Source organism: Bacillus sp. ok061 (assembly GCF_900108285.1).
In the GTDB taxonomy this organism is placed as follows: Bacteria; Bacillota; Bacilli; order Bacillales; family Bacillaceae_G; genus Bacillus_A; species Bacillus_A thuringiensis_S.
Genome location: NZ_FNUW01000015.1, coordinates 1 through 115,343, shown reverse-complemented (window position 1 = coordinate 115,343; position 115,343 = coordinate 1). Strand labels below are relative to the sequence as shown.

Sequence of the window (115,343 nt, the reverse complement as noted above, 5' to 3'; positions counted from 1 at the left end):
AAATTTCAGATGCATTCTTACCTTCTTCATAAATTAACGGACGTACACCAGCCCAGCTTGATTCAATGTCTTTCTCTGTAATTTTCACACTTGGGAACATGTAGTTAATCGCATTAATGATATATGTGCGATCTTCTGTTGTCATTTGTGGTACAGCTGCATCTTTATCATAGAACGTATCCGTTGTACCTACGTATGTTTTTCCGCCGCGAGGAATCGCGAACACCATACGTTTATCTGGTGTATCGAAGTAAATCGCTTGCCCTAGTGGGAAACGTTTTTGATCAATTACTAAGTGAACACCTTTTGATAACTGAAGTACTTTTCCTTTTTTCGAGTTATCTTTTTCACGAAGTGTATCTACCCAAGGACCAGCTGCGTTTACAATTTTCTTACCGTAAACTTCATATACTTCACCGTCTAGTAAATCGATTACACGTACACCGCATACTTTTCCATCTTTATATAAGAAACTGTCTACTTTTGCGTAGTTAACAGCTTTCGCACCATGCTCAATTGCTTCTTTCATTACTTCAATTGTAAGACGCGCATCATCTGTACGATATTCTACGTAGTAACCGCCGCCTTTTAATCCTTCTTTTTTTACAAGAGGCTCTTTATTTAATGTTTCTTCACGGTTAAACATCTTTCTGCGCTCGCTTCGTTTTACACCTGCTAAGAAGTCGTATACACGAAGACCAATTGATGTACTAAATGATCCGAACGTACCGCCTGTATGGAACGGAAGTAACATCCACTCTGGTGTTGTTACATGGGGACCGTTCTCATATACGATCGCACGCTCTTTACCCACCTCTGCTACCATTTTCACTTCAAGTTGTTTTAAATAACGTAGACCACCGTGTACAAGCTTCGTTGAACGACTTGATGTACCTGCTGCAAAGTCCTGCATTTCAAACACAATTGTTGATAACCCGCGTGTTGCTCCATCTAATGCAATACCAGAACCAGTAATACCTCCACCAATTACGATCACATCTAACTCTTGTTTATTTACTCCGTTTAATACGTCTTTACGTTGTTTACTTGAAAATTTCATGGTAATTCCTCCCTTTGATAACGAAAAAAGAGACCACAAACTCCGCTATAGATTTCGCCTCTATAGCGCGTTGTGGTCTCTCCAAATCTCCTACCGAATTATTAACTTGTCACCATTATAACACTATTTATGATTATTTGAAAGCTTTTGTTGCTTCAATTGCTTTTTTCCATCCAGCATATAGCTCTTCGCTTGTTTTCGCTTCCATCGTTGGTTCAAAGCGTTTGTCCATATGCCACTGTGATTTAATTTCATCTTGGTTTTTCCAATATCCAACCGCAAGACCAGCTAAGTATGCTGCACCTAAAGCTGTCGTTTCGTTGATCACCGGACGCTCTACAGGAACATCTAAAATATCACTTTGGAACTTCATTAAGAAGTTATTTTTAACTGCTCCGCCATCAACGCGTAATGTTTTCAGTTCAATACCTGAATCTGCTTCCATTGCGCATAATACATCTTTCGTTTGGTAAGCTAAAGATTCTAGCGTTGCACGAATGAAATGCTCTTTCGTCGTACCGCGTGTTACACCAAACATAGCGCCGCGTACTTCACTATCCCAGTAAGGTGTTCCTAGTCCAACGAATGCTGGTACAACGTATACACCGTCAGTTGATTCAACGCGAGAAGCATACACTTCACTCTCACTTGCATCTTTAAACATGCGCATTCCGTCGCGTAACCATTGAATTGCAGAACCTGCTACGAAAATACTTCCTTCTAATGCGTAGTTTACTTTACCATCTATTCCCCATGCAATTGTTGTTAATAGACCGTGCTCAGAAGCTACTGCTTTTTCACCTGTGTTCATTAGCATGAAGCAACCAGTTCCGTAAGTATTTTTCGCCATACCTTCACCGAAACAAGCTTGTCCAAATAATGCTGCTTGTTGGTCACCAGCTACACCTGCAATCGGTACATTTTGACCGAAGAAGTGGTAATCAATTGTTTCTCCATATATTTCAGATGATGGACGTACTTCTGGAAGCATACTCTTTGGTACTGTTAACATTTCTAGAAGCTCATCATCCCACTGTAAGTCGTGAATGTTAAACATTAACGTACGTGATGCGTTTGAGTAATCTGTTACGTGTGCTTTACCACCAGATAGTTTCCATACAAGCCATGAATCAATTGTTCCGAATAATAGATCGCCGTTTTCTGCTTTCTCTCTTGCACCTTCAACGTTATCTAGAATCCACTTTACTTTCGTACCAGAGAAGTATGCATCAATTAAAAGACCTGTTTTTTCGCGAACCATTTCGCTATAACCTTTTTCTTTTAACTCATCACAAATTTCAGCTGTTTGGCGAGATTGCCATACGATTGCGTTGTAAATTGGTTTACTAGTTGTTTTATCCCATACAACCGTTGTTTCACGTTGGTTCGTAATACCGATACCAGCGATTTGTTCTGGTTTTACATCTGCTTCGCTTAAGCAAGTTGCGATAACTGCTAAAATAGATCCCCAAATTTCTTGTGCATTATGCTCTACCCAGCCCGGCTTTGGAAAATGTTGTGTAAACTCTTTTTGAGCTGAATGAACAATTTCACCTTTTTTATTGAATAAAATTGCACGTGAGCTTGTTGTTCCTTGGTCTAATGAAAGAATATATTTTTTCATATCGGTTTCCCCCTTATGCTACTTTTCTACTATTTGTATTGCTTCCGCTTTTTTTACTTGTCATATAAGAGATTGCTAGTACAATCACAGTTGCGATAATCACATAAATAAGTGCTGAATTTTGTTTTCCTTCAAATACAACTTGATGGAATAAACCTGCAAGTGATCCACCTAAAATTGGACCTACTACTGGAATCCATGCATACTTCCAGTTTGAACCGCCTTTTCCTGCAATCGGAAGGAAGAAGTGTGCGATACGCGGACCTAAATCACGTGCTGGGTTAATTGCGTATCCTGTTGTCCCACCTAATGATAAACCAATACTTACAATTAAGAAACCTACGATAAATGGATTTAATCCATCTGCAAATTTATTTGCACCAATTGCTAATATACCAAATACTAAAACGAATGTTCCAATCATTTCACTTAAAAGGTTTGCAAATGTGTTCGGAATTGCTGGACCTGTTGCAAATACACCTAACTTTGTTCCTGGATCTTCTGTTTCTTTCCAGTGTGGTAAGTAATGTAAATATACGATAACTGCCCCGATAATTGCCCCAATCATTTGTGCTACGATATAACCTGGTACGTCACTCCATGGGAACGCTCCCTTAAATGCCAGTCCTATCGTTAAAGCTGGATTCAAATGTGCCCCACTAATTGATCCAACCGCATACGCTGCAACCGCTACTGCTAAGCCCCAGCCCATTGTAATAACAATCCAACCTGAATCTTTCGCAAACGATTTCTTTAAACTTACACCAGCACAAACGCCGCCACCAAGTACGATTAACAACGCAGTCCCTATTAACTCTCCTAAAAATGCTGACATAGTATCCCTCCACAATCAATTTAAACGCTTCCAAATGTGATAGAGGTAAAATGAATGGCCATTCGTTTTTGTCAAAAGAAAAAGACCCACAGCTTTGCACGCTTCTATATAAATTTATATAGAAACAATGAAATGTGGATCTCTTCTTTTCTCCGTCACGTTTATTAACTTGTCTATAATGTTAACCTCTTATGAAAGCGGTGTCAACAGAATTTTTTTCACATTTTCGTCACTTTTTTTGGTAATGTTTCCATAGTTCGCGTTTTGACGTCGTAATTGCTGTCGCACCAGCGTTTAAAGCTCTTTCCACATCTTCTACAGTACGAATAAAACCACCCGCTAAAATCGGTACACCAGTACGCTCTTTCACTTCAGCGATAATATCCGTCATTGCTCCAGGAAGTACCTCAATATAATCCGGTTTCGTCTTATCTAAAAGATTGCAGCTCTTCTCCATCGCACTCGAATCGATTAAAAAGATGCGTTGTATTGCCACAACACCTTTTTGCTTCGCCTTCATAATAACGCTCGCCTTTGTTGAAAGTAACCCGTACGGTCTAAACTCCTGACATAAATATTCCGTCGCATGCCCATCACTCTGCAAACCATGAATTAAATCCACATGTAAAAACACCTTTTTACAATATTGCTTCGCAAGTGATATAACACTCTTCAATTGACCGACATGAATATCTAAAATAACGATATATTCATACGAACTATGTAATAGCTTTTCCAAATCTTTAATTTGCCTCACTGCCGGCAAAATCTTCTGTTCATGAAATTCCATTCTATATGTCCCCTTCTTTATGTCATCCTATCCTTTATAGTACACAATTTAAGTGAAAAGAACAGCTAGTGTTGGGGGATTTCTTTCAAATCTTTCTCTTATCTGTATATTTTCTTCAACTTATCGGAACCTATACCACCTATAATCATGAATACAAGGGGCAAAAGATTCATTACATATGGCGCATCTGCTACAATTGCAATACTTGCTCCAGCAAATTTATTTAGCATCCATACAACGATTTTTGCAATAAGTAAAAATACCCCTATCATAAATAAACTATCAAAAAACACCTTCCATTTTGGATATGCCAATTTCTTACTATCTTCAATTACTTTCTGCGTCAATTCTTCATCACTCCTTAGCAGTTCATCAATCGTAATATCGAACAAATCACTTAAATGAATAATAATTTCAATGCTCGGATAGTTCTTTCCCGTCTCCCATTTCGAAACAGATTGCCTACTTACATGAATTTTTTCAGCCAAATCATTTTGCGACCAATTTCTTTTTTCCCTTTCTTCTTTTAAACGCTCACTAAAAATCATACTGTGTTTATCACCTCTCTATGCCCATTATGCTCAAATAAATGATGAAGAGTAAAGCTAGTTATCGTTGCATCGCCTGTGCAACTTATGCGTTACAGCTTATAATAGTGCTATTTTATATGTATCTTCCCTATACTATGCTCCGATAATAATTTCCCGAACAATAATACAAAGAGCGGATACTAATAAAGTGAAACTTTAATCAGCCCTCACCAATCGTGCTTTTACGGACAGCCCGCCCCCCACCTAACTTCTTTGCTTCCGCTGAATTTTGAGGTGGGGTCTTACTGCCCAGCAAATAGCGGGATAAAGACTAGATTAGGCATAAAAAATACGCCATCCCTTCTTATCAGTCTCCAGAAAGAATAACGCAAATTTTCATTTTTACTCATCTTTTTTCGGACTATATGAAAACCCCGGATATTTCACAACAGGCCACTTCTCCTTACGCAGAGAATCCATTACTTGCGGGCCAACATGTATATTACTCTCCACTATTTCTTTAGGAGTCAGTGCCATCCATTGATTTAACGATACATCTTCAAAACGATTGCTTCTGAACATCTCTAAAAACCATAATGTTTCGGTACCTGTATTTTGAATATAATGCCCCGTCGCAAACGGTACATATCCGACATCGCCAGCTCTATAATCAAATGTACGAGCGGTACCATTTCCAAGAAACACAGTCATTCTCGCTTCCCCTGTCAAATAATATTGCCATTCATCATTATTCGGGTGCCAATGAAGTTCTCTCATTCCACCAGGCTCAACCTCAACGAGCGCTGCTGCGATCGTTTTTGAAATAGAGAAATTTGTAGAATCTACAATTCGAACGCTACCACCAGGAGTCTTAATTGGCTTTTGTTTTAACAGTTCATGTTTAAATGTTAAAGGAACTTCCCCTTTCGGTGATTGAACTTCCTGACTTTCAAGCGAACCTGGCACCTCTCCTTGATAAATATAAACTTGACCTGAAGGGATAGAATGAAAAGCACTCTCAGGTACTCCAAAATTAGCCGACAACACTTCTTTTGGCGTATGCGCAAACCAATCAGAAATAGCTAAAGTAGATAAATCAGAAAAATGTCCATCATCGAAAACAAGTAGAAATTCACAATGTTCCAATCCTTGAATGGAATGCGGAATACCAGGCGGAAAATACCAAAGATCACCTGGTCCAACATCAGCAATAAAATTCCGTCCATTTTGATCAACAGCCGTTATGCGTGCCCGTCCTAAAAGCATATACGCCCATTCCGCTTCTTTATGCCAATGAAGTTCTCGTATTCCACCGGCCGTTAAGCTCATATTTACCCCCGCAATCGTCGTCGAAACTGGTAGTTCCCGAGCAGTAATCTCCCGAGACCACCCGCCGTGTTTCAAAATCATAGAAGTGTCCGAGAATGAAAACTTCAAGTTAGGAACTAATCCTGCATCCGTTATAGGTGGAACAAGCATATTCGGATTTTGAATATCTCGCATAACATTACGAGGTCCAGAATCAATTGCACCTGCTCCGTCGCTGCGGATTGGTTGTGGCACATTCCCTCCCGCTTCATTAACAGTACGTTTCTTCATGATTACACTCCTTTTTCATCCAATTAGTAAGTAAAAAGCCTCCATCATAGTGTATGAATTGGGCTTTGGATGGTTACAGTTACTATGGTTTAAACCGTGAAAAAAACGCGTCTACTATTGTTATTTTTTATCGGAAATTCAATATTCCCCATCAAATCTTCTTGTTCATTTCTCAACTTATACTAGTATGCCTAGCGCTTAGGAAGACAAAAAAAATAAACTAGAACTAACAAAAAAACCCTGTAAAATTTATTACAGAGTTTTTCACCAATTATTTATTGTTTTACATATCGAATACGAACATTATCGTCCATTTGATAAATTTGTAATGTGTTTCCATAACTAATTCCTAACTCTTCACTTGCACCAACTGCACCCACAAGTACCCCTTAAAATAATTTATTCTTAGTTGGTTTTACTACCGATACTCTTCGCTGCCTCTTCAAACAGTTTCGAACCTTCTTGTGCTTTACTTAATGATTGATGCATTTTACTTTCGTCTTCTTGGTCCAATGCATCAAATAGAAGTTGAAAACAATCCGCATATAGTTCCATCGACTGCTTTATCTTCGCCTGTTCTCCCTGTAACTCAGGAGGCGCTTGTAGATTCTTCAGTTTCGTTGCAGTTGCCTTTGCTCCACCTAAACTCAGTTGCACTTCACTTTTCTTTTGTTTGTATGATTTTACGTCTGAATCTGCTATTCCTTCAATTAATTTCATTGTATCTTCAATTTGAGTAGCATTGTTTATAATATCTGCCTTGTACCTTTCAACATCTGAACCCGTTACCTTACCAGTTGAAGAAGTTGAATTATTTGAAGAAGAACTTGGTTGACTACTTGATGAGCTACTATTTGTACCTTCACCTTTCGCTACTGATAAGCTATCCTCTTTCTTGCTATCAGTTGACTTACTCTCTTTTTCAGAAGTCTTATTCTCTTTCTCTACCTTTTGCGTTTCTTCTTTCTTTGGTTCAGCTTTCTTACCATCAGTTTCAATTGTAATACAACCACTCAATAACATAACTGGTAACGCTAAACTTACTAATTTCTTTGCTTTCATGATTACTAATACCCCTTTATATGTAAAATTCAGTGCAAACAAGTTAATATACTTAACTAATAAATCCCCCGAATAATTTATTAGAATCTACTATCCATAGATTTCCTGTATATTCATAATCTTTCCATATATATTATTTTACAGATAATTACATATTTGGTCAAAGGGATTTATGTAGTCTTCACAGGGAAATTTACTAAACGAAAAGAAATTTTAATCACAAAGAAAAGAAGCTAACAATAAATTGTTAACTTCTCAGCTTAAAGCAAAATAGTATCTTTCCTTATCTTCTAATATCTAGGTTGTGATTGAATATTTGTAAGATGAACATCAAACATATCAATGATTTCAAGAAATCTATCAGCTTCACGGAAAACATGGTCTGCTAATAATGGATGAATGATACTCTTTATTTTACATTGCTCAATTAAATCACGTGCTGTTTTCTTAAAATCCCGAAGAGATGCAACCGACACACGATTTTGATCTAAAAATTGATCTAAAAGAGGGGCTGTTTGGGATTGTGGTTTCATAGATTCTAAGTCAATTGCTTGATACATCAATTCATCAAAATCATTGCTAAAATTCCGTGCTGTATCTACAAGCTTTCTTTCCGATGGATCAAGAAGATGGCCAATAAATTTAGCATGGTCTGCCATAATCCTTAAAAAGAAAACATTTTCTTTAATAATAGCATCAGGAAGAGCATCTAATTTACCTTCATTTAATGGTATTAAACGTTTTCTAAAATAATCAGCTTCCCTACTTGTATGGTCAACTAAAAGTGGAAAGTTATTTTATCCTGGCAATTTACATGTGAGAATTAATCCTAAAATTTTTCGTTTAAATCCCCAAATATTAGTTGCGGCTTGTTGTACTTCTGCATTAAATCTTTTTATTTGCTCAGGATCTGTTTCATTTGTATAGGAATGCGCTATTTGTTCAAACAATCGATAAAATTGATTCGCCTCTTCGATTAGTTGAGTATCCTCGCATCTAAATCCTAAACGAAGAAAAAAAGAATGCTCCTTCATGATTCTAGACCAAAAACGAATTTCATTTAATGAACGCTCAACAAACATTACAGATGTAACACCTGTATCCGGATGTAATGAAGTTTCATCCCTATGCATTGTTAATCCCCCCCAGTAAAATCCCCACTAGTTCCATTCTTATGAGTAAAAAAATATATAAATACCATCAATAAAAGTTTATGATGACTCTCTTATACATGTAAAATTAAACTAATATAACCTTAGCTTGATGAACATATACTGCTCCCGCAGAAGAAAAAAAGCTACCACCTAGATGTAAAATCCTACTAGGTGGTAACCTTTCAAAAGTTCTATTAAAGCAATACCGAATCTTTATCACTATCCTGATTACGTTTCTCACGCTCTTCTTCTAAACGCTTCATATATACTTCGCCTTCTTTTTCGATAAACTCATTATCCATATCTTGCTCTTTTTTCGAAGTATATAAAACCATGTAGCCACTTAGTACAATCCCGACAATTACAAGATACACCCACCATGGTAAAGTTTCCAAATCACTTCATTCCTTTCCTTAGACAAGCCTTATTAGTTTCACTTTATGAGGAAAGAAGTGGATTTATGCTTAAAATTTTTATTGTGGATGCTTCGCGAAAAATGCTTGTACATATTCCATAAACTCAATTGGTTCCTGACGAAACGGTGCGTGGTATCCTTTTTCAATAATATGAAACGTACTATTTGCAAATAGCCCATGATACAGTTCACCATTTTTCCACGAAACACTCTTATCATGTCGTCCCCATATAATTAAAGTCGGTACCTTAATTTTATCAGCTTCCATCGCAATGCGGCGCTCTCGCATTTTCGTAAGCTGATCATAATGCTCTTTATCATCACGACTATTTTTTACTTCATTTTTATTATACTTCGTAATCTCAGTTACAGTTTGTAAGTCCGTCGATAGCGGTGGTACTTCATAACTTTCTTTTTGCTGGAAAGACTCTATCCCTGTAGAATCCGCCAAGATGAGATGCGTCACTGCATCCGGATATAAATACGCTAAATTGAGAGACATCTCTCCGCCCATCGAATGACCAAGTACTGCGAATTGATCATACCCGAGCTTCTTCATTAACTTATAATATAAATTCACTTGCGCAGGAAACGAATACTGAAAATCAACCGGCTTAGAAGAACGCCCAAATCCTAAAATATCAACTGCAATAATCGTATGATCTCGCGCTAGTTCCGGATAAATATCACTAAATCCATCAGAAGAACCACCAAACCCATGCAACATAAGTAAAGGAGGTTTCCCCTCACCAATTTGCTTAAAATAAATCGTCTGCCCATCAATTTGCGCCATACTCTCTTTCGTATTCAGCTTCATCACAACAGTATCTTTCACTTCTTCAACCTTCGCAATCGGCTTATCAACGAAGTTACATACGATAAGCAAAACAAGCACAATACCGCTAATCAAATAAAACTTAAACCGTTTCAAAGTTCCCGTCTCCTTTCTTGAGTTGCTATTTAAAGTTTTTACATTTTTTGGTTGTTTTATGTTCTCTTTTTAATTGTAACTAAAACAGTTACAATTATACTAAAAAAATATAACTCATTTCTATTACTAATGGTTATTCTGTAACTATTATAGTTACATATTTAAAGTAAGTCAATTCTTTTCTCTACATGACCTGAAAATAGAAAAAGGGACTTCATGTTGAAGTCCCTTTCTTTGTTATTATAGTTGGCTTACTCCGCCATCTCCTCTATTATCTGCTGGTGCTCCACCCGTATCTCCTCTATTGAAACCAGCATAATCTGGTTTTTCTGGCGCTCCGCCTGTATCTCCCTTATTAAAACTAACATAGTCTGGTCTTGCTGGCGCTCCACCTGTGTCTCCTCTATTTGAATATTGATTTTGGGATCCAGCAAAGAAATTCAATCCAATTGACAATGTCAATACTAAACCCGTAATGAACAAACTAGTCTTTTTCATTTATTTTAACGCTCCCCTTTTTAAAATTCTCTTTTGAGCTTGACTACTAATAAAAAAGTACTTACTAGCTTTTTCATGATTTTCTTCCTGATAAAACTTATTAGCTAATATTTCCATATATTCTTTAACACATTCTAAAAGAGAATGTTCTTCAAAATACAAAATCCCTTCTAAAGTTACTTTCTCTAATTGACTTGCACTGGATTTAATATTCAACTCTTTTAAAATTATAAATCGATATTGGAATTCTTTATTTTGTAATTCGTTGCAAATTCTTAAGCCTAATTCTATTAATTCATTAGCAGTTTCTACCCTACCTAATTTATAATTTTCTTCCGCTTCAGTAAAAATTGCTTTAAAATTTTTAGGCATTTTTTGAGTAACTTCACTTAAATGTCTAATCGCTAAATCAGATAAATCTTGACTGCCATATAGCCATCCTAAATTATTTCTAACCATTAAAATATACTTCTCATGCTTAGCTTGTTGGAAAACATTTAATGCATCATTAAAATTTTCCTCCGCTAATTCAAATTGTCTTAAGTCTATACAACATAAACCCAATATATTCTCACATAAAGCCAAATTAATCTCATATCCTGGTTGCTTCGTAAAATCTTCTTTTGCCTTTTTCAAATAATCAATCGCATTGATTTGTTGATAAGAATGATAATAGAAATTCCCCATCCGATAATTAAACTCCGCATGTTCTATCGGATCTGCAATATATTTCAATAACTTCTCAGCTTCCTCATACTGTTCTTTCGCTTCGTTATAATTTGAAATTAATGTGCAATGAAACCCTTTAAAAAAGTGATAATAATAAGCTAAAAAGCCCTCTGTTGGAATTTCGAAAGATTCCACTTTATCAAAACTATCTTCTCTAACTGAAATCCAATCAACTAATGCATCATATCTAAAATTCAACAACGCATGATAAAGTAATACATCCTGATCCACGTCCAACCCACTAATCTTACTTTCAATCTCCTCTTTCATTTCCGTAGCCTTCTCTATATTTTGCTGTAACATTACACGATACCAATCATCTAAAGAATGTTTCATTTGCTCCCGCGTTACTACATCTGCTCCCATACACTCGCATCCCCTTTTCTCCAAAATCACAAAATTAGGATTTTTATACAATTATCAAAATTGTATATTACCACTCCTTTTCTATGTATTGAAAAATAATTATTAGAAAATTCTATATTTTAATTAATTATACCAAAGTTTTCCTTTTTAATAACTTGAGAAACAATTGTCAGAAAACTTACTAGAATAAATAAAAAAGCAAGCAGTTCCAGCACTCCGCTAAAACTACTTGCTCTATTTTTACTCTTTAATAAATTCCTTCGTACTTCTCACTGTATCAATTGGACGAACTAATTTTTCAATTTCTTCACGTTTTGGCTCTAGGAATGGAGGTAAAGATAATTTTTCGCCAAGCGTTTCGTATGGCTCATCTCCCATAAATCCTGGTCCATCTGTTGCGAATTCAAATAAAATTTGTGGTGCAACTCTTGCATATAATGATTCGAAGAAGTGACGGTTTACATATCCAGATGAAGGAAGTCCTACGCTACTGATTCTCTCAATCCATTCTTCTAATACAGCGCGATCTTCTACGCGGAATGCCGCATGGTGCACTGTACCAAAACCTTGTTGTGCTTCAGGAAGAACTGTATTATGTTCTACAATAACAGATGCACCGTTTCCGCCTTTGTTCACTTCAAATAAATAGAATTCCCCTTCTTGCGCAACCTCTTTAAATAATAGAACTTTTTCTAACACTTCTTTGAAGAAGCTAAAGTTTGCAATACGGATAAATACAGGTCCTAAACCAGTGATTGCATATTCTAATGGTACTGGCCCGTTTTGCCACGGTGTACCTGATTCGATTCCTTTATCAAGTTCATCTGAGATTAATTGATATTGTTGGTCATCAAAGTCAACGAAAGAAAGAGTTTTCTTACCAAATTGCTCTTTAATTCCTGTATGTTCTACTTCAAGACGGTCAAAGCGTTTCACCCAATACTCTAATGCTGCATCAGTCGGAACACGGAATGAAGTTTTTGAAATTTCATTTGTACCGTGTACGCCTTTCGGAACACCTGGGAAATCAAAGAATGTCATATCTGTTCCTGCACTCCCTCTATCATCTGCAAAGAATAAATGATACGTTTGAATATCATCTTGGTTTACTGTTTTCTTAACTAAACGCATTCCTAAAACGTGAGTGAAAAACTCATAGTTCTTTTCTGCACTACTTGTAATCGCTGTAACGTGGTGAATTCCTTTTAATTGGTTCATTTTATATTCCTCCAATGTTTTTTAATTTATATTTTCTCTCCTATTACTTCTCTTCAATAGGTGCTAAATTCGCTTCAATCTCTGCACGCTGATCTTCTAAGAACGGTGGTAAATCAAGTTTTTCTCCTAAATGTTCCACATCTCCATCAACTGTAAATCCTGGTCCATCTGTCGCAATTTCAAAAAGGATTCCGTTTGATTCACGGAAATATAAGCTTTTAAAGTAGAAACGGTCGATGATTCCTGAAGACTGGAAGCCTCTTTGTTTCACCTGTTCTTCCCAATAGGCAAGCTCTGCATCGTTTTTCACGCGAATTGCTAAATGGTGAATGCTCCCTCGGCCCGGCTTTTCAGTAGGTCCATCTAAATATTTCACAACGATTTCTCCAAAAGCCTCTCCTTTAATGGATTGAAAAATTGCTTCCTCTTCGCTACGGCTAACCGCTGTATAACCGAACATCTCTGTAAGTGTACTCGACATTTTATCAAGTCTACGAACTGTCATTTCCACAGAAGCCATTCCTTGAATTTGATGCTTTGCAGGAACTTCTGATTTCTCCCAAGTTTCCCAGTGCTCTACTTTTTCTCCGTTTGAAACGAGTAGTACTAAGCGAAGACCTTCAGCATCCTCAAATTGTAAAGCAGGACGATTTGCATATGTTGTCATTTCACTATGTTTCACATCAAAATTCTCAAATCGTTCTTTCCAGTAATGTAAGCTTTCCTCTGAAGGAACGAGTAATCCAATTCGAGTAATCGCATTCGTACCGCGATATGTTCTTCCTACTAATGGAATTTCAAAAAATGATAATTCCGTACCTGGACTTCCTGTTTTATCTCCATAAAATAAGTGGTACATTGACGGATCATCTTGATTTACTGTCATTTTCACACGACGTAAGCCAAGCACGTTTTTATAAAAGTGATTATTTTCATTTGCATTTTTCGTAACCATTGAAATGTGATGATGCCCTTTAATTTTATACATTGGTTATTCCTCCGTTTCGTTTTACTAGTCAAGTGATAACTAAAAAAATAATATTTCCCACAACTAATATGGTTTTTAGCTTTTCAATTTATTCTTAATTATGTTTTTGTAAATTCATCTTAGTTTTTACTGTATAAGTTACTTTGTTTTTTAATCGAAAACAACTGAGTGTATGTTTTTCATATGACTCAATCGCTTTCGCTACTATCACTTTACACCTCAAGTGATAGAAAAGCAAGTGAAAAATCTCGAATTCAAGATTTTTTCGTTAAATAACATTTAGGGTGTAAAATCTGATTATTTATGTAATTGACATTCTATTAAAACGCTCATTTACAGAAGAACATTATTCAAGTGAAGCCCTCTATAATTCAATTACAACTCCTTGAAAGTTTATGATACTATCCTGATCACACTTTTTATATTTAATGTTTTAAGGAAAAAAGCTATACTATAAGCGAAACTAAAAATCAGAAAGGAAATACCAGAACATGGAAAATTATATGCTATTTATCCTTACAGCACTCCTTATTATAATGATGCCTGGTCCCGGTTTTGCTTTAGTTACAAAAAACACTATCTCTCATGGTAGAAATGGTGGGATAAAGACCGTCTTAGGAACGGTATCTGGAATGATGATTCATACAATAATGGCTACACTAGGACTCTCTGCTATCTTAATGAAATTTGCTATGCTATTTACATTAATAAAATATGCTGGGGCATTTTATTTAATTTATTTAGCTGTAAAGTCAATTAAAAGTGCCTTTTCTAAAAAAGAAGATATGTCAGGTTCAGTGGAAATAAACTCTAAGGATATTGGAACGGTTAAAAGTTTTAGACAAGGATTTACCACGGCAATCTTAAACCCAAAAACGGCTGTATTTTTCCTTAGTTTTCTACCCCAATTTATTGTGAGTAATCAAAGTCATTTCTTCCAATTTCTTTTGTTGGGATTCACATTTACGACTTTGACAGCAATATGGTATTTACTTTATATCTCTCTAATACGTCAATTAAGAACTTTTTTAAGAAAAGAAAAGGTGAACCGTACAATAGAGGGTATTACTGGCACAGTATTATTAGTATTTGGAGTTAGGCTATTTTTCCAAAAATAAATATGTAATAGAGAGAGTTTAAAACTTTCGGTTTTTCCAATAAATGAATCAATATAAAAAGTATGGCTTTCAAACAGTAAAAAAGTGAACAAACGGGTGTGTTTGTGGAATAAGCTTCAATAAAATAACCAAACTTTTTATAAAGAAGTGAATCGATTATATTAAAATTGATATAAAGGCGTTATCCTTTCCTATGATTTCTCAGAAAGAATAACGCCTTTTTCTTTTTAGAGGGTATTTTGTCTAGTTAGCTTGATAGCGATGTGGTTCTATCCCTTATAAAGTGAAACTTTAATCAGTGGGGGTTTTGTTCATCCCCCACTGATTATTAGTTGAACCAATCGGGCTTTTACGGACAGTTGATCCCCCACCTAACTTCTTTGCTTCCGCTGAATTTTGAGGTGGGGGTCTTACTGCCCGTTAATGCGGGATAAATGTTACAAAAACATTTATAATAGCTCTAACTTGCACAATGCTTCCCGTTAATATAATACGCTGATCCTGTGAAAACCGTAAATACAACCTCTACTTCTGGAAGTCCAAAATCCATTACATATGTAGTAATGGCCTTGGCAAATCGATCACGAATTTCCTGTCCACGCTCGAACCATTTCACTTCAATAAGAGGAAACGCTTCTATTTCTTCTCCATTGAATACAAACGTAGAACTTGGTAGTTCCAACGTAAAATTATCCGTACCACACTCACAAATCTCTGCGAGCTCTTCTACTAATGGCTTGCTTATGTGTTTTAATTGTTCAGTAGTAATTCCACGAAACACAACATGCGGCATGTGAATCCCTCCTTTAGATAGTTTTATATTTGCCCACATCATAGCACAATTCTCCCACCTTTTAACAAAAATAGATGCTAAACAAGTTTCAACTCTTATTTTTAGGCCTGTTATACAGGCTGAAGCGATTCTAAGTATCTGCCATATTAAAGTTGATATGCTCCCATTCTAGTGGTGAGATATGTTTTAATCGTTCTTCGTTAACCCCATGCGTACTTCTTAACTATTTCATTTAATTTTTAATAAAGAAAACAGCCTCACTAAGCTTTTAAAACTTAATGAGGCCACTTTATTCACACTTTTAATTATGGAACGTCGGTTTATAGAACGAACGATTATCAAGAGCAAAGACACGCTCAGTGTATTCACCTGGTTTTGTGCGTCCTAATGCACGGTCCATCATGTTCATTTTTGCATCTAAGTTATCGATGTAGTGCAGAATTTCTGCTTCTTTTACTAACGGTGGTTTTGGGCTACCCCATTCTGCTTTTCCGTGGTGAGAAAGGACGATGTGTTGAAGAATTAATACTTCTTCTGCATCGATGTTCAGCTCATCTGCTGCTTTACCAATTTCGTTCACCATGATAGAAATGTGGCCTAGTAAATTTCCTTCTAACGTATACGTTGTAGAAATTGGACCAGATAGTTCAATTACTTTACCAAGGTCATGTAAAATAACGCCTGCATATAGTAAGTCTTTATCTAATGATGGGTATAGATTTGAAATAGCTTTAGCTAAATCTAGCATCGATACGACGTGATAAGCTAGTCCAGATACGAACTCATGATGATTCTTTGTCGCTGCTGGATATTCTAAAAATTCGTTTTGATGCTTATTTAACAAATGTCTTGTTAGACGCTGAATGTTCGGATTTCTCATTTCAAATATGTATTGTGTAATTTTCTCAACCATATCTTCTTTTTTCACTGGTGCTTTTTCTACGAAATCCGAGATGTCTGTTACTTCATTTTCATTCGCAACACGGATTTGTTTCACACGTAATTGAATACGTCCTTTGTAGTTTAAAATATCACCAGCTACTTTAACGATTGTTTCTGCTACATATTGTTTCTCAACTTCTGGTGATACGTCCCATAGCTTCGCTTCAATATCTCCACTTGGATCTTGTAAGATTACTGTTAAAAATGGCTTTCCATTACTTGCTAGACCTTTTGTCGCTGTTTTAATTAACAAGAAAACATCGACTTGTTCACCAACTTCATATTCTGCAATTTTCTTTTTCATTCGAATTCCTCCACCAAATCAGTTACTTTTAGTATAGCATATTACAACTCATTTTCTTTACGCTTATGTGTTAATTTTATAATCTGTTTTTCTGTAAAATACGCGAGTAAATGCGCATGACATGTAAAGAAGATTACTTGTCTATCTTTCGCGACTTCCTTTATTAGTTCAATCGTTCGATCCGTCCTTACCGCATCAAAGTGCACGAAACTATCATCAATAATAAATGGATAATCGTGTTCAAATGTTTTCGCAAGTGCAAATCTCAGCGATAAATATAACTGCTCCGCTGTCGCTTGGCTTAGTTCATGACTGTAAAAACGCATACCGTCGTTACGCTCAACAATGAACGGTTCCGCCTCTGACGGTGAAAAGATTTTACTATATCGTCCGCCTGTTAAATAGACGAAATACTCTTCTGATTTTTGTAAAATACGAGGAAGATGTACTTCATGATAATATTGCTTCGTTTTCGTTAATACTGTCTTTGCGGCCGCATAAGCAGCCCACTTCTTCACTTGTTCACGCACTTGCGCTTTTTTCATTTCCCATTCATGCATTAAATCACCGTACGTACTACCTTCTTCTAAATTCGCAATTTCCATACGATGTTTCGCAATACGCTCTGTCAGTTCTTTCTCTTTCGTAAGACAATTTTGCGCAGCTGTCATTTCTTGCTTTAATTTTTCCTCATAACCGTCAGCCTCATAATGTTCAGCTAATGATAAGCTCGTTAAACGCTGTTCCAACAAATCAATTTGCGGTAATAAACGCCCTACTTGTTTCTCAGCATCTTCACGTTTTTCCGCCAGTTTACCTTCTTCTAAAAACATCTCTTCATCTGTAGCCTCTGCAATACTCCATAATGCATTTCGTTCTACTAACAGTTGTTTCAATTGCTCTTGCATGAACTCATATTCTTCTTGCCATTCCGCCAGTTTCTCTTTCAGCTGCTTACAAGTTTGTCTCTTCTCTTTCTCATTTTGCATAAGCCTTTGCGCCTCATACAACTTACTATACTCCGCACTACCGATAACAGTTTCTAGTTTCTGTTCAAAATGCGAAATTATTTCATATAATGAAGATTTTCGCGTGCCTTGCTTATCTAATTCACGATATAATTGCTGCATTTTTTCAATACGCTCAAACGCTGGCAATATGTGTGCATACGTATAAAATTCTGGGAACATATAGCGCGTTTTATATGCATCTACTTGTTCTCCCGCTTGGAACGTTTCTCTCTCCCATTCCTCATACGATGAAACGACTTTATCATAAGCTCGCTCCATTTGCTGTAATTTATAAGACTCACGCTCAAATAGCTTCCGAATCTCTTCATCTTTTTCTAACTGATAGCGCACAGACAGCGCTTCTTCACTTTGTCTCCCGCCAGCACTTTGCTGAAGAGTAAGAAGCTCTTCTTGTAATCCACTTGACGGATCTTTATATAAAACAAGGGCAAGAACAATCCCTACAAAAACAATAACACTAATAAATAAGAGCGGGCGGTTATCTATAAATAAGCTTGTGAATAAAACAAGCGTGTTAATAAGAAGTAACAGAAGACAAACTCTTTGCCACTTCTTTTTCTTTTGCATAGCCGCTCCTGCTTTTTCCTCATACTTACGCTTCATTCTCTCTGCACCCATACCGATAAACGCCGCGTCTTGGAACGATTTCTCTTTCTCAACTAACGTATCTCGCTCTTCAGCAACTAACATTTGTTTCTGAATCTGTCTTATATTTTCTTCTTGTTCTTCTAATTGCTCTTGCGCTACTTTAAAACGATCATCAAGCTGTGCTTTTTGCGTTTCTAATTCACGCGCTTTTTGTACGGTTTGCGTAATTAATTCCTTCGTCGCCAAACTCATGTCAAACGCAAGAACCGCTTCCTTTTCAAAAGTAGCACCAATTTGCTGTTCTAGTTCTGCAATTTCTTCTTTTATATTCGTAATACTCCCTGTCATATCACGCATTTCTTGGCACGCATTTTCATAAGACAAATGCTGCATACGAAGTTCTTCTACATAACTTTCTTTTTGTAAAAACTCTTCATCTATTTGAATCGAGGCAATTTCCGATTGCACCGTCTCTATTTTTTTGTGAAGCGAGTCAACTTGTAATTGGAGCGGCTCCATCTTCGCCTTAATTGCTTCATAGCGCGCCGTTCCGTTTACAGGAAACTGTCCGCTCTCATTTTCTAACACTTTCTCATGCGCACGCTTTTCAATAACGAGTGGCTCTAGCGCTGCTAATATTTCATAATCTTGCTTTCGTTTTTCTGCACTCTCTTTTTCCGCACGAACAGAAGCAAGTTTCTCTTCACTTTCTTTTAATTGCTCGACTTGTTTTTCATACGTGCCAATTTTCCCTTGCCACTCTTTCATCTTCTCTTCAAGTTTCTTCATCTCTTGCAGTGACACATTAATTTCCGGTTTACGCCCGCTCGGCTTAAAACGCTGATCCATTTCTTTTTCTAGCTTTTTATCTAGCTGCAATAACGCATCACTTCCGACTGCGCTTGCCGAAAACAAATAATTGCCAATATCCGCTTCGCCGAGCTGATGAATATTTTGAAGGCCATGCATATCAAATGAAAAGATGGATTCAAATAAACTTTCATTCATCCCGCTTAATATATCGTTTAAAATTTCTTCTCCGCCCATTTTCCCGTCTTCAAAATAAACGGTCACCTCGCCAGCTGCCGTCTTTGGCAATCGCTCAATTTTCAAACGACCGTACTGCTCTGTTTGCACAGTCATCGCACCGCCATACTTCCCGCCTTCTTTCGGCTCATAACGGCGCTGTCCTCTCGTCGGAAAACCGAATAAAATACTTTTCATAAACGAGCGAATTGTCGATTTTCCCGCTTCATTTTCACCGTATAACACCGTCAGCAAGGAAAGATCCATTTCCACATTTTCTAATTTTCCGTACCCATAAATATGGAGTTTTTCAATTCTCATTTTTTATCCCTCTCTTGCTGGAATAATTGTTCTAAAATAATATTTTCTGCTTCCTTCTGAATCTCTTTCTTCTCTTCTTCTGTAAAAAATTCAATACTATTACGCGCTACAGGAGATGTCCAAATAGTTCGCAATACTCCGTCCATATTGCTGAAAGCTTCTAACTCCTTTAGCACACTACCGACGAAATGATTTTCCGCTTTCAAACGTTCGATTTCCGCAAAAGAAACCGTCTCATTTTTCCACTTCATCGCATATACGAAATCTTTTCGCTCTTCTCCAGATGCTAAAATGTGAAAAATCTCTTCCACACGCTTTTCGTCACGTAAATAAGGAGAAAGTGAGCCCTGCCCTGTGAATACGACAGTTAAAAGCGTCCCTTCCTCTTCTTTTCGGCAATCATTCATCGTAGTTGACATGCTCGTCATAAGTTCATCAACAGTTTCAAGTCCATCAATACAAACTTCTATCTCATCCCATACAACATCTGCCGTATGGAAAAATGAACACTGCGTTCCTTGTTTCGTAAGTTCAATAAGGTACGCACCCTTCTCGCCTGTTTCCTTACGATGACGACCTTGTATATTACCTGGATAAATAATATACGGCTCTTCTAATAAAATTTCACGTTTATGTATATGACCAAGAGCCCAATAATCAAATTGCTTTTCTTTCAGCTCACGAATTTGAAACGGTGCATAGCGATTATGCTCTGCATCTCCTTCCACACTTCCGTGAAGCATGCCAATATGAAAAGGCGCATCACTCATTTTCGTATACTGCGCTGTCATATTATCCGTTACCGCTTGCTGCAAATAACTAAACCCGTAAATAGAAGCTAATAGCTCACCATTTTTATAAAATGATTTCTCTTCTACATAAGGCTCAGTAAATACATGAACATTTTCCGGAAACTCAATTGCTGCCCAGCTTCCCCCTAAATGATCATGGTTACCGTGAATAATAAAAACAGGGATATCGTACTGCGAAAGTCTCTTCATTTGCTCACGCACAAACACTTGCGCCCTCAAACTTCTCGTCTCCGCATCATACAAATCCCCAGCTAGTAATACGAAATCAACGCGCTCTTGAATCGCTTTATCAACAATACGCTCAAATGATTCAAACGTACTTTGCTTCATTCTCTCCCAAACAGACTGCGCAACATTCATCTCCATCCCTTTAAACGGACTATCCAAATGCAAATCAGCCGCATGTATAAACTTTACTTGTTTCACAAATAACGATCCTTTCTATCTTTCAAAAGTTTCATTTTATTAAAATTAACATCGCTGAAAACTAATAATCATCGAGAATAAAAATATTCTCGATGATTAAAGTTTCATTCTATTTTACCACGCAATGTCATATATTTCTTTGCATATTGTAGCATTTTATGTCAAAATAATTATAAGATTCTGATTTTAATTATTGGAGGGAATTTTCATGGGAGTATACGTTCTAACAGTCTTTGAAAAAGATGGTTCAAAAGCATTAGACGAATCATTCGAGGCGGCAACTGAAAAAGAAGCAAAAGCAAAAGGTGAATCTATCTTACAAGAAAAAGGATTGTATGAAAAAACACATCGCTGTACATCTACTGCAGGTAAGCTCGTTTTATTCCAGCGCTAAAAAAAAGAAGCGTCATCCGCTTCTTTTTCACTCTACTATATCTTCGTCACACCATGTAAACACCACATCTAGAATGCGATTACCGATACGTACGCGTTTATTCCATTTACCTGTTTGGATCTGATGTTGCAATTCAGCTTTCATCTTTTCCGTCCAGTCGTGAATCGTTTCACTACCGTCGTACGGATATACGCCTGGAAACTCTTCCTGCAGTAGATGCAAGCTCTCTGCATCAAAATGAAAATGGAAGAAGTAGTTTGCTGTAAGCGATGGTTCTTGCAATCGTAAAAAATGATCATCAATTTGCTTTCTATTTCTATAGAAAGTAAAGATATTCACTTTACCGCTCGTAATTTGGTCAATTTGAATTTCGTGCTTCTCTATAATCACGTCTTGCCCACCTCGTTGTATACTATCTTTAGTATATATGTCTTTTGCAACAAAGTTAACCATTTTCGCGCGAAATTCATTTCCTTCATTATAATTCCTGTGCCTCCAAGTATAATCAGGACAAATAAAAACAAAGTTGAAGGGGAGCGATCACATGTATTTCGGAAGCAAAGGTTGGTATGTAAAAGAACTTAAAAAATTAGGTATTCGTACTTACGAAGGTAAAAAACTAGAATCATATCGTACGCATGTGTTATCTAGTTTACTTGAGAGAATGAAGAAAGCTTCTGCTTAATAGAAAAACACCTCCCGAATTCGCATACTAAGTATGCAAATTCAATGGAGGTGTTTTTATCAGTTTTCATAAAAGATTTTTTGCTTCCGCTGGAACGGATACGTTTTAATCTCAGCTGTATCTAAATTTTCATGGAATAAATGAATGGCTATAATTTGTCTACAATCGTAAGTATGGTAATAATATGTTCCAGACTCCATACACATTGCACTTGTATAGATAGTATTATCTAATATACCGTCTTCTGTTATTACTGCCCCCTTAGGAACCTCACAATTTGATAAGATATGAAAAATAGCCGATATCCCCTCTTCTTCGTTCTCTATACCTTTAATGTTTTGTTTGCCATATGCTGCCCGCACGAATCTTGATGGCGGGGTGAAATCTCCAGGAAGTCCCATCGATCCGGAACCTTGGCCAAAAGCACTTAATGGTACGTCTCCCCACTCGGTTGGTGCAAATGGCTGCGATTTAAGTCCAATATATTGTCTTAAATTTTGTAAATGCCAATTAAACTCCGGGCTATTAGTCATCACTCCTAGTGGATTGTCATACATTTTTATTCCATCAGTTGTCGGCTCAAGTACAATACACTCTCCCCATTTATCTGCTAAAATCCAATGTAGTGGCGGAGTAATCCCTAAAACTGGTAATGGTACATCTATAAGGGAAATGTTATCAACAGATTTTTTTAACTCTTCAACAGAATTAAACTGCGTCAAGCTCCAAGCCACAAAATCAAATGGTGCTAAATTCGTTTTATGGTCATCTATGCTGTTACTATAAGTAGCGAATCCCGGGAAATAGAGAGTGGCACATGTCATACCAGCTTCATTTACTCCGTCCGCCATAATGACCCTTCCTTCATGATTAATTCCCATTCCGACAACAGCCTTTTTCGCTCGGATCGTTTCACCAGTTATATTGTTCCACTGATAACGCCGAGGAATGATTATTACTTCCTGATTCATATCTAATGTGAAATCCATTGTTCTCGCAAAAAGATGCTGGAAATTTTTTGTTTGTAACGTCAAACTAGTACACATGAAGAAATCCCCCCATTTTATAGTCATATACACATTTTATAAAATTCTGATAAATACGTAAATTAAAAACCCTATTTATCACGAACAAAATAACCACCCAAACCAAAAATGCTATAATAAACCCAATCAAACTAAGGGGGCAATTTACTTTGCTTGGAACATGCATTCAATTTCATAAGTTTGGCAATCCAAAAGACGTATTACAAGTTGAATATAAAAATATAGAACCATTAAAAGATAATGAAGTTTTGGTCCGTATGTTAGTTAGACCGATTAATCCATCTGACTTAATTCCCATAACAGGAGCGTACGCTCATAGAATTCCTTTACCTAACATACCTGGCTATGAAGGTGTTGGTATTGTAGAAGATGTTGGCGCAGGCGTTACTCGAGACCTTATCGGTAAACGTGTTTTACCGTTACGCGGAGAAGGTACTTGGCAAGAGTATGTGAAGACGTCAGCTGATTTTGTAGTCCCTATCCCTGATTCCATCGATGATTTTACAGCGGCGCAAATGTATATTAACCCTCTTACGGCGTGGGTTACTTGTACAGAAACGTTAAACTTACAACGTAATGACGTTTTATTAGTGAATGCTTGTGGATCTGCTATTGGACATCTATTTGCGCAGTTATCACAAATTTTAAACTTCCGATTAATTGCCGTTACAAGAAATAACAAACATACAGAGGAATTACTGCGCCTTGGTGCTGCATATGTAATTGATACTTCCACTGCCCCGCTTTATGAAACTGTTACGGAATTAACAAACGGGCTCGGTGCGGATGCTGCAATTGATTCTATCGGGGGACCGGCTGGAAATGAATTAGCTTTCTCCTTACGTCCAAACGGGCACTTTTTAACGATCGGTCTTCTATCAGGAATACAAGTAAACTGGGCAGAAATTGTCACGAAAGCCAAAGTACACGCGAACATATTTCATTTACGACATTGGAATAAAGAAGTGTCACCATATAAATGGCAAGAAACGTTTCGTCAATTAATTCGCTTAGTAGAAAATAAGCAATTGTGTTTTATGACGGTACATTCCACGTATGACTTAGCAGATGTGAAAGCGGCAGTTGATGTTGTGCAGTCTGCTGAGAAAACGAAAGGGTAACTAACTGTTACGATTTATTTAACCAATTATAACGAAAGTTAATTAAATATATCAGTAAGCCCTGCTAGTCAAGTGATTGGCTAGTAGTGAGGGTTAACTGCGGGCAATCCCTAAAGCTGATTGAACTACAACGTGGCTAGAAATAGTGAGCGTGAATGTCGCGAAAGCAGAAAAAATCAATCAGATGGTGCAAGGTTAAATCCTAAACACTAGAACAATGGGTCTTCCGCCTCGAATCATCTAAGTCAAAAGTGATAAGATGAACGTTCAACGACTATCTCGTATAACTGACGAGAGTACACCACAAGCCTATGGTGGTGGAAAAATCCTCTATCTCTAAGTAGATAAACATATAGTCTGCGCTCATGTGAAAACATGAGAAGTTCATAAGAGAACTGGCTAAGGAATTGCGCCCTTAGTTGAACGAGATACATTTAATTAAATCTATCAAACCTCATTGAATATATCGAACGTATGTGCTATGGCGGATTCAATGAGGTAAGAATAATAATGAAATTTTTACGAGTTAGTCAAGTATCAGAATTAACAGGTTTGCATCCGAGTAGTCTCAGGAGAATGCTGGTGGAACACGCTACTATTCAGAAGAACAAATCTTTCAGTATCTGAAAGGTGAGTGCCGAATAATCGCACAGTAAAGGAGTAGGCTTCTGATGATATTGGCGAAGAAAGTCAGACTGATTCCAACGCCTGAACAAGAACAAGTGCTAAAAAAACATGCCGGTGCTGCAAGATTCGCTTATAACTATTGTAAAAGAATGAGTGATAGATACTATAAGCTATTTGGAAAATCTGTTTCACAGTTAGCTTTACAGAAACGATTTACAAAGATCAAGAAGCGAAAGAGATATGAGTGGTTAAATGCCATTAATGCACAAGTTCCTAAACAGGCTTCAAAAGATTTTGATACGGCGAGAAAAAATTCGTTCAAAAAGTACAAAAATGGTTCTCACACTTCTTATAAATCCAAAAAAGATTTGATCCAAGGATTTTATGCCAATTATGAAAGACTGATTATAGGAAAGAAAGTCGTTCATATTCAGTCTATTGGAGAAGTGAAAACAAGCCAACAACTACCAAGAAATAAAAAACCATCCAATCCAAGAGTTACCTTTGATGGTCGTCACTGGTGGATTAGTGTGGGGTTCCAAGAAGACTTTGAATCACAAGAACTAACCAATGAGTCGATTGGTGTGGATGTTGGTTTAAAAGAGCTGTTTGTAGCTTCTAATGGTACGAAAGAACGAAATATAAACAAAGATGCTAAGGTTAAAAATCTTTTGAAAAGGAAAAAGTCAGCGCAAAGAGATATGTCTAGGAGATTTAAAAAAGGTGTGAAAATTCAGTCTGCTGGATATGAAAAAGCGAAAGCTGAGCACCTGCGGTTATCTAGGAAAATTATGAATATCCGAAATAACCATATCCGTCAAGCAACAGCTCAATTGGTGAAAACCAAACCAATGAGGATTGTTGTGGAAGACTTATCTATCTCAAACCTGTTAAAAAACAAAAAACTATCGAAAGCATTTTCATTTCAAAAATTAAACTTCTTCTTTCAATGTTTGTCATACAAGTGCGAGAAGTATGGCATTGAGTATGTAAAAGCTGATAAATGGTTCGCTTCAAGCAAGATTTGTTCATGTTGCGGCGTTAAATACGACCATTCAGTTCAACCAGAAGGACAGTGGAGTTTAAAGATTCGTGAGTGGCGTTGTGTTTCGTGCAATAGCTATCACGATAGGGATGTAAATGCTGCGATAAATTTATCAAGATGGGTAAAATAAATGCTTGATAATAGGAGGTAACGATACTGCCTCGTGTGGAGTGTTATACCCCTCGTCCCTTCGGGGTTGCGAGAACACGATGAAGCACTAACTTGTGTAAATTTGATTGAATTGTATAGATTTAGTTAAGTTTATCGTATCGGAAAGTGTTTTTGACGAGTTATTAAATGCAAAAGAAGAAGTCTTTTGCATTTACCTTTTAAATAGACTAGATAGTACGTTTAGCAGTCTATAATTGTAATTTTTTGGTACAATTATATTGAAAGGTGAAAGGAGCTTCTAACATGTGGTTAATTTCGGAAATTTGGCCTGTTATACTAGTCGGGGGGATTGTAGTATTTGTAATAAAAAGATTGGAACATAAATATAAGCATGGCAAATTGGGTAAGAAAAAATCAAAAGAGGCTCAACTGTTATTAGATAGTTTAATACCTATAGGAATGCTTTTGGGCTGTATAATCGGTTTGATTTTCGGCATATTTTCCCCAGATTTCTCACTGCTTTCAATTAGTTTAGGATCCGGAATAGGCTATTTATTTGGTTTTTTTGCCTATGAATTTTATAGCAAGACAGGAAACAATTTTTGTTAATCCAAAAGGAATAAGCGGGACAGTACATAGTAATCATATAAAATATGTAACTGTCCTTTATTTTTGCATCAATGTTATCAATTTTTCTTCCACATCCTATACACCTTTTTTATTGATGTTTCTCTCCTCTTTCTTTCGCATATCCGCTTTTTTGTTCTTTTCGGCTCTATACCCAAAGTAAAGTATCGCACATGTAGTAATAGAACCTACAATGTATCCTAAAAAACCTCCTAACCAAAACATAAAAATTGCCCCCAATCCATTATAAATTTTATGTAGTAGACATCTGTAAAACGTTCTCGGTACCTCCGTTTTTTTATTACAGATTGGAAAATTCTCTTAACCATTCCATCTATGAACACTCTGTCTTCTCTATTTTGATTATTATCTATAAAGTTATTTATACCACTAATTCTTCCATTATCTCAAATAACAATTTTATTATAAAATTCGCACTTACGTTACATATATGTAGCATTACTGTTTCTTTTTCATTTAGCCCTTGAAACTGTTCTATAATTTGAACGAGTCCGCTCTTTTGTACGAAATACCATTTATGCTACTGGCACTTCTATTTTTCTAAGAAATACAATCCCATTCTTTTTACTTTTACAACTTAAAAACAAAAACCCCCCTCAAAGCATGAACTTCAAGGGGTGAGCCTGTTTTTTATTTACTTATATACGTACAGCTGTACCACTTACAGCAACCATTAACATTCCATCACGAACAACTTCGTAATCTACGTCAATACCAACGATAGCATTCGCACCTTTTTGTTTTGCAAGTTCTTTCATTTCATCCATTGCGATATCACGAGCTTCTTTAAGCTTACTTTCATAAGAACCAGCACGACCACCGACAACATCACGAACAGAAGCGAATAAATCGCGGACAATGTTTGCACCCATAATAGCTTCACCATTTACAATATCAATATACTCAATAATTTCTTTACCTTGAATTCCAGAAGTTGTTGTTACAATCATGACTGACACTCTCCTAATAAGTTGTAGTTTTGATAAGCTTTCTTATGACTTTATTATGACATGGAAAAAGTATCTAATCTATTGAATTACCTTACAGGAATGTGACAGTTTTGTAATAATAAAACGCGTATTTTGTTCCATTTTAATAAAGCGCTTTAATATTGGGATACATAAACGATTCTCTATTTTCTTTCCAATCCTTTTCTACTTCTTTAAAAGTTGGTCGCCCTAATTCTTCCTTGTTTCCCTGTTTATGAAACCATTTCTTTACATACTTCTCTCCATTTTTACTTTGAACTGTACAAAGGAAACTATTACTACTATCCTTTAATATTTTTACAATCACGAAAAGGCACCTCTTCCCTTTTAAATAACAGAATAGAACTTGATCTTTTACTATAAGCCCTTCCTCTCTTATAGTCATACGACTCCTCGGCCGCGCCAAAGTTGTAAGATCAAAAAAACGATATTCACTATGTTTAATATGTGACGTACATATTATTTAAAGAAATCAGAGTTATACGCATTGTGCTTATCAAATATTTTATAAATTTCTAACTTATCATCTAATGTTGCATCTACTAAAATTAATATATTTCCATCGTAAATATATTCTTCATACTTTTTAGCATGTTCTTCTGGAATTCCTAATCCTATAAATGCTCCTATTAAACTTCCAGCTCCTCCGCCAATACCAGCTCCACCAATAGCTGCTGCGATCGGTCCTGCTGCTACAATTGGACCCATTCCAGAAACGGCAAGTACACCAAGACCTGTTAATAAACCACCGAGCCCGCCTGCTACCCCTCCAGCTACAAGCCCTGTCGCTGAAAAGATATCTGCTTTATGTGCAGTTTCGCTATTCACTTTTTCACCCGATTTTTCTTCTAGATGTTCAATTTCCTTTTGATCTTTCGCAATAGCTGAAATGTTATCTGCTGAATATCCTTTATCATTTAATTCATTAATAACGAGTGCCGCATCATCAATTGTTCTAAAAACACCTACTATTTTTCTATCTACATTCATAACTATTAACCTCCTAAAGTTTTATATAATGTATTTTTATTTTTCTTCATTTCTGTATACACTAATTTTCTTATTAACATAACCATTTACGAAAAAAGCGAATAGTAAAAGCACTACAAGTGAACTACTTAACAAGTAAATTAAATCAAATGTAATATTAATCATCATTTCATTCATGTATACCAGGCTCCTTTTTATTTAAAGTAAAAGTATATTTTGATAGACTAATCTACTAAACATAGACATCTTACAATTCATCTTCAGTCAATCTCTTTGTAGTATATGTATACCCTTCCTAACCTTTTCTAAACGTAAAAAACTATAATTATATTTTTTCTTATTTATATGTTTAACATTTTTTAAAACGGGTATGTTTATATTGTTATGCTTACTATATGGAAAGGAATATTACGATGAACGCCATTCACTCTACTACTATTTCTTATAATGAAATACCTACAATAACGCAGATTCATCATTTTTATGCTTTAATGACAACATTTCAAACGAATGTATTTATAGGTAAACACGGAGCACTTACTTCTATTAAAAACTTAAGCACTCTAGTATCCTTTTTCCTTACTGTAAAAAAGAAAGATCTTATATTATTTATTTTTGAAGGAATAGATGCAAAAAGAGCTTTAAGAACACTCTTCCCTTCTTAGAATGTTTGTTACCCTCTATTCCCTCGTTTACTACCTTTCATATATGTTTTTATATTTCAAAATGATTTCCTCTATTAAAAAAGACCCCCCTAATACAATAGGGGGATTTCTAGTTTAGCCTTATGAAAACTGATATAATATATATTACGTTTTTCATTCTTTAAAATAGAAAAGTTTTAATAACCTTGAAGGTAGGAATTTTTAATGAACTCGAAAGCAAAATTTAGTATTCGCTACAAAATTATGGCTGGTTATTTAGTTATCATTTTGTTCTTACTTGTTTCTTTCATTATGTTGAACAATGAGATTTCTAATTTACAAAAATCTCGTAATTTTATTATTGATCACGATTTTAAAGTTCTCAATTTAACAAATCAAGTGGAGAAAGATTTACTAATAATTGAAAATAAAGCGACAGGGTTTATCATTTCTAATAATCCAAATTACGTACAATCTCTTAATTCTGCGGAAAAGGATTACGAAAAGCATTATCAAGATCTTTTCTCATTATTAGAGGATAACCCATCTCAGCAAGAAAAATTAAAACAGATTAACGAAAATATTATTAGTTGGATAAATAAAGAGATTCACCCGTTAATTGCAAATCATAATAGTAATAATGTACAAACAATCGACACGACTCAAATTCAGTCCTTACAGTCACAGGTAACTAACTTCCGTAGCACTGAGGAGCAATTAACGAAAAAAAGAGCAGCACAATTAGATACTGAAAATAATAAATTAGAGATTTGGTTATACAGTTTATTGTTCTTACTTTCTTGTATTTCTATTATCATTTCACTCTATATTTCGAATTCCATTACAAAAACGATTAAAAATGTAATTCAAGCTATTAAATCCATTTCTTCTAAAGAAAAAATCACGGAAAGAATTCATGTAAACACACGTGATGAAATAAAAGATCTTGCTCATACAACGAATCACCTACTAGACGAAATATCGAAAAGAGAGTGGTTACAAACGGAGCTTGCAGAATTAATTTTAATGTATCAAGGTGTATCTTCTATTGAGATGTTAGGTAAAAAAATTCTTAGTGGAATTATACAAAAAACGCAAACTTCTTGCGGTGCATTTTATGTACGTGAAGAATATGAAGAAACTGTCTACTATGTGAAAAAAGCTTCTTTCGCCGATCAAGGTGCTGATATTGGGAAACAATCCATTCAAATGGGTGAAGGTTTCATTGGACAGTCTGCCTTAGAAAAGAAAAGTTTTATTCTCAGGGATATACCCGAAGAGTTTCGTTATGTCACTAGCGGAGTATTAGAAATACGTCCTAAAAATCTATTAATCATCCCTATCTTATTTGAGGATGAAGTAATCGCAGTAATGGAGTTAGTAAGTGTAACTGAGATTTCAGATTTACATCAAGATTTAATTCAACAAACCGTTGATAATCTAGGTTTAACAATCCATAGTATTATGGGACGTATGCGAATTCAAACTCTTTTACATGAATCACAAGCAATGACAGAAGAGTTACAAGTTCAATCAGAAGAATTGCAAACGCAAGCGGAAGAACTACAAATGCAAGCAGAAGAATTACGAACAACGAATGAACAATTAGAGTCTAGAACTGAAGAGGCTGAGCAGAAGACAGCTGACTTACAAATTACTAAATCAGAATTAGAAGAAAAAGCAAGCGAGTTGTTACGCAGCTCAAAATACAAATCTGAGTTCCTAGCAAATATGTCACATGAATTACGCACACCGTTAAATAGTATTTTACTATTATCTGAAATGTTAAGAGAAAATCATGATAACAATTTATCCGACGATGAGATTGAATTAGCAACTGTCATTCATTCATCAGGGAAAGACTTACTTACTTTAATTAATGACATACTAGATTTATCTAAAGTAGAAGCAGGCAAACTAGACATCATTTTTGAAGCAACGAACATAAGTGACATGGCAGCCAATATGCATCAAAACTTTTTACATATAGCCGCACAAAAAAATGTCGAATTTACTATTGAAGACAGTGATACGATTCCTGATCTGTTTTATACAGATGCAAAACGGATTGAGCAAATTATTAAAAACTTATTATCCAATGCATTTAAATTCACGGAAAAAGGATCCGTTTCTTTACATTTCGATTCAATAGAAACAACCAATTTAAGTCATGATATGCAGTCTATAAGTAAAGATTGGATTACAATTTCAGTAAAAGATACTGGTATTGGTATCGCTAAAGAACAGCATCAACTTATTTTCGAAGCCTTTCAACAGGCAGATGGAGCAACGATTCGAAAGTATGGTGGTACAGGACTAGGTTTATCTATTTGTAAAGAGTTTGCTAGATTGTTAGGTGGTTGGATTACGTTAGAGAGTAATGTAGGAGAAGGTAGTACTTTCACGGTATATATTCCTAACCTTCCAAATGGATTACATGATATACAGTTATCCAATTTAGAAGTCGCAGCAACGATAGAAGATGTTATTCCTGCTGAAGTTGTGGAAGAAGCTATCGTTACTACCGAAACAAATAACGTCTTCCAAGAGAAAACCATTTTAATTGTCGATGATGATCATCGAAATATATTTGCGTTACAAAATGCATTAAAAAAACAAAATGCCAACATTATTACTGCCCAAAACGGCATAGAGTGTTTAGAAATACTAAAAAGCAATACAAATATTGACCTTATTTTAATGGATATTATGATGCCTAATATGGACGGTTATGAAACGATGGAAAATATCCGAATGAACTTAGGGTTAAATGAAATACCTATTATCGCATTAACTGCTAAAGCAATGCCAAATGATAAGGAAAAATGTTTATCTGCTGGCGCTTCAGATTATATAAGTAAACCATTAAATCTACATCAACTCTATTCGGTAATGAGTGTATGGTTAATAAAATAAGTGAGGTTTAGTTGGAGTGGAAAATAAGTATTATAATTTTGATCCATCAGTAGATACGGATGAGCGCACGAACTTAGAAATTGAATTACTATTGGAAGCGGTATTTAAACTATCAGGATTTGATTTTCGCCAATATGCTCGCACATCTATTTATAGAAGGATTTGTAATCGAATGCAGCTCTCTAATATCCCAACCATTTCAAAATTAATTGAAAAAGTAATTCACGAGGAAGGGATTTTAGAACAGTTATTAAATGATTTCTCGATTAATGTAACTGAGATGTTTCGTAACCCTGCCTTTTTTAAAGCGCTAAGAGAGCATGTTATTCCTGAATTGAAAAAGCAACCTGAAATTAGAATTTGGCATGCTGGATGCGCAACTGGTGAAGAAGTATTATCAATGTCCATCTTACTTCACGAAGAAGGATTAAGTGAAAAGTCGGTTATTTACGCAACAGATATGAATACAAATGTGTTAGAAAAAGCAAAACAAGGCATACTTCCATTAAATAAAATGCAAACTTATACGAAAAACTATTTACAAGCTGGCGGTACACAAGCATTTTCTAACTATTATTCAACAGATAATCGTTTCGCTTATTTTAATCCTTCACTGTTACAAAACATTATTTTTGCACAGCATAATTTAGTAACCGATCAATCTTTTAACGAGTTTCATATTATACTTTGTCGTAACGTTTTAATTTACTTTACAAGTAAACTTCAAAATCAAGTGCAGCAACTATTTTATGAAAGCTTAGGTCACAATGGTTTTCTATGTTTAGGAAATAAAGAAACTCTTCGTTTTTCAAATATAATGCCGCATTATACCCAATTTAATCCTAGCGAACAAATTTATCAAAAAATACAATAAAAAGCGTATGAAATCCTCTGTTTGGATTTCATACGCTTTTTATTTCGCATTCGTTTGTATCATAATTAGACACATATCATCTGATTGCGCTTTCTTTTGTTCTTCCTTGTAAAACCCTTCTATCTCGCCTTCTAAATCTCCCCATTTTCTTTCTGTAAAAGTACGTAATTTCTCTTCAGCCTCAAATTCATCATTTGCAATTGCTTCAAGAACACCATCTGTAAACAATACGATTTGAGCGTTCTTCTCAAAAGGTATAACTGTCTTTTCAACTTTTATTTCATCAAAAAATCCTACCGCACAACTCCCGCGATTTAGTTCAACCATATTTGTTTCATCAACTAAAACGTATCCAGAAGGATGCCCTGCATTTACATATTCAATCGTTCTCTTTTCTGTATCTACTACTAAATATATCGCTGTAAAATAATATGGAATATCGTCATTCTCATTATGTAAAAGAGTCATATATTTATTTAAGTCTTTAATGACAAGTTCTGGATCGATTAAAGATTTAATCGTTTCACGTAATACAGACGAAATAAACATACAAACTAATGAAGCAGATATACCATGTCCCATCACGTCTAATAATATAATACCGTAGCGGTTTTCATCGATTTTATACCAATAATACATATCTCCAGCTAATTTAAATGAAGGTAAGTAACTTGCTTCAATTTTTATATAATCTTCTCTTAATGGGCTACTTAATAAGTTTCTTTGTACTTGCGTAGCTAAATCTAGTTCATTCCGAAGATTTTCTTCTTGTTCTTTATGCCAATTTAATTCCGATTTCAAGCGTAACGCTACACGCATACGTGCTAATAGTTCAACTTTATTTATAGGTTTCGTAATATAATCCATTGCCCCCATATCAAGAGCTTCGGCCAACTTATTTGCATCCTCTAAAGCTGTAACAAAAATAATAGGAATATCTTTAAACTTCTCCTCTTTTTGTAATCGCCTACAAACTTCAAGTCCATCAATTTCAGGCATCATAATATCTAACAGTATTAAATCAATTTCATTATACCTGGAAGAATCTTCTCCAAATTGAATGTATTCGAAAAGCTCTTGTGCAGAATTCAGCGATACAAGATCCTGATATCCGGCTTGTTTTAAAATTTTTTCAATTACAAAGATGTTAACCGGATTATCATCGACAATTAAAATGGACACAAGTTATTTCCCCTTTTCTTATTTAAAATGTAAATCTATTATCATTTTCTATTTTTCTAGTATTGCATACTCAGTTACAAAATGAAAATTTCCTACTCTAACATAATTTTTATACAGCAAAAGAACAAACCCCCAGAAATGAGAGTTTGTTCTTTCACTCTATAAATTTCCACTATTAATTTAATACCATTGCTTTGTCATTTAAAAGACGATCTAATTCTTCCATATGATTTGTTTCATCTGCAATCATATCTTCTAACTTTACAACTAACTCTGTCATATTTAATTTCGCTGCCTGTTCTTTTCTCGTTTCATAACGCTTAATTGTTTCATATTCTGATTGTCTAGCGGATTCTAACATTTCTCTAACATCTTCTACTTGTTTCACTGGTAAAGGGATCGTAGTAGGTGTACCACCTAGTGTCTTAATTTTCTCCGCTAAATATAGAGCATGTCCTTGTTCATCACTAATTTCAGATTCAAAGAAAGGTTTTAACACTTGTCTATATATACCAGAAACTGTAGCTGCATTATGGTTATACATAATAATTGCTGAGTATTCTCCTGCTAAATCTTCATTCAATCCTTCGATTAGTTCTTTCACATCGTGTGACATTTTTATATCTCCTCCTATACTTAATAACTACCCCTTTTCTCATGTTTTAAACATAATTCTTTTAAATTTTTATGTATCTAAAAATGCGGCTTGCTTCAATTTACTTATCGCTTGTCTTTTAATACGAGAAACGTGCATTTGCGAAATACCTAACCGTTCCCCTGTATCTTTTTGATTTAAATTTTCTCCAAATATATAATGGATAACACTCTTTTCCGTATCATTTAATACGTTAAAAATATCCTCTAAAACGAGACGCCTTTCTGTCTCTTCATATCCTTGCTCTACTTCACCTACAGATTCAATCCTCGCTACCGAACTGCCATCAGATGAATTTTCAACTACATCATCTAAGGAAGATACGCGATAATTATTTTTCGCAGCCATAATTTCTAGCACTTCCTCTTCGGATAGTCCTAAATGATCTGCAATCTCTATAATCTTCGGTGAACGCTGCAAACGATCTGTTAGCTCCTCTATCGCAAGTTTAATCTTCCCGCCTAAATCTTTAATTCGCCTTGGAACGTGAATACCCCAAGTTTTATCACGTAAATATTTCTTTATTTCGCCTACTATCGTAGGTATTGCAAACGGCTCAAAAGCATTCCCTATCGAATAATCATACCTTCTTATTGCACCTAAGAGCCCTAACATTCCTACTTGTATAATATCTTCATGCATCGGCCCACCTTTTGAATAGCGATATGCAATGGAGTATACAAGATTTTTATAGTGATTAACCAATCTTTCCTGTGCTTCATCACATTGGTTTTGTTGGAAGTCTACAATTAGTTTAATAACGTCTTCTTTAGTAAGATTTGTAGGTTGAGATTGGATTTCCATCATTCTCCACCTGCTCTCTTTGTATATATTTTGTCATTAAAACTGTCATGCCCTCATCATGCATAATTTGTATATCATCCATTAACGTATTGATTAAATATAAACCTAAACCATTTTCTGGCAAATGCTCTACTGGTTTATTAATATCATACGGACCAACTTTACTTTTTAAGCTATTAAAATCAAAGCTAACTCCATTATCCGCAGCCATAATTTCTAATCGATCTTCATATAAGCCAAAGACAATTGTAATTTCTCCAACGTCTTCTTTATATGCATGTTGTACAATGTTTGTACATGCTTCACTAATAGCAATTTTCATATCTTCTATATCGTCATAAGCAAAGCCCATTCGATTCGCAACACCAGCCATTGTTAAACGAATAATAGCCACATATTCTGCTTTTGCAGGAATTTTCATTTCTATCTTTTCAAATCTCTCCATCATCCCTAGTCACCTTCTTTCTACTTTTTCAAAATCGGAATTCAAATTTAATATTTCTGTTAGCCCTGTAATATCAAATAATCTTTTTAGCCTTTTAGACACACCAGTAAACTCTAGCTTCCCATCATTTTTCTTAACTGCTTTTAATAAAGCTATAAAAACTCCTAAGCCTGTACTATCCATATAATCTACGTTATGAAAATCTACTACAATATGAACCTCTTTTTCACTTGCAATAGGCATAATCTTATTTTTCAAATCTGATGCCGTATAGGCATCAATTTCACCATTAAGTTGTACCGTATAACCTAAATCATTTTGCAAAATATTTATTGCCAAATTCATCATTTCCGCCCCCTTATCTCAAACTACTACTATTTAATTACCCTTAAAAATTAGTTTTAAACATATTTTTTCATTTTAATTATAAAGTGAAACTTTAATCAGTGGGGGTTTTCTTCATCCCCCACTGATTATTAGTTGAACCAATCGGACTTTTATGGGCAGTTGATTCCCCACCTAAATTCTTTGCTTTCGCTGAATTTTGAGGTGGGGGTCTTACTGCCCATTAAAGCGGGATAAATAAATTTTCTACACCTTTCTCAGCTTAATACTAAAAAAATACTACCAAATGTTTAAACTTTATAAATTTGTGTATGTATAATGTATAAACATTATTTTTAGGGGGATCTATCTATGGAAGAGCACAACTTTAAAAAGGGAGATTTTGTTCAATTTTCTTATCGACACGATCATGCTACAAAATTAGTTGGTTCCATTATTAACATACTAACGAATACAATTGTAGTTGATATAGGTAATAACGAGAACTTATCTCATATAGAACCAAGGCAAGTCGTAAGGATAAATAATTGTGAAAAAGTAACGACGGTTTAATACATAATAGAAAGTGTAATTTCAATGAGTGGGGGTTCTTCATCCCCACTCTTTCCTATGCAGATTACATTAAAAAAGCATCCAAATTATTTTAATTGGATGCTTTTTTATGTATATTTATCACTCTTTTAACTTTATAGCTATATATAATAAACTTAAGATTACTATTCATTATCATACTTACGCTTTCCGTAGCATTCTAGAGAAGAATGTAACGATTAAAATAAAGACGATTGCACCTAATAACGCTGGAAGAACAAAAATGCCTCCCCATTCAGGACCCCAGTGACCAAATAACGCACTACCTACCCAAGATCCGATTAATCCAGCAATTACATTACCAACTATACCTAAAGGAAAGTCTTTTCCTGTAATCATTCCAGCTAACGCACCAATAAGTCCACCTACAATACACGTAATAATAAGTCCCACAATTAAACCTCCTATATTCGTTTTATATTGGATTCATCAAGCTTTGGTATGTAACCAAAGCTTGATGAAAATGTATTATTCTTTATTATCCAACTCATCGCTTATCTTTTGTTTCACTTTTCCGACTTTTTCTTTTATAGTTCCCTTCGTCTTCTCCCACTTCCCTTCATTTTTCAACTCTCTATCTTCTGTAACTTCACCAATTCCTTCTTTTATTTGTCCTTTTTTCTTTTCAACTTTACCCGTAATTTGTTCTTTTAGCCCGCTCTCACTCATATTTCCCATCTCCTTTTCGGAATAGATTTATAGATTTAAAGGATACAAATTTAAATAGAATACATGCATCTTCTTTCTTGTAACCATTCACCGACTCTTTCTAAATCCTTAACGAATAACAAGATTTTCCCTTCATCCAGCTTTTCTTCATAAAAGTTCGCTTCTTCCTCATTAAGCCCTAACTCCTGCATCTTATTTCTTAACTGATCTCCTGTTTTTTGAAAGACGTTAATAATGCTTGTCCCAAGTCCCTCCTCTTTTATCCCAATTGTATTCACGTCTGCATTGTCTGCAATTCTATCTGTCCTATCTTTCTCGTGTGTTAATACGTAAATATCTTTTTGTTCTATTCCTTTCTTCACGAGATCATTCGCTGCATTCATGACCTCTTTCTCCGTAATAAATTCATATACAAAAGGTTTACTATACTTCGTTTCCATCTTTAACTTCCTCCTTTAAAATGAATTATTTGTTATATTATATGTAGTACACCTATTTTCGAAATGTTAAACATAAAATTCAAAAAAAGTTATGTGAATTTTGATTTTAATAGAAAATAAACAACATCATTTACCACTTTAAAACATCTTCTACTTACAATAACCTCCTAAATTAACGGAAAATTGTTATAATTGAACGTAAGGAGGGATAATATGAAAAAAATCATATCTATATGCGCTCTAACCGCTCTATCTTTCACTTTAATAGGTTGTACAAGTACCTCGGTTACAGATAAATCTTCACAAGTTAAGCAAGAACATACACAAAATACCTTTCAATTAAACTCCGCAAATATTACAGACATTGAAATACTGAAAACAACAAATCATACTACTTCCAAATCTCAAACAGATAATGAAGAAATGATAAAATCTATCGTTTCAGCAGTTCAAAATGGAACACCTAAAACTATCACTTTAGATCAAAAAAAGAAACAATCTGTGCATTCTACTATAACCGTTACATATAAAGATGACGAAAAAGAAGAGTTTCTTGTTTGGGTTGATAATAAGGAACAAATTACAATTGCCAAAGATGAGAAGAAAGATAAAGTTGAAGGCGTGATCGTGAACATCAAAGACGCTAAAATGATGAAGGATTTCTTTTAAAATTCTAGTTAACGTAAAAAAAGAGTAGGATTACATCCTACTCTTTTTTTAATCATGCCCAATAAATAGACTTTTATAAGATCTACTTAAGGTCTAATTTTGCTAAATCATGTTGTAAAACATTATTTCCTTCTTGTGGGTTAAATACGATTGCACTAAGACCAAAAACATTCGTAACAACATCTCTATCTTTCGGACGAATGATTCTTACTTCATAAGCAAACAGTGCTGGAGGAAGAGCTGCTGAACGAAAAGTAACATATCGATTAGGTGGCAATGTTTGTGTTGAAGGGTCTATTAATGGTAACAATACCGGAGAACCAGATGACCAATCAAACATTTCAACAGTTACTCTACGAGTATCATCTGGATCAACATTCATAGCCTCAACAGTAAGAAACAACGTAGCGGAATGTCTACGTAATACACCCGTTGATAAAGTCTCATTGTGATGTTCACAACATTTTTTCGGAGGGTGACCATAGCCATAACTCATACCAATGCCCCCCTTTCATTTACAATTAAGGACAAGTATTCCTTATAATATATAATGTTAGTATTCTTTTAGTGAAAGGTATAAAAGCGAATTTCCATCTATATTTTTGGATATTTTATTTTTCATTTATTCGCTTTTAAAGAATAAAGTGAAACTTTAATCAGCCCTCACCAATCGGGGTCTGATTACCCAGCAAATGGCGGGATAAATCTATTTTGAAAAGGACCTGCTCCATTTATTCGTAAAAGCATAAAGTAAATGGAATCCGTTAAAAAACATGAGTGACCCCTTGGTTTTCCCTTCCTATTAAAAGGAGGAACTGTTATGGGCTTTGGTGGTAGTTGTGGCGGCTGTGGCTTCGCTGGAGGATTTGCTTTATTAGTTGTATTGTTTATTTTATTAATCATCGTTGGAGCTGCTTGCTTCTGCTAAAAAACTATCGGAAAAGACACTCATGTGAGTGTCTTTTCTTTATATGTAAAAAAAGCCCGCCTATTTCCGTAGGCGGGCTTTATCTTTATTACACAATACGAAAGTATACTCTCTTTTTCACTAAAATTTTATGTAATTATACATATTCATGAAAATAGAAGACTTAAAATATGCCAAAATAAAGTGAAACTTTAATCAGTGGGGGTGTGTTCATCCCCCACTGATTATTAGCCCCCACCAATCGGGCTTTTACGGGCAGCCCGCCACCTAACTTCTTTGCTTACGCTGAATTTTGAGGTGGGGGTCTTACTGCCCGTTAATGCGGGATAAAAAATATAAAAAAATATCCAGAAAAACTGTCACAAAATCCGTTTTTCTGGTTTCTCTATAATACAGGTATCAAATTGAAAGTGAGGTTTAAACGAACATGTTAACCATAGAAAATGAAGAAAGTCATGCTTCTGATATGACCTTCGAAGATTTATTTAATCAGTACTATGCTTACGCTGTGAAACAAATCATCTGGATTGTTAAAAATCAATCTATCGCTGAAGAGTTAGCACAAGAAGTATTTTTACAATTATATCGTAGCGATTGGAAAGGAATTGAAAACATACCTGGATGGTTGATTAAATCTTCTACTTATGTAGCTTATAACCATTTTCGATCTGAAAAACGACAGCAAGCGAAGATTGATAAAGAAATACAATACCATGAAGTACAAAATGTTTCATCATTAGACGATGATTGGATAAGAAAAGAAGAAATTACAAAGGTCCAAACGATACTAAATAAAATGAATGATCGAGAACGAAGCCTTTTACTAATGAAATTCTCTGGTTTTCAATATAAAGAAATTGCAGAAATACTTCAAATTGAAATATCTTCTATTGGAACATTATTGGTCCGAGCCAAAATGAAATTTCGCAAGGTTTATAAACAAATGGAGGAGGCATAACAAATGAAATGTTATGATATCGGATTTATTCAAACATATATTGATGGAGAACTTTCTCATGATATAAGAAAGGAATTCACAAAGCACCTAGATACATGTGAAGCATGCCAAGATTTATTAGTAGAAATCAATAGATTAAATCAATGGGAAAACGTAATGCTAGATGAAGAATCTGCAAATTCACCACAAGAAATCAAAATTGATATAGAACAAGCATGGAAAACATTTGAAAATCGTTCCAAGTTAGACAATGTTTCTAATATAAATCACAAAAAACAACAAAAGAAGGGACTCTTTACAAACATGAGTAAAAAATCAAAACGTTTCATTTATACAGCAGTAGCTGCTACAGCACTTTTCACAACAGCAATGATTCCACAAGTACAAGTGGCGGCTACAAATGTTGCTTCATATTTTTCTGATGCAATTACAAATGATAAAGTTGTAAATGAAGGAATAGGAGATGAAAATGGTGTCATACAAGATATGATGAAGAATGGTAAATATATTCCTATTGATGAAAAAATTACAGATCAAGGTATTACTGTACATCTCAAAGAAGTATTTATCGCAGATGCACGTATATCAGTTCATTATAGAATGGAAAAAGCTGCTGGTAATTTGGTACCATTTGAATTTGATACATCAGGATTAGATCTTGAAAGTGATGGTAAAATTAATGGGCAACAAGAGGAAAACCCTGAGATTAAAAATGACGGGAGACTATCATTTATCCATGATTCAGATGATCGTCTTCCTTTTGAACTTATGGCCGCAGGTAAAAAGTTAGATAAAATAGGCATTCGTGATAATGATAGACCTGAAGGTGTTTCTACATTTGTTATAACTACTGAAGAAAAAGACGTTTTTAAACAGCCTCTTACTTTAGACGTAAATATAACTAGAATTGGAAAAGTAATTGGTTCTTGGAAAGCTCAAATTCCAATTGATACTTCACATTTGAAAAATAATACGAATTAACATGAAAAGAAGAATAGAACAATATGTATCTAATTCTCAGTTTATATGTTTTCTTGTTTTCGTTACATTTATTTCTTATATAGTTTTTACTCTATCTTTTATTTATGATTTAAGTGTATAACCTTAAATCAATCATTTAAAACCATTACAAGAAAAAGTCCTCTAAAAAAGTAGGCAAATAAATAACCGGTTTCTTAACATATAAGGAATCGGTTATTTTGTGTTTAAAATGCGTCTAGACGTACAATTTGCTTTTTTTATAAAAAAGAAAAGATACCCTAAGGTGCCTTCCTCCGACTTGAGCTATGTTTAGTTGTTTTGTTTATTGAGAAATACAATGTTTTATTTATGCTGGTCTTCTATATTAGGTCCTTTTGCAATCCATGCAGCAATTAACAAAAGAACAATAGCGGTGAAAAAGTTGATGAGCATTTTTACTAAACTACGCATAGGTAGAAAAGCATATATACTTCTCTACCTATCTTAATGTTACTTGATAAGTACTTGTTTTAATTATATATACAAGGAAATTAAACCAGATATAACAATCAATGGAAGGATCACTGCAAGTTTATTTTGTAGAGGAACACGTTTGTCTGGGACTCCTGGATGGATAACAAAAGCAAGTAAAACAATCGCTCCAATAATACCTAAAAGTATATTAATGGTAATCATCCTCCTAAGAAATATTATCAAAATTATATCACATTTAAACACAAACAAAAGGAATTAATGTTAATAATTACTAAATTACCTATTTATACATTTTAAAAAAAACCCTCAAAGCGTTAGCTTTAAGGGGATCCATCCTATCATCTTCTCTCTTCATACAACCGATTTGCTTTATACGAGCAAACGAAAAACATACATGTCGAAACGGGGATAAATGTCAAAAAAAGTCCTCTCATTAATGCAAATGGCGTTTCAAATAAGAATGACCATAGAAATGATACACCTTGCTTATCCCATAACCCTGGCGTCAAGTATAGTTCTTTCGGATTTACAAATGCTCCTAAATTCATTGTATTACTATACATAAATAAAAATAATATCGGCAAATAACAGATTGCTAATTCTAAAAATGTTTTAGATAGACGTTTATACTTCCCTGCTCGTGACATTGGATCTGAAAAAATGTCATCTTCACTTTCTTCATCTACCTTTTTAAAATATTGCGTACCTGACCACCTATTACCGGCTATATGCTCCCACCCACTATCTTCAAATAGTGTGCAGTAATTAATAAAATCACTTTTTCTGCTAAATACTCTATGGTCTATTTTAATCGTCGCATCTTCGGGTTCTGTATATCTAAATGTATAACCAAATGTATTGCTTTCTAGTTGATAACCTTTCCAAGCCATCTCTTCTAACCATTTTTGCTCTTTCTCAAAGTCTAAAAAGAATTTCAATCTCCACATCATCGTTTCCCCCTAACTATACATGTAATAGGCTTTTTGTAACCTCAATAATGTGCTGCATTCTCATAAAATCTAAGTGCAATACTTCTTTCCCTCGTTCCGTAATGACATACACTTTTCTGCGTTTATCTTCACTTTTTACCGATTCTATTAATCCTTGTTTTAATAAATTTTCAATCGCACCATACAGTGTACCCGCTGCAATTTTCACTTGATGATTACTAAGTTCCTCTACCTTTTGCATAATTAAATAACCATGGGCTGGTTCTAATAAAGCTAAAAGTACGTAATACGTTGTTTCCGTTAATGGTAAATTTTTATCTCTATTCATAAAGACCTCCAATGTAACGATAAATATATAGCCAAACTATATAGTTCGACTGTATAGTTTCATTTTATACAGTCAGACTGTATATGTCAAATGTAGGAATAACTTTATAATCCATAAAAAAAACGCTACCTTTTTAAAAGATAGCGTTTTTGTATTACCCTTGCTTATTCTTCGCCTTCATTTGCTCTTCATAAACAAACTTCGTGGTCATAAAGTCGTTAGAAAAATCTTTCAATGCATTCTTCATTACATTTAATTCTTCTTGTGATTTAATTTCAATACTGTTTAAGAAATCAAATGCTTTTGATTGTTCCTCCGCAACAAAGTTTTGTGTCATATAGTCATCTTGGAAGTCTTGCTTCGCCTTTTCCTTTACTTTATTCATTGCCTCTGTTTTGTTTATGCTTTTCATAGGGTTTTCGAATGATCCAGTAGGTTGTTCCGGTTTTGGCTCTTCTTTCTTTTCCGGCTGTTGCGCTGGTGCTGGTTGTTGTGGCTCTTGCTTTGGTTGTTCTTGTTGAACCGGCTACTGCGCTACTTGTTGCTCTTTTTTCGCTAACTCATCTTTTAACTTCTTCACTTGCGCATCAAGAGATTTTTTTTCAGTTTCTAATACACTCATATCAATTTTCAACTTTTGTGTTTCTTCAAAATGTTCATCCACTAATTTATTATATTCTTTCTCAGAGTACATTTTTTCACTGGTTGATGTCTTTTTCTCTTTCGTAACAACTACATTAATAATTACAAATAAGGCTACAATTCCTATTAACGCAGCAATAATCTTCTTTTTATTCATGATTAATCCTCCAAAATGTAAAATTTCAAAAAATTATCATAACAGACCAATTCGCTTTCATTTGTCATATTTTGTCGAATTAATATAATAAAAAAAAGCATCTGAAACAGATGCTTTTTCTTCATTCTTAATACGTAAACGTAATTGTCACTAAAGAATACCCTTCTTTCGCATTATAAGGCTCCGCTTTATAAGAAACACGATTTGCCCCTTGCGGATAATCAATTTCGCCAATTACCTTTTTCACATCTTGCAGTGCACCATTCATTGATTGCTTGTACAGCACTTCAATTTTCTCTGGTTTTGCACTATAACGCTGCTGCATTTTATTTTTTAATTCGGTATAGTTATTTGCAATATATTCATTTCCTAAATAGTTTAGCTTTGTATCTTTTAATATTTGCTGATATGCAGGCGTTTTCTTACTACCTGCCGCAATTTTGTTTGTCAGTGTACTATAATAATTTGTTGTAGCTTGCGGATAGTCTCCGCGGTTCCACTCATGATTTCTTGAGATTTGTTCATCTGATAAATTGAAATACGAATACGTTACGCGGCCCTGCTCATCTGGAACCGGATCATCGAATGTTGTATCAAGGTGATACCATTTGTTTTCGATTTTCACTAAATTCCAAGCATGAGGTTGTCCGTCCCCAGTTCCTGTCACGAAATGATTTTCAATTCCTGCTTCTTTTAATAATTGATAGGTTAATAGTGCGTAACCTTGGCAAACCGCAGAACGATTTACAAGTGCTTCATATGCTGTGTAAGCTTTATAAGACGTATCATAAGAAACATGCTTTACTACGTAATCATGAATCGCCTTCACTTTTTCGTGATCATCCATTCCAACTTGAGTGATAGAAGAAACGATTGCTTTCGCTTGTTTCATGACATATTCCGTCTGTTCTTTCGTTTCACGATATGTAATCTTAAGCGTAAATGTATAATTTCCAGGTGATCCAGAAAGTCCATATGAAACATTCGATCTATTATAATTTGTATACTCATTTTTACTTGCAACTTCTTTATATGCGTTAAAAAGTGTATTCATCACTTCGTCTGTATTATTATTTTTCGTTTTATATGGAAGTGTAATAGTCGTTTCATACGTATTAATACGCTTTTGTACTTCCTCTTTAAACGCTGTTAATAATGCCGCATCTCCTGTATCTTTCACATCAACATTTTTATATTTCAAAGTTTTATATAAAAACTGCGCATACTGTTCACGTGTTACTGTGCCATACGGTTCAAAATTCCCGTTCCCTGTGCCATCTGCGATTCCATTTGACTGCACCGCACTAATTGCATTTTCTGCCCAAAATGGATTTGGAACATCCTTAAATGTATGTTTTTGTTTAGCCGCAAGATGGAAAGCATTCGTAAGAATTTGTGCCATTTCCGCACGACTCACAGAAGCTTTCGGTCTAAACTGGCCGTTTTCATCACCTTTAAAAACTCCTAAATTCGTTAAAGTTAATACCTCTTCTGGGAACATTGTAGAACTTTGATTAATATCACCGTAAGGATTTTTAAACGTAGATCCATCCTTTAATACGTAACGAGTTCCATCATTACTAAACGAACCACCTTGTTTATTCGGTACTAACACTCGATAAATTAAAGCCGCAACTTGCTCCCTTGTCGCAACATCTCCAAAACCAAATATCCCATTTCCATAACCTGAAATAATATTTTTACTCGCTAAATCTTTAATCGCAGGATATGACCAATGTGATGTCGGCACATCAGAAAAAACACCCACTTCAGCAGCTTTTACATCGCTGCCATTTGTATATAACAACGCACCACCAATAAGTGATAGTGATGTAATTGATTTTAATAGTTTTGTGTACATAATTTCTTCTCCCAATATGTTCTCTATTTTTGTTGGTTTATGTCGAAAAATCTAAAAATATGACAAAATATATTATACAATTAAAAGTTTATGAGGGATATATCGAATTTTAAAATATGCAAAAATTCATATTGTTATAAGGATTCATAGTGATATTATGTTGTTTTACTTGCGAATATACAAATAAAAAAACGCTCATCTGAGCGTTTCATCTATATACCTAATAATTACTTTTTCTACACTTCGAACTCTTCTTCGGTAATAATCCTTTAATCTAACAACTCTTTATACTCCAATATTTCTTCAGCCCGATGGCCCTCCATGCGTATATTGTATAACACTTGTTGTATTAACCTTTGATTGGTCTGTTGAAACATTTCATCCATTTAGAAATAGTTCTATTGAATTTTTCACCACTAGCCATAAAAATATCTTATAATCTTTATATAATAAATTATTGTATTAGGAGTAGATAAAATGCCAGTTACACTCGAACTTATTCTTTTCATTCTTATAGCAATTAGTGCTGTTGGCTATTTAATAAAAGAATTTCAAAAAACTAGGAAACGAACACTGGGAATTTCACTAGAATTTTTAGTTCTTTTCTGGTCAATATGGAGAATATCAACTATCATAATCTAATTTATAAAACATGAATTCCTTCGAATGAAGTGAAACTTTAATCAGTGGGGTTTTATTCATCCTCTACTGATTATTAGTTAAACCAATCGGGCTTTTACGGGATAAATTTACCAGTATTTTTACCACAACATCCATGTTAAAATCCCTTGTGAGTACGACATAACTCGACCTTATGAAGCTCCGCAGCTCTTATCGCGGAGCTTTTTTTATTTAAATTAACGCTTTTGTTCACTTTTTTGATACATTTACGAAACATTCATATGTTACGTTATATAAGTCCTTTTTTAAATCATATTCATTCTAGAAAAAAGTCCTAGTCCCCCTAGGGCTTTTTTCATTCAAATAAAGAGTTTTATTGTTTCTCAATAACCGCAACTACTTAACGTGGTAAAATAATAATTGGATTGGCATCCAATACCATATTACGATGGATCAAATCGCAAGAAGGCACCTTAGGGTGCCTTTTTTATAGAGAATCAGTTTAAAAACTAAAAATAAAAGAACCTCAATAAATGAGGTTCAAAAAATCTACTATTTTAAATTACCTTCGTAAAAAGCAACTCCATTTTGAACATGTTTTAAATACCACGTAATCGTCCCGCCACAAACATTTTCATTAAAACTATTAGCATATACTCCATTTGAGTAATAAAGAGTTCTTTTGAACTTACCGTTAGAATACTCATAAGGAATTGAGCATGTTGCTTGTTTCGGAGAGCTCACAGCTTTTTGCGTATCAGCTGAAGCTGCCCCAATTCCTCCTGTTAATGCAATACCTGTTGCTAACGCTCCTACTACTAATTTCTTGAACATAATAAATCCCCCTTTAATAGTTTTTATAACTTACAACTTAAATGTATCACTTTTGTAATTTATGTAAATATCTTGAATATGTAGAAATATTTATTTAATTATTGGTAATATTAGGATTTCATTTTATCAAATGGAAAATAGAGGAATTGGAAAAGCATGTGAAAATACAGATAGGTTTATATTAAATGAACGTGGTTCAAGTCGACGAAAGGCACCTTAGGGTGTCTTTTTTGTACATAAAAAAATCTCACCATCTTATAGAAACGATAAGCCCTTTAAAACAATAATTGCAACTATATTAATTTTACATTACATTAAGGTTAGAGAATGTTCTTATATTAATAAAGTGCTAAATAGTAGGTGGAAAAATGGAATTTAACGATTTGGGTATTACCATTAAAGAACTTAGAATTAAAAAAAATATATCACAATCCGAATTATGTCATGGAATATGTTCACAAAGTCAAATTAGCAAGATTGAAAAAGGTATGATTTATCCATCTAGTATATTGTTATATCAATTATCAGAAAGACTTGGTATTGATCCGAATAACATATTTGCACTAACTCAAAACAAAAGATTAAAATATGTAGAAAACGTAAAATACGTAATAAAAGATTGCTTAAAACAAAAACAATATAAAGAACTTTATGAAATAGTAAAAAAAGAGAAAAACTTAAATAATTTTCAAACAAAAGATGAGAAACAATTTCTAATATGGCATGAAGCAATTGCTATATTTGTGGTGGATAAATCAATAAAAACTGCTTTAGATTTTTTAAATAATGCATTAAAACTGACTTTAACTAATTCTGATTTTTTATCAGAAAGAGAAATAGATATTATGCAAACAATGGCTATATTTTATGCGGAAAATAAAGAATATGAAAAAAGTATTAATATATTCAAAAGATGTTTAACTAATTTTAATAAGTTAGATTTTCCTAAAGATAAAGAAATTAAATTAAAACTCATGTTAAATTTAGCAAAATGTTTCGACTTCACATATCAATATGAAGAGGCAATAAAGTACATTGATAAGGGTATCAAATTAGCAATTAATCTAAATACTTTATACCTACTAGGTGAACTATTCTATTTAAAAGGTCAGTGTTTATTAAAAATGAAACAACATAATGTAGAAGATGTTATTTATAACTGGAAAAAAGCATTATTTATATTTGAACTAACAGAAAAAGAATATTATACAAAAATGCTACCAGATGAACTTATTGAAATACAAAATAAAAAACACTCATAATTTCGTAAAAACTACTTACAAAACCCACAGAAAAAATCCCTACAGCTTTTAAACTTAGATCGATAATATTAAAATTAATTTAAGTCGGCGGAAGGCACCTTTAGGTGTCTTTTCTTTATTTTTACAAGGAGCTGCTCAATTAATTTTTAAAAACATAATAGGGAATATTGTTTTATTTATCTCATTTTCATTCATGCTATATATAAAATTCGTTAATAAACCCACATCAAATACTAGTTCCTTTTATAAGCCGTTTTTTTGATGTAGATGACATTATTCTCAATACAATAGAATGAATTATTGGAACATATTTAGCAATATATATCAAAAAACAATATTAAGAAACCCCCTCCACCTTAAGGTAGAAGGGATCTTTTAATTTCTATTTCAAACTACCTAAAATTTCCGTAAAGATAACCCCAAGCGTATGTGCACCTGCATCTGGATATCCTAAACTTCTTTCACCAACTACCGCTCCTCTGCCGAATGATCTTTCAACGATAGATTATATGCCTTGAAGTGCTGTTTGCAACATTTCAATTCAGATATACGACAGTAAAGAATATATCATCACTGTGTCAGCAAGCAAAAGTGTATTCTGCATTTCTGAAAACAGTAGATGGCAGATTGTGACCTACTGAATCTGCTAAGAAAGAATATACAAGAACATCCTTAACATCCTCTTTATTTCCACTAATGATGACATCAAGAAAATCTTCTATTTGGAATTCTGGAGTAAATAACACAATCTTAGTTGTTCTGTTTGGTTCTAAAGAAACAAAAGTACGAGAGATTTCAACTAATTCATTTTGAGTTGGGAAAAAAGTGTTTCGACTTCTCTTAACAGTTACCGTTACATTACTAGTATGGCAACGTGAATCATTGTTTAGCATAATGTTGAGAGCAGTTGGAATAATCCCATTTTCAGAGACTGGAACTCGAAACACTCCAGTAGATTTATGGGCCATATAATCACATCCTTTCAAAATAAAATCTATTTACAATATATTAGATGCAAAAAACGTTCATTTTGATATGGACAAATTACATGATTAATATATCTATAATAACCCTCGGTATTACTAAGCCAATGTTTTAAAAGATTAACAAATATCGCGAGAACCAATCGAATGTATATTAAAAGTAAAAAGAATAAGTTGTTTAAAAGACCACCTATTTTGAGCCAATAATGAGACATTATGTTAATCTTATATGTATAGTTGCACAAAATTGAGAAACTTAAGGAGACAGATAAATTTTATGAGAAAATTATCTATATTACTTACTTTCATTCTAGTATTAGTCAGTGTTACGGCTGCTTGCACACAAGATAAAACAGATAGTGCCGTTGAAAATGTTCCAATAGAAGAACCAAGCGCAAAAAATGTAAATGAAGAATTAATAAACTTTGAAGAAAAGGAAGATATGAGCCGCTTGGAACAAGGTATTTTATTAGTTGGTGAGAGTGTTAAGGGAGGCTATTACTTGACCGCCGTTCAAAGTGCATATTTAAATGATAGCAACGATTCCATCATTGTTAATGTCTCTGTAAAAAATGTACGAGGTCAAACGATTGGACTATCAGAATTAAAATATAACTTAAAAGATGAAAAAGACGGAAAGGCCTATAAAGGAAAGGTACTTGATCAAAACCCTTCTGATATACAAGTTAAACCAAATGAAACGGTAGAATTGAAAATAGCTTTTGAAGTACCACGTACCGTAGATGAATATATGTTTTATATTGAAAGCTCTTTAGACCCTCTACAAACATACTGGAAAATTGATAAGCTGCAATCACAAAAAAACTAAGTCTAAAATACAATTTGATTGAAGAAATCTCTCAAATAAGCAAAAAGTACCGGAAAATTTGATATAGATACAAATGAATAATATATAAAGTGAAACTTTAATCAGTGGGGGTTTTGTTCATCCCCCACTGATTATTAGTTGAACCAATCGGGCGTTTACGGGCAGTTGATCCTCCACCTAACTTCTTTGCTTCCGCTGAATTTTGAGGTGTGGGTCTTACTGCCCGTTAATGCGGGATAAACATAAGACCATCGATTTAATGAATCGTTGGTCTTTTTCAAAAAATGCCCCATTAAAAACTAAGAGATAAAAAAAGAACTAATCTCTAGAAGAGATTAGCTCAATATATCCAAAGCTATTATGGTACATAGTTTTATGAGCAAACGTTATATAATGTTGTATGGGATACATAACCTGTCATCCCTTTATATGTAACTTTTAACCACTGTTTAGAATTACTGTAATGACCTTGAACATATTCACCAGTTACCCATGTTCCAGTAATTTTCGTACCATCATTAAATGTATGTAAGACAGGTGAATCGACAGTATAACCACTGCGCATCTTTGCACCATATACACCTACCGTACCTCCCTTTGCACAAGCTGCTACTACATTTTCATTTTCAGTAGCATTCGTAGCCGCGAAAGCAGAGCCATTAAATGTAAATAAAGTAAATATAAAAGCTGTTAGTACTGTACAAATAGATAAGCGACGTAACAAAATAAATTCCCCCTTTTTTTATAATATATTTCTTCATAAATGATTATCTTAAATTTTCTAACTATTTTCAATATATGCATGTTGAGAAATATTAAGTGTCGCTTTGAAATAATGTTTTATCAAAAATAGTAACAAACTCATATTTTACAGAGAAAGAACCGAAAGAAGTCTTCTACATATCAACTATATAAAAATCCCTCCACCTTAAAGCAGAGGGACTTTCCAATTTCTATCTCAAACTACCCGCAATCTCCGTAAAGATAACCCCAAGCGCATGTGCACCTGCATCTGGATATCCTAAACTTCTTTCGCCAACTGTACCAGCGCGGCCCATGCGAGCTACGATTTCTTTCGTATACTCTGCTCCTTTAACTGCTGCTTCTGCACCTTTTTCAAAGGCAGTTTTTACGTCTTCTTCGTTTGAAGCGCTAGCTAACCAAGAGTCTACACATGGAGCAAGTGCGTCAACAAGTGTTTTGTCACCAACTACTGCTCCTCTACCGAATGATCTTTCACCGATAGATTGTATACCGTGAAGTGCTGCCTGCAACACTTCAGCGAACTCTTTCACTGTTAACTCACGTTTTTCGCCCGCTGCTTTACTAGCTGCGCGGAATGCACCACCCCAAATTGGACCAGATGCGCCGCCGCAATGTTCCATAATAATCATCGAACAACCGTCAAGGAATGATCCGATCGTTACGTTTTCTTGTTCTACAATAGAATGCCACTCACGTTTTAATTGCTTAAATCCTTTTGCAACACTCATTCCGAAGTCGCCGTCGCCAGCATGCGTATCTAGCTCACAGAACGGTACTTCATTTTTAATAATAACGTCGCTCATTTTATCAACGAGATAAATCATGTTGTTTAATGTAATGACATTATCTTTTATAACAGCGTGCTCTTCCGCTGTTTCTATTTCAAAGGAAACTTCCTTCTCTTCTGTCTCTTCAAGCACATTTACGTACTCAACACTTTCAACTGGTCCATCTACTTTAAACGCTGGTGTATTACATTCTTTCGATAGTAATGTTTTTAGCTCATCATCTAATTTCATTACTGTTAAAGACATACCAGCCATATCGATACTCGTCATATAGTTACCGACAAATACTCTATTAATTTTAATGTTTCTAGCAGCTAGTTCTCGCGTCACTGCGTTGTTAAATAAGTAAAGTTCTTGCAGTGGTGTTCCGCCAAAACCGTTAACTAGAAGCGCAATTTCTTCGCCATCTTTTACTCCTAAATCTTTTACAAGATCATTTGTCATACGGTTCGCTAGTTCATCTGCTGACAACATTTTTTCACGTTTAATTCCTGGTTCGCCGTGAATACCTACGCCGTATTCCATTTCATCTTCCGCAAGTGTGAAAGTAGGTGATCCGCTCGCTGGAACTGTACAAGACGTTAATGCTAAACCAATTGTACGCACGTTAGCCGCTGCTTTTTCCGCTACAGCTTTCACCGCTCCTAAATCCATACCTGCTTCCGCTGCTGCGCCGGCAATTTTATGAACGAGAATAACGCCCGCAACGCCGCGGCGTCCTACTGTGTACAGGCTATCTTCTACCGCAATATCATCGTCCACTTTTACGTAATCTACTTCAATTCCATCTTCCGTCGCTAAATGAGCTCCGTTTTTGAAATTCATAATATCGCCGCTGTAATTTTTAATAATTAATAACGTACCTTTTTTACTCGCTGTTTCTTTAATTGCTTGATACACCTGAATTTGTGAAGGAGAAGCAAACACATCTCCGCACACTGCCGCATCTAACATTCCTTTTCCGACTAGACCTGCATGCGCTGGCTCATGACCACTACCGCCGCCACTAATTAACGTTACTTTATTTTCGTTCATTTCTTTCTTCTTAATGACTTTATATTTTTTCAAAAGCTCAAGCTCTGGATGAGCCATAACCATTCCGTTACACATTTCCATTACTAATGTTTCTGGTTTGTTTATAATCTTTTTCATTGTGATTCTCCCTCAATTCCTTTAATATATTGTGATATATTTGAAATCTTCTTCTTACTACTCATGTTAAAATGAAAGCGTTTTATAGTAAACGGACAAAATGGACAATCTGTCTAAAGACACCGCTCTCATTTCTCGGTAGGATTTTCATATTAATAACATTCTAGGGATGATCCACATGACCTCTTCTATAATTTCTAAAAAGATAATCGCGAACTCATTGAAATATTTAATGGAAACAGAATCGTTTCATAAAATATCAGTGAGCGATATTATGTTACACTGTCAAATGCGTAGGCAAACTTTTTATTATCATTTTAAAGATAAATTTGAACTATTAAGCTGGATTTATAGAGAAGAAACGAAGGAAAACATTATCGACTTTCTCGACTATGAAACATGGGAAAATATTTTCGATTTATTATTTGATTACTTTTATGAAAATCAAAAATTTTACCGAAATGCTTTTAAAGTCATTGAGCAAAACTCGTTTAATCACTATTTATTTGAGCATACGAAAAACTTATATATGAAGATTATTGATGAACTATCCGTGAACTGTGGCTTAACTCTTTCTATTGAAACGAAAAATACGATTGCCTCCTTTTATAGTCACGGCTTCGTTGGAACGATAAAAGATTGGATTGAAAGCAAGTGCGAAGTAAATCCATCCATTATGTCTTCTCTCATGAAAAATATGATAAACAATCAATTACTACTATTACTTGAGCAATCAGCAAAGTAATTAAAGGGTGGCAAAAGCAATGAAAAAGATTATGAATGATGTACAAAATATCGTTCAAGATATGCTGCATGGCTTTTATTTTGAACATAACGACAAAGTAAATTACGACGAAACAAATAACATCATTTATGTAAAAGATATTGAAAAACTGAAGCAAAACGTTGTCCTTATAAGCGGCGGTGGTAGCGGACATGAACCAGCTGATATTGGCTATGTAGGAAAAGGAATGCTTACGGCGGCAGTAAATGGCTGTATTTTCACTCCGCCTACAGTGGAACAAATTGTAGCAGCAACTCGCCTCATACCAAAAGATAAAAGTATTTTATTCATCATCAAAAACTTTAAAGATGACGTAGCAAACTTTTTAGCAGCAGAACAAATCGCGAAAGCAGACGGAAGAAAAATTGACCACATCATCGTAAATGATGACGTTTCAATTGAAGATGATGCTTCTTTTAATAAAAGAAGACGCGGCGTCGCTGGTACTGTTTTTGTTCAAAAAATACTTGGTGCGGCCGCTCTCGAAGGTCACTCTTTAGAAGAATTAACAATGCTTGGGCAATCTGTCATTAAAAACTTACACACATTAGGAGTTGCCCTTTCACCTGCCAATGATCCCATGAAGGGGAAAGCTTCATTCACATTACACGACGACGAAGTTTTTTATGGCGTCGGTATCCACGGCGAAAAAGGTTACCGTAAAGAAGCACTATCCTCTTCTGAAATATTAGCGATTGAACTAATGAACAAACTAAAAAGCATTTACCGCTGGAGAAAAGGAGACAACTTCGCTATCCTTATTAATGGACTCGGCGCAACTCCATTAATGGAACAATACATTTTCGCAAATGACATTCGCCGTTTGTGTGAACTGGAAGGATTACATGTGGAGTTCGTAAAGGTTGGTACGCTGTTGACTTCTTTAGATATGAAGGGTGTTTCTCTCAGTTTGCTTAAGGTAGAGGATTTGGATTGGGTGAAGTGGTTGAAGGCGGATGTTAGAGTGGGTAATTGGTAAGTAAAAATTATGATGATAAAAGCCTTTAACTATAACAAGTTAAAGGCTTTTTACAAATTGAAATATCGCTCGAGCGTTCAAAAGAAATTCATACTCACCTCACTGAATGATTACAGGTCTTCCAAATAAAGCTGGATAATAAATGAACATCGCACCTACAAATGAACACACTAAACAAAAAACAGCCTCGTATTTTATGACTAGAGACGAGTTTGTATCAAGCTTTTTTTCCTCTCTTTTCAATATCAATTTAAATAACGCTGTATATAATACTTTATATAAGACATACCCAATAATTGCCCCAAGGGTATTCGTAAATAAATCATCAATATCTGTAATTCTATTATTTAGTAATTGATTTAACTCAATTGCCAATGAAAAAAAGAATCCCGCGCATACGGTGTTTTTTATCTTTCTAAACTGCGGCCAAATAGTCGGTAATAAAAAACCTAACGGCATAAACAGTACAATGTTCAAAAGATACGTAGTACTACCTACCGTATCAAATAGAGTCAAGTTGATTTGACTTACACGAATCCACGTTTCATATCTACTTATATCCCATACAGTCGCGATTTGCGTCACCTTATACACTAGCGAAAGGTAGAATAGAAAAACATACACCCATAAAAAATGCCGAATAGATATATTGTTTTTCGCTTTAAAATAAAATCCAATTTGAAACACAATACAAAAAATTATAGTAAAAAAATACGTATACAAATAACTAATCAAAACTCCTGTATGCATGTAGAATCCCCTAACTTTACATTTTCATCTATGACTTTGTCTTTTTTAGTCTCCTTCATGATGTAAGTCATTTATAGGATAGGAAAAACTTTTAAAATAAAGAGTGGGATAAACATAAAATTTTTCTTAAATCTTCAGTTGGGTTTTATTATTACTCTTCTTAGGAATCCGCCATTGATAGCTAGGCAACAACATGCTTAAACCTAACAATACTATCATTTTTGCCTGTAATACTTTAACCGATGCAGCATATATAAACTCATGTGAATCGTTTGTTCAGTTAACACATGAAATTAAGAAATATATGACGTACTATAATCACTCTTGCTATCAATAGAATTTAAAGAAAATGACTCCTGTTTGCATACAGAAATCATCTTTTTTAGGTTGCCTAACTTTTTTTAGAATGTCCTTTACAAAAGGTACAGATCAAGAGCACCCTGTTCCTATTCGAGGGGATCAACTATACCTTCTTCCCTTAAAATCACACAAACCCATTTACAAATCTATAAAAGTAGATATAATATCCTTATGGAACCTTTATTAATTTATAAAGCATTGTCAAATGAAACAAGATGTCAAATTTTATCATGGTTGAAAAATCCAGAAAACCATTTCGATGAAAAAGCTTATCTAGAGCAAGGCCTTAGTTTTCAAGTTGGAGTGTGCGTAGGAGATATCCAGCTTAAAACTGGCTTAGCCCAATCGGTTATTTCTAGTTATTTATTAACTATGAAAAAAGCAGGTTTACTACAATCTGACCGAATTGGAAAATGGACCTACTATCGCCGAAATGAAAAAACAATACGAGAGTTTTCTGAATACGTTCAAAACGAATTATAAAATGAAAGCAAATAATCAACCTACCAATTGATTATTTGCTTTCACACATTCTACTTTTATATAGCTGTCCAATACATTCTTTTTAAAACTTCGCTACCTATAAAAGTAAGAAACATAGAAAGGAGCATTTTTTTAACATATCATATCTAGTTATTTAGATATCTGTCTTTGTATTTAACATTACATAATTCTAATACTATTGACATCCAATCATGCTCATTTCTTTGTTAATAAATCGATTTTACTTTCAAAATAATAATAAGAATGGAGAGTTTTACAAATGAAAAAAGTAAGTCCTTTACTTATTCTTACACTAGCAATAGGGGTGTTTGGAATTATTACTACCGAGATGGGTATTGTCGGCGTATTACCACAAATCACTCAGAAATTTGGCATTTCAACTGCACAAGCAGGATTTTTAGTAAGTATATTCGCACTAGTCGTTGCTATTTCTGGTCCGTTTTTAATTCTGCTCATTTCTAGTATTAATCGCAAAATAATTTTATTAACAGTCATCTTTGTTTTTGTTATTTCAAATATAATCTACGCTTATACAACACAATTTGAAATCATGCTTGTTTTTCGTATTTTACCAGCAGCACTTCACCCACTCTTCTTTTCAATCGCTCTTGTAACAGCTGCTAAACTTGCCCCTCCTGAAAAGAGTGGTCAAGCGGTTACAAAAGTTTTCATGGGAATTACGGTTGGCTTTGCACTAGGTGTACCATTAACCTCTTACCTTGCAGATCAATTTTCATTAGAAATTGCTTTCTTATTCGGAGCGCTTATTAACGCCCTTGCATTCATTGGAATGCTAATCTCACTTCCTTCTATGCCCGTTAAAGAAAAAATGTCTTTCGGCAAACAAATTCGTATACTCGGCAAACCAGGATTATGGTTAAATATTTTAACCATCACATTCCTTTTTGCAGCTATGTTTTCCGTATACAGCTACTTCGCCGAGTACCTTGCAAAAGTAACTTCCATGAATGGATCTCTCATCAGTATCATGCTATTCATATTTGGTATAGTTATGATTTTAGGCAATCATTTATTTGGTAGTCTCTTGCAAAGAAGCATAGTAAATACAGTAATATCGTTCCCTATTTTATATTCTATTGTTTACATATTGGTTTATTATTTAGGTTCTTATCTTGTTCCAATGATTTTTATGGTATTCATTTGGGGAATCGTGCATGCTGGTGGATTAATTGTTGGTCAAACATGGTTAATAAGTGAAGCAAGAGAAGCACCCGAATTTGGTAATAGCCTATTCGTTTCATTCTCAAATCTCGGAATTACTCTAGGAACAACTATTGGAGGCTGGTTCATTTCAAACTTAGGTATTCATCAACTTATTTGGAGTGGATTTATATTTACACTACTTTCATTTCTATTAATTATAATAAAACTAAAATTTTTCACTTCTAATAACCTAGCTTCATTATCAAGCTAGTACATTTTCAATTCCAAATTGGATAAAAAACATTATAAAGTGAAACTTTAATCAGCTCTCACCACTTGGGCGTTTACAGGCAGCCCGGCAAATAGCGGGATAAATTCTATATAAAATACTGGTTATTCTTCTTATAAGATTTTATAAACTATAAAGTATGACACTTAGAGCCTATAGCTATAATTACAAGTTAAAGGCTTTTTATATAAAAACAGCTTTAAAAGGTGCTAATCTTATGGAACATCATCAAAATAGAATACTAAAAAAAGGCTCCATTGCTGGAGCACTCAAAAAATAATATAACTAAACGAATTAAAACAAGGAACAGACAATTAAAATATACAAATAAAACATAAATAAATCTATATATATGTAATATTACATATAAAAACCCTATTTATCGCTGCTATAATAAACTTACTCGATGATTGTTATATTATTCATAGGTTATACCTTCTTAACACCAATTTTACAAAGAAAAAAGGACATCTTAATTGATGTCTTTTTTCTTATATGATAACGACGCAATACAATTAAGATGATTCCAATCGAAAGAAGGCACCTTAAAGTGTTTTTTCTTCATTACACAATACGAAAGCATACTCTCTTTCGCCTTCCACTTTATGTAATTATACATATTAACAAAAAATACACTTAATGAATATTAAATATAGTAAAATATAAACTGTGGACACGTTCTATAAAGCAGATTCTTTTGATAGGCGTAACATATCAATCATTTTAGGGGATGTGGCGTTACTCCGATACTAATCTCAAATTTCTTGTATTTTATGAACTAACAATCTGGTGTATATAGATGATTCTGTTTTATAGGGTGTGTTTACATTTATAACAAAGGGGTAATACGGATAGATTCGTATTAAATGAAAATGGTTCAAGTCGAAGGAAGGCACCTTAGGGTGTCTTTTCTTTACTCCTCCGCATCCCTCATACTGTAATACCCCAAATTAATAATAACCAAGAAATATCCCCCCATGATTCCAGCAGCAAATGTCCACATGAATTCATGGTGTTCTATTTCATACATAATAATCGCACCTAGTATTGCGGCTGCGAACCGATTTATCATTCCGAGCATCGGTGCTTTTTCTTTTTTTACAATACTATCTCCAAACTTTTCAATACGCCTTCCTAAAATCCAGGCGCAGTACATACTCACCAAAAGGCCAATGCTTATCCCGACAAACTGGGCTGAAAAAGGCGTCATCAACCATCCCAATAACATTACGCCTAGCAAACAATACATTTGTATGTTGAACGATCTTAATGCCGTACGAATCATGCTATTCTCCTTTATCTTTCTCATTGTAGTTCCGTATCATCAATCCAAGCTTTCAGCTATATGTTTTTTAAAATGGGGAAATTTGATTTTGCTCACCATTAAATAAGCGAGTACGCATGTACCAAACGCCACGGAAACTGGATTATTTAAAAAGCATAAAATAAGGAGACACATTGCCGCGAATGGAATCGGCATTCCGATAAATGTCGGAAGTTTGCTTTGCTGTATGTTAAATCTTGCAAGCCGAAGCATTCCGCAAATACTATAAGCAAGCGCACATATTATCCCGATAGACTGCAAATCTTTTAACGAGGCACTATATGCAAGAATAGACGGTGCCACCCCAAAAGTAACTAAATCCGCAAATGAATCTAACTCTCCGCCTATTTCCGAAACAGAATCCAATTTCCGAGCGACCATGCCATCAAACAGATCAAAGACCATACCTGTAATAATGAACATAACTGCACCATACATATCGTGAACGAAAACAGCGTGAATAGCCAAAAGTCCACACACAAAATTTGCTATCGTAATCATATTTGGTATGTAACTCATAACACGCTTCCCCTCCTTTCTACTAATTGTTTCATCTTGCTTCTTACTCATTACAATCAAGATCCTTCTGCTTTTCTTCCAATATCACTTTATTTATTTTCGTTAATGTATCGGTCATTTGCTCTAGGGCATTTATATCGATTTTAGAAAAGTATTTCTCAATTAATACATCATCTAACTCAGACAACCGCTCTATATACTTACTACCGTTTGGACCAAGTGTAAGGAAATACTCACGTTTATTATTAGGGTTTACTTGTTTTGAAATCATCTTCTGTTTCTCCAATTTCGATAAAACTTGGCTAACGGCACTTTTTGATATATTAAAAGTAGTCGCAATGTGATTTGCTGTCGTGTTTTCATTTAAATTAATATGAAATAGCATGCTCTCTTGCTGCCCAGTAAGACCGAACTCATCCTTTAAATCTTGAAATAGTAAAATATAGAGTTCCGTATAGGCTCGATTCATTTCATTAATTACTTCTTTATACGTTCTAGTCATAGCATCCTCCATGCTTTTATTTCATTTCACTTAATAGTTAAGTTTACTTAACTTAACTATATTATACCGTTATGTTCGTGTAAAGGGAAATATAACTCTACACTTTATCAGCTGTGCTTTTAATGTATGTAAAACTTTCTTTCTCTCTTCATAATCTTCTACATCAGCTTCTTCCCAAAGCCCACGATTTGCCCCTCGCTCGATTAATGCAAACCAACCTCCCCTTTCTCCAGTTGTATTGCCGCAAGACCAATGTATAAGCTCATCTAAATACTCTTCTAAAACAAGCTTAGTTCCTTCATCTAAATACTTAACAAATAGTTATGAATCATCAAAATTAAAATCAACCAAATTCCATATAGACCCATTACTGGTTAAAATGTTATAATAGAGTTACCCTACATAGTTACTCATAGCCAGACTGAGGAACTAGCGTCTTATTAAGTAATGCGCATAACTAAAATAAAAAAGACACTTTTTAAAGTGTCTTTTTTATTTATATTCTATCCCTAGGAATTATCTCTTTTATAAACAGAATCTATCAAACAATAAAGGAGACTAACAGATGGAACATCCTGTTGCAAGAGAATTACGTTTTATACGGGTTTGTCTTATCATTTTGATTATTGTCATTGCATTCTGGGACCGGGAGAAAACTGTGGAAATTACTGATCACGGTAGCGATCCTATTTTAAACACCAGCAATATGACCCAAGTTGGTGAGAATACATTTGCATACAAAGATGAATCGAATCAAATTAAAATATTTAAGTTTAATCCAGATACAAATGAAATAAAATTAATAAAAGAGTTTTATGCTAACGAATATTAATGAAATGACATTGGACAAAAGGCACCTCAAGGTGTCTTTTTTATTTTCAAAAGGACCCGCTCATGTTTATACTTCAAAACATAAAGTAAATGGAATCCGTTAAAAAACACGAGTGACCCTTTGTTTTCCCCTCTTATTAAAGGAGGAACTATTATGGGATTTGGTGGTAGTTGCGGCGAAGGCTGCGGTTTTGCTGGAGGATTTGCACTATTAGTTGTATTGTTTATTTTATTAATCATCGTTGGAGCTTCTTGCTTCTGCTAAAAAACTATTGGAAAAGACACTCTTATATGGGTGTCTTTTCTTTGTAAACTAAAATGTATGTGAAATGAAAACATAGTAAGAATAGAATACTCACTTAAATTATTTTTCACTTCACAAACTACACCCAAAAAGTTGGATAATTTCTTTTACTACTCATATTATTAATGAATAAAGCAATAACTACAATAACAACGGAGCCAATTAAAACTGGTGTTACTAAATAACTCCAACTATTTGCCCCTAAAATAACGATAATCGGATCGGCGCCTGCTGGAGGGTGCGTCGTTCTCGTTAACATCATAACGGCTATTGCCATCCCCACCGCTAAAGCAATTGTCCAATATTCATTCCCAAACAAATGATATATTGATAGACCGATGAAAGTTGAAATCAAATGTCCTCCAATAATATTACGCGGCTGAGATAATGGCGCATTCCAAACTCCAAACGCCAATACACAACTCGCCCCAAATGGAGCCATTAATAATTCTGTAGAGGTTATGCTCGTTAAATATGTTAAGGTAAGAATTGTTAAAAATCCCCCTAGTAGTCCCGTTAAAGAGTCCTTTACATTTACTTGTAATGGGCTTCTTCCTTTCCCTTTCATTTTCGTAAAATATCGTACACTTATTGGTTGAGGATCTTTCTGCTTAGTTGCTGTTATATTATCCATCGTTCTCCTCCTTTATTTACCAACAATTATAACCTGACATAACTAACCTGTAAACATTAATTTTAAGGGTTAGTTCAAGAATACAAAAAAAGAATCAACTGTTATAAGTTGATTCCCTAAACTTCTTCACATTTTCGATTCTGGAATTTTGCTACCTTTTTCCGGTTCCCACATATTTTCATAGAACACCATTTTCGTTTTCCACTCTTATCTATAAATAATAAAACACAGTCAGGGTTTGAACACCTTTTAAGGAAAATAAGCTTATTTTCTACTATTAAAGTTAAAGCATCAAATGCAATTAACGATGTGAGTACATCCTCGATTTCTCCAACCGGGATAGGTACTAGCTGCTGTTCAATGATTTTATATGTAAACGGTGCTTTCTCAATTTGTTTTTCTAAATACGTAATAAAATCATTGGAAATTTCGTGCTGATCAGCAATTGCCTCAAACTGCTTTCTCATTATATTTCTTATTTCTAATATACTAGATGTAACCAGCTTCATTCGCTCTTGAATCCCTATAAATGTTTTTCCATTCAAAAAAGGAAGATTAACCTTTATTACATGTAACCATTCTAATACATCTTCATCTGTTATTAATAAATCATAACGTTGTCCACGCCTAACTAACTCTGTATTTACTAAATCTAATGAGAGATTTCCCGATATAAGCGGGAATTGTTTTGTTTCATGCATGTACTCATCACCTTCTCTTTAAATAATCATATTCCAAATTAATACAGAAGTACAACTTTTTTATAAAGTACAAAGTATGAAGATTAAAGCCTTTAGCCATAATTACGACTAGAGGCTTTTGTATATAAGTAAATGAAAAAGGAGCTAATTTTATGGAACATAATAAAAATGGAGTACTTGCTTTAATTGTTTTATTTTTAGGGTTAGTGTTTTTTGTTAGTGGAATGGTTTATCATTTATGGGGCTCATTTTAATTTCAACTTTTAGACAGATAAATAATTCGAATCAGAGAAATGTACAACATTTTCCCTTTTCCTTCCAAAATCAATATAATAAGATATAAAATGTAATACATATAAAGACAAATATATATAGCACTCATTAAAAGTGCTTCTATTTTGGAAGGAAGAAACAAACGATGAACAAAAAGTTATTAACATCATTATTATGTAGCACATTCTTGTTTGGAGTATCAGCTTGCAGTTCACATGATACATCTGCGAAAAACGAGCAAAAGACTTCAAAAAAAACAGAGAATAACGAACTTAATCGCAAGAATCCGCAAAAAGAACTTCCTACCAATGTAGATTCCTCTGATGTATACATGTCAATGGGATCTGCCGAGTCATTAGATGTTCTAGGGACTGGAGAAGTTAAAGCACAAGGTGTCTTTAAAGTATTAGATATCGCAGTTTATAATCGCAAAGAAGAACCCATTACACTAGATATCAACAACTTTAAATTAATTGATGAATTCGGAAAAGAATATCACATTTCTAATGAACATCAATCCGTACTTAAAGCTGCAAATACCTCTACATTTAAATTTGGCATTGTTAACCCTGATGAACATTCGGAAGGAAACATTGTATTTGATGTACCGAAAAACACGCAAGGATTAACTTTAAAAATTAATAATGATAAGTTAGATAAAGAACTCCAATTAAAAGTGGAATAGGCCAAATAAATACGTCTCCCTTAACATTCTCTACTGACATAAAAAAGTACAGTCTTTTCTACAGCAGACTGTACTTTTTTACTTATCATTTCACATAACATTCCCTAATTTTTTTGACTAGATGCTCTCCAATCACGAAAAGATGTTGGGCGTCCAGAAAAAGCCCTTTGCTTTGTAACAGATGGTTTTTCTTCAGGAGTCATTGTTTTTTCTTTAAGAGTCGCTGGTTTTTCTTTAAGCGTCACTGATTTTTCTTCAAGAATAGTCACAGCTGTTTGCATTTTCTCTAACTGTTCTTTCAACAATTGTTGTTCAATCTTTAAATCCGTAAGTAAACGTAAAATCATCTCAGAATTAGCCATAAGATCCTCCTTCCCCCAATACACAGAATAAAATACAATATGTAGAAGACGAAATACCGGTGACAAAAATAAGGTCGTCAACTCTTTTTAACTTCCAAAATCCTTTTATTTTTTAAGGACCTGCTCCATTCATCCTTAAAAACATAAATTAAATTAAATCCATTAATAAATGGTCTTTATGGAAGGAGGAGTTAATATGGGATATGGCGGTAGTTGTGGTGGAGGCTGTGGTTTCGGCGGCGGATTTGCCTTACTTGTTGTGCTCTTCATCTTATTAATCATCGTTGGCGCTAGCTGTTGGGGCGGCGGATTCGGCTGCTAAGGAGAGGCACTCTTGAGAGTGTCTTTTTTTTGATATGCGGCTCGTATACATATTGTTCAAATCTATATATTTTTTAAAAATATAGATTTAAAACATATTTCTCAATGAATAAAACAACTTAACATGGTAAAATAATATTTGGATGGGAGTCCAATATATTATTAAAATTAAGATGGTTCAAGTCGAAGGAAGGCACCTTAGGGTGTCTTTTCTTTTTTATAAATAATTATAAATTAAAATCGAAAAAGATGCTTACTACTTACAAGGAACATTTTGTTCAGTCCAACTATCCCCATATTTATTTGAAACTAATTACTATCATAAATATAAAGAAGTTATAGATAAAATAGTGAGGTAAATAAAGCAAAAAAATAATAAGCTGCCCATATGGACAGCTTATTTACATCATTACATTTCTATTATTTATCTTACCACCTGAACAGATGCTGGTTTCCACCCCTGATTTTCTACCCAATCAATATTAACCTTATATTTTTTATTATTTTGCTTATCTCGTACATTACCGTAGGCTTTATTATTACCATTATTCCCAATAAAATCGAAAATCAATTGGCTCTCTGGAACATCAACAGCATAAGAAATTGCTTTTTTCATCTCACTCCAATCTACTGTTCCTTCTTTAAATTTCATTTCAGGTTTTGCTCCTTGCTCGGTACCAATTGGCTTCCAAGAAGGATTAGTTTGAGAACCCTTTTCTTGAGATGCCGCTTTTTCTTCCTCATTATTTTCATTTCCGTTTGTTTTTACCGATTTTTCTGCTTTTGATTTCTCTTCTAGCTGTGCTGCTTCTTTATCTTCAGTTTTCTTCTCTTCTATCTTTGCTACCTCTTTATCTTCAGTTTTCTTCTCTTCTAGCTGTGCTGTTTCTTTATCTTCAGTTTTCTTCTCTTCTATCTTTGCTACCTCTTTATCTTCAGTTTTCTTCTCTTCTATCTTTGCTGTTTCTTTATCTTCAGTTTTCTTCTCTTCTATCTTTGTTGCTTTCTTTTCTTGAGCAATTGCTTTCTTTGATGTATTAGAAGCAGTAAATAACTGGTATGTCACTATACCAACTGTCACTAATATTAAAGTAAATGCAATATTAAAAATTGCCTTTTGACGACGATTCTGTTGTTTTTCTTGAAATCTACTTACTTGTCCCATTCTTCAAACCTCCGCGTTTACTTTCTCCTCTACTCTTTATGTATTATCTCTATAATTTTCTTAATATTTTATTAAATAATAGAAATAAACTACACTTTCCTACAGGATCTCAGATCATAATAAAATTTATTTTTTTCAAGCATCTGACATATGTCATTCAAAATAGTTTAATACATTAAAAATTGATAAGCTTCCGCACTTAAGAAACCTTCAATTTTATTCAAAGGTGATTCCAATTATGTCCACATTAGATCTCCTGTAGAAAGCTTTTTAACAATTAAACCTCTTCTTCCCTTATTTATAATTTTTAAATTAAATTTCCCTCTATAGTATAATAAAGATGTTTCGTTTTCTAATGGGGTATGTCGTAAAATCAAAAGAGATTTTATCTCTTTTACCTTCTTTTCAGAGTAAATTTCACCACTAGGAAATTCTATTATTCCTAATGTAATCTTTAATTCGCTCTCATCGAAAGGCCACACCTTATTAAGTTCCCTTATCTTTTGTATAAAACTTCTTTTGGTTTGTCCTATATATAGCAATGTTACATTCTTAGCACATACTCTAGAGATTGCAAATATCCCCTTCTTAGAAGCTTCTTCCCTATTATAAAAATCATTTATACTATACATTCCATACCATTTAATATTTACTGTTTCTATGAATCTCACCTCATTTTTAGACAATATTATAATTTCTGAATGTTCAAATTATAATGGGCGCATAGTCCTGATTACTTGAATTATAAATTGTGCTTTTCAATAATACATTTTATTATTACTAATTTCAATAATACAAAAAAAATACAATATTATAGTTTAATTACAAAACTTTATAAAAAAACAAAGTGATGTCGTACCAAATATTATATTTTTTTCAATATCAGACTATCGTGAACAAAAGTTAGGGAGTTATGGAATAAAATATAATTTGTATGTACATACATTTCTTTAAAAAGAAGTTTTGTAGTTTGCAACTGAATTAAAAAAACATAGATTTTTATGACTCTTTTTGAGGATATAGCAAAGTGGGATCTTTGATATGCACGTTACTATACCGAACTAAATTTCGGTATAGTATTTTTTTGCAACTCCTTGATTTTTCACCAAATACTTATAAGAATCAATAGTATGAAAATAAACTACTGGCTAAAAGTTTACTTTCGATAAAATAAAAAAGAACCTGCTCCATTCATTGTTAAAAACATAAGGTAAAGCGAGCCTGTTAAAATACATGAATGAACCTTAGTTTTATCCTCTTACCTAAAGGAGGAACTATTATGGGCTATGGTGGTAATTGCGGAGAAGGCTGTGGTTTTGCTGGCGGATTTGCTTTACTCGTTGTACTCTTAATCATTATCGGATGCAGTTGCTTCTGCTAAAAAACTATTAGAAAGGACACTCTTATATAGGTGTCTTTTCTTTATGAAGAATATCTACAACCTTTTCCTTATGACTTCTAACATCAATAAAGGGTGATACAAACTATTACATATGTTTGTACCACCCTTTATTGATGCGTTTAAACTTCACAGGTGTTGAAGCTTTAGACTTCTCCCTTTGTGCACCCATATTATTAGAACATCCTGTAATCTGTAGACAAAATGTAGCTAATAAAAACAATATTAATAATTTCTTCAATAAATCCTCCTACATACATAAAACACCATATGTTACAAAACAAACATAACATCAACTCTTTATAAAAACAACATAATCCTTGGTCCTTAAGCTATCTCTTAACATAGGAGTACCACCACATATCCATCAAGCTAAGATTTTAAAATATCCCCTGCTTAAGGAATTTGTAAGTATCAAGTAAGAAAAACGAGAGCTTTGTTTCCTATAATCAAAATAGAAAGTGAAGGAAGGAAGATTATTTCTGGGATTAATATGCATGTGACAAGAGAAAAAATCTACGTTTTTTAGAATAATAATATTAGTATGTCCAAGTTTTGGAGATTACTTGCAAATATTTTGAAGTTTTCGCACTAAAATTCTAATTACTATACCTGTTTTTTACCATCACATATTGGAGGTTAAAACATGAATAAAAAAAAGAAAATAGAAAGATCTGCACTTACCTTTACCCTACTCTTTTCTTTAGGCGTTTCATCTTTCCCGCTTACAACAACTATTCACGCAGATACACATGAGGAACAATCTGCTGAAAAGAAACTAGTCTCTTTAACGGAGCGTACATCATTATTTTTTGAATATCTCCAGCAAGGTAAGTATGCAGAGGCACTACAGTTGACGTCTGCTGCTTTTCAATCCAAGTTTACAGCAACCACATTACAAAACTGGTGGACACAAAGTGGCTGGAGCGGGATAAAAAGCATGGGAATCCCCGTGATAAAAGAACGAAACTTGGTCCATCAGACGGTGGAAATTCCAGCAGCTACCGAAGGAACTACCATACCGCTACTCCTTAAATTCACACCTGGCGGGAAAGTAGATGAAATTGGCGAAAGGCCACCCGAGGAATCTTATACCATCCCGCATCCTAGCTATGATCAACCTGACTCCTATCAAGAACGTGAAATCGTCATTGGAAATTCTACCTATCCGTTACCAGCGACATTAACAGTTCCGAAACATAAGCGTGGTGAAAAGCTGCCCGTAGTTGTTCTTGTTCATGGTGCTGGCATCCATGATCGCGATAGCACATATATGGGAACAAAAATCTTACGAGACATTGCGGTGGGCCTTTCATCCAACGGAATTGCAGTGTTGCGCTATGAAAAGCGCACCTTAGAACATGCATTAAAGATGAGTGCAGAACCTGTTACATTAGACCGTGATACTACAGATGATGCCATATATGCAGCAAAATCAGTAGCGCAGCAGGAAGGCATTGATCCAAATAATATTTTCATTCTTGGACATAGCCTAGGAGCTGGTACAATGCCACGTATACTGAGCAAAGCGCCTTCCTCACTTGTCCGAGGAAGTATCTTACTCGCACCACCTGCACGCCCTTTGACTGACATTGCCATTGATCAGTATGAATACCTTGGGGCGTCAAAGGAAGAAATCACTGAACTAAAAAGACAGGTTGCTTTTATTCAGGATCCTACTTTCAATCCTGACCGTCCTCCAGCTGACTACAATTTTGGGTCACCTCATTTTATGTATGATGTTTCTAGGTGGCGTCCAGTTGAAGAGGCAAAATTACGAAAAGAGCCTTTACTCATTCTGCAAGGAGCACGCGATTACCAAGTAACAGTAAAAGATGAATATACAAAATGGCAAGAAGGACTTTCAAACCGCGGAAATGTTCAGTTCAAAAAATACCCGAAATTGAATCATTTCTTCATGGAAGGTGGCGGTGAATTAAGTCTTCCTAGTGAATACGAAATCCCTGCTAATGTTCCCGAGTACGTCATTCAGGACATTATTACATGGATCAACGAGACAAAAAAATAAGAAAACATCAAAATCCTTCATGCAATCATCATTGCGTGAAGGATTTTTGAAACTAGTGATTCAGACATATCTATTATAATTATATTTTTCTACGCACTAAATAAAAAGCTAAGGACCCCATAATGACAGGTGCAACGAAGTCAAAGAAATGTGAAAAAGTAAAAGTAAAAAGAAAAAGAAATGGTATAAGTGTATAGATAAATGCTAGTCCTATAAATAAAGGAATTCCAAATTGAAACTCTCGACATCGTTTAATTTTCCTATATAAAACTTCCCCAAGTAAACAAGCTATGAGAGCTGGTATACTACCATAAGTGACGATAGTTTTTATGAATCCATGTAAAACGTCCGGGTGAATAAAGCTAGGATTAAAAATATATGAAATTAAGAACCATCCAAAAATAAAAGCAAACAGACTTGCAGCATAACTAACTACAAATTTTATCAAAGTAAGCAACGTAATCATCCCCATAATTTCCTAATATTATCTTCATTGTATCATTTTCTCTTAAAAAGACTCCAAAAGGATATACTTGCCCTTCAGCTTTCTTTTTTAACGCTTGTTCAAGACGTATTTTTTGATGTTATTCTGTATAAAAAACTTCTGGGAGCAACCTGCTCTGTTAGGTTGATAGCGATGGGGTGCCGCCAGCTTTCCGAAAAAATCACGCTAAGCCAAAAACCATAATAAGCTGTCCGTATGAGCAGCTTATTTACATAAAAAAAGACACCCTTAAGGTGCCTTTCTCCGACTGGATAAACACTTTAATTTTACTAATGTGTATTGGACTTTCCATCCTCAATGAATGGAAAGTAGAGATGCTTCAATTATGTACCGATCTGGAGCGTCTCCTATATAGTCAAAAGGATAACAAGTTGTTAATGTTAATGTTGACTCACTTTTTTCTACAATAACTGTTCGATCTTCTGAATCTGTTATCCAATGCTTTTTAATTTCATATGTATATGTTTTATTTTCATATTCCACGATAAGTTGGTCATTTTCCTTTAATTGACCAAGCTCGGTAAAAACAGTATCTCTATGTCCACTTAAAACTGTATGACCATTTCCAGATGGTGTAGTAGTTAAGTCACTAACAAACATACCTACACCCTTTTTTAGTACTTTATCATCAGCTCCCCAATATACAGAGTATTTCTTTTGTATTTTAGGGATAATTAAATATGCTACTTTATCTCCTAACTGATGGTTTACCTTTGAAGCAGGAATTTGTACAGGTTCTTCAGATTGTAATGAAGTGTCAATCTTTGTCTCTGTCTCTATCTCTGTTTGATTGATTTTTTGCGTTTCATTTTCTTTAGAAGGTGTGGAGGTCTCATATTGTTTAGCCTCGTTAGTTGTTAACGACTCTGCTGATTGTCTAGCACTATACCATTCTAGAAAATAATAGGAAAAGATAGTAAGTCCAATAACAGTTAAACATAAGCCTATCCATTGTTTTTTATTCACTTTTATCACTCCATTTGAAAACGACAGGATTTCTCCTGCCGTTTTAAGGAACTATTTTATGCGTTTGTCTTTTTACGACGGAACATTAATACAGAACCAGCTAATGCTAATCCTAAGCTTGCTAACATCATTGTAACACCGTTTGATGCTGTATTAGGTAATTTTTCACCTTGTTTTTTCGTTTCTTTTTTCACAACTGTATTAGTATTTTTCTTTGTTTCTTTTGCAGTTGTTTGAGGCTTAGTTTGTTCTTGTTTATTATTTGTTGTTTGGTTGTTTTGTTTTGAATTCTCTTGCTTAGTGTTTTCTTGTTTAACAGGTTCTTGTTTAGTGTTTTCCTGTTTAGTGTTTTCTTGTTTAGTGTTTTCTTGTTTAGGTTGTTCTTGAGGTTTAGTAGTTTCTTTATTTTCTGTTGTAGTATTTGTGCTCTTTGGATATTTATAATCTTCACATGGAATGCCGTCTTTATCATTATCTAAACGGTGTGGATCATTTCCAACACCATATCCATTTTGATCCCAGAATGCTTGAGCATCTTGTTGACTTTTAAAATGGCCACAGTTTTTTGTATCATTAGGACTCTTAGCTGCAAATGCAGAAGAACTGTACCCCACTGTTAATAGTGTTACCGCTGTTGCTGAAGCTAATAATTTTTTCATAAATTTCTTTATCCCCCTAAATGGTATGTATTTACATTGAAATATTTTACATTTTAAAAATTAAAAATACAATAATAATTTGTAGATAAATGTAAGATTTCTAGATAATAATACCAAACTATTAATTCGTATATTGTCATATTATGTCGAAAGAAAATAAAAAAAGAGCCAAGGCCCTCTTTAATAACTACTAATAACCATAGTCACTATCCTCACAGTAATATGAATTTGATTCATCACAACAAATATATGTTGTTTGTTGGATAAATAATGGACTCGGTGAAGCGTTAGCTGTAGTAGCATTTGAGACAGTAATACTTTGAAAACATCCTCAAGTAAGAAAGTTTTTGTATCTCTTGATGTTAATGTTGTTAGTGTAAAAACTCCCTTTAGATGTATACGGAGGTTTTTTAAATTTATATTTTATTAGATTCATAAACTTCTCATAAACTATAATACAAAATATAGAAATACAGTTATAATATACTATGTTCTTATATATTTTTGGGGAGGATTTATAGTGAATAAAGTATATGAATTTAAAAGTGCTGGAAAGTCTACAATTACTATTGATGGGAATTTTATCCGCATAAAAAGAAAAGGCTTTGTAAACCTTATGAATCATGGTTTAGATGGCGAAAAGACAATTGATATCAATACGTTAACTGGGGTACAAATGAAGCAGGCTGGATTTACTAGTGGATATATCCAATTTATTTTTATGGGGAGTAAAGAAAGCAAAGGTGGAGTATTTGCAGCTACAAAAGATGAAAATACAGTTATGTTTGTAAAAAAAGAGCAAAAAATGGCTGAAGAAATCAAAACATACATAGAAGGAATATTGTCAAATAAGGGGCAAACACAAGTGGCTGCAACTACAAGTGGTGCTGACGAAATATTAAAGTATAAAGAGTTGTTAGACCAAGGTATTATTACTGAAGAAGAATTCCAAGCGAAGAAAAAACAATTATTAGGTATATAGAGGGCACTCAGTTGAGTGCTTTTTTATTTTATGGATATCAACACATACACATCAAGCTAAAAATTCTTTGTGTTTTATACTAAGGAAATTTATTTTTATCATTTTGGTGAGGAACGTTTTCCTTAACCTGATAGCGATGGGGTGCCGCCAGCATTCCGAAAAAATCACGCTAAGCAAAAAATATAATAAGCTGTCGATATAGACAGCCCTTTACATAATTATCGTTATTGGAATCAAAATAAGCTTACACATCCAAACTATTGATAATAGCTAATATTTGATGATCTGTCCATTTGCCATTAATCCTTATATTTTCTTTCGCTATACCTTCTTTTTTAAACCCCACTTTTTCTAATACACGAATAGATGCTATATTATCAAGCATCGCTCCTGCTTCAATTCTATGTAGCTTTAATTCCCTAAAAGCAAAATCTACAACAAGTTGAAGAGCCTCTGTTGTATAGCCCTTTGCATTATGCTCCTTATCTAAAGTAAATCCCGTATAACAGCTTTGGAGGTCCCCCCTAACAATTTGAGTTAATGAAATGTCTCCGATAAGCTTATCATTTTCTCTTAAAAAGATTCCAAAAGGGTATACTTGCCCTTCAGCTGTCTTTTTTAGAGCTTGTTCAAGACGTATTTTTTGATGTTCTTCTGTATAAAAAACTTCTGGGAGCAACGGGCACACTCTTTGAAAAAATTCGCGATTTCTAATATGTAAGTTAGCTAACTCGTTAGCATCAGCAGTTTTATAAAGCCGAATATAAATGTGCTTCCCTACTAGTTTCATAACATCCCTCCAACATTTTTATATGTCTAATGAGGCAAAAGTATACCGTATACTTTATACAGTTGGCTATTGTCAGGAATCATTTTGCACGAAAGAAAAGACACTCTATATGAGTGTCTTTTCCAATAGTTTTTAGCAGAAGCAAGAAGCTCCAACGATGATTAATAAAATGAATAACACAACTAATAAAGCGAAGCCTCCCGAGAAGCCACAACCGCCACAACTACCACCATAACCCATAATAGTTCCTCCTTTAGATAAGAGGGGAAAACTAAGGTTCACTCATGTATTTTAATGGATTCGTTTCATCTTATGTTTTTCCGCATTGATTGAGCAGGTCCTTTCGAAAACTATTCACATATTAACTATATTTTTAAAAATAAATAATTCGACTATATCAATAGATAGATAAATTAATATAATGTATTAATCCTAAAAGAAGGGAGGAATAGCCATGCAATTAGTTTGTTTTAAAATAGTAAGTGGTCAGTATTTCTTGTTTGTAGAAGGTATTCAAATTCCTGTACCAATTCCAGCAGTTGCTGCAGCTTTATTAATTGGTTTAGGAGTAATTCCACTTTGTTCTTAATGTAAGGAATTCGGATCATTCCTATCTTTCCATTGGAAAAGCCTCAAGTATATGAATACTTGAGGCTTTCTTTATATCAAAGAAAAAACACCTTACAGCGCTTGAAGATCTCCTGATTTAAATAATGCGGCCGTTACATCATCACCGAAAGTATTGAGACAGAATACTTGCTCGTCTACCTTATCCATTACTGTAGCTTCACCTATCTCGCCACCTTGAAGTTTAATAAAATAGTTATGTTCTTCTAAAATTTTACTAAAATCTCTATTTGCCCATCTTTCAGTAATTGCTAATAGCTCTTCTTTATTCTTGAAATTGTTTCCGTTTAGAATGTTTCTTACTTTCTCTGCATTCTTTTTGGACATAGGGGTTGCTCCCTTTCCTTCACACGCTTTTACTTTTTGATGAGTCATGCTATGCATAGCTGAAATCACTTCTTCTTCAGTAGAAGTTACTGTAATGTGAAGTTGTGCATTTGAGCCTTTCACTTCTGCTTCATTCGATAGTATGTCTTCTTTATTAACCTCTGCAAAAACATGGTCCTCACTCTCAAGCGGGACTTCAGCAAACTGTAACATTCCATAAGTCATACCAGTTGCAAGTACTACTCCCCCTATAATAGATGCTAGCCAATACGTTAGCTTCTTGTCCATCTTCATTTCCCCTGTCTTCGTTTAAATATCTTAAATACAGAATACCATATTTAATTCCTTTTTATTGAAGAGTCTCTAATTTCTACTATTTAAAAATATTCTCATCGTTTAATGTAATACGATATAATCATTTTATAATACAAAAAACCCCATATTCTCATTCCCTATTTTTTTTGGAGGTGATTGTCTTGAATAAAAACATCAATCTACTTCTTCAAATAATAATTGGAATTATAATCATGATTGCACCTATTCTCATAACAGGATCTATATACGATGTCACTAAATCATTTGGTGAACTATTAGTGGCAGAACTTATTATAAGAACACTTTCTCTCATTATTGGACTCTTAGTTATTAGTACGGCTTTGCATCGTTATTCTCAATAATTATTCATGCTCAAAAAGGATAAATATTGTACATACCAATTCTTATGTATTAAGACATCAAAAAAAGTGTTACGAAAAAAATATGAAAAAGACATCTTTCCCTAGAAAAGATGTCTTTTTTATATAAACCTTAATTTTCGTTCTGTAAAACGCCCTTTACTTCTACTCCCTTTTTCTCTTCTTTTAAGAATAGCGATACGATAAAAGCAACAACAATAAAGACTAACCCTAGTGTAAATGCACCTTGGAATCCTGAAGTTAAACCGTTTAACTTCTCTACTGAGTCCAGTGGGTTTGCGGAGCTTTCCATATACTTAGTTGTTCCTGAAGACATTTTCGAAATAAAGATAGCCGTACCAATTGCGCCAGCTACTTGTTGTAACGTATTAAACAGTGCCGTTCCGTGCGGATATAAATCTGGTGTTAATTGATTTAAACCGTATGTTTGTACTGTCATGACAAACATGAGTCCAACCATTAATACGCTATGCATGACAATAATTTGTACCATTGATGTATCAGGAGTAATGCCTTTAAATAAGAACATTGCAATTCCTACTAACACAATGCCGGGAACGATAATAACTTTCGGACTAAATTTATCAAATAGTTTACCTGCGATTGGTCCCATTATGGCGCTAATGATACTTCCTGGAAGCATGATGATTCCTGATTTAAAAGCTGTAACGAGTAAAACTGTTTGCAGGAACATCGGTAATAAAGTCATCGTTGAAAATAACGACATCATCACAATGACGATCAATCCAACTGATATTGTAAACATCGGAACTTTAAATGCTCGTAATTCTAAAATTGGATTCTCAATTTTCAATTGTCGAACGACAAAAATACATAATGAGATAAGCCCAACAATTAAAGTGCCATACACTTTCGCATCGGACCATCCTAAATCACCTGATGCACTAAAGCTATACACAAACCCGCCAAATCCTAACGTCGATAAAAGGATAGATGGATAATCTACTTTTGGCCTTGTTAACTCTGAAACATTTTGAATGTACTTCATCCCAATCATAATGGAAATGATCACGATCGGAATAACAATATAGAATAACCAGCGCCAATTGAGTGAGTCTACGATTACTCCAGATAATGTAGGACCAATTGCTGGAGCTGCCATCATGACAAGTGCGATTAATCCCATTGTGGCACCACGTTTTTCAGGCGGACAAATAAGTAAAATCGTATTCATTAATAACGGTGAGATTAACCCCGTCGCTACAGCTTGGACGATACGGCCGATTAATAAAACGGAAAATGTCGGTGCAAATCCCGCAATTAATGTACCGACTAAAAACGTTACCATAGCGATCAAAAACATTTGTCTCGTTGTGATCCATTGCTGAAGTAACGCTGTAATCGGGACTAAAACACCAACTACTAACATGTAAGCTGTAGACAGCCATTGAATCGTTGAAGCCGTTACGCCAAATTCTTTCATTAATACGGTTAACGCATTACCAAGTAACGTTTCGTTTAATAATGCAACCATTGCCCCTAAAAGTAATGCAATTAAAATCGGGGTATGTTTCATATTAGAAGTATCAACTTTGCCACTTGCAGGGCTCTTAGTTGTCATATTCATTTACAGATTCTCCTCCTGTTTCTTACTTAAAAAACTTTAAATACACCAGAACACATGTAATATAATATACATATGTAGATTAAAAAGGGAGAATCAATTTTCAGCCACTGTATATTTAATCTACAAAAAAGGAGAATTGTAGATGAATGATAATGAAAAACAACTTGATTTACGTATTAGACGTACACATAAATTACTATGGGATTCTTTATTCGAATTAATGACGCAATCAAAACAAAAATATAGTACGATCACGATTAACCAAATTTGTGACCGCGCGATGGTACACCGAACAACCTTTTATAAACACTTTGAAGATAAAGATGCTTTATTAGCCTTTGGATTTAAACGATACAGCAAGATGATTGCGGGAATACCGGTTTCAGATCGATTAAGCAAACCATTTCAAGTAATGGAGCAATTTCTACACCATGAAGAAATCGGTAAAATATTAGAGACGCAAATGTCTGATGAACAATTTATTAACCGGACACAGCAGTTAAGTCACGAAACGAGAAAACAAGAAATAGAAGCGTTACATCAACTGCGCAAAAATCATACGATGCCAAACGATTTAATCATTGAGTTTTATTCAGGGGCAATCACCTCATTAAGCGCATGGTGGTTTAAAAATGAAAGAAGCGTTTCTGCGGCTGAAATGGATAGGTATCTCCACCAACTTATTAATCGGGATATTTTTCAGTTTGAAGAGGAATAAGACTACACCTTTTCAATCATGCAATAAAGTGAAACTTTAATCAGTGGGGGGTTTTGTTCATCCCCCACTGATTATCAGCCCTCACCAATCGGACTTTTACGGACAGTTGATCCCCCACCTAACTTCTTTGCTTCCACTGAATTTTGAGGTGGGGGTCTTACTGCCCGTTAAAGCGGGATCAAATTGACCACAAAATAGGAATATGATATATTTTCCGTAGAATACTATATAAGTGTGACATCAAATAAAATGGCATATAATAAAAAGAAGAGATGCGCTAACATCTCTTCCCTAACTGCTACCGTATGGGTGGTAGTTATTATAAGCTATTTCTTTTTACGAAACCCACCCTTTTGCTTCCTACGGCGCGGAGTGGGTTTTTTGCTGTCCTTATCCAGAAGTTGCTTCCGCAAAAAATACGCTGAAACTTCACGCACAGTCGCTTTGACAAACTCTTTTACAAGGTCAAACAAAAAGTCCATATTATCACCTCCTTTCCTTCCAAATAGAAAGAAGGGATAACTACCCACCCTCACAATATGCAGTTGATTTTATTTTATCAAATGATTGTAAAGATATTATGTAAACAAAACAAATGAAATTTTACATAAAAAAAAGCCCCTCCAAACTGGGCTTTTTTTTATACATACTATTACTTCCCAATTGTTCTGAAAAAACCGTCGATAAATTTAAGTTACAAATATTCAGAATTAATATTAAAATAAACAATGGGGATAGGGGTATGGGATTATAAAGTGAAACTTTAATCAGTGGGGGTTTTGTTCATCCCCCACTGATTATTAGTTGAACCAATCGGGCATTTACGGGCAGTTGATCTCCCACCTAACTTCTTTGCTCCAGCCAAATTTTGAGGTGAGAATCTTACTGCCCACAAATAGCAGGATTAAATTTATACATAACGAGGGAATAGAAATGAAACTACAATTAAAAGCGGATTTAATGTTACTACTAGTTACATTTTTTTGGGGTGCATCCATCCTACTTACAAAACTTGGACTTGATGGCATAGAAGAATATAATTTAATCGCATTACGATTTATTATCGCTTTTCTTTTATCAGGTTTAATATTTTACAAACATTTATTTAAGATCGATTTTAAAACTGTAAAATATGCATTTATACTCGCTTCTGTCTTATTTATCGTTTACATTTTCGCGACTTTCGGTACAAAGTATACGAGTGTTTCTAATGCTGGTTTCCTACTATGTCTCACAGTCATTTTCATTCCAATATTATCAGCTATATTTTTAAAACACATTCCGGAAAAGAAAGTTATAGTAGGAATCATTTTAACGATAATAGGAATCGGCTTATTAACATTAACTAGCGAATTCAAGATCGGTAACGGCGATATATTTTGCATACTGTCTGCCCTATTTTATGCGATCCACGTCATCATTACTGGAAGCGTAACGAAACATGTGAATTCCATTGCACTTGGAGTCATACAACTAGGTTTCGTCGGCCTATTTAGTCTTATTTTCTCATTCATTATAGAAACACCAAAACTTCCTAGCACGATCGACTCATGGCTAATCATATTAGCTTTAAGCATATTTTGCACCGCAGTCGCATTCATCGTGCAAGTAATTGCCCAGCAATACACTACACCTACCCATACAGGTCTTATTTTTTCATTAGAACCTGTCTTTTCCGCAGGCTTTGCTTTTGTTTTCACAGGTGAAACGCTGACAGGAAAAGGATACTTAGGGGCTACCCTTATATTGTTGAGTGTGTTAATTGCTGAGTTAGATTTTAAGAGTTTGTTGAGGCCTAATTATAAGAAGAATATAGAGTAAACATTTCACTATGATCAATAAACATACCCCAGAAAAATATGAGTTTATATTATTTTCATTCTCTTCACTTAGATTTTCTTTTTAGATGCTATCTTCAAACAAGGTAGCATCTAAAAAATGTTAAAAGGAATCTCTCCTTAGTATCTTCTTATACTTGATGTAGTTTGCATACTTGACCTTTTCTACGTTCTTTAATTACTTACTGAATATAGTCATACAGATTTTTCGCTAACAATAAACAAGTTACTGTAATGAAAAGGGCACGAACATAACCACTTCCTTTTTTTATAGCGAATTTGGAGCCAACAATCCCTCCAGCAATTTGAGAAATCCCCATTATAAAACCATACGCATAGTTTACTTGCCCTACACACATAAACATCAACAATGCACCAACATTACTTCCTAAATTAAGAAGCTTCGCATTACCTGCTGCTTTTAAAAAATCATACCCAATAAATAAAAGAGAAAACATTAAAAACGAACCTGTACCAGGACCTAGAAAGCCATCATAAAAACCAATAGTAAAAACAAAAAAAGTAAAAATAATGACGTGTCGCCCAGACAATTTCTTATGGGTGGAAATACTACCCCAATCCTTTTTAAATATTGTATAAATAGCGACTGCACCAAGCATTACCAGCATCAATGGCTTCAGTACTTCTGGGTTCATTAAATGAACGGTCCATGCCCCTATTATGGAACCTATGAAAGTGAGTGGAACTAATTTAAACGCCGATTTCAAATCAAGATTACCAGAACGATAAAACACAATATTACTAGTTGCACACCCCATTGTCGACGCTAGTTTATTCGTAGCTACTGCACTTGCTGGATTCAGTCCTGTAAATAATAAAGCGGGTAAGGCGATCAGTCCACCACCACCTACCACTGAATCAATAAATGCAGCTAAAAATCCAAAAGCAATCAAAATAATTAATACTGATGGGTCTAAATAAAAGTCCATACTATTAACCTCCCCTTTAGTCACTATCAGAATAGTAACTAATAATTTGCTAAATGTAAACAGTTATTGTAACGTTGAAATATAAAGCAAACATCGGAGGACGAAAAAAGTGGACTACATAGTACAACAGCTTAAAAAAATGGGTTTTAATGAATATGAAGCTAAATCTTATGTATCTCTTGTTAAACAGGGGCCTGTCACAGCCTACCAAGTAAGTAAGGATTCAGGTGTCCCAAGAGCGCGAATTTATGAGATTTTGGGTAACCTTGTAGAGAAAGGAATTGTCATGAAGGAAGAAATAAATGACACCACTCGCTATTCACCTCTACCTGTTGAAATCTTTTTACAAAAGGCTCAATCAGAATGGCAGTCTACGTATGAAGGAATCAGTGACTCATTAAAAAAACTAGAAACTTCCGAGGAAAAAACGGATAATCGAGTAATTACTTTAAAAGACAAAAAAACAATCATTAGCTATTGTCAGGCATTAATAAGAAAAGCAGAACAACGTATTGTCATTTCAATGTGGGATGAGATGTATGAAGCATTAAAAGAGGAACTATCTGCGGTAGCTGATAAAGTTACAGTACAAGGTATTACCCTGCATGTTGAAAATCCAATTAAAAATCTAGAAGCCCATCGTATCACACCCTATACAGAAACCCGCTCTACAGAACATTGGTTTATTTTATCCGTAGATTCTAAAGAGATGATTTATGGACCATCACTTGAAGAGCGTAATGTTGCCTTTTATACAGATGATCCGGTTCATATATACCTACTTGAGGATTATGTATGGCATGATGTGTTAGTGAACCGACTTGTCCGACGTAGCAAAGACGATTTGGAACAATGGATTACCACAGAGAGAAAATCCTTTTTTATGGGGAAATAAGAAACATATTCAAAGAATCAAAAAATAAAGCATAAGTTAATGAAATGAAAAACTTATGCTTTATTTGCAAAGTCGTACTCAAGTCTTTCAACTATTTCCCCTCCACAAACCGCCCAAACTCCTTCAAAAATCTCAACTTAAAACTCCCCACAGGCCCATTCCGGTGCTTCGCCACATGAATCTCCGTCATCTCTTTCTGCACCGTTTCCTTATCGTAATAATCTTCACGGTACATAAGCATAATGACATCCGCATCTTGCTCAATTTGTCCTGTTTCTCTTAAGTCAGATAAAAGAGGGTCGAACTGTCATTGTAGAAAAAGATAAACCAACATTAACAACTTGTTACCCCTTCAACTACATCGGTAACGCCCCAAATCGCTATATTATTGAAGCGTCTTTAATTTCTACTAACTAAAAAGAGGTGTCACCTTATAACTATGTGACACCTCTTTTTTAAATATTTAATGTAGAATTTTTATTATTAGATTTTAAATTTGTTTTTCTTACAATTGCTGTTATTACCTTCATTAACAATAAGGGGATAATAGCTGCGTATATAATATATATAATTCCATATTTAATAATGACCCCTAATCCATCAGTATCTCTCATTATAAAAGTGACATAATCTACATTTTCAAACAGTTCAATAACATTAGTAAATAACCTAGTGGCTAGAGCTAAACACCCTAAATAGAATAAAAAATTCATAAATCTAGAATTACCTTTCGTTACATACATGAGTACAAATGATATAACAAAGCCTATATAAATATATGTAGCATATTCAACCGCATACGCAATCACGAGAAATCCACCGATGAAAAAAGCTATTAAGCCGGCTATTAAAATAGCTAAAACTAAAAAAAATGTCCATTGTCCAGTAGGTATTGGAATCCCTATTGAATGAGTATCGTTTCGATTCGATCCTACATCCCATGTATCGCTATCAGGATCTAGTGTATACCCTCTGTCATATAACTTATTTTCTGCATCTCGACTTACATGTGTACTCCCTTCGTAATATAAACGTTCTAGTTCTTCATCTGACTTATTCGAGTAATCCCCCATAAGCTCCCCCTATCAAATATTTTTTCATTTTATTACCTCATTTATATTTATAAGTTCAAATTATTATTTATCTAATTTTCTGTTTTTAAATTTAAAAAGTAGTTATCTAAATCAATCTAGTTCGTAATATAAATAATGGAGACAAACAAAACGAGAAAGGGTGAGTTATTATGCAGTATGCAACGAATAAAAATATTTTACAGATAATATGTGGTGTCTTGCTATTATTCAGTTTCTTTTCAGCATGGTACAATACCGGGGCATTTTTATTTTCACCTTCAGAACTTATGGGGTTTAGTCGTTTTCCTTTATTTAAATTATTTTTTGTACTTCCTATACTCGGTCTCGCGCACATATATTTTGGGTGGATGAAAACTTATAAACCAATCCTCCACCTTGCAAGTACAATACTGAGCATCATATTAATATATGAACTCAATCGGATGGTTAATTTTAGCACATCTAATATAGATGGGGCTGCGAATGGCTACTATATGGCTGGATTGGCCATTTTGATTTCAATCGCAAGTTTTATTTTATCTAAAAAAGAAATATCCAATGTACAAAAAACTGGAAAAGAAGGTTAACTATTACGCTATAAAATATAGATGATTCAAATTGTAAAAAGGCACCTTAAGGTGTCTTTTTACTTACTCAAGAGATATTTTTTAATAGTAATCGATTGTATGAATCCCACTAAAATCATACGCAGCTTTTTCCTAACATAAACTTCCCCTCCAACTATTTCTCCCCCTCCACAAACCGACCAAACTCCTTCATAAACCTCAGCTTAAAAATCCCCACAGGCCCATTCCGGTGCTTCGCCACATGAATTTCCGTCATCTCTTTCTGCGCCGTTTCCTTATCATAATAATCTTCGCGATACATAAGCATAATGACATCCGCATCTTGCTCAATTTGTCCTGTCTCTCTTAAATCAGATAAAAGAGGTCGCTTATCTTGTCGTGCTTCTACCGAACGAGATAATTGCGACAACGCCACTACACAAACATTTAATTCACGTGCTAATTGTTTAAGCTTACGAGAAATTTCACTAATCTCTTGAAATCGATTGCCCTTATGCTTCGGATCACCCGTAATAAGCTGTAAGTAATCTACAATGACTAAAATCTTTTTATCCCCATACTTCCTCTTTAACTTACGAGTTTGCATCCAAATATCTTGCACTGTAACGCCTGCGTTATCGTAAATCTCAAGCGGTAATTCCCCGATTTCCGCAAACGCCTTACTCACCTTTTCCCAGTCTTCTATCGCAAAACGATGCTTCGGATTTTTCAGCCTACCTCCTGAAACCTCGCCTACACAAGACGCCATCCTTTTCAACAATTGCTTACTACTCATCTCTAATGAAAATAATCCAACCGCCGCTCCAGACTTCGCCGCATGCAGTCCAACATTTAGCGCAAACGCAGTCTTCCCCATAGAAGGACGCGCACCAAGAACGACAAAATCCCCATCCTGCAATCCACACGTCATTTTATTTAGTGATGTATATCCCGTCTCAATACCAGTAATCTCTTTCGCATCTTGATGAAGCTCTTCATATAAATCAACTAACGCATCCTTCAAATCAAACTCACATACACAGTCCTTTTCCTCTAACTCACAAAGTGCCGTAATCGTCTCACCAATAATTTTCTCATTCTTCTCCGCAATAAGACGCTCTCCCATCTTGTGCCCGAGAACACCCGCCTGATACATTTTCCAGGCACCTCGAACAAGCCCCTCATAATAAGAGAAGTTAGCAGTTGTCGGCACACCATCCATTAATCCTATAAAATACTCCATTCCCCCAATCCCCTCTAAAAACTTCGGATCTACCCTAGAAATGAACGTCACAAGATCAATCGGTTGCCCCTCTTCTTCCATTTTTCGCATTAACTGAAATATAGACTTGTGCACTGACAGAGAAAAATACTGCTCCGTCAAACGGCACTCCTTAATAAGCTCTCCATCAAGTAATAGAGAACCTAATACCGTCTTTTCCGCCTCCACATTTTGAATACTCATGGACGCCACCCGCGCTCCGCTAAAAAGCGCTGCAACTCTTCCTCAGACGGCGCATTCTTCTCCCACTCCTCACACCTCGCCAAAAACTCCTCCGTCTCCCCCGTACTAACAGACGACTCCTTCTTCCTAAAGCTCGCCGTATCCGCCTCAACCTCACACACTTTCGTAAACCCTTTCCCGTGCCAGCCTCTCAAAATGCCCTTCACATAAGCAACCGTCCGCTTATTATTCTCAAACGCAATTTGAAGAGCCTTCAGCACAAGCTCCTCTGACAAATCTTCCATCCACGCACTCAGTTCCTCCACAGTATGCGGAGACAAACTCCCAAAATGTTGCTCATAAAAGGAAAACACACGGCTCCCCGTCTCTTCCTCTATAACCTCTTCTTCCGCCTCTGTCTCCTCACAAACTGGATCAACATCATCCACAGCCAAATCACTCGGCATACCGAAATGCGCTAAAAGCATCGGAACATTCAGCTCCTCCTCTACACACTTCTGAACAAACATATGTATAAACTCCTTATTCTTCACACCCTTCAGCTCACGAAGCACGCACTTCTCCACATTCGTATTCGTCACAGGATTATAACGAAGCCAATTTAAAACGAATAACTCTCGTGTATCCGCATCATAAAGAATCTTCCCATAATCAATGAAGCGCTGCACAAGCTTATCAACAGTCTCCCGATTATAACCCGTCTCCATCTCAGCTAACCGCTTCGGAAAAGGAAAAATCCCACACTGCGTCGTCTTCGAACAAGTTAACAAATACACATAAAAATACCGCTCCTCCGGCGTCAAATCCAAAACAAAATCATCCTGCCAAAAATTCACCTGCACAGTACGATACACCGCCATCCTAATTCCTCCCGTCTCCATTCAAAAATGAAAATTTCCTCTTTGTACTATATATAGGAAGGAGGGCCGGGTTTTTGGCGTGTTATTTCAAAATTTTTTTCGACGCCTACTACGGTGTTTGTTGTTGTTTTTGTTTTGTTATGTTTTTTCTTAGTGATTTATTACTTGGTAGGGGCTTGCAAGGGGTATAGAAGGGGCTAGTTGTCGGTTACTTCGATTAGGAAGGTTCTGTTTTGGAAGCCACCTCGTTCCTCTGCTTTCTTTTTACGGATTTTGTTGATTTCTTTTAGTTTTGTGCCTTTTTGTTTGGCTAGGACGTTTTTAGTTTTAGGAGGTTGGCTAGTTCTTCTAGTTTGTGGGGGGGTGTTTTTGTTTTTAGATACAGGTATTCTTGTTATAAATGTTGGTCAGTACTAATTAATACCTATCCTATTCAACGTTTATGTTAAGCCAAACAATCAATTTTTCTGTTAAGAAAGCTATAGAAAAGATGAAAACTCGTTAAATTTATAAAATTAAACATCAATACACCTAATGATCGTATTAATCTCAGTATTAAATTTCAATCAAATTTGATGTTTAAATTAAAACATAAAAACCACCTACTGAAAAAACTTTATCAAAGTAGGTGGTTTTCTTATCTTGAAAAAATACAAATTATACTCTTTTTTAACACTCTGTTAATCTATCTTTTTTGTAATGGTAAAATATCTTGAATCATCATTTCGTCAAAGGCTTGGATGACTGATTTCCAGTAAGTTAATCGTTTTTTGGGATTTTCAGTATGACTTTTATAATCTTCATAATCACTTGTTCGCTTCATTTCAGCTTCGCCGTTCTGTTTTTGAAGTTTTGGATTGTAGTTATTAATCATAAAAATAAGTTCGGGTTTCTGCACCCACCATGTGCTCACAAATTCATCAACTAACGTGTTGATTGCTTGTTGAATCATTTCTTCCAGTAGTGATAATACATGTTGACCTTGATAAACTTCTGGGTTCGCTTGAATATTTCCCCATAATTTCTCTATTAATCTAGCGAGTGTCGGATTCCCTTTTTTCAAACCTGCTAAATATTGATTAATTTCTTCTACTGTTTTCTCAGCTGGTGGCTGTTTCTTTTTTTTATCGTGTGTATTCGGTAAAAATGCTTGAATCAAGAGTAAAATGTACTCATAATTGATTTCTTCTGTTTTCACAGATTCCAACTCATACTCAATATTAATATCCACATCACCTTTATCTTCTTTTTCCTTCCGAAGTTTCTCTAATACATTGACGTATTTGCCATGATATTCTTCGATCTCTTCCAATTGGATTGGATAGTCCAAACCAAGCTGTGTATCATTATATTCAGTATATACTTGAATATTTGCAAATGCTTTATCTAAAGCTTGATAGGCTTTCGCAAATTTCTTTAATTGTGCTATTTCTAAACCCTCTATATCTATTCCTTCATGTGTTGGAGCAATTTCACGTAATTCTTCAATTGCTGTTATGAAGGCTTTGTGTGCTTCGTCCCATGTTGGAGCAACCACTTTATTTTCGCCACCATTTGAATAAAGGACAAGCGCTTGCTTAACCTTTTCTTCAAAAATCATGGGTTTTTGGAATGTTACGATTTGTCCATATTTTTTCGACTTATCAAACAGACGATTTGTACGTGAAAAGGCTTGAATTAAATCATGTGGCTTCATTGCAGGGCGATCAATGAACAATGTTGATAAACATGGTGCATCAAAGCCTGTTAATAAACGATCCACAACAATAATAATATCCAATTGTTCTGATCTTGGTAAGAACTTCTCTTTTTTACGTGCTAAACGGTCATTGATGTTACGGTTGTATGAACGCATTGTTTCCAACGTATATCTTGTCCCGAAGGCTGCGTTGTAATCAAGAATGGCTTCTTTCATTTTCTCTTGATTTTCGATAGAAGATTCCTCGTTCTCGGAAATTGAGTAGGTAATCGCCACTTTCGGGAAGTCCGGTAAAGTGCGTTTTGTTTTTTCACTAATCTGAACAGTTGTTTCACCTGCTTTTATACGTTTAAACAGATCGTAATAACGTTGCGCCTGTGCAATCGAAGAGGTTGTTAGAATCGCATTATATGTCTTACCGACACCGTTTTGAAAACCGAGTTTGTTACGGGACTTGTTAACGATTGATTGAATGACTTTTAGCATATGACGTTCATCTTCATATACACGCTTCGGTAGACGTGCTTCCTTATCTGCAAGTGTAAGATCATCTAGTTCAATTTCACTATCTAATTGAACCAATGCCTCATCAAGTTCTTCTTCTGAAAATGTACTCTTGTATTCAATTTGGAATCCCAACACCGCTTTATCATAAATAGCTTCTTTGACCGTATATTCATGTAATCTTTCCCCATATTGTTCCTCTGTTGTGCGAGGAAGATTACCTACAGCCTGTTTCGCATTCTCTGCAAAAATAGGTGTACCTGTAAAGCCGTACCATAATGAATGGATAAAGAATCCTTTAATTTCTTGTTGTTTTTGAGGTGATACCGCTCGATGACATTCATCTACGACAAATGCTATTTTTAACTGACGCAAAGTCTCCAATCTCTTTGTATCACCTTTTTCATCAAAACGTTTCATCACATAATTTAACTTCTGAATCGTTGTTACGACAACATTTCGATCTTTAGACAGTAACTTTTTAATTAAATCATTTACATTATCTGTTTCATCAATTTCAATTACATCATGCTCTGCATACGATTCGAATGAACCCGTTGTTTGTTGGTCCAAATCGACACGATCCACAATAAAAATTGTTTTTTGTAAAGATGGAATTTGAAGTAAATTACGTGCTACTTTATACGAGGTTAAGGTTTTACCTGAACCAGTTGTATGCCATACATAGCCCGATTCTTGTCGTCTTGAAGCTTCCTTTACAGCTTCAATCGCATGAATTTGATAAGGGCGAAGTAAAATCAAAGCCTTTTTCGCACTATCAATGACCGTATATTGCGTTACCATTTTATGTGCTTGCGGAATGGATAACACGTCTCTAGCAAAGTCTAAGTAGTTATTAACTGGATGATTTTCACGATCCACCCATTTACTTAAAAACTGTTCATTCAACTTTTCATCACGAGCAGTCGCAATATAACGTGTATCTGTACCATTTGATACAACAAACATCTGTACAGTCGAAAAAATACCTGTAAATTTATCTTCTTTTAAATACTTTTTAATTTGACGAAAGCCTTCCATGTAGGAGTGCTTTCGATTTTTCAACTCAATATGAATCATCGGTAACCCATTAAGGAGTAGTGTCACATCAAAGCGACGTTCTTGATCTGATTTTGCTCGTTTATTGCTCTGGTATTGATTAATTACTTCATAAGAAGACATACCTCCCGCTACATCAGCACGATTTAATACTCTTAAACGAATCGTACCAAGTGCCGCATCTTCTCGCTGTACTTGAACTTTAGCAATTCCGTTCTCACCAGCCAACCATTTCGCAGCTTCATAGAAATTCGCGAAATGCAGCTGTTCTTTAATTTGACGGAATTCTTGTTCCGTCAAAGGAACCTCGTTCAGTACATCTTTATTATTATTTTCAAGCTTATTTTTAAAGTTTTGCCACAACTCTTCTTCCGTATGTAAATCCTCACGATACGTCCATTGAGATTCACCACGTATTAATTGTTGAATTAAGTTATCTTCTATTTCTGATTCAGGTACAAAAGAATGCACCATACACTCACCTCATTTCAATTTTTTTAACGATTAAACAAACATACGCTGTAGTAATGATTTTTTCAGTTGTTGATAATCTTCTAGCTTTTTCTGATGAAGAGCGATTGTATCGTCCAATTGCTTGAAAAACGCACCAATTTTTTGTTGTTCTTCGAGCGAAGGGAACAATAATTCACTCTCCAACCAAACTTTCTCATGTAGAGCTTTTTGAGCGCTTCCTATAGGCATATTTTTTTCTATTACATTTTGATAATATAACTGAGTTTTAAATAATGATAATATAAAATTAGAATTTAAATTTTGATTCATTGATAAAAGTGGCATATTTTCTGTCACTATAGATCCATTTAATACTTCGGGAATAAATCCTATCCCACCTTCATAGATAGTTTGTCTTGTGAAAGTTAACGTATTGGGGTAGTCTTTTGTATTTACTAAATATTGTCTTTTTCGTCCTATATCTATTCCTTTTTTTATCCCACGAAATTCAACTAAACCATTGTTTCTTATAGATATTTGGGAATATTCTTTATTGTCATTTAGATAAATAATTTCTTGATATTTTTTAAAAAAGCATGATAACTTTTCATTTACCCAATCCCCACTAAACCCATCAAATCGAACTTTTGGCACACGTTCTCCTTTTTGTGGGAACATTTTTTGTATCATGGCTTTTTTGTATTGTTGCTGCTGTTCGACCAATTGTTGTTGCAAAGCGATCGTAACATCTAGTTGTTTGAAGAATGTGCCAATTTTTTCTTGCTCACTTTTAACAGGGAAAGAAATAGGCGTATTTTTTCCTTGTTAAATTGTATAATGTGAAATTGTCCCAATATGTGTAATGCTTGATATATAGCGTCTTGTTTGAGGACTAATATAGAAATTGTATAAAAAGCGTCCGTCGATAACACCTGCATTTTTTAACCAAATTAAATCAGCATCTTTAAAATACAATGGATCTTCATTTTCAATCAAATAAGGGACTCCAATTGTTCCGCCACCCGTAACTAAAAGGTCACCCACTTTCATTTTCCCTGATTTCTTAGATAGTTCTTGATATAAAGTATCTGAAATGAATGCAGGAGTATTGTATTTTCTCATATATTTAGAAATTACATCACTTGATCTAAAAAAGGGAATACCTTCACTTGTCCATTCGTCTTTATGAACCCTTGAAGCTGAAGAAATATCAATCATATCGCCTAAGTTATTAGATATCCATTCATCATTAAAACCTTTAAATCGTATTTCAGGTATTTTCTTATTCATTCTTCTCACCATCAAAGGCTTGAATGAAGTGTTGAAGTTCTTTTTGTACCTCTTCATTTGTACCTTCCAATTCATTCAACATCGCAAATAGATTTTGTTCCGCTTGTTGCAACTCTTGTTGTGTTTGTTGCATTGCACCTGATAGCTCAACAAGTGAAACTTCTTCTTCTTCCTCAAATGTGTCCACATAGCGAGGGATGTTTAAGTTGTAATCATTTTCAACGATTTCATCGAAAGAAGCGCAATGTGCATATTTTTCAATATTTACACGTTGAATATATGTTTCAAGCATTTTGTCGATATGTTCATCTGTTAAGACATTTTGATTTTTACCTTTTTCAAACTCGTTTGATGCGTCAATAAATAGTACATCTTTTGTTGAACGGTTTTTCTTTAAGATAATAACTGTTGTTGGAATCGGGGTATTAAAAAAGATATTTGCTGGTAAACCGATGACCGTATCAATCGCACCATTATCTAATAAAACTCTACGAATCTTACCTTCTGTATTTCCTCTAAATAAAACGCCATGTGGCAATACAATCGCCATAACACCACTGTCTTTCAAGTGATAGAAGCCATGTAATAAGAAAGCAAAGTCTGCTTTCGATTTCGGAGCTAACACACCGTACATTGAAAAGCGCGGATCATCTAAGAAGCCTTTTTCCGCAGTCCATTTAGCCGAATATGGCGGATTCATTAATACGCCATCAAAATTCGTTGGTTCATCAGTAGGCCAGTCCTGATCTAATGTATCTGCATTGTTCAAATGTTGGTTGGCAGTATCTACACCATGCAAAATCATGTTCATACGAGCCAAGTTATATGTAGACGTATTTAGCTCTTGTCCAAAGTATGAAATCGTTCCGGATTCATTCGAGTATTTCTTCATGTTTAATAGAAGTGAACCTGATCCCATTGTTGGATCATACACCGAGAAGCCTTTTTGATTTTCTTTTCCATGTAAGACAATTCTTGTCATAAGCGTTGAAATAGCTTGTGGCGTATAGAATTCGCCCGCTTTTTTACCTGAATCCGATGCAAATTGACCGATTAAATATTCATAAGCATCGCCTAGCATGTCACCGTCATGTCCTGCAACGTCTAATACGGACAATTCTTTCATCACTTCGGCAATACTTTGATTTTGCTTTTGAGGTGTTGAACCTAGTTTTTTCGAGTATAGATCGACATCTTCAAATAGGTTTTCAAATGTTTCACTTGATTGCTCGATATTGCGGAAACCTTGTACCAAATCTTCTAATTGGAAAGAACCTTTATAGATAGCTTGTACAAGCGCAGTAAATGTCAGTTTAGGTTCTAACGTGTAAGAGAAATCGTATTGTAATGCTTCTAATAAATCCTCTTTTACATCTTCATCCTCGTACGCCTCAGCGTATATTTTTTGCGCCTCCACTAAATCTGCCGCTGATTCTTCTAACAATGAAGTCGCATGAAGAAGCATCTTATCTGATAAATATTTATAAAAGACTAAGCCTAATAAGTAACTTTTGTATTCATTTGCATCCATTTTAGATCGTAAAATATCAGCTGAATTCCATAGTGCTTGGTATAGTGTTTTCGAGCTTTTTTCTTCCATTTGTCCCACTCCTAATAAGCTAGTTATTGTCTACATCCGATTTTTGAATCAATTTCAAAAAAAATTGTTCTTCTAATTTAGATTGTTGTTTTAATAAATATTGTCGTTTACATAAGTTAAAATAAGCTCTACCAATAAGTGATTGCTTTTGAAGATTAGGTAAATTCACATTTAGAGCCTTTAAAATAGATGGTGTCATCTTAGGTAAATTAGTACCTTGCATGAGCACATTTTTTTGTTTACGAATATGATTTGATTCATTTAAAACATAGCAGAAATAATATGGGTCAATCAATGATCCATCAATAATCACTTTGGCGAAATTTTGATTAAGCAACTTCCCTTGATTATCCTCTGTTACTACAGTTGCCTTTGTACCAACAAAGCTAGCCACAATATCGCCCGTATGAGTGAGATGATTACTTTGAGAATTTCTATTCTGTTTCAAATATTCACCATCTATATGAGTTAGGTCAAAATTCAAGTCATCAAATGTATAAAAAATATGTTCCTTTAATCCATCATCAGAGATCCTTGAAATATTTTGGCCTACTTTAATTATTGCTAATTCATTTATTTTCACAGCGTCCTCCTATAATGTAATTCGACAAAATTACATAACAATAGACCTAATATTATCATGCTAAACTATACATTTTCAAGTAATTCTTCCGAATTACTTATTTCTGTAACGACATCACAAAGAATAACTATATTAACAGTTCCTTACAATATTAAAACTATTAAGGGAATCCCATCATTTCTAAATTTCCCTTTCGTCCATAACAACTTATTTAATATAATTCCTTTTCTACAATTAATTAACTTTTCAAATGTACACCAATTCTCATGTAAGTTTTATGGATTGTTTATAGACTTTCCATTTCTATTTCACCACTTACTTCATTACCAATCTTGCTAATACCATTTTCAACTAAAACTCTCAGTCTAAGTTCAATTACTCTGTCTTTTTTATACAAAAACCAAAATAGAAATATATATTAAAAAAACACATTCCTTAATTATTTTAATACTACTATTTGTTTTCTAAGCTAAACTTTTTATTCTTCAATCCACTCTTTCTCTTCAGATTCTCATTAGAACCTTGTATACTCTTGATGTAACTATGTATTCCTCAAACGTATTATTATGTACTTATAACATTTTCATCATAAATTTTAGGGTTTTATGGAAAATTTTATATATTTTTCTTATACACTAAAATATGTCATAATCTTTATATAAGTAATTAAAATAAAAAAGAGCCCTAATGGCTCTTTTTTACATCAATTCCATTGAGTACAATTAATAAACTTCCATGTAGATAAATTAAACTCTCCCCAATATTGATTCAAATACAGGACCTTTTTCATTATAATCTATAAATCTAAAAGATTGTGTATTTAAAAATCTTAGTTTTTTCGACATTAATCTAAAGATTTTATCATCATGTGTACTCATTACTACTTGTTTATTCAGAGATGATGACATATCCTCTAATGTAATACTTCTAAGTATATCAATAAATGATAAAATATTAACATCATCCATACTCTGAATAGGATCATCTAATAATATTGTGCTTAATCTAGTACACTTTTGTCGCAACGCTAGCGCAAAAAAGATACTAATTGCTACTACATTCATTTGCGCTGTACTAAATGTAAACGCAGGGTTTATCTCACATGCACTTTGATCTTCCTTAAAGCATTTTATTTGTAGAATATTGTTACCACTATTATTTGTACCCAATTCCAGTTTGATATTTGTAAAATATGGATGAGGATATATTCTTTTGTAAATGTTGTTAATTAATTGTCCATTCTCTTCAAGAATTTCACTATTCATTTCTTCAATTACTTTCTCAGATGATGATATAATATTTGCTAGTCGACTTATAGTTTTCAGATAATCATTTTTCTCCATTTCTAATTTTTCCTTCAAGGTATTTAATTCCCGGAATTTTTCGAAATCCTTATTCCTTACAATTGATTGCAATATTTTTTCTGACTTTTCTAACGAGACATCTAAATCTTTTCTCAGTTTATAATAATTACTTAAATTATTATTAGTTGAACTTATTCTTGAAGATAAATCAGCATTTATGTCCTTTATGTCTAAGTTAAGCAACATATGATCAAATGCCCTGACATTTTCCTCAAAATTAGCGAGCTGCCTTCTATAAGAATCTATGCTATTTAAATCTATATTTAAACTTTCAACCCTTTTATCATTTCTGTTTATATTCTGTTCAATATCAATCCATAATTCATTACTTACTTTTGAAAAACCTACTTTTTCTATAATATTTATATAATTAGATTGTAGTTGATTATTATTATCAAATTCCATTTCTATGTTTTTATAATCTGATAACGTGTTTTTAAAGTCTATTCTATACTTGGATAAGGTACTTCCTGTCTGATCCAATATTTCATCAATACGATTTTTAAACTTATCAAAATAACTATTTAGCGTTTCTATAGCATTTTGATTTTTGTTATCAATTTCTCTAATTAAGTTTGTAATTTTATCTATTGTAGTAGTATTCTGTCTAATCTCTTCACTTTCTTCGGATAATATTAAATCTATTTTCTCTAATAGAATATCCCCTGAAAACACAGTTCCACACACGGGACAACCAATATTATCTTTATGATTATGATTAGTTGTGACTATATGTTCCCTTGATATTTTTAGTATCTCTCTATACTTAACATCCACTTTTGTTAATATACCATTTTGATGTTCTAAATTATTTCGTTCTTTCTCTAACTCTAATCTCTTAGATGAATTTTTTTCAACATCTAGAGTATTTCTTGTTAAGAAACTATCGAATTCCGTGAAGTAGTTTTCCATTTCATTTAATATTAAATGAAACTCGCGTTCTGTTTTTAATGAACTATTCTTATACCATTGAGCATTTTCATTAACCAAACTCTTTAAATTGTATAATTTATCAATAACCTCTAGATTACTCGATAATATTTCCGAGATATTTCTGTTTTGTCCCTTTAAATTGCTATTGAAAATCTCTATCTCATTTATTAACTTTGTTAGAGATGATAATTCGTTTGATTTGTTTTCTAATAAAGATTTTAAATATTCTTGTTTTAATGAATGCTCTTTGTAGCCCTCGAAATTTTTAGATAAATAATCCAAATCTTGTTTTTCAATGATTACAGGAATAGCAATACGTATGTTTTCAATAGCTTGTTTATTGCTTAAATACGTCTCTTTTCTTGAATAAATTTCATCTAATCTTTTTTTGTCATTATTAAAATTATCTATAGATGAATCTATTTCTAATAATGTCGAAGAAATTTTTCTAATAAAGTCCTTAATATAACTAATTAACTGCTCATCAACTTCACTATTAGCTAAAGGTTTGATTTGTTTTATTGATACACCAGTGATCACAGTATTATTGTACTTCTCAATAATATGATTAATATATTCTTTAAGATTTGAAAATCCCTCAATATTAATACTTTGTTGATTGGATACCCTATCATTTAACACACTAATTTCTGGCGTCATCCTTGTTAATTTTTCATCAATAAATTTTATCTTATCATTTACTTCTTTTCTAATACTATCTACTTGTTTATTGAATATTTGAAACCTACTTGTGCCAAGTAACGAAGAAATTTGGTTATATCTCTCTGGTCCTTTAAGTCCTTGTACAAAGTATTTTAATTTATCTTGAGTAAGTATATGAAATTGAGAAAAAACATTTTGAAATTCTAATTTACCTTTCCAATCCTCATGAATTAACAGATCATTCAATTTGGCTATTGCTTCGGCATCATATAATTCCTGAAAATCCGGACCGTATAAAGTAACTGTAGATTTGTTAGCTCCGTAATCCGTATTTCTCTCTTCAAAATTTGTTGCTTCTCGCTTTAATATGTATTTTTTATCTTTATCTATAAACTCGATAGTAACTTTAGCAGGAAGCTCATATGGTTGATAATTTATAAAATGATTCTTACTTCTTTCTTCATTAGGTCCTTCGAAACGAAATAACTTTCCAGTAAATCCCCATTCTACTGCGTCAAAGAATGACGTTTTTCCAAAGCCATTTGAACCTGATAAAATTGTAAAGTCAGATCCATTTGTAAAATCAAATATTTTAGACTCTCTATATCCTCTAAAATGATCTACAACTATTTTTGATAATTTAACGTCTTCCATGAGCTCAGTCTCCTTTAAGTCTATCGATTAATTCATTTTTATGTACAAATAAATCTGAGAGTACTTTATCAGATAATATATCCTTGTTAAAAGTTACTTTTTTTCTCAATTCCTGAAAAAACTCTTCATCTGTTATTAAATTACTCAACTTATCTAATTGATAAAAATTTGATGTTAATGGCAGCTTAAAATTAAAATTATCAATACATTCTTGTTCTGTTCGAGCTTTTATAACATATTTTTTACAACAAAATCTATCTTTCTCTATATTATAGTATTCATCAATACCGAATTCATCCTCACCTATATAAATTAAAAGATAATATATATCCCATCTAATATCATTCCTAGGAAACAATTCACTTTGCATGTAAAGAGCAATATCTTGATCCTGTGCAAGTTCCCACTCAGCAAATAATTCATGCTTATTTTCAAAAACCTTACATGCAAAAATATATTTCTCTTTATTAGAGTCTATATAGTAACAATCAATATGTTCACATCTTGAATCAATAGTTTTTTCCATATCAAATTTATTAAAAAAATTATCAATACTTGAGTATATTTCAGACGCATTCAACACGATCCCCACCTAATACTTTATTTAGTTGCTCTATGAGTTCCTCAATTGTTTCCTTAGTTTGAAAATTAAATGCAAACTCACAGTGATAATTAAATGTATACTTATTTTTTAAATTACTAAATTCTTCTTTTCCTTCTGCAGTTTCAATGTTGACATCAGATATTTCTGAAATTATATACTTGAAATCTATTTTTGCAGAACCTAAACCTTGTAAACAATTCTGGGCTGCTACATTACCAATAATTACATCTCTTATTTTTTCTATATCTACATTCGTTCCATTGAAATATTTTAATAACTTTAAAATTACTACATTATATTCAATTCTTTCAGTTGTATGAAGATATGCTAAGTGTTTATTCTCATCTATTATAACTGCTTGACCTTGGTTATTAACTAACTTTAAATCAGGATATATAAATGAAATTAAACTTATATTAATAATAATATTTTTTATAACCTCTTTGTTCTCCATAAACTTAATATCTTGAGGATCCTGAAAGATATTAAGAAAAGGTACCTTAATGCTACAAATAACTTTCTTAAACTCTTCTTCTCCCATATCTCTTACTTGCTTTAAGATAATTTCTACTTTATGTATAAGTTGTTGTTTAATATTTTTTGATCTAATTCCATCTATATTAATTATTTCGTTATATATAATTCCCAAGAATTCCGGAAAGGGCAAATCTCTAGACTTTAGCATCTTTTCAACTTCTGAAATTGGAACTACTTTATTAATTGTAAAAAACTTATCAACTAAATAATCATACTTTTCAATAAATCTATTTAAATCCGCTGCTATTATTTTTTCTATTTTAATATTTTGTAAGATGCTTATTAACTGTGGCTTAATATCCTCTAATACTAAATCTTCAAATCTCTTATAACTAGATAACACTTCTGATATCCAACTATCTAATTTACCCTCACTTTCAATATTTTTATTAAAATTATCCAACAAAGTAATAGCTGGTCCTGTAAAATCTGTTGATACTGCATAGTAATATGTAAAGTTATTAAGATCTGTAATGATAGAGTTATCCAAAATATAATGTATAGTGAATTTTATTATTTCTTTTGCTACTTGAGGTTTATCTAATTTATCTCCATATCTTTTACATTGAATAACCCCCGTATATGCTTCATCTAATTGGAGAGTACAATCCCGCCCCTGTTCTCCTACCCCTGGCATTAAAGTAATGCGATTATGTCTAGTTTTATAAATCGGTGAGGATACAATTTCTTCCTTAAAGATATAATAAATAAGTATCTCAAATAACCTATCCTCAATTTTCTCAAATGGATAACCGTCTTCACTATTATACGCTTTAGGTTTAGAATTCAAGCTCATTTCAGTGGACATTTGGTCTTCTGTAATTATTCGCTTCATTATTTACACTCCATATATTTATTCTTATGCCTTAATTATATATTTTTTTCCAGATTCGTTCATTACTTTTAAAAAAACCTTTTTATACCACGCTCTAATTATATGGAATATTATTGAAGAGGAAAAAGAATGCATCTTCGACTTCTGTCCTTCAAAATCTTCCATCTCATAATCAAATCGATTTTGAATATTCTTTAGCAGACACCTCATCTAAGTGAAGATGATCCTGATCAACCTTAACTTGTTTCATAACACAGCGCATTGTTTTTCAAGGAAGCCCGTTCTGCTTTTAATTTCATAAAGAATTCTAGGAGTACTTGTACTTCTTTTAATAATGTCATGGTTGTTATTTTGTATATTTGAACACCATATCCTACCGGGTGAGGTATCCATTTTTTCCATATAGTTCAAAAAATACATACCTATCATTACAATTACTACTATTTTACCAAACTATGTATAAAAGAAAAATCATACACCATACCGTATGATTTAATAATTCTTATTATTCCCTACCAAATCCCTATACTCCTGACTACTCTCCTCAAGAAATATCATACTCTCCCCACTCCCCTTATAAAAACTCTCCCAACCCCGCTCTCTCAAAATCCCCTTCCAACTATCACTCTCCACCATCCTCTTAATCACACCATCCCAATAAGCAACCTCTTCCTCTGTCATATCTTTCGGGCCCATAATTCCTTTCCAGTGCTGGAATATGACGTCGATTCCTTGTTCTTTCCACGTTGGGATTTCTGGTAGTCGGTCTAGTCGTTTTGGTGCGGATACGGCTAGTATTTTTATTTTGCCGGCTTTGTATTGTTTTTCGGCTTCTGATAGGGTCATGGTTGCGGCGCTAATTTGTTTGTTCGTTAGGGCGTTTATGATTTTTTCTTTATTTTCGTAGACGAAGAATTGTAGTTCGGCTGGGTTTATGCCGAATGCTTTGCTTACTTGTACGAAGGATAAGTGATCGTCGTTTCCTAGGCCTGGTGCAACGCCGATTTTGAAGTTTTTCTTGTTTTGTTTTAGTTGTTCCATTAGTTGTTTTGCAGTTTCTATGTTTGATTCTTTTGATACGACAACGACTTCCCAGTCCGATGCTAGTGTCGCGAGTGGTGTGAAGTCTTTATATGTTAGTTTACTGTGACCTAGTAGGTTGTTCGTTATGAGTAAGCTTGAGTTAATCGCCAGTACGTGACCGCCTTTTTGTTTCGTATATTTCCATCCGACATCACCGCTGCCACCTACTTTGTTTGTGACTGTGATTGGTTTGGTGAAGATTTTTTCTTCTGTCAGTGTTTTTTGCATCGCTCGTGCTGTTAAGTCCCATCCTGCTCCTTGAACGTTTGGCGCAACGATTTCTACTTTGTCGATGTTCACTTTATTCGTATGGGATTTTTCCGAGGAACAACCAGCTATTACTCCTATCATGATCCATATACATAGTAATAATCGTTTTTTCATAGCCCTCGTCCTATTCGGTATTTTCGTTCTGGTCGTCCGATAATGCCGTATGTGTACTCTACTGTGCATTCATTTGTCACTACTAAGTATTCTAAATATCTTCTTGCGGTTGTTCTGGAGGCCCCCATTTGTTCTCCCATTTCTTCTATTGTAATGCCCTCTTCGAATCCTTTTATAATCCCTTTCACTTTTTGCAGTGTTAACGGATCTACACCTGTCGGTAAGTTTTTCATGTCTTGTATTTGCGAAGTGCCGAAGAAGTTATCGATGAGTGCTTGATTTACTTCATTGTTACTATGTAATAGTTGCTTCTTTCTTTTATAGTCTTCAATTGTACGAACAAATTTTTCTAACGTGACCGGTTTTATAAGATAGTTGCTTACGCCGTTTCGAATTGCTTTTTCTAGCATATGGTTTTCATTTGTCGCAGTAACCATAATGACGTCAACGTTTGGAAAGTCAGCATGGATTTTCGGTAATAGTTCCGTTCCGATTCCATCTGGTAAGTAATTATCTAATAGAAGCAAATCGATTTCTTCTCTTTGTAGTAGTTCCATCGTTTCTTTCGCGTTCAATGCTTTTCCAATCACTTTTACGTCCTTTATTTTTAATAAAAACTCTTCCTGAATTTGCGCGACGCGGAAATCATCTTCTGCAATTGCAACCTTCAACATATGTCCATCCCCCTGTTTGTCATGTACTTTCTCTCAATGTTTTCGGAAGGTAAATTGTAAAAATCGCTCCCCCATTTTTCTCGTTTTGAATTTCAATTGTTCCTCCTAGTAGATCTACCATTTCTTTTACGTTTGCTAGTCCGTAACCACGATTATTTCCTTTCGTTGAAAATCCTTTTTGAAAAATGGTCGTAATTTTTTCTGCCGGTATCCCTGCTCCACTATCTATCACTTCAAACACAATATCGTGCCCAATATCCGTAACGAAGAAGGAAACATTCTTTTCCTCTTGCTCACTCACCGCATCAAACGCATTGTCAATTATATTTCCAAGGATCGTAATAAGGTGCGAAACTTTTATATGGTCTGGTAACGGATGAAGCACACTATCTCCTTCAATATGAAAATTAATTTTCTTCTCAGACGCCGTTCCGATTTTTCCTAATAAAATTGCTTGTACTTTTGCATCATGAATTTGATGGAATAAAATATGATTTTGGCTTTGATGAATATTAGATTCTTGCTGAATAAATTCAATCGCTTCTTTGTAATGTCCTAACTGAAGTAATCCTGATAAGACGAAAAGTTTATTTGTAAATTCATGCGTTTGAGCACGTAAATCCTCGGAATACTTTCTTACCTCAGATATCGTATTCACTAAGTTTTGCAGTTCTGTTTTATCTCTAAAACTACATACAACTCCTACCGTACTGTTATTTTCGAGTATCGGTGTCATGTTTAAAATAAACACTTTATCTTGAAACGCGATTTCTTGATCCGTTTCTAACACTCTCTCCATATTAAATTCCGGTAAAACTTTTGAAATGTGTTGCTGCATATAATCACCATTTACATGAAGCATCTCTTCTGCCGACGTATTCATCATCGTAATAAAACCATTTTGATCAATAGCGATAATTCCTTCTTTTATAGATAGTAGTATTGCGCTTCGTTCCCTGTATAGCGCTGCGATTTCATTCGGCTCTAAACCGAGTGTATCTTTCCGAATGCTACGTGCTAAAAGAATGCCGCCAACAATGCCGGCTACTAATACCGCTAAGGAAAAGAGTATAATTTCTTTCGTTCTGCTCAGTATGTTAGATTCAATACCTTTTATTAAAAACTCTACTGTCACAACGCCTACTACTTGATCGTAGTCTCCGTTATGAACAATAATCGGCGCCTTCGCCATTAAAGCAGGACCACTTTCTCCATTTCCTTCGAGCGTATAATATCCACCAAAAGTGAGTGCTTCATAGTTATATGGATTGTTACTCTTTGTGCCAATCAACTCCGAATTAGAATGGGAATACATAACCCCAAAGCGATCTTCTATAATTACATAATCTGCGCCAGCTTGCTCACGAACTTGTTCCGCAATGGATTGAATCGTATTTTTATGCTCGTTATTTTGAAAAGCATCTTTTATAGCTGGCATAAAAGAAAGCGACTTCGCTGTTTGCAGTGCTAGCTGCTCCACTTGATGCTTCGTATCAACGGACTGAATGTACACAAATATTCCCGCTAATAGGAGAACGACAAATAAAATTAACGCGATAATTAAGCTTACTATTTTCGTTTGTAATGACACTTTGCGTGATTTCTTCATACTTCATATCCTTTGATAAAATATTCAAAACTATCAATCTCCTTTTTTCTATTATTATGACAAAACGAATAATGAAGCAACTTTTAAAACTCTCCATGTACATAAAGTACAAAAAGAATAAAATTGTCGTAATATTGAGATTTTATTCTACAGACAGTACAATTCAACTATAATGAACACGCTTTCATAATTATCGTTTTATTTATAAGCAAGAGGAGGAATGATTATGGCTCAAGCAAAATCTAATCGAGTCGCGGGCAATATTTTCAAAGGTTCTGTCGGCAATTTAATTGAATGGTATGACTGGTACGTTTACTCTGCTTTCGCTGTTTACTTCTCAGCAGAGTTCTTTCCTAAAGGAGATCCAACGAGTCAGTTACTCAACACAGCAGCTATTTTCGCAGTTGGGTTTTTAATGCGCCCTATCGGAAGTTTATTAATGGGACGCTATGCGGATCGGCACGGACGCCGGGCAGCATTAACGCTTTCGATTACGGTTATGGCCGGTGGTTCTTTAATTATCGCCTGTACCCCTAGTTACGAAAGCATCGGTATTATGGCGCCAATTATTTTAGTTCTTGCCCGTTTACTACAAGGATTATCACTCGGCGGAGAGTACGGAACTTCTGCCACATATTTATCTGAAATGGCTAGTAGTGGGCGCCGCGGCTTTTATTCAAGCTTCCAATATGTAACGCTCGTTGCCGGGCAAATGGTTGCGTTAGGCGTTCAAATTGTTCTTCAGCAATTGCTAAGCGAACCCGATATGAAAGCTTGGGGCTGGCGCATTCCGTTCATTATTGGAGCGATGGGCGCAGTAGCTGTATTATGGCTTCGCCGCACGATGGATGAATCGGAGCAGTTCGCAAACATAAAATCACAAAAACGCGAAAGTGCAGGAACTGTTCGCGCTCTTATGAAACACCCAAAAGCAGTATTAACAGTAGTCGGCCTAACATTAGGAGGCACTGTTGCATTTTATACGTACACAACATATTTACAAAAGTTCATGGTAAACACAGTCGGTCTTCCGAAAGAAGTTGTAAGCTGGATTAACTTTGTCGCACTACTTATTTTCGTCGTACTTCAACCAATTGCAGGGCTACTATCCGATAAAATCGGACGCCGCCCACTATTAATGGCATTCGGTATTCTCGGAACATTACTAACGTCACCAATCTTCTTCTTCATGGAAAAAACGACTGAACCAATCGTAGCATTTTTACTCATGATGGTCGGTCTCATTATCGTTACTGGTTACACATCCATTAACGCAATTGTAAAAGCAGAACTCTTCCCAACTGAAATTCGCGCACTTGGCGTAGGTTTACCATATGCACTAACAGTTGCGATATTCGGCGGAACAGCTGAGTTCATCGCATTATGGCTAAAAAGTATCGGAATGGAGTCACTATTCTATTTCTACGTAGCTGGATGTATCGCGATAAGCTTTATTACGTATTGGCGTATGGATGAGTCATCGAAGACTTCGCAGATTGAGGCGGAGCTTGGTGGGGATAAATTAGTTAACAATAAATCTAGTTAAAATTATGTATTCTATTATCTTCGTTTATCTGAAAAAGCATAATTCATTAATATGCAATTTAAAAACCTCTACTTATATGTAGAGGTTTTTGTATGACGAAAAAACACGTAGTTCCATTGTTATTTTAAAAACCCCAAATTTGTTCCTCATCTTAAAGTGGAACAAATTTATTACTTAGAGTGTCTAATAAGTGTATTTCTAATATGAGTTGTCCAGATTGGATACAACATATCCCGTTTGACATCTATTTTTATGTATTACAAAAAAATGAAAGGACTTATTATTTCCAAAAGTAAAAACATGTATTGTAATACTTTCACAGGTGAACCATTACAAGTGGAAACAAAAAAGAAATAACGCAAACTGTGACTTATCAATCATATAAAGTGAAACTTTAATCAGCGGGGGTCTTACTGCCCGGCAAATAGCGGGATAAACGTTTTGGATGTCCTTTAACCTGTGAAAATTTAGCTGCAGTAGTATTGTTACCCTATGCCATCTTTAATTGCATTGGTATTTAGAATACCTAGACAAAATCCATATATTCTTGAAAGAGGTTGAAAATTTATGTTCGTTTTAAACAAGTTCTTTAACATTTTACATTACAAAAAGATTGTGCCTGTAGTATTACTTTCATGTGTATCACTTATAGGATGTTCCAATAGTAACACTCAATCTGAACCACCTAAACAAACGAATCAAGCTAATCAAATTAAACAAGAAAATACAGGTAACCAATCTTTTGCTAAACTTGAAAAAGAATATGATGCTAAGCTTGGTATTTATGCACTGGACACAGGTACGAATCAAACTATTGCTTATCATTCAGATGATCGTTTTGCGTTTGCATCTACATCTAAATCATTAGCTGTGGGCGCTCTTTTACGCAAGAACTCATTAGAAGCTCTTGATCAAAGGATTACGTATACTCATGAAGATCTTTCTAATTATAATCCAATTACTGAAAAGCATGTTGATACAGGAATGACGTTAAAAGAACTCGCAGATGCTTCTGTTCGATATAGTGACAGCACAGCACATAATTTGATTCTTAAACAGTTAGGGGGGCCCTCTGAATTTGAAAAAATCTTGAGAGAAATGGGAGATACTGTTACTACTTCAGAACGATTTGAACCTGAATTAAATGAAGTGCATCCAGGAGAAACACATGATACCAGTACACCAGAAGCGATAGCTAAGACACTTCAATCATTTACATTAGGAACTGCACTTCCAATAGAAAAACGTGAACTATTAGTAGATTGGATGAAGCGAAATACAACTGGAGATAAATTGATTCGTGCGGGCGTACCACAAGGATGGGAAGTAGCTGATAAAACAGGCGCGGGATCTTACGGAACAAGAAATGATATCGCAATTATTTGGCCACCAAATAAAAATCCGATTGTTCTTGCTATACTTTCTAATCATGATAAAGAAGATGCTAAATACGATGATAAACTTATTGCAGATGCAACCAAAGTCGTGTTAAATACCTTAAAAGCTACGGAATAAATGATAATAGGTTAAAAGTTTTCTATTTTAGGCGGTGTTTTCTCTAGTAGGAGTTGCACCGTATTTTCATCAACTAAAAATTTAATAGTGCCCCAAAAATGAAATTTGGTGCTACCCCTAAAACATCTAGACTGTAATAGCCAATAAAAAATGCAAACCAAACGCCCCTTAATCAGTCGTTTGGTTTGCATTTCCTTTTTCTAAAACCACAGAAAAGATAAGTACTATAGTTAACAGCATAATAAACCTTACTTCACTTCCATCACTTACAAAAAATGAATACAAAGTATATATTAAAATTAATATTCCATAAATAATTTTGTGCAATGTACTCCCTCCTTTTTGCCGTATATATTTTAGTATAAAAGTTTGATTCAAGTCCTATATCCAAATGAAAATAAAAATCACCTGTGATATACACAAAGTGCTTTTCTCTTGTCAATTTATCTATTTTCACTATATTTATCTATTTTCTTTTTATAACTCAAATTTCTTCGAATCGTACTTTTCTAGAGTTTGCTGCAATTCATTTTGTTCATATGGAATATGTTGATCTGCCTGTACATCTTCAACATTTTCTCCACCTGTTAATAATCTCCTGTACTTAAAAGAGTGCCCTGTTAATACTGTTTTAATCATTTTATATTGCCCTCCTTTTGTTTGATTACTTGTATCATAAAACAAGTATCTGAAGTTGATATGTAGTTTATCTAGAGTGTATGTAAATTCAAAAAATCTCTAATAAAATGTTTATGTTGTAACGTTACCATCAAAACTAGTGCTTCAAACACCATGATTTGAAGAGACAGTAACCCATATTCTAGCTTGAATTCCCGCTACAGTTCTATATTGAGTAAAACCAGTTGATCCCTATAATATAAAAAGAGCACCACTTTTTGGATGCTCTTCGTTATAACTATATAGTATTTAATTCCCTTCTTTTGTTGGTACCATTTTTCCTTCTCGAGAGTCTGTACCTTCTGTTCTTTCAACAGTTTTTGCATGTTCTGGTTTTTCAGGGGCTCCCATTTCAAATCCAGGTTGAAAATCTGTACCTTCTTTTGTTGGTACCATTTTTCCTTCTTGAGAGCCTGTACCTTCTGTTCTTTCAACAGTTTTTGCATGTTCTTTAGGAGTTGCTGGCACTGCATCTTTAGGTAAATCAAAGTTTTGTGAGAAAGACGTTGTTCCATCTGCACTTTGTGTAATTACTTGATTTGAACTATTTTCATTTGACTTTAAATTATCCATTTTCGCATCATCTGCACCTACTGCACCTCCCGCTACCAATCCTGTACTTAAAAGTGCTCCTGCTAATAATGTTTTAATCATTTTTCATTACCTCCTGTTTATTTGTAATATTCATCAAAAAAGTATCTAGAGTTAATGTTTTAGTCATTATCTTTATCTACTTGCTTTTTGATTACATTTAGCATAAGACAAGAATCTATAGTTGATATGGACTGTATCTGGAGATTATGTAAAGAAAAATAGATGATCCATTGTATATCCTAATGGATGCTTAAACAAGATTGAAACTTTATATGAATTTGAATAATTGAGTTCCCCTTTGTTTTTGGGTGTGAGGTTTTTAGCTGGAGTGAAGTGAGGGACTAACCTTTTCTAATATGAAAGCAAACTTTTTATTATTAGTTTACATTCGAATCTGTAAAAATATTGACTGCATCCCAATTCCCCTGATATCCTCAAATTTAGCAAGAAAAGTATACATTCAAAGCGTTGTAAACAAAGAAATAGAAGGTAAATAATCAAAAAAACATCTCATTAGGATTCAGCTGAAATACATGTAATTTTAGATTAAAGTCTGTATTTTTTTCCATTATCAGATTGCAAAGTAACAAAAATGTACAGTATTGTTACTTTGCAAATAATCCTTAGCATGGATTTTATGTTAGTACATTGGCTGTACCCCTAATTAAAAAGATGGACAATCTTTTCTTTCTTTTTCAGATGACTTTACTAGCTGGTTAGATGGTAAAGGTTGGCACTGGGATTATATTTAAGTACACAATAGCAACAGAAAAACATACTATGTAACAGCAAATGACGCTTATGTACGTGTGAAGTAATACTAAGAATCCCCTTTATCTAATAGGATTCTTAGTATTACATTAATTTGAAGTTTAAATAACGATGTCTTGATAACCAACTTCTACAACTTGCTCATTTTCAAATTTCACCCCGACACCGTCCTCTTCCCAAGTACAATTGAATATTAATCCAACTCTTCTAATTCCGTCTTCAAAATCTGGTAATATAATTAACCCAACAGGTTCCACCAATTTTCCTAGTTCTTGAATGGTTGTTATAATCGGCGCTATTTTATCAGCAGATTCATCACCTACCATATCTCTATATTCCATATATTCTTCTTTATAATACTCGAATATTGCTTGTTCAGCTTCTTTTGTAAGTTTGTTTATATCAGTAATGAACTTCCTATATGCTTCTTCTTGAACTTTAGGAATTAAATCATCTTCTTCTCCATCAATAGTTAAAGAAACTATTTTTTCCTGCCCAAAAATAGTTATCTTTTGTTGTCCGCTCCAATATAAATCGTGAACAATTTCACCAAATAATTCATGGTTTATTTTTTTCATGATTTTATTCTCCTAATTTTTTTCTTGATAACCAATTACGCCATATTTCCCCGAATAAAAAAACATAAACTCATGTTAAACTTTTCTTATTCTTTAGGAACACAGTTATTACATTTCCATTCTTATCAATAACTACTCTCAAATTGTTAATAAGCCTTCAATTAACTGTAACACCAATAGATTCTTTGAAAGTTTTTTCGTAACAAATAGTATGATTATAAATTTTAAAAATAAATGTTATAGTCAATCAAAATAAAAGGCGTGAGCTATTGGGCTCACGCTTAAGAAGAATTTTAATTTAAATGTTTTTATAAAAGTTGATTTTTTAGTTATTATTTTTATACATTTTTTGTGCTTGTCCCCAAACCTCAATTAAATTTCTAAGTTCATAAGAAGCAAATAAATTATTAAAGTGTTGTAACCCCTACTATAAGAAATACTATTATTACCAAAGGAAGAATGATAATCATAAAGGACACTATTATTGTTAATAATGCTTTCCATGCTGAAAATTGTTGTGCTTCTCCTAAACATTTTAAGGAAATAATGATTGTCCAAATTGCAATAACTATATCAATTATGGCAAAAATAAGAAACAAAATCGTTAAAGTTATGCTACTATCCATTTCCGGTGTCTCACTCGTAAAATTTTCTATCCCAAACAAGAAAAATGAAGGCATCCAAACTAATATAAGAGAATAAACGTAAGGGATATAAGAATAGGCAACTGAGTAACGTGTTTTTTCAAAGGTACCTTGTCCACCAAGTTTTTTTGCCACCCAATTAAATAACGCTGGTAGCAAAAAATAATAAATTAAGAAAGCAACGAAGGTACCGAATATAACTATTGAGATTATTGAAAATGGACTATTTATTGAATCCGCCATATTTTTAGAAGATGCTCGATCTAAAGTCTGTACGAATGAGCCTAATAAAATGAGTAAAAACACATTCTTAGGTTTGGATATAAAAATTTCTTTCATTGTATCACGTGGTTTTGTCCAAATGGAGAACCAAGGATTAAGTGCACGCTTAAATTGATTTTCTGGAGTTTCCATATAAAAAAATATTCCCCTTTCTTAAAACATATTAAATACAATTTCCTAATCATTCCAGTTATGTACATAGAAATATTAAAGCATAAATAGACGGTTATTTAAATATAAATATTCAATCATTTAATTTCATCTGAAACTTAGGAGGAGTGCTTCTTAGCAATTACCTCTATATTGTCTTGCATTTTTAACTATGGGCTGAGTAGTTACTTTCATTTTGAGTACCTCACATTCTTTAATACATTGGATAAACAGTTATAATTTTATCATCCTATTAAAGAAGGGTTATTTTTAACGCTTCCTCAAGCATTGTATTAAAATCATTATATGTGTTCATTACCGTACCAGATGGTTTATCAAGTTCTAAATAAGTACCTTCAGATATGTTTTTACAAAACCACACAATATTTGAATCCCCAAAGAAAAGATACTCTTTTTGAAATTCATTTTCATACCAAATCTCATTGGTTTCTATAAGCCCGCAAATTGATTCGTCCCTTTCTGTATCTAACAAATAAGAGTCAACTCCATAAAGTACTAGCCCGTTAAAATCTAATCCATTTACAGTTTTAAGAAACTCCTCATATTCACTCGGTAGGTCAACATTAAAATTCTTTTTCATGCGTTCTCTTAATTTCTTAACTTCACTATCTGTTGCTGGTGTATTCAGTTTATCATTAAAACTTTTCTCTATTTTTTCAATTTCTAAAATTAGATTTTTCCACATATAAATTTCACCATTGCTTCAGCTTGAATCAGTTCAAAAATTTCTTTTTCATTTCCCTCATAATTGTTTAACATTCTTAGAATTCCTAAAACCTTTGCATCCATGTCACTAACTCCTATCAATTATTTTAGGACTTTCTTTTACATGTCCGCTTTTGAATCCCATACCTCTACAAATTCAAAGCCTTTTAAATCACTCTCTAAAACTGCATTTCTAAATTCGTCAGACACTAAAACAGTAGAAGAGTGTAATCTTTGATTTAAATAGGTTTTAAATATTATCTGCCCTTCAACTATATTAGGCAAAAATGCGTATTTTTCGAAACCTATTATTAATCCTGTACTTAGTTTTTCAAAAACTGCTTTATTGTAGTCAATTGCATCAATTGTATTTAAAACGTTTATTAGGTAATAAACTTCACCTGTAACATCATGGGTTAGCGGAAGGAACTCAACATTATTACAAATTAGAGGTTCTAATACCTCTTTTGCTTTTCTACTAACCATTGGCGTGTCAAGTTCCCCCCAGAACATAGGACAATCACTATGGTTATCTCCTTCTACACATTCAACAAGAATTTCTCCCCATGAATCAGATAGCTTTATTGCCAAATCAATTTTTTCATCGAAATATTTTTTACGGTCTTCTTTCAAATTTAATAGTTGAAAAGATTTATAGTTATCAAATAAACTTTTTAATTGCCAAATTTTCATCTTTTTTCTCCTTTACTATTTTTCTAGCATAAATAAAATTATTCCTTCTTCGGTTTATTTAATTTTAATTTACCATTTACAATGGCAAAACATACTATGTAACAGCAAATGAAGCCTATGTATATGTGAGGTAGTAGGTAGCAAAAAAGCAGAACCTGATGAAAGCTGAGGTTCTGCTTTTTTATAATGTCTGTCAGCTTTTGAAAGTCAATTTAACTACATATTTGCTTCTGAATCCCATATCTCTACAAATTCAAAACCTTTTAAATCACTTTCTAAAACTGCATTTCTAAATTCATCTGCTACCAAAATATAGTTCGGGTGAATCTTTCCATTTATATACAATTTAAAAAACATTTCATTTTGAACAACACTAGGAATAAATACAAATTTTTCACAGCCTATTATTAAACCTGAACTTAATTTTTCAAATATTGTATTATTAATATCAAGTGCATCTAACACACATAAAACGTGAATAGCATAGTACTTTTCGTTTGTTGTTTTATGAATTAATGGTAAAAATTCAACATTATTGCCTACTAAGGGTTCTAATACTCCTTTAGCTTTCTCACTAATTATTTGTACACCAGATTTCCCCCAAAAAATAGGACAATCACTTTGATACCCTTCATCTATAATCTCAATAAATTTAACTGTCCAAGAATCTGACAAACTCACTGTAGAGTTAAAATCATTTTTAAAATATTTTTTGTCCTCTTCATAATTTAATAATTGAAAAGTTTGATAATCACTAGTTGAACTTTTTAATTGCCAAATCTTCATATGTATATTCTCCTTCACCATTTATTGACATATAGTTATTTCTTTGGTTCATTTAATCTTATCTTACCTTCTAATAAATCTTGTCTTATTTTGTGTAAAACTTCAGCTACATCAGCTTGAGTACCACCCATTTCCACAACACTATTTAGTCGTTCTGTTACTTCTCTTATATACTCTTTAGAATGGCTACCTATATGCAATACTTCAGTGGTCACATAATCATTCACTTTATACGGTAAAAATACCCCATTGACAGCAGCATCATGGTGTATTCCAATCTCTTTTAATAATTCCTGTACTTCCACAGCCCTACCATCATTCCAAGGTACAATATGATGTGCCGCATTAGGATACGGTGGTGGTTCAATCCCTGCTTCTTTAAGTTCTGCACGCAATTTTTGAGATGCTGTATACGAATCGGGATAATCATTTTTTACATCTACTCTATCAAGAACTTTATCTGCATATTCCTTTATTACTTCTTGAACATCTTTGACCCTACTTCTTCCACCAGTTTTGGAAAACATAAATGTATCACGGGCTTCTTGTAACATTTCAGAAGCTTTTCTCTGTGCACTTCCAAAGCCACTAGCACCTGCGAATGCAAAGCGTTCTGTCAACGGTAATTTATTCGCAACAGAAGAGATTCCTGTAGAAAACTTTGCTAGATTTACACCTTCACCGAGTGTAGTTACTTTCCCTACATTGCTTATCCCTTTATCCCCAATCCATCCTAACCCAAATTCCATAAAAATACTTGTTCCCCATTTTGTACGACTTTCCGCATCACCATGCCAAACATCATTCATAAATGAATCCGAAAAAGTATTACACATAGTATATGCCGTCTCTAGAGGGTGACCTATAGCATACTTAATATTTTCTTTTGTTACTGTATCGTCTAATGAATCAAACCCTTCTACAATACCTCCAATAACTTGCCCAGAACCAACGTATATACCATCCCAAATTTTTCTGAGCATAGATTTTTCAGTGGGGTTATCATACATTGTACCTTCTTCGATATTATCATCTGATAAATTATTATTTACAAAATTGTCCGCTTCGCGTGCCTTAGCTTCTGTCATTTTTTGAATGGAAGTCGTCCAGTTCATATTCAACCCCTGTGTACTAAATGTACCACTTACGGGACTAAAACCTTTTCCACTTTGGACTTCCGCTAAACCCATCGCAATGTTAGCGACTAGTTGGAGGGCAGTATCATAATTACTACTAGAAGTATAATTAAATTCATATAGATGTTCTAGTTTTTCATGCAGTTTTTGCCTCATGACAGTAAAAAGATTTACCATAGCGTCCATACCTGGGATTGGCATAGCTTGACTGATGGCTTCCATACTTGCTTTCATTCGGTCAATTTCTCGAATTTGTTCTAATATTTCTTGTTCAATTACATCTGTGGAAGCGACTTGTGATTGAAATTGACTTGGAAAAGCATCGTTCTGGCGAATTAACTCTTCACACAGATAAATGATTCCTTGCGCTAAAGGACGAAAGGTTTGTACAAAAAATGATTTTGCACTGCTATAAGTTTGTCCTTGTAGAACAGTATCAATTGCAAAGGCATCAATTGACTGAATGACTTGTTCCATACCTTGAATAGTAGCGTTACATACAGCATTCATACTTTGAGTTTGGCCTTGTACTTCTCCTAAATACATATTTAAGCTCATGCATTGACCTCCCTCGCTAATTGTTGTTGTTGATAGGAAAGGTCGTTTTCTAAATCACTAAGGTTTCGTCTTTCTTTAAGCAACGTTTCTTTTTGGTTTTCTAATTCAAATGTGACTTTTCGTTCAATATGTTGTGCCTCTTGATATGTATTCATAAAAAACTGAGACATTTCTCTATCACCATGCCAAGTTCCTAAAATTCGATCAAACAAACGATGGTTTCGACCTCTCCATTCATAAAAATCTGCTTCCGCTTGCTCCTGAATGTGAATCGTGGATTGATTTCGGTCTTGTTCTTCAAATACACTTCTTAACTTTTGATTTACTTGATTGATTTGTTTTTCAATATCTTGACTCATTATATTCCTCCTACTATTTTACCTTTACGTAGGTTGTCACATTAGCGAAAAGTGTTGTGAAGTTCGTTATCCATTCTCTCAAACTCTTGGGCTACTGAATGAATATTATCGACCGCTTGTTGAAAGGCAGTGGAAAATTGTTTCGTAAAATCTAACATTTGTTGATTCGCTTCTTGTACTTTGGAATTAACAGATAATGTTGTACGCGTCGCCTTTGTTATAGAACGATTTGTTGCACTTTGGATTATATTCGAAGCTGTTCTCATCTGCGTAGCAATTTGTTGTGCCGTTTGAAAATTACTTTGAAATTGTCCCATCACTCAAATCCTTTCTCTAATTTTCAGAAGATGCCAAAGAAATCCCAATAAATATATGAAAATTCCCTATTAATATCACTCTTTTTAAACGTGTGTCCAGCTAAGTTGGGCATGCAATCAAATGAGCCATACACTATAAGCTGTATGGCTCATTTGAAATGCCTGTTATATAGAGTATGACAATTTTTATTTCAAACCGAAATTACGTGATAATTCTTCATCATGAGAAGCAACAGCTTCTGCAGTTTTATTAAGCTGCATATTAATTTCTTGTAATAGCTGTGCGAAGTTTTGTACTTTTGGCTTTAATTGATTGAACTGTTGGTCAAAACCTTCAAAAGCACGACCTTCCCATTCTCCTCTTAATTCATTTTGTAAATTTTGTAGTTGACTTAAAATGTCCTCAATTTGATTTGCACCTTGTCCATATTGAGCTGCTTTCGATTTAAGCTCCTCTGGTGACATACGAATTTGTCCAGCCATTTTCATTTCCCCTTTAATACATAATGAGCAAAATATAAATTGGTTAATTTTACTAAATATATTATAATGTATTATTTTGAACTTTAAAACATTTTATCTTTCTATTGAATATTAGAATATTAATATTCAACTTTTTCTTACTTTACAAGATTTTATGCAAAAAAGACCACCAAAAGGCAGTCCCTCAAAACTCAATCCCATCCCGCGCTCCACTACTTTCTCATACAAATAATTCGCAACGATAGTATCTACTACAGCCAAACCAACTGATTTGAAAATAGTAATCTCTTCATCATTTTCGTGACCAGCTTTTCCCCCTTATAATTTAACCAATTTCGGCGTGGAGATTGCTAGTTTTATCAAAATTTGAAGATTACCTGTTTCTAGATCCTATTCAATTAAGCAATCCTACAAATGCCTCTTCTTCCTCATCTATAAAACCTACAAATATAATTCCTTCAATATCCTCATGATTAAATACAAATGTATAATCAGGATTCATGTATCCTTCTGGATAAAAACAGCCAATATAATCATACATCACAAGTTCTTTAATCCCAAGTTTTTGTTTTCTTCCATAGTTATTTATGTGAATTCAGCTCGTTTTTTTGTTTTGGGTGAAAAAATTTTTAACTTGATAGCAATGTGGTGCTGCACCTATTAGGCAAATTCGACAAAGAAAAGACACCCAAAGGTGCCTTTTTCCGACTTGAACCATCTTAATTTTATTGTGTTGTTATTATATAAGAAAAGAAGACATCGCTTAAGATGTCTTCTTTTACTTGTACACTTGTTGTTAAGAAGGTATTTATTGCTTAAAAACCATAAAAAAATATAACAATCATCGAGTAAACCTATTATAGCATCAATAAATAGAGTTTTTATATGAATTTTTACATATATATAGATTTATTTATGTTTTATCTATATAGTTAAATTGTCTGTTTCTTGTTTTAATTCGTTTGTTTATTTTGAGTGCTCCAGCAATGGAGCCTTTTTTTATGCAATAAAACATTTTCTTAGCATTACTTAGTTGATCTATATTAACTTTACCCTCTTAAATTATATCTATATTTTACCAAATAATTATATAGATAACCAGTTTTTTCTAATAATCTAGTGAATTGATAATTTTAATGTTAGTTGTTAATACCCATAGAAAAATTCATTATGCAATGAAAATTGAGAAATCAAGAATTATAAAAAACTTATAGTATCTTTTGTAAAGGTATATTTTTAATTTGTATATTAATATGTTATAATTTAATTTCTAAAACTACCAAAAAAGGACTGCCAGTAATGGTGGTCTTTTTTTATATTGATGAGATTGTACTAGGTTGAGCAAAAAAATGGAACCGAAAAAGTTATTTCTAATGAGGATAGCCTTCTTATGATGAAGTTTCATTCAGTGGATCTGCAAGCAAACATAAAAGAAGGAAAAAATTACGATTTTACTTTACGTGGATATAGAGTACCTATACTTTCATGGTTTCCAAATTTAGATGGTGCCGAATCACAAAATTAGCACTATTCTTTAATAAAAAATCCTAATCATTTTTTAATGAGTAGGATTTTTTATTAAAGAGCTATTTCTTATTAATTTGTGTCATCATTTAATATGCTATTTTAAAATATTTTCTAAATTTGATAACTTATTATCTAAATTTCCAAATTATATACAGCACTATCAATTAAACAATTATTAAATATATCTTCTATCTAAAACATCGTATTATCATTAGCTACTTCACTTGGAATCTCTTGAATTACATCCCAGTGTTCGACAATCTTTCCATCCTTGATACGAAATATATCCACTATAGCAACTCCCTTATCTTGAGAATTAGTACGAGAATGTACATGAAGAGCAACTGTATCCCCTTCAGCTACTACACGTTTAATCTCTGCAGAGGAATTAGGATTTTTAACAAAATCCTCCTTAAAGAAATCCATGAAGGCTTTTCGTCCATCAGCAACAAAAGGATTATGTTGCTTATAATCTTCGCTAACATATTTAGGGATAATATCGATATTATGTTTGTTAAAAACTTCA

Annotated in this window: 123 protein-coding genes and 11 pseudogenes (1 of these 134 running past the window's edge); 37 read left to right on the top strand and 97 right to left on the bottom strand. The window is 34.0% G+C overall.

Annotated features, from left to right (window positions below; all coding sequences use genetic code 11):
* From glpD to C4S65_RS19830, 14 genes and pseudogenes are all read right to left on the bottom strand, one after another.
* Positions 1–1,060 carry the 5' portion of an aerobic glycerol-3-phosphate dehydrogenase gene (glpD, locus tag C4S65_RS19895; RefSeq protein ID WP_029442064.1) on the bottom strand. It extends 623 nt beyond the left edge of the window, so only the first 1,060 of its 1,683 coding nucleotides appear in the window; its start codon is at positions 1,058–1,060; the stop codon falls past the left edge of the window.
* A gap of 133 nt (positions 1,061–1,193) precedes the next feature.
* Complete coding sequence (gene glpK / locus C4S65_RS19890; RefSeq protein ID WP_000760014.1) at positions 1,194–2,684, bottom strand: glycerol kinase GlpK; 1,491 nt, start codon at positions 2,682–2,684, stop codon at positions 1,194–1,196.
* A gap of 13 nt (positions 2,685–2,697) precedes the next feature.
* Positions 2,698–3,519, bottom strand: coding sequence for a glycerol uptake facilitator protein GlpF (glpF, locus tag C4S65_RS19885; protein WP_001272200.1), 822 nt, complete (start codon positions 3,517–3,519; stop codon positions 2,698–2,700).
* A gap of 229 nt (positions 3,520–3,748) precedes the next feature.
* Positions 3,749–4,309, bottom strand: a complete 561-nt coding sequence (glpP, locus tag C4S65_RS19880) for a glycerol uptake operon antiterminator GlpP (protein WP_000394286.1) — start codon at positions 4,307–4,309, stop codon at positions 3,749–3,751.
* Positions 4,310–4,407: 98 nt separating this feature from the next.
* On the bottom strand, positions 4,408–4,857 hold the full coding sequence (locus tag C4S65_RS19875) for a helix-turn-helix transcriptional regulator (protein WP_086407075.1): 450 nt from the start codon (positions 4,855–4,857) through the stop codon (positions 4,408–4,410).
* A 384-nt stretch (positions 4,858–5,241) separates the two neighbouring features.
* A complete protein-coding gene (locus tag C4S65_RS19870) occupies positions 5,242–6,438 on the bottom strand; it encodes an oxalate decarboxylase family bicupin (protein WP_086407076.1) in 1,197 nt (398 codons plus the stop codon).
* Between the two features lie 405 nt (positions 6,439–6,843).
* Entirely contained in the window at positions 6,844–7,500 is a 657-nt protein-coding gene (locus C4S65_RS19865) for a hypothetical protein (protein WP_061667686.1), read from the bottom strand.
* A gap of 290 nt (positions 7,501–7,790) precedes the next feature.
* Positions 7,791–8,633 (bottom strand): annotated as a pseudogene (locus C4S65_RS19860) (DUF2935 domain-containing protein).
* 215 nt (positions 8,634–8,848) lie between these two features.
* The gene (locus tag C4S65_RS19855) at positions 8,849–9,049 is read right to left on the bottom strand and encodes a sporulation YhaL family protein (protein ID WP_000449223.1); all 201 of its coding nucleotides are present in this window, start codon (positions 9,047–9,049) and stop codon (positions 8,849–8,851) included.
* Positions 9,050–9,127: 78 nt separating this feature from the next.
* Positions 9,128–10,000 (bottom strand): alpha/beta hydrolase, encoded by an 873-nt coding sequence (locus C4S65_RS19850; RefSeq protein ID WP_103945410.1) that lies wholly within the window; start codon positions 9,998–10,000, stop codon positions 9,128–9,130.
* A 240-nt stretch (positions 10,001–10,240) separates the two neighbouring features.
* Entirely contained in the window at positions 10,241–10,498 is a 258-nt protein-coding gene (locus C4S65_RS19845; RefSeq protein ID WP_086407078.1) for a hypothetical protein, read from the bottom strand.
* Complete coding sequence (locus C4S65_RS19840; RefSeq protein ID WP_061667688.1) at positions 10,499–11,593, bottom strand: hypothetical protein; 1,095 nt, start codon at positions 11,591–11,593, stop codon at positions 10,499–10,501.
* A gap of 240 nt (positions 11,594–11,833) precedes the next feature.
* Positions 11,834–12,811, bottom strand: coding sequence for a ring-cleaving dioxygenase (locus C4S65_RS19835; RefSeq protein WP_103945409.1), 978 nt, complete (start codon positions 12,809–12,811; stop codon positions 11,834–11,836).
* A 43-nt stretch (positions 12,812–12,854) separates the two neighbouring features.
* Positions 12,855–13,799, bottom strand: a complete 945-nt coding sequence (locus tag C4S65_RS19830) for a ring-cleaving dioxygenase (RefSeq protein ID WP_000276685.1) — start codon at positions 13,797–13,799, stop codon at positions 12,855–12,857.
* 491 nt (positions 13,800–14,290) lie between these two features.
* On the opposite strand from C4S65_RS19830, the gene C4S65_RS19825 reads away from it, so the two are divergent.
* Positions 14,291–14,917 carry a LysE family translocator gene (locus C4S65_RS19825; RefSeq protein WP_000433006.1) on the top strand — a complete coding sequence of 209 codons (627 nt, stop codon included), beginning with the start codon at positions 14,291–14,293 and terminating at the stop codon, positions 14,915–14,917.
* Between the two features lie 460 nt (positions 14,918–15,377).
* Here the strand turns inward: C4S65_RS19825 and C4S65_RS19820 are convergent, their stop codons facing one another.
* The 4 genes from C4S65_RS19820 to C4S65_RS19805 all read right to left on the bottom strand — a co-directional run bounded on the left by C4S65_RS19820 (position 15,378) and on the right by C4S65_RS19805 (position 21,160).
* Positions 15,378–15,710, bottom strand: a complete 333-nt coding sequence (locus tag C4S65_RS19820; RefSeq protein ID WP_086407079.1) for a DUF1904 family protein — start codon at positions 15,708–15,710, stop codon at positions 15,378–15,380.
* Positions 15,711–16,011: 301 nt separating this feature from the next.
* Positions 16,012–16,956 carry a 3'-5' exoribonuclease YhaM gene (yhaM, locus tag C4S65_RS19815; RefSeq protein WP_000726650.1) on the bottom strand — a complete coding sequence of 315 codons (945 nt, stop codon included), beginning with the start codon at positions 16,954–16,956 and terminating at the stop codon, positions 16,012–16,014.
* 41 nt (positions 16,957–16,997) lie between these two features.
* Positions 16,998–19,922 carry an AAA family ATPase gene (locus C4S65_RS19810; RefSeq protein WP_086407080.1) on the bottom strand — a complete coding sequence of 975 codons (2,925 nt, stop codon included), beginning with the start codon at positions 19,920–19,922 and terminating at the stop codon, positions 16,998–17,000.
* The gene (locus C4S65_RS19805; RefSeq protein WP_061667691.1) at positions 19,919–21,160 is read right to left on the bottom strand and encodes a DNA repair exonuclease; all 1,242 of its coding nucleotides are present in this window, start codon (positions 21,158–21,160) and stop codon (positions 19,919–19,921) included. Before C4S65_RS19805 ends, C4S65_RS19810 begins: the two co-directional genes overlap by 4 nt.
* 208 nt (positions 21,161–21,368) lie before the next feature.
* On the opposite strand from C4S65_RS19805, the gene C4S65_RS19800 reads away from it, so the two are divergent.
* Positions 21,369–21,554 carry a YhzD family protein gene (locus C4S65_RS19800; RefSeq protein ID WP_000539552.1) on the top strand — a complete coding sequence of 62 codons (186 nt, stop codon included), beginning with the start codon at positions 21,369–21,371 and terminating at the stop codon, positions 21,552–21,554.
* A gap of 27 nt (positions 21,555–21,581) precedes the next feature.
* Here the strand turns inward: C4S65_RS19800 and C4S65_RS19795 are convergent, their stop codons facing one another.
* The gene (locus tag C4S65_RS19795; RefSeq protein WP_000582776.1) at positions 21,582–21,944 is read right to left on the bottom strand and encodes a hypothetical protein; all 363 of its coding nucleotides are present in this window, start codon (positions 21,942–21,944) and stop codon (positions 21,582–21,584) included.
* A 154-nt stretch (positions 21,945–22,098) separates the two neighbouring features.
* Here C4S65_RS19795 and C4S65_RS19790 point away from each other — a divergent pair, with 154 nt between their 5' ends.
* Positions 22,099–22,239, top strand: a complete 141-nt coding sequence (locus C4S65_RS19790) for a YflJ family protein (RefSeq protein ID WP_000273536.1) — start codon at positions 22,099–22,101, stop codon at positions 22,237–22,239.
* 59 nt (positions 22,240–22,298) lie between these two features.
* Here C4S65_RS19790 and C4S65_RS19785 read toward each other — a convergent pair whose 3' ends face one another.
* Positions 22,299–23,285 carry a choloylglycine hydrolase family protein gene (locus C4S65_RS19785; RefSeq protein ID WP_086407081.1) on the bottom strand — a complete coding sequence of 329 codons (987 nt, stop codon included), beginning with the start codon at positions 23,283–23,285 and terminating at the stop codon, positions 22,299–22,301.
* Between the two features lie 149 nt (positions 23,286–23,434).
* Between C4S65_RS19785 and C4S65_RS19780 the strand changes: the two genes are divergently transcribed.
* From C4S65_RS19780 to C4S65_RS19770, 3 genes are all read left to right on the top strand, one after another.
* Complete coding sequence (locus C4S65_RS19780; protein WP_086407082.1) at positions 23,435–24,406, top strand: zinc-dependent alcohol dehydrogenase family protein; 972 nt, start codon at positions 23,435–23,437, stop codon at positions 24,404–24,406.
* A 671-nt stretch (positions 24,407–25,077) separates the two neighbouring features.
* Positions 25,078–26,208 (top strand): RNA-guided endonuclease TnpB family protein, encoded by a 1,131-nt coding sequence (locus C4S65_RS19775; RefSeq protein WP_103945408.1) that lies wholly within the window; start codon positions 25,078–25,080, stop codon positions 26,206–26,208.
* Positions 26,209–26,492: 284 nt separating this feature from the next.
* Positions 26,493–26,798 (top strand): hypothetical protein, encoded by a 306-nt coding sequence (locus C4S65_RS19770; protein ID WP_061665948.1) that lies wholly within the window; start codon positions 26,493–26,495, stop codon positions 26,796–26,798.
* A gap of 96 nt (positions 26,799–26,894) precedes the next feature.
* Here the strand turns inward: C4S65_RS19770 and C4S65_RS34505 are convergent, their stop codons facing one another.
* The 5 genes from C4S65_RS34505 to C4S65_RS34500 all read right to left on the bottom strand — a co-directional run bounded on the left by C4S65_RS34505 (position 26,895) and on the right by C4S65_RS34500 (position 28,993).
* Positions 26,895–27,041, bottom strand: coding sequence for a hypothetical protein (locus C4S65_RS34505; protein WP_000498640.1), 147 nt, complete (start codon positions 27,039–27,041; stop codon positions 26,895–26,897).
* 434 nt (positions 27,042–27,475) lie between these two features.
* Positions 27,476–27,787, bottom strand: a complete 312-nt coding sequence (locus C4S65_RS19765; RefSeq protein ID WP_000637510.1) for a heavy metal-binding domain-containing protein — start codon at positions 27,785–27,787, stop codon at positions 27,476–27,478.
* Between the two features lie 142 nt (positions 27,788–27,929).
* Positions 27,930–28,133, bottom strand: coding sequence for a DUF4028 family protein (locus C4S65_RS19760; RefSeq protein ID WP_061667992.1), 204 nt, complete (start codon positions 28,131–28,133; stop codon positions 27,930–27,932).
* Between the two features lie 152 nt (positions 28,134–28,285).
* Entirely contained in the window at positions 28,286–28,816 is a 531-nt protein-coding gene (locus C4S65_RS19755; RefSeq protein WP_086406500.1) for a general stress protein, read from the bottom strand.
* Between the two features lie 36 nt (positions 28,817–28,852).
* Positions 28,853–28,993, bottom strand: a complete 141-nt coding sequence (locus C4S65_RS34500) for a hypothetical protein (protein ID WP_001004571.1) — start codon at positions 28,991–28,993, stop codon at positions 28,853–28,855.
* Positions 28,994–29,229: 236 nt separating this feature from the next.
* On the opposite strand from C4S65_RS34500, the gene C4S65_RS19745 reads away from it, so the two are divergent.
* The 3 genes from C4S65_RS19745 to C4S65_RS19735 all read left to right on the top strand — a co-directional run bounded on the left by C4S65_RS19745 (position 29,230) and on the right by C4S65_RS19735 (position 33,250).
* The gene (locus C4S65_RS19745; protein ID WP_140337807.1) at positions 29,230–29,481 is read left to right on the top strand and encodes a hypothetical protein; all 252 of its coding nucleotides are present in this window, start codon (positions 29,230–29,232) and stop codon (positions 29,479–29,481) included.
* Positions 29,482–29,685: 204 nt separating this feature from the next.
* Positions 29,686–32,376, top strand: coding sequence for an ATP-binding protein (locus tag C4S65_RS19740; RefSeq protein WP_103945407.1), 2,691 nt, complete (start codon positions 29,686–29,688; stop codon positions 32,374–32,376).
* A 16-nt stretch (positions 32,377–32,392) separates the two neighbouring features.
* Positions 32,393–33,250 carry a protein-glutamate O-methyltransferase CheR gene (locus tag C4S65_RS19735; RefSeq protein WP_086406497.1) on the top strand — a complete coding sequence of 286 codons (858 nt, stop codon included), beginning with the start codon at positions 32,393–32,395 and terminating at the stop codon, positions 33,248–33,250.
* 39 nt (positions 33,251–33,289) lie between these two features.
* Here C4S65_RS19735 and C4S65_RS19730 read toward each other — a convergent pair whose 3' ends face one another.
* From C4S65_RS19730 to rsbV, 5 genes are all read right to left on the bottom strand, one after another.
* Complete coding sequence (locus C4S65_RS19730) at positions 33,290–34,432, bottom strand: fused response regulator/phosphatase (protein ID WP_000025537.1); 1,143 nt, start codon at positions 34,430–34,432, stop codon at positions 33,290–33,292.
* Between the two features lie 175 nt (positions 34,433–34,607).
* Positions 34,608–35,048 (bottom strand): ferritin-like domain-containing protein, encoded by a 441-nt coding sequence (locus C4S65_RS19725; RefSeq protein ID WP_000017755.1) that lies wholly within the window; start codon positions 35,046–35,048, stop codon positions 34,608–34,610.
* 69 nt (positions 35,049–35,117) lie between these two features.
* Complete coding sequence (sigB, locus tag C4S65_RS19720) at positions 35,118–35,894, bottom strand: RNA polymerase sigma factor SigB (protein ID WP_103945406.1); 777 nt, start codon at positions 35,892–35,894, stop codon at positions 35,118–35,120.
* Positions 35,857–36,339: an anti-sigma B factor RsbW gene (rsbW, locus tag C4S65_RS19715; RefSeq protein ID WP_000970580.1), complete on the bottom strand. Its 483-nt coding sequence runs from the start codon at positions 36,337–36,339 to the stop codon at positions 35,857–35,859. Before rsbW ends, sigB begins: the two co-directional genes overlap by 38 nt.
* 6 nt (positions 36,340–36,345) lie before the next feature.
* Positions 36,346–36,684 (bottom strand): anti sigma b factor antagonist RsbV, encoded by a 339-nt coding sequence (gene rsbV / locus C4S65_RS19710; protein ID WP_003306453.1) that lies wholly within the window; start codon positions 36,682–36,684, stop codon positions 36,346–36,348.
* A 348-nt stretch (positions 36,685–37,032) separates the two neighbouring features.
* On the opposite strand from rsbV, the gene C4S65_RS19700 reads away from it, so the two are divergent.
* Positions 37,033–37,233: a hypothetical protein gene (locus tag C4S65_RS19700; protein WP_000391002.1), complete on the top strand. Its 201-nt coding sequence runs from the start codon at positions 37,033–37,035 to the stop codon at positions 37,231–37,233.
* A 180-nt stretch (positions 37,234–37,413) separates the two neighbouring features.
* Here the strand turns inward: C4S65_RS19700 and C4S65_RS19695 are convergent, their stop codons facing one another.
* The 3 genes from C4S65_RS19695 to C4S65_RS19685 form a co-directional block, all read right to left on the bottom strand.
* Entirely contained in the window at positions 37,414–37,665 is a 252-nt protein-coding gene (locus C4S65_RS19695; protein ID WP_000522903.1) for a GlsB/YeaQ/YmgE family stress response membrane protein, read from the bottom strand.
* Between the two features lie 75 nt (positions 37,666–37,740).
* On the bottom strand, positions 37,741–37,941 hold the full coding sequence (locus C4S65_RS19690) for a CsbD family protein (RefSeq protein WP_000004259.1): 201 nt from the start codon (positions 37,939–37,941) through the stop codon (positions 37,741–37,743).
* A 50-nt stretch (positions 37,942–37,991) separates the two neighbouring features.
* Positions 37,992–38,381: a general stress protein gene (locus C4S65_RS19685; protein ID WP_000448818.1), complete on the bottom strand. Its 390-nt coding sequence runs from the start codon at positions 38,379–38,381 to the stop codon at positions 37,992–37,994.
* A gap of 213 nt (positions 38,382–38,594) precedes the next feature.
* On the opposite strand from C4S65_RS19685, the gene C4S65_RS19680 reads away from it, so the two are divergent.
* Positions 38,595–39,050 carry a hypothetical protein gene (locus tag C4S65_RS19680; protein ID WP_061668080.1) on the top strand — a complete coding sequence of 152 codons (456 nt, stop codon included), beginning with the start codon at positions 38,595–38,597 and terminating at the stop codon, positions 39,048–39,050.
* 82 nt (positions 39,051–39,132) lie between these two features.
* On the opposite strand, the gene C4S65_RS19675 is transcribed toward C4S65_RS19680, so the two are convergent.
* Positions 39,133–39,546 carry a hypothetical protein gene (locus C4S65_RS19675; RefSeq protein WP_000120211.1) on the bottom strand — a complete coding sequence of 138 codons (414 nt, stop codon included), beginning with the start codon at positions 39,544–39,546 and terminating at the stop codon, positions 39,133–39,135.
* Between the two features lie 324 nt (positions 39,547–39,870).
* Between C4S65_RS19675 and C4S65_RS19670 the strand changes: the two genes are divergently transcribed.
* The 3 genes from C4S65_RS19670 (at position 39,871) to C4S65_RS19660 (ending at position 41,917) form a co-directional block, all read left to right on the top strand.
* Positions 39,871–39,978: a YjcZ family sporulation protein gene (locus tag C4S65_RS19670; protein ID WP_000505670.1), complete on the top strand. Its 108-nt coding sequence runs from the start codon at positions 39,871–39,873 to the stop codon at positions 39,976–39,978.
* Positions 39,979–40,405: 427 nt separating this feature from the next.
* Positions 40,406–40,936 (top strand): RNA polymerase sigma factor SigX, encoded by a 531-nt coding sequence (locus tag C4S65_RS19665; RefSeq protein ID WP_086406496.1) that lies wholly within the window; start codon positions 40,406–40,408, stop codon positions 40,934–40,936.
* A gap of 3 nt (positions 40,937–40,939) precedes the next feature.
* Positions 40,940–41,917, top strand: coding sequence for a DUF4179 domain-containing protein (locus C4S65_RS19660; RefSeq protein ID WP_086406495.1), 978 nt, complete (start codon positions 40,940–40,942; stop codon positions 41,915–41,917).
* A gap of 513 nt (positions 41,918–42,430) precedes the next feature.
* Here C4S65_RS19660 and C4S65_RS34495 read toward each other — a convergent pair.
* From C4S65_RS34495 to C4S65_RS19625, 6 genes and pseudogenes are all read right to left on the bottom strand, one after another.
* Complete coding sequence (locus C4S65_RS34495; protein ID WP_000628514.1) at positions 42,431–42,592, bottom strand: hypothetical protein; 162 nt, start codon at positions 42,590–42,592, stop codon at positions 42,431–42,433.
* A gap of 137 nt (positions 42,593–42,729) precedes the next feature.
* Entirely contained in the window at positions 42,730–43,341 is a 612-nt protein-coding gene (locus tag C4S65_RS19655) for a DUF2812 domain-containing protein (RefSeq protein ID WP_003306448.1), read from the bottom strand.
* 13 nt (positions 43,342–43,354) lie between these two features.
* Positions 43,355–43,669: a PadR family transcriptional regulator gene (locus C4S65_RS19650; RefSeq protein WP_001078058.1), complete on the bottom strand. Its 315-nt coding sequence runs from the start codon at positions 43,667–43,669 to the stop codon at positions 43,355–43,357.
* Between the two features lie 154 nt (positions 43,670–43,823).
* Positions 43,824–44,468, bottom strand: a pseudogene (locus tag C4S65_RS19645) (hypothetical protein).
* A 127-nt stretch (positions 44,469–44,595) separates the two neighbouring features.
* Positions 44,596–46,329: an S-layer homology domain-containing protein gene (locus tag C4S65_RS19640; protein ID WP_086406494.1), complete on the bottom strand. Its 1,734-nt coding sequence runs from the start codon at positions 46,327–46,329 to the stop codon at positions 44,596–44,598.
* Positions 46,330–47,502: 1,173 nt separating this feature from the next.
* A complete protein-coding gene (locus C4S65_RS19625) occupies positions 47,503–47,784 on the bottom strand; it encodes an LCI fold-containing protein (RefSeq protein WP_000473814.1) in 282 nt (93 codons plus the stop codon).
* A gap of 368 nt (positions 47,785–48,152) precedes the next feature.
* On the opposite strand from C4S65_RS19625, the gene C4S65_RS19620 reads away from it, so the two are divergent.
* Positions 48,153–49,046 carry a helix-turn-helix domain-containing protein gene (locus C4S65_RS19620; RefSeq protein WP_086406493.1) on the top strand — a complete coding sequence of 298 codons (894 nt, stop codon included), beginning with the start codon at positions 48,153–48,155 and terminating at the stop codon, positions 49,044–49,046.
* A 382-nt stretch (positions 49,047–49,428) separates the two neighbouring features.
* On the opposite strand, the gene C4S65_RS35300 is transcribed toward C4S65_RS19620, so the two are convergent.
* Both C4S65_RS35300 and C4S65_RS19605 read right to left on the bottom strand, forming a co-directional pair.
* Positions 49,429–49,548 (bottom strand): DAK2 domain-containing protein, encoded by a 120-nt coding sequence (locus C4S65_RS35300; RefSeq protein WP_071713771.1) that lies wholly within the window; start codon positions 49,546–49,548, stop codon positions 49,429–49,431.
* Between the two features lie 76 nt (positions 49,549–49,624).
* Complete coding sequence (locus C4S65_RS19605; RefSeq protein WP_000940659.1) at positions 49,625–50,014, bottom strand: hypothetical protein; 390 nt, start codon at positions 50,012–50,014, stop codon at positions 49,625–49,627.
* A gap of 292 nt (positions 50,015–50,306) precedes the next feature.
* Between C4S65_RS19605 and C4S65_RS19600 the strand changes: the two genes are divergently transcribed.
* Positions 50,307–50,858, top strand: coding sequence for a DUF4352 domain-containing protein (locus C4S65_RS19600; RefSeq protein WP_001228906.1), 552 nt, complete (start codon positions 50,307–50,309; stop codon positions 50,856–50,858).
* Between the two features lie 373 nt (positions 50,859–51,231).
* Here the strand turns inward: C4S65_RS19600 and C4S65_RS19595 are convergent, their stop codons facing one another.
* Both C4S65_RS19595 and dhaK read right to left on the bottom strand, forming a co-directional pair.
* Complete coding sequence (locus tag C4S65_RS19595) at positions 51,232–51,582, bottom strand: SH3 domain-containing protein (protein WP_000946191.1); 351 nt, start codon at positions 51,580–51,582, stop codon at positions 51,232–51,234.
* Between the two features lie 229 nt (positions 51,583–51,811).
* Positions 51,812–53,563 carry a dihydroxyacetone kinase subunit DhaK gene (gene dhaK, locus C4S65_RS19590; RefSeq protein WP_086406492.1) on the bottom strand — a complete coding sequence of 584 codons (1,752 nt, stop codon included), beginning with the start codon at positions 53,561–53,563 and terminating at the stop codon, positions 51,812–51,814.
* A 178-nt stretch (positions 53,564–53,741) separates the two neighbouring features.
* Between dhaK and dhaS the strand changes: the two genes are divergently transcribed.
* The gene (gene dhaS, locus C4S65_RS19580; RefSeq protein ID WP_000204218.1) at positions 53,742–54,308 is read left to right on the top strand and encodes a dihydroxyacetone kinase transcriptional activator DhaS; all 567 of its coding nucleotides are present in this window, start codon (positions 53,742–53,744) and stop codon (positions 54,306–54,308) included.
* 19 nt (positions 54,309–54,327) lie between these two features.
* Entirely contained in the window at positions 54,328–55,326 is a 999-nt protein-coding gene (dhaQ, locus tag C4S65_RS19575) for a DhaKLM operon coactivator DhaQ (RefSeq protein ID WP_086406491.1), read from the top strand.
* A gap of 99 nt (positions 55,327–55,425) precedes the next feature.
* Here dhaQ and C4S65_RS19570 read toward each other — a convergent pair whose 3' ends face one another.
* A complete protein-coding gene (locus C4S65_RS19570; RefSeq protein WP_000556849.1) occupies positions 55,426–56,076 on the bottom strand; it encodes a VanZ family protein in 651 nt (216 codons plus the stop codon).
* Positions 56,077–56,311: 235 nt separating this feature from the next.
* Between C4S65_RS19570 and C4S65_RS35295 the strand changes: the two are divergent.
* From C4S65_RS35295 to C4S65_RS19555, 3 genes and pseudogenes are all read left to right on the top strand, one after another.
* Positions 56,312–56,413 (top strand): annotated as a pseudogene (locus tag C4S65_RS35295) (TetR family transcriptional regulator); the annotation flags it as partial.
* Positions 56,414–56,607: 194 nt separating this feature from the next.
* On the top strand, positions 56,608–56,919 hold the full coding sequence (locus tag C4S65_RS19560) for a helix-turn-helix transcriptional regulator (RefSeq protein WP_000433538.1): 312 nt from the start codon (positions 56,608–56,610) through the stop codon (positions 56,917–56,919).
* A 280-nt stretch (positions 56,920–57,199) separates the two neighbouring features.
* Positions 57,200–58,375 (top strand): MFS transporter, encoded by a 1,176-nt coding sequence (locus tag C4S65_RS19555; protein WP_000757911.1) that lies wholly within the window; start codon positions 57,200–57,202, stop codon positions 58,373–58,375.
* Positions 58,376–59,306: 931 nt separating this feature from the next.
* On the opposite strand, the gene C4S65_RS19550 is transcribed toward C4S65_RS19555, so the two are convergent.
* The 4 genes and pseudogenes from C4S65_RS19550 to C4S65_RS19535 form a co-directional block, all read right to left on the bottom strand.
* Positions 59,307–59,678: an ATP synthase subunit I gene (locus C4S65_RS19550; RefSeq protein WP_000621424.1), complete on the bottom strand. Its 372-nt coding sequence runs from the start codon at positions 59,676–59,678 to the stop codon at positions 59,307–59,309.
* A gap of 39 nt (positions 59,679–59,717) precedes the next feature.
* Positions 59,718–60,287, bottom strand: a complete 570-nt coding sequence (gene pssA / locus C4S65_RS19545; protein WP_140337805.1) for a CDP-diacylglycerol--serine O-phosphatidyltransferase — start codon at positions 60,285–60,287, stop codon at positions 59,718–59,720.
* Positions 60,280–60,738 carry a MarR family winged helix-turn-helix transcriptional regulator gene (locus tag C4S65_RS19540; protein WP_000198953.1) on the bottom strand — a complete coding sequence of 153 codons (459 nt, stop codon included), beginning with the start codon at positions 60,736–60,738 and terminating at the stop codon, positions 60,280–60,282. The genes pssA and C4S65_RS19540 overlap by 8 nt, the downstream gene beginning before the upstream one ends.
* Before the next feature lie 69 nt (positions 60,739–60,807).
* Positions 60,808–61,056: pseudogene (locus C4S65_RS19535) on the bottom strand (hypothetical protein); the annotation flags it as partial.
* 247 nt (positions 61,057–61,303) lie between these two features.
* Between C4S65_RS19535 and C4S65_RS19530 the strand changes: the two are divergent.
* Together C4S65_RS19530 and C4S65_RS19525 are read left to right on the top strand one after the other, a co-directional pair.
* Positions 61,304–61,570 carry a YmzC family protein gene (locus tag C4S65_RS19530; protein WP_000400965.1) on the top strand — a complete coding sequence of 89 codons (267 nt, stop codon included), beginning with the start codon at positions 61,304–61,306 and terminating at the stop codon, positions 61,568–61,570.
* A gap of 153 nt (positions 61,571–61,723) precedes the next feature.
* The gene (locus tag C4S65_RS19525) at positions 61,724–61,834 is read left to right on the top strand and encodes a YjcZ family sporulation protein (protein ID WP_000505669.1); all 111 of its coding nucleotides are present in this window, start codon (positions 61,724–61,726) and stop codon (positions 61,832–61,834) included.
* A gap of 118 nt (positions 61,835–61,952) precedes the next feature.
* Here C4S65_RS19525 and C4S65_RS19520 read toward each other — a convergent pair whose 3' ends face one another.
* Both C4S65_RS19520 and C4S65_RS19515 read right to left on the bottom strand, forming a co-directional pair.
* Positions 61,953–62,507, bottom strand: a complete 555-nt coding sequence (locus C4S65_RS19520; RefSeq protein ID WP_086406490.1) for an HPP family protein — start codon at positions 62,505–62,507, stop codon at positions 61,953–61,955.
* A 116-nt stretch (positions 62,508–62,623) separates the two neighbouring features.
* The gene (locus tag C4S65_RS19515; protein WP_061667537.1) at positions 62,624–63,208 is read right to left on the bottom strand and encodes a CGNR zinc finger domain-containing protein; all 585 of its coding nucleotides are present in this window, start codon (positions 63,206–63,208) and stop codon (positions 62,624–62,626) included.
* Between the two features lie 418 nt (positions 63,209–63,626).
* Between C4S65_RS19515 and C4S65_RS19510 the strand changes: the two genes are divergently transcribed.
* Positions 63,627–64,166, top strand: coding sequence for a DUF4352 domain-containing protein (locus C4S65_RS19510; RefSeq protein ID WP_086406489.1), 540 nt, complete (start codon positions 63,627–63,629; stop codon positions 64,164–64,166).
* Positions 64,167–64,270: 104 nt separating this feature from the next.
* On the opposite strand, the gene C4S65_RS19505 is transcribed toward C4S65_RS19510, so the two are convergent.
* The gene (locus tag C4S65_RS19505; protein WP_000013694.1) at positions 64,271–64,528 is read right to left on the bottom strand and encodes a hypothetical protein; all 258 of its coding nucleotides are present in this window, start codon (positions 64,526–64,528) and stop codon (positions 64,271–64,273) included.
* 196 nt (positions 64,529–64,724) lie between these two features.
* Here C4S65_RS19505 and C4S65_RS19500 point away from each other — a divergent pair, with 196 nt between their 5' ends.
* Positions 64,725–64,850, top strand: a complete 126-nt coding sequence (locus C4S65_RS19500) for a YjcZ family sporulation protein (protein WP_000540377.1) — start codon at positions 64,725–64,727, stop codon at positions 64,848–64,850.
* Between the two features lie 423 nt (positions 64,851–65,273).
* On the opposite strand, the gene C4S65_RS19495 is transcribed toward C4S65_RS19500, so the two are convergent.
* Entirely contained in the window at positions 65,274–66,014 is a 741-nt protein-coding gene (locus C4S65_RS19495) for a YrrS family protein (protein WP_061667535.1), read from the bottom strand.
* A gap of 236 nt (positions 66,015–66,250) precedes the next feature.
* A complete protein-coding gene (locus tag C4S65_RS19490; RefSeq protein ID WP_042973216.1) occupies positions 66,251–66,685 on the bottom strand; it encodes a hypothetical protein in 435 nt (144 codons plus the stop codon).
* 608 nt (positions 66,686–67,293) lie between these two features.
* Here C4S65_RS19490 and yjcZ point away from each other — a divergent pair.
* A complete protein-coding gene (gene yjcZ / locus C4S65_RS19485; RefSeq protein WP_086406488.1) occupies positions 67,294–67,395 on the top strand; it encodes a sporulation protein YjcZ in 102 nt (33 codons plus the stop codon).
* A gap of 106 nt (positions 67,396–67,501) precedes the next feature.
* Here the strand turns inward: yjcZ and C4S65_RS34490 are convergent, their stop codons facing one another.
* The gene (locus tag C4S65_RS34490; RefSeq protein ID WP_000734748.1) at positions 67,502–67,654 is read right to left on the bottom strand and encodes a hypothetical protein; all 153 of its coding nucleotides are present in this window, start codon (positions 67,652–67,654) and stop codon (positions 67,502–67,504) included.
* Between the two features lie 405 nt (positions 67,655–68,059).
* Between C4S65_RS34490 and C4S65_RS19475 the strand changes: the two genes are divergently transcribed.
* The gene (locus C4S65_RS19475; RefSeq protein ID WP_098838268.1) at positions 68,060–69,442 is read left to right on the top strand and encodes an alpha/beta fold hydrolase; all 1,383 of its coding nucleotides are present in this window, start codon (positions 68,060–68,062) and stop codon (positions 69,440–69,442) included.
* A gap of 79 nt (positions 69,443–69,521) precedes the next feature.
* Here C4S65_RS19475 and C4S65_RS19470 read toward each other — a convergent pair whose 3' ends face one another.
* The 4 genes and pseudogenes from C4S65_RS19470 to C4S65_RS19460 form a co-directional block, all read right to left on the bottom strand.
* A complete protein-coding gene (locus C4S65_RS19470) occupies positions 69,522–69,908 on the bottom strand; it encodes a hypothetical protein (RefSeq protein ID WP_000631587.1) in 387 nt (128 codons plus the stop codon).
* A 25-nt stretch (positions 69,909–69,933) separates the two neighbouring features.
* Positions 69,934–70,056 (bottom strand): annotated as a pseudogene (locus C4S65_RS34915) (N-acetyltransferase); the annotation flags it as partial.
* A gap of 185 nt (positions 70,057–70,241) precedes the next feature.
* A complete protein-coding gene (locus tag C4S65_RS19465) occupies positions 70,242–70,913 on the bottom strand; it encodes a class D sortase (RefSeq protein WP_001036099.1) in 672 nt (223 codons plus the stop codon).
* 56 nt (positions 70,914–70,969) lie between these two features.
* Positions 70,970–71,572: an excalibur calcium-binding domain-containing protein gene (locus tag C4S65_RS19460; RefSeq protein WP_097820804.1), complete on the bottom strand. Its 603-nt coding sequence runs from the start codon at positions 71,570–71,572 to the stop codon at positions 70,970–70,972.
* A 520-nt stretch (positions 71,573–72,092) separates the two neighbouring features.
* On the opposite strand from C4S65_RS19460, the gene C4S65_RS19455 reads away from it, so the two are divergent.
* Positions 72,093–72,554, top strand: coding sequence for a DUF4429 domain-containing protein (locus C4S65_RS19455; RefSeq protein ID WP_001045577.1), 462 nt, complete (start codon positions 72,093–72,095; stop codon positions 72,552–72,554).
* Positions 72,555–72,798: 244 nt separating this feature from the next.
* Here C4S65_RS19455 and C4S65_RS19450 read toward each other — a convergent pair whose 3' ends face one another.
* Both C4S65_RS19450 and C4S65_RS19445 read right to left on the bottom strand, forming a co-directional pair.
* Entirely contained in the window at positions 72,799–73,344 is a 546-nt protein-coding gene (locus C4S65_RS19450) for a GNAT family protein (protein ID WP_000779763.1), read from the bottom strand.
* A 132-nt stretch (positions 73,345–73,476) separates the two neighbouring features.
* Positions 73,477–73,584: a YjcZ family sporulation protein gene (locus C4S65_RS19445; RefSeq protein ID WP_000540375.1), complete on the bottom strand. Its 108-nt coding sequence runs from the start codon at positions 73,582–73,584 to the stop codon at positions 73,477–73,479.
* A gap of 214 nt (positions 73,585–73,798) precedes the next feature.
* Between C4S65_RS19445 and C4S65_RS35290 the strand changes: the two genes are divergently transcribed.
* Positions 73,799–73,933 (top strand): hypothetical protein, encoded by a 135-nt coding sequence (locus tag C4S65_RS35290; RefSeq protein ID WP_001177693.1) that lies wholly within the window; start codon positions 73,799–73,801, stop codon positions 73,931–73,933.
* Between the two features lie 92 nt (positions 73,934–74,025).
* Here C4S65_RS35290 and C4S65_RS19440 read toward each other — a convergent pair whose 3' ends face one another.
* A complete protein-coding gene (locus C4S65_RS19440; RefSeq protein ID WP_061667530.1) occupies positions 74,026–74,586 on the bottom strand; it encodes a PRK06770 family protein in 561 nt (186 codons plus the stop codon).
* A gap of 188 nt (positions 74,587–74,774) precedes the next feature.
* On the opposite strand from C4S65_RS19440, the gene C4S65_RS34485 reads away from it, so the two are divergent.
* The gene (locus C4S65_RS34485; protein WP_001038824.1) at positions 74,775–74,975 is read left to right on the top strand and encodes a hypothetical protein; all 201 of its coding nucleotides are present in this window, start codon (positions 74,775–74,777) and stop codon (positions 74,973–74,975) included.
* Positions 74,976–75,105: 130 nt separating this feature from the next.
* On the opposite strand, the gene C4S65_RS19430 is transcribed toward C4S65_RS34485, so the two are convergent.
* Positions 75,106–76,581 carry an MDR family MFS transporter gene (locus tag C4S65_RS19430; RefSeq protein WP_061667529.1) on the bottom strand — a complete coding sequence of 492 codons (1,476 nt, stop codon included), beginning with the start codon at positions 76,579–76,581 and terminating at the stop codon, positions 75,106–75,108.
* Between the two features lie 142 nt (positions 76,582–76,723).
* Here C4S65_RS19430 and C4S65_RS19425 point away from each other — a divergent pair, with 142 nt between their 5' ends.
* Positions 76,724–77,299, top strand: a complete 576-nt coding sequence (locus tag C4S65_RS19425; protein ID WP_000999308.1) for a TetR/AcrR family transcriptional regulator — start codon at positions 76,724–76,726, stop codon at positions 77,297–77,299.
* A 326-nt stretch (positions 77,300–77,625) separates the two neighbouring features.
* Here C4S65_RS19425 and C4S65_RS34480 read toward each other — a convergent pair whose 3' ends face one another.
* Complete coding sequence (locus C4S65_RS34480; protein ID WP_017762861.1) at positions 77,626–77,781, bottom strand: hypothetical protein; 156 nt, start codon at positions 77,779–77,781, stop codon at positions 77,626–77,628.
* A 451-nt stretch (positions 77,782–78,232) separates the two neighbouring features.
* Here C4S65_RS34480 and C4S65_RS19410 point away from each other — a divergent pair, with 451 nt between their 5' ends.
* Positions 78,233–79,120: a DMT family transporter gene (locus C4S65_RS19410; RefSeq protein ID WP_000776055.1), complete on the top strand. Its 888-nt coding sequence runs from the start codon at positions 78,233–78,235 to the stop codon at positions 79,118–79,120.
* Between the two features lie 199 nt (positions 79,121–79,319).
* Here C4S65_RS19410 and C4S65_RS19405 read toward each other — a convergent pair whose 3' ends face one another.
* On the bottom strand, positions 79,320–80,087 hold the full coding sequence (locus tag C4S65_RS19405) for a TSUP family transporter (protein WP_098838302.1): 768 nt from the start codon (positions 80,085–80,087) through the stop codon (positions 79,320–79,322).
* 109 nt (positions 80,088–80,196) lie between these two features.
* Between C4S65_RS19405 and C4S65_RS19400 the strand changes: the two genes are divergently transcribed.
* Complete coding sequence (locus tag C4S65_RS19400; protein ID WP_098838301.1) at positions 80,197–80,982, top strand: TrmB family transcriptional regulator; 786 nt, start codon at positions 80,197–80,199, stop codon at positions 80,980–80,982.
* Positions 80,983–81,073: 91 nt separating this feature from the next.
* On the opposite strand, the pseudogene C4S65_RS19395 reads toward C4S65_RS19400, so the two are convergent.
* A pseudogene (locus C4S65_RS19395) lies at positions 81,074–81,280 on the bottom strand (DnaB-like helicase C-terminal domain-containing protein); the annotation flags it as partial.
* On the opposite strand from C4S65_RS19395, the pseudogene C4S65_RS35285 reads away from it, so the two are divergent.
* Positions 81,277–81,399, top strand: a pseudogene (locus C4S65_RS35285) (class D sortase); the annotation flags it as partial. The pseudogenes C4S65_RS19395 and C4S65_RS35285 sit on opposite strands and share 4 nt — an antisense overlap.
* A 38-nt stretch (positions 81,400–81,437) precedes the next feature.
* On the opposite strand, the gene C4S65_RS34025 reads toward C4S65_RS35285, so the two are convergent.
* The gene (locus C4S65_RS34025) at positions 81,438–82,055 is read right to left on the bottom strand and encodes a hypothetical protein (RefSeq protein WP_141551083.1); all 618 of its coding nucleotides are present in this window, start codon (positions 82,053–82,055) and stop codon (positions 81,438–81,440) included.
* Positions 82,056–82,225: 170 nt separating this feature from the next.
* On the opposite strand from C4S65_RS34025, the gene C4S65_RS19380 reads away from it, so the two are divergent.
* Complete coding sequence (locus tag C4S65_RS19380) at positions 82,226–82,642, top strand: hypothetical protein (RefSeq protein WP_098838300.1); 417 nt, start codon at positions 82,226–82,228, stop codon at positions 82,640–82,642.
* 154 nt (positions 82,643–82,796) lie between these two features.
* On the opposite strand, the gene dnaB is transcribed toward C4S65_RS19380, so the two are convergent.
* The 15 genes and pseudogenes from dnaB to C4S65_RS19310 form a co-directional block, all read right to left on the bottom strand.
* Positions 82,797–84,086 (bottom strand): replicative DNA helicase, encoded by a 1,290-nt coding sequence (gene dnaB / locus C4S65_RS19375; RefSeq protein ID WP_142391557.1) that lies wholly within the window; start codon positions 84,084–84,086, stop codon positions 82,797–82,799.
* Positions 84,083–84,946: a DnaD domain protein gene (locus tag C4S65_RS19370; protein WP_098838298.1), complete on the bottom strand. Its 864-nt coding sequence runs from the start codon at positions 84,944–84,946 to the stop codon at positions 84,083–84,085. The genes dnaB and C4S65_RS19370 overlap by 4 nt, the downstream gene beginning before the upstream one ends.
* Positions 84,947–85,143: 197 nt before the next feature.
* Positions 85,144–85,328: pseudogene (locus C4S65_RS35280) on the bottom strand (phosphoribosyl-ATP pyrophosphohydrolase); the annotation flags it as partial.
* A gap of 303 nt (positions 85,329–85,631) precedes the next feature.
* A complete protein-coding gene (locus tag C4S65_RS19360) occupies positions 85,632–88,682 on the bottom strand; it encodes a type I restriction endonuclease subunit R (protein ID WP_098838297.1) in 3,051 nt (1,016 codons plus the stop codon).
* 30 nt (positions 88,683–88,712) lie between these two features.
* Complete coding sequence (locus C4S65_RS19355; RefSeq protein WP_103945402.1) at positions 88,713–89,396, bottom strand: restriction endonuclease subunit S; 684 nt, start codon at positions 89,394–89,396, stop codon at positions 88,713–88,715.
* 90 nt (positions 89,397–89,486) lie between these two features.
* Positions 89,487–89,951, bottom strand: a complete 465-nt coding sequence (locus C4S65_RS19350; RefSeq protein ID WP_103945401.1) for a hypothetical protein — start codon at positions 89,949–89,951, stop codon at positions 89,487–89,489.
* Entirely contained in the window at positions 89,944–91,551 is a 1,608-nt protein-coding gene (locus tag C4S65_RS19345) for a type I restriction-modification system subunit M (RefSeq protein WP_103945400.1), read from the bottom strand. Before C4S65_RS19345 ends, C4S65_RS19350 begins: the two co-directional genes overlap by 8 nt.
* 19 nt (positions 91,552–91,570) lie before the next feature.
* The gene (locus C4S65_RS19340) at positions 91,571–92,134 is read right to left on the bottom strand and encodes a restriction endonuclease subunit S (RefSeq protein WP_103945399.1); all 564 of its coding nucleotides are present in this window, start codon (positions 92,132–92,134) and stop codon (positions 91,571–91,573) included.
* A gap of 746 nt (positions 92,135–92,880) precedes the next feature.
* Positions 92,881–95,748, bottom strand: a complete 2,868-nt coding sequence (locus C4S65_RS19335) for an AAA family ATPase (RefSeq protein WP_103945398.1) — start codon at positions 95,746–95,748, stop codon at positions 92,881–92,883.
* A 4-nt stretch (positions 95,749–95,752) separates the two neighbouring features.
* The gene (locus C4S65_RS19330; protein ID WP_103945397.1) at positions 95,753–96,328 is read right to left on the bottom strand and encodes an ABC-three component system middle component 1; all 576 of its coding nucleotides are present in this window, start codon (positions 96,326–96,328) and stop codon (positions 95,753–95,755) included.
* On the bottom strand, positions 96,315–97,724 hold the full coding sequence (locus tag C4S65_RS19325) for a hypothetical protein (protein WP_103945396.1): 1,410 nt from the start codon (positions 97,722–97,724) through the stop codon (positions 96,315–96,317). The genes C4S65_RS19330 and C4S65_RS19325 overlap by 14 nt, the downstream gene beginning before the upstream one ends.
* A 187-nt stretch (positions 97,725–97,911) precedes the next feature.
* Positions 97,912–98,104: pseudogene (locus C4S65_RS35275) on the bottom strand (hypothetical protein); the annotation flags it as partial.
* Positions 98,105–98,216: 112 nt separating this feature from the next.
* On the bottom strand, positions 98,217–99,191 hold the full coding sequence (locus tag C4S65_RS19320) for a tripartite tricarboxylate transporter substrate-binding protein (RefSeq protein ID WP_142391556.1): 975 nt from the start codon (positions 99,189–99,191) through the stop codon (positions 98,217–98,219).
* Positions 99,188–99,865: a response regulator gene (locus tag C4S65_RS19315; RefSeq protein ID WP_103945394.1), complete on the bottom strand. Its 678-nt coding sequence runs from the start codon at positions 99,863–99,865 to the stop codon at positions 99,188–99,190. Before C4S65_RS19315 ends, C4S65_RS19320 begins: the two co-directional genes overlap by 4 nt.
* Positions 99,866–99,884: 19 nt before the next feature.
* Positions 99,885–101,474: a sensor histidine kinase gene (locus C4S65_RS19310; protein ID WP_061667768.1), complete on the bottom strand. Its 1,590-nt coding sequence runs from the start codon at positions 101,472–101,474 to the stop codon at positions 99,885–99,887.
* A gap of 226 nt (positions 101,475–101,700) precedes the next feature.
* On the opposite strand from C4S65_RS19310, the gene C4S65_RS19305 reads away from it, so the two are divergent.
* Both C4S65_RS19305 and blaIII read left to right on the top strand, forming a co-directional pair.
* A complete protein-coding gene (locus C4S65_RS19305) occupies positions 101,701–103,020 on the top strand; it encodes an MFS transporter (protein ID WP_103945393.1) in 1,320 nt (439 codons plus the stop codon).
* A gap of 567 nt (positions 103,021–103,587) precedes the next feature.
* Positions 103,588–104,535 carry a class A beta-lactamase BlaIII gene (gene blaIII, locus C4S65_RS19295; RefSeq protein ID WP_103945392.1) on the top strand — a complete coding sequence of 316 codons (948 nt, stop codon included), beginning with the start codon at positions 103,588–103,590 and terminating at the stop codon, positions 104,533–104,535.
* Between the two features lie 168 nt (positions 104,536–104,703).
* Here blaIII and C4S65_RS34475 read toward each other — a convergent pair whose 3' ends face one another.
* The 15 genes and pseudogenes from C4S65_RS34475 to C4S65_RS19215 form a co-directional block, all read right to left on the bottom strand.
* Positions 104,704–104,862: a hypothetical protein gene (locus tag C4S65_RS34475; RefSeq protein ID WP_002093894.1), complete on the bottom strand. Its 159-nt coding sequence runs from the start codon at positions 104,860–104,862 to the stop codon at positions 104,704–104,706.
* Between the two features lie 150 nt (positions 104,863–105,012).
* Positions 105,013–105,174 (bottom strand): hypothetical protein, encoded by a 162-nt coding sequence (locus tag C4S65_RS34470; protein ID WP_179862584.1) that lies wholly within the window; start codon positions 105,172–105,174, stop codon positions 105,013–105,015.
* 288 nt (positions 105,175–105,462) lie between these two features.
* Positions 105,463–105,867, bottom strand: coding sequence for an alpha-ketoglutarate permease (locus C4S65_RS19290; RefSeq protein WP_097960679.1), 405 nt, complete (start codon positions 105,865–105,867; stop codon positions 105,463–105,465).
* Between the two features lie 812 nt (positions 105,868–106,679).
* Complete coding sequence (locus C4S65_RS19280) at positions 106,680–107,156, bottom strand: hypothetical protein (RefSeq protein WP_000723511.1); 477 nt, start codon at positions 107,154–107,156, stop codon at positions 106,680–106,682.
* 407 nt (positions 107,157–107,563) lie between these two features.
* Positions 107,564–108,214, bottom strand: a complete 651-nt coding sequence (locus C4S65_RS19275; RefSeq protein ID WP_098838295.1) for a Yip1 family protein — start codon at positions 108,212–108,214, stop codon at positions 107,564–107,566.
* Positions 108,215–108,485: 271 nt separating this feature from the next.
* Complete coding sequence (locus C4S65_RS19270; RefSeq protein ID WP_029441736.1) at positions 108,486–108,938, bottom strand: YrhA family protein; 453 nt, start codon at positions 108,936–108,938, stop codon at positions 108,486–108,488.
* A 140-nt stretch (positions 108,939–109,078) separates the two neighbouring features.
* Complete coding sequence (locus C4S65_RS19260) at positions 109,079–109,651, bottom strand: DUF1629 domain-containing protein (RefSeq protein ID WP_098613386.1); 573 nt, start codon at positions 109,649–109,651, stop codon at positions 109,079–109,081.
* A 216-nt stretch (positions 109,652–109,867) separates the two neighbouring features.
* Positions 109,868–110,437: a DUF1629 domain-containing protein gene (locus tag C4S65_RS19255; protein WP_070173760.1), complete on the bottom strand. Its 570-nt coding sequence runs from the start codon at positions 110,435–110,437 to the stop codon at positions 109,868–109,870.
* A 35-nt stretch (positions 110,438–110,472) separates the two neighbouring features.
* Positions 110,473–112,131: an AHH domain-containing protein gene (locus C4S65_RS19250; protein ID WP_098838294.1), complete on the bottom strand. Its 1,659-nt coding sequence runs from the start codon at positions 112,129–112,131 to the stop codon at positions 110,473–110,475.
* Complete coding sequence (locus C4S65_RS19245) at positions 112,128–112,490, bottom strand: DUF3958 family protein (protein WP_098838293.1); 363 nt, start codon at positions 112,488–112,490, stop codon at positions 112,128–112,130. The genes C4S65_RS19250 and C4S65_RS19245 overlap by 4 nt, the downstream gene beginning before the upstream one ends.
* 41 nt (positions 112,491–112,531) lie before the next feature.
* Positions 112,532–112,807 carry a TIGR04197 family type VII secretion effector gene (locus tag C4S65_RS19240; protein ID WP_141551081.1) on the bottom strand — a complete coding sequence of 92 codons (276 nt, stop codon included), beginning with the start codon at positions 112,805–112,807 and terminating at the stop codon, positions 112,532–112,534.
* A 186-nt stretch (positions 112,808–112,993) separates the two neighbouring features.
* The gene (locus C4S65_RS19235) at positions 112,994–113,290 is read right to left on the bottom strand and encodes a WXG100 family type VII secretion target (protein WP_000918587.1); all 297 of its coding nucleotides are present in this window, start codon (positions 113,288–113,290) and stop codon (positions 112,994–112,996) included.
* A gap of 126 nt (positions 113,291–113,416) precedes the next feature.
* A pseudogene (locus C4S65_RS19230) lies at positions 113,417–113,596 on the bottom strand (hypothetical protein); the annotation flags it as partial.
* Positions 113,597–113,684: 88 nt separating this feature from the next.
* A pseudogene (locus C4S65_RS19225) lies at positions 113,685–113,870 on the bottom strand (DUF4176 domain-containing protein); the annotation flags it as partial.
* 1,139 nt (positions 113,871–115,009) lie between these two features.
* On the bottom strand, positions 115,010–115,343 hold a 334-nt coding region (locus C4S65_RS19215), incomplete at its 5' end, for an ester cyclase (RefSeq protein WP_103945391.1).

Excerpts from the sequence above, each read along its gene's own strand:
- glpK (WP_000760014.1), bottom strand. The coding sequence starts at position 2,684 with ATGAAAAAATATATTCTTTCATTAGACCAAGGAACAACAAGCTCACGT.
- glpF (WP_001272200.1), bottom strand. The coding sequence starts at position 3,519 with ATGTCAGCATTTTTAGGAGAGTTAATAGGGACTGCGTTGTTAATCGTA.
- glpP (WP_000394286.1), bottom strand. The coding sequence starts at position 4,309 with ATGGAATTTCATGAACAGAAGATTTTGCCGGCAGTGAGGCAAATTAAA.
- C4S65_RS19875 (WP_086407075.1), bottom strand. The coding sequence starts at position 4,857 with ATGATTTTTAGTGAGCGTTTAAAAGAAGAAAGGGAAAAAAGAAATTGG.
- C4S65_RS19870 (WP_086407076.1), bottom strand. The coding sequence starts at position 6,438 with ATGAAGAAACGTACTGTTAATGAAGCGGGAGGGAATGTGCCACAACCA.
- C4S65_RS19865 (WP_061667686.1), bottom strand. The coding sequence starts at position 7,500 with ATGAAAGCAAAGAAATTAGTAAGTTTAGCGTTACCAGTTATGTTATTG.
- C4S65_RS19845 (WP_086407078.1), bottom strand. The coding sequence starts at position 10,498 with ATGAAAAAGACTAGTTTGTTCATTACGGGTTTAGTATTGACATTGTCA.
- C4S65_RS19840 (WP_061667688.1), bottom strand. The coding sequence starts at position 11,593 with ATGGGAGCAGATGTAGTAACGCGGGAGCAAATGAAACATTCTTTAGAT.
- C4S65_RS19835 (WP_103945409.1), bottom strand. The coding sequence starts at position 12,811 with ATGAACCAATTAAAAGGAATTCACCACGTTACAGCGATTACAAGTAGT.
- C4S65_RS19830 (WP_000276685.1), bottom strand. The coding sequence starts at position 13,799 with ATGTATAAAATTAAAGGGCATCATCACATTTCAATGGTTACGAAAAAT.
- C4S65_RS19825 (WP_000433006.1), top strand. The coding sequence starts at position 14,291 with ATGGAAAATTATATGCTATTTATCCTTACAGCACTCCTTATTATAATG.
- C4S65_RS19820 (WP_086407079.1), bottom strand. The coding sequence starts at position 15,710 with ATGCCGCATGTTGTGTTTCGTGGAATTACTACTGAACAATTAAAACAC.
- yhaM (WP_000726650.1), bottom strand. The coding sequence starts at position 16,956 with ATGAAAAAGAAAATTGCAGAATATGAAGTTGGTGAACAAGTCGATGTT.
- C4S65_RS19810 (WP_086407080.1), bottom strand. The coding sequence starts at position 19,922 with ATGAGAATTGAAAAACTCCATATTTATGGGTACGGAAAATTAGAAAAT.
- C4S65_RS19800 (WP_000539552.1), top strand. The coding sequence starts at position 21,369 with ATGGGAGTATACGTTCTAACAGTCTTTGAAAAAGATGGTTCAAAAGCA.
- C4S65_RS19790 (WP_000273536.1), top strand. The coding sequence starts at position 22,099 with ATGTATTTCGGAAGCAAAGGTTGGTATGTAAAAGAACTTAAAAAATTA.
- C4S65_RS19785 (WP_086407081.1), bottom strand. The coding sequence starts at position 23,285 with ATGTGTACTAGTTTGACGTTACAAACAAAAAATTTCCAGCATCTTTTT.
- C4S65_RS19775 (WP_103945408.1), top strand. The coding sequence starts at position 25,078 with ATGATATTGGCGAAGAAAGTCAGACTGATTCCAACGCCTGAACAAGAA.
- C4S65_RS19770 (WP_061665948.1), top strand. The coding sequence starts at position 26,493 with ATGTGGTTAATTTCGGAAATTTGGCCTGTTATACTAGTCGGGGGGATT.
- C4S65_RS34505 (WP_000498640.1), bottom strand. The coding sequence starts at position 27,041 with ATGTTTTGGTTAGGAGGTTTTTTAGGATACATTGTAGGTTCTATTACT.
- C4S65_RS19765 (WP_000637510.1), bottom strand. The coding sequence starts at position 27,787 with ATGATTGTAACAACAACTTCTGGAATTCAAGGTAAAGAAATTATTGAG.
- C4S65_RS19755 (WP_086406500.1), bottom strand. The coding sequence starts at position 28,816 with ATGAATGTAGATAGAAAAATAGTAGGTGTTTTTAGAACAATTGATGAT.
- C4S65_RS34500 (WP_001004571.1), bottom strand. The coding sequence starts at position 28,993 with ATGAATGAAATGATGATTAATATTACATTTGATTTAATTTACTTGTTA.
- C4S65_RS19745 (WP_140337807.1), top strand. The coding sequence starts at position 29,230 with ATGAACGCCATTCACTCTACTACTATTTCTTATAATGAAATACCTACA.
- C4S65_RS19740 (WP_103945407.1), top strand. The coding sequence starts at position 29,686 with ATGAACTCGAAAGCAAAATTTAGTATTCGCTACAAAATTATGGCTGGT.
- C4S65_RS19725 (WP_000017755.1), bottom strand. The coding sequence starts at position 35,048 with ATGTCACACGATGTGAAAGAACTAATCGAAGGATTGAATGAAGATTTA.
- sigB (WP_103945406.1), bottom strand. The coding sequence starts at position 35,894 with ATGATGGAAATCCAATCTCAACCTACAAATCTTACTAAAGAAGACGTT.
- rsbW (WP_000970580.1), bottom strand. The coding sequence starts at position 36,339 with ATGATGGAGAGATTTGAAAAGATAGAAATGAAAATTCCTGCAAAAGCA.
- rsbV (WP_003306453.1), bottom strand. The coding sequence starts at position 36,684 with ATGATGAATTTGGCAATAAATATTTTGCAAAATGATTTAGGTTATACG.
- C4S65_RS19700 (WP_000391002.1), top strand. The coding sequence starts at position 37,033 with ATGGAAGAGCACAACTTTAAAAAGGGAGATTTTGTTCAATTTTCTTAT.
- C4S65_RS19690 (WP_000004259.1), bottom strand. The coding sequence starts at position 37,941 with ATGAGTGAGAGCGGGCTAAAAGAACAAATTACGGGTAAAGTTGAAAAG.
- C4S65_RS19685 (WP_000448818.1), bottom strand. The coding sequence starts at position 38,381 with ATGGAAACGAAGTATAGTAAACCTTTTGTATATGAATTTATTACGGAG.
- C4S65_RS19680 (WP_061668080.1), top strand. The coding sequence starts at position 38,595 with ATGAAAAAAATCATATCTATATGCGCTCTAACCGCTCTATCTTTCACT.
- C4S65_RS19675 (WP_000120211.1), bottom strand. The coding sequence starts at position 39,546 with ATGAGTTATGGCTATGGTCACCCTCCGAAAAAATGTTGTGAACATCAC.
- C4S65_RS19670 (WP_000505670.1), top strand. The coding sequence starts at position 39,871 with ATGGGCTTTGGTGGTAGTTGTGGCGGCTGTGGCTTCGCTGGAGGATTT.
- C4S65_RS19665 (WP_086406496.1), top strand. The coding sequence starts at position 40,406 with ATGTTAACCATAGAAAATGAAGAAAGTCATGCTTCTGATATGACCTTC.
- C4S65_RS19660 (WP_086406495.1), top strand. The coding sequence starts at position 40,940 with ATGAAATGTTATGATATCGGATTTATTCAAACATATATTGATGGAGAA.
- C4S65_RS34495 (WP_000628514.1), bottom strand. The coding sequence starts at position 42,592 with ATGATTACCATTAATATACTTTTAGGTATTATTGGAGCGATTGTTTTA.
- C4S65_RS19655 (WP_003306448.1), bottom strand. The coding sequence starts at position 43,341 with ATGATGTGGAGATTGAAATTCTTTTTAGACTTTGAGAAAGAGCAAAAA.
- C4S65_RS19650 (WP_001078058.1), bottom strand. The coding sequence starts at position 43,669 with ATGAATAGAGATAAAAATTTACCATTAACGGAAACAACGTATTACGTA.
- C4S65_RS19640 (WP_086406494.1), bottom strand. The coding sequence starts at position 46,329 with ATGTACACAAAACTATTAAAATCAATTACATCACTATCACTTATTGGT.
- C4S65_RS19625 (WP_000473814.1), bottom strand. The coding sequence starts at position 47,784 with ATGTTCAAGAAATTAGTAGTAGGAGCGTTAGCAACAGGTATTGCATTA.
- C4S65_RS19620 (WP_086406493.1), top strand. The coding sequence starts at position 48,153 with ATGGAATTTAACGATTTGGGTATTACCATTAAAGAACTTAGAATTAAA.
- C4S65_RS19605 (WP_000940659.1), bottom strand. The coding sequence starts at position 50,014 with ATGGCCCATAAATCTACTGGAGTGTTTCGAGTTCCAGTCTCTGAAAAT.
- C4S65_RS19600 (WP_001228906.1), top strand. The coding sequence starts at position 50,307 with ATGAGAAAATTATCTATATTACTTACTTTCATTCTAGTATTAGTCAGT.
- dhaK (WP_086406492.1), bottom strand. The coding sequence starts at position 53,563 with ATGAAAAAGATTATAAACAAACCAGAAACATTAGTAATGGAAATGTGT.
- dhaS (WP_000204218.1), top strand. The coding sequence starts at position 53,742 with ATGACCTCTTCTATAATTTCTAAAAAGATAATCGCGAACTCATTGAAA.
- dhaQ (WP_086406491.1), top strand. The coding sequence starts at position 54,328 with ATGAAAAAGATTATGAATGATGTACAAAATATCGTTCAAGATATGCTG.
- C4S65_RS19570 (WP_000556849.1), bottom strand. The coding sequence starts at position 56,076 with ATGCATACAGGAGTTTTGATTAGTTATTTGTATACGTATTTTTTTACT.
- C4S65_RS19560 (WP_000433538.1), top strand. The coding sequence starts at position 56,608 with ATGGAACCTTTATTAATTTATAAAGCATTGTCAAATGAAACAAGATGT.
- C4S65_RS19555 (WP_000757911.1), top strand. The coding sequence starts at position 57,200 with ATGAAAAAAGTAAGTCCTTTACTTATTCTTACACTAGCAATAGGGGTG.
- C4S65_RS19550 (WP_000621424.1), bottom strand. The coding sequence starts at position 59,678 with ATGATTCGTACGGCATTAAGATCGTTCAACATACAAATGTATTGTTTG.
- pssA (WP_140337805.1), bottom strand. The coding sequence starts at position 60,287 with ATGAGTAAGAAGCAAGATGAAACAATTAGTAGAAAGGAGGGGAAGCGT.
- C4S65_RS19540 (WP_000198953.1), bottom strand. The coding sequence starts at position 60,738 with ATGACTAGAACGTATAAAGAAGTAATTAATGAAATGAATCGAGCCTAT.
- C4S65_RS19530 (WP_000400965.1), top strand. The coding sequence starts at position 61,304 with ATGGAACATCCTGTTGCAAGAGAATTACGTTTTATACGGGTTTGTCTT.
- C4S65_RS19525 (WP_000505669.1), top strand. The coding sequence starts at position 61,724 with ATGGGATTTGGTGGTAGTTGCGGCGAAGGCTGCGGTTTTGCTGGAGGA.
- C4S65_RS19520 (WP_086406490.1), bottom strand. The coding sequence starts at position 62,507 with ATGGATAATATAACAGCAACTAAGCAGAAAGATCCTCAACCAATAAGT.
- C4S65_RS19515 (WP_061667537.1), bottom strand. The coding sequence starts at position 63,208 with ATGCATGAAACAAAACAATTCCCGCTTATATCGGGAAATCTCTCATTA.
- C4S65_RS19510 (WP_086406489.1), top strand. The coding sequence starts at position 63,627 with ATGAACAAAAAGTTATTAACATCATTATTATGTAGCACATTCTTGTTT.
- C4S65_RS19505 (WP_000013694.1), bottom strand. The coding sequence starts at position 64,528 with ATGGCTAATTCTGAGATGATTTTACGTTTACTTACGGATTTAAAGATT.
- C4S65_RS19500 (WP_000540377.1), top strand. The coding sequence starts at position 64,725 with ATGGGATATGGCGGTAGTTGTGGTGGAGGCTGTGGTTTCGGCGGCGGA.
- C4S65_RS19495 (WP_061667535.1), bottom strand. The coding sequence starts at position 66,014 with ATGGGACAAGTAAGTAGATTTCAAGAAAAACAACAGAATCGTCGTCAA.
- yjcZ (WP_086406488.1), top strand. The coding sequence starts at position 67,294 with ATGGGCTATGGTGGTAATTGCGGAGAAGGCTGTGGTTTTGCTGGCGGA.
- C4S65_RS19475 (WP_098838268.1), top strand. The coding sequence starts at position 68,060 with ATGAATAAAAAAAAGAAAATAGAAAGATCTGCACTTACCTTTACCCTA.
- C4S65_RS19470 (WP_000631587.1), bottom strand. The coding sequence starts at position 69,908 with ATGATTACGTTGCTTACTTTGATAAAATTTGTAGTTAGTTATGCTGCA.
- C4S65_RS19460 (WP_097820804.1), bottom strand. The coding sequence starts at position 71,572 with ATGAAAAAATTATTAGCTTCAGCAACAGCGGTAACACTATTAACAGTG.
- C4S65_RS19450 (WP_000779763.1), bottom strand. The coding sequence starts at position 73,344 with ATGAAACTAGTAGGGAAGCACATTTATATTCGGCTTTATAAAACTGCT.
- C4S65_RS19445 (WP_000540375.1), bottom strand. The coding sequence starts at position 73,584 with ATGGGTTATGGTGGTAGTTGTGGCGGTTGTGGCTTCTCGGGAGGCTTC.
- C4S65_RS35290 (WP_001177693.1), top strand. The coding sequence starts at position 73,799 with ATGCAATTAGTTTGTTTTAAAATAGTAAGTGGTCAGTATTTCTTGTTT.
- C4S65_RS19440 (WP_061667530.1), bottom strand. The coding sequence starts at position 74,586 with ATGGACAAGAAGCTAACGTATTGGCTAGCATCTATTATAGGGGGAGTA.
- C4S65_RS19430 (WP_061667529.1), bottom strand. The coding sequence starts at position 76,581 with ATGAATATGACAACTAAGAGCCCTGCAAGTGGCAAAGTTGATACTTCT.
- C4S65_RS19425 (WP_000999308.1), top strand. The coding sequence starts at position 76,724 with ATGAATGATAATGAAAAACAACTTGATTTACGTATTAGACGTACACAT.
- C4S65_RS34480 (WP_017762861.1), bottom strand. The coding sequence starts at position 77,781 with ATGGACTTTTTGTTTGACCTTGTAAAAGAGTTTGTCAAAGCGACTGTG.
- C4S65_RS19410 (WP_000776055.1), top strand. The coding sequence starts at position 78,233 with ATGAAACTACAATTAAAAGCGGATTTAATGTTACTACTAGTTACATTT.
- C4S65_RS19405 (WP_098838302.1), bottom strand. The coding sequence starts at position 80,087 with ATGGACTTTTATTTAGACCCATCAGTATTAATTATTTTGATTGCTTTT.
- C4S65_RS34025 (WP_141551083.1), bottom strand. The coding sequence starts at position 82,055 with ATGGGGGATTACTCGAATAAGTCAGATGAAGAACTAGAACGTTTATAT.
- C4S65_RS19380 (WP_098838300.1), top strand. The coding sequence starts at position 82,226 with ATGCAGTATGCAACGAATAAAAATATTTTACAGATAATATGTGGTGTC.
- dnaB (WP_142391557.1), bottom strand. The coding sequence starts at position 84,086 with ATGAGTATTCAAAATGTGGAGGCGGAAAAGACGGTATTAGGTTCTCTA.
- C4S65_RS19370 (WP_098838298.1), bottom strand. The coding sequence starts at position 84,946 with ATGGCGGTGTATCGTACTGTGCAGGTGAATTTTTGGCAGGATGATTTT.
- C4S65_RS19360 (WP_098838297.1), bottom strand. The coding sequence starts at position 88,682 with ATGGTGCATTCTTTTGTACCTGAATCAGAAATAGAAGATAACTTAATT.
- C4S65_RS19350 (WP_103945401.1), bottom strand. The coding sequence starts at position 89,951 with ATGAATAAGAAAATACCTGAAATACGATTTAAAGGTTTTAATGATGAA.
- C4S65_RS19345 (WP_103945400.1), bottom strand. The coding sequence starts at position 91,551 with ATGGAAGAAAAAAGCTCGAAAACACTATACCAAGCACTATGGAATTCA.
- C4S65_RS19335 (WP_103945398.1), bottom strand. The coding sequence starts at position 95,748 with ATGGAAGACGTTAAATTATCAAAAATAGTTGTAGATCATTTTAGAGGA.
- C4S65_RS19325 (WP_103945396.1), bottom strand. The coding sequence starts at position 97,724 with ATGAAGCGAATAATTACAGAAGACCAAATGTCCACTGAAATGAGCTTG.
- C4S65_RS19320 (WP_142391556.1), bottom strand. The coding sequence starts at position 99,191 with ATGAAAAAACGATTATTACTATGTATATGGATCATGATAGGAGTAATA.
- C4S65_RS19315 (WP_103945394.1), bottom strand. The coding sequence starts at position 99,865 with ATGTTGAAGGTTGCAATTGCAGAAGATGATTTCCGCGTCGCGCAAATT.
- C4S65_RS19310 (WP_061667768.1), bottom strand. The coding sequence starts at position 101,474 with ATGAAGAAATCACGCAAAGTGTCATTACAAACGAAAATAGTAAGCTTA.
- C4S65_RS19305 (WP_103945393.1), top strand. The coding sequence starts at position 101,701 with ATGGCTCAAGCAAAATCTAATCGAGTCGCGGGCAATATTTTCAAAGGT.
- blaIII (WP_103945392.1), top strand. The coding sequence starts at position 103,588 with ATGTTCGTTTTAAACAAGTTCTTTAACATTTTACATTACAAAAAGATT.
- C4S65_RS34470 (WP_179862584.1), bottom strand. The coding sequence starts at position 105,174 with ATGATTAAAACAGTATTAACAGGGCACTCTTTTAAGTACAGGAGATTA.
- C4S65_RS19290 (WP_097960679.1), bottom strand. The coding sequence starts at position 105,867 with ATGATTAAAACATTATTAGCAGGAGCACTTTTAAGTACAGGATTGGTA.
- C4S65_RS19280 (WP_000723511.1), bottom strand. The coding sequence starts at position 107,156 with ATGAAAAAAATAAACCATGAATTATTTGGTGAAATTGTTCACGATTTA.
- C4S65_RS19275 (WP_098838295.1), bottom strand. The coding sequence starts at position 108,214 with ATGGAAACTCCAGAAAATCAATTTAAGCGTGCACTTAATCCTTGGTTC.
- C4S65_RS19270 (WP_029441736.1), bottom strand. The coding sequence starts at position 108,938 with ATGTGGAAAAATCTAATTTTAGAAATTGAAAAAATAGAGAAAAGTTTT.
- C4S65_RS19260 (WP_098613386.1), bottom strand. The coding sequence starts at position 109,651 with ATGAAAATTTGGCAATTAAAAAGTTTATTTGATAACTATAAATCTTTT.
- C4S65_RS19255 (WP_070173760.1), bottom strand. The coding sequence starts at position 110,437 with ATGAAGATTTGGCAATTAAAAAGTTCAACTAGTGATTATCAAACTTTT.
- C4S65_RS19250 (WP_098838294.1), bottom strand. The coding sequence starts at position 112,131 with ATGAGCTTAAATATGTATTTAGGAGAAGTACAAGGCCAAACTCAAAGT.
- C4S65_RS19245 (WP_098838293.1), bottom strand. The coding sequence starts at position 112,490 with ATGAGTCAAGATATTGAAAAACAAATCAATCAAGTAAATCAAAAGTTA.
- C4S65_RS19240 (WP_141551081.1), bottom strand. The coding sequence starts at position 112,807 with ATGGGACAATTTCAAAGTAATTTTCAAACGGCACAACAAATTGCTACG.
- C4S65_RS19235 (WP_000918587.1), bottom strand. The coding sequence starts at position 113,290 with ATGGCTGGACAAATTCGTATGTCACCAGAGGAGCTTAAATCGAAAGCA.